At 65.6% G+C, this 108,822-nt stretch carries 107 protein-coding genes, 4 tRNA genes, 1 rRNA gene and 1 pseudogene (1 of these 113 only partly in view); 59 read left to right on the top strand and 54 right to left on the bottom strand.

Annotated elements, in window-relative coordinates; translation table 11 throughout:
* Positions 1–69 precede the first annotated feature (69 nt).
* Positions 70–183: ribosomal RNA gene (rrf, locus tag B9N72_RS08770) — 5S ribosomal RNA — on the top strand.
* A gap of 191 nt (positions 184–374) precedes the next feature.
* Here the strand turns inward: rrf and B9N72_RS08775 are convergent.
* Positions 375–1,469, bottom strand: coding sequence for a polyamine ABC transporter substrate-binding protein (locus B9N72_RS08775; protein WP_085276041.1), 1,095 nt, complete (start codon positions 1,467–1,469; stop codon positions 375–377).
* Positions 1,470–1,811: 342 nt separating this feature from the next.
* Here B9N72_RS08775 and B9N72_RS08780 point away from each other — a divergent pair, with 342 nt between their 5' ends.
* Genes B9N72_RS08780 through parE form a run of 3 tightly spaced genes read left to right on the top strand, consistent with a single transcriptional unit; the run spans position 1,812 to position 4,950 of the window.
* Positions 1,812–2,348, top strand: a complete 537-nt coding sequence (locus B9N72_RS08780; protein ID WP_143477787.1) for an RNA pyrophosphohydrolase — start codon at positions 1,812–1,814, stop codon at positions 2,346–2,348.
* Positions 2,349–2,353: 5 nt separating this feature from the next.
* A complete protein-coding gene (locus B9N72_RS08785; RefSeq protein ID WP_200810918.1) occupies positions 2,354–2,989 on the top strand; it encodes a DUF2238 domain-containing protein in 636 nt (211 codons plus the stop codon).
* Complete coding sequence (parE, locus tag B9N72_RS08790; RefSeq protein WP_085276044.1) at positions 2,986–4,950, top strand: DNA topoisomerase IV subunit B; 1,965 nt, start codon at positions 2,986–2,988, stop codon at positions 4,948–4,950. Before B9N72_RS08785 ends, parE begins: the two co-directional genes overlap by 4 nt.
* A 186-nt stretch (positions 4,951–5,136) precedes the next feature.
* Here parE and gcvA read toward each other — a convergent pair whose 3' ends face one another.
* The gene (gene gcvA, locus B9N72_RS08795) at positions 5,137–6,027 is read right to left on the bottom strand and encodes a transcriptional regulator GcvA (RefSeq protein ID WP_085276045.1); all 891 of its coding nucleotides are present in this window, start codon (positions 6,025–6,027) and stop codon (positions 5,137–5,139) included.
* Between the two features lie 76 nt (positions 6,028–6,103).
* On the opposite strand from gcvA, the gene B9N72_RS08800 reads away from it, so the two are divergent.
* The 9 genes from B9N72_RS08800 (at position 6,104) to B9N72_RS08840 (ending at position 14,573) form a co-directional block, all read left to right on the top strand.
* A complete protein-coding gene (locus B9N72_RS08800; RefSeq protein WP_085276046.1) occupies positions 6,104–6,658 on the top strand; it encodes a chromate transporter in 555 nt (184 codons plus the stop codon).
* Positions 6,655–7,176 (top strand): chromate transporter, encoded by a 522-nt coding sequence (locus B9N72_RS08805; protein WP_085276047.1) that lies wholly within the window; start codon positions 6,655–6,657, stop codon positions 7,174–7,176. The genes B9N72_RS08800 and B9N72_RS08805 overlap by 4 nt, the downstream gene beginning before the upstream one ends.
* A gap of 79 nt (positions 7,177–7,255) precedes the next feature.
* Positions 7,256–8,323: a uroporphyrinogen decarboxylase gene (hemE, locus tag B9N72_RS08810; RefSeq protein WP_085276048.1), complete on the top strand. Its 1,068-nt coding sequence runs from the start codon at positions 7,256–7,258 to the stop codon at positions 8,321–8,323.
* A gap of 371 nt (positions 8,324–8,694) precedes the next feature.
* Entirely contained in the window at positions 8,695–10,872 is a 2,178-nt protein-coding gene (locus B9N72_RS08815) for a primosomal protein N' (RefSeq protein WP_085276198.1), read from the top strand.
* Positions 10,872–12,305, top strand: coding sequence for a D-alanyl-D-alanine carboxypeptidase/D-alanyl-D-alanine endopeptidase (gene dacB, locus B9N72_RS08820; RefSeq protein WP_085276049.1), 1,434 nt, complete (start codon positions 10,872–10,874; stop codon positions 12,303–12,305). Before B9N72_RS08815 ends, dacB begins: the two co-directional genes overlap by 1 nt.
* Positions 12,302–12,559 carry a glutaredoxin 3 gene (grxC, locus tag B9N72_RS08825; protein ID WP_008954847.1) on the top strand — a complete coding sequence of 86 codons (258 nt, stop codon included), beginning with the start codon at positions 12,302–12,304 and terminating at the stop codon, positions 12,557–12,559. The genes dacB and grxC overlap by 4 nt, the downstream gene beginning before the upstream one ends.
* 92 nt (positions 12,560–12,651) lie before the next feature.
* Positions 12,652–13,104 (top strand): protein-export chaperone SecB, encoded by a 453-nt coding sequence (secB, locus tag B9N72_RS08830; protein ID WP_008954848.1) that lies wholly within the window; start codon positions 12,652–12,654, stop codon positions 13,102–13,104.
* A 5-nt stretch (positions 13,105–13,109) separates the two neighbouring features.
* On the top strand, positions 13,110–13,556 hold the full coding sequence (locus tag B9N72_RS08835; RefSeq protein ID WP_085276050.1) for an SH3 domain-containing protein: 447 nt from the start codon (positions 13,110–13,112) through the stop codon (positions 13,554–13,556).
* Positions 13,557–13,568: 12 nt separating this feature from the next.
* Entirely contained in the window at positions 13,569–14,573 is a 1,005-nt protein-coding gene (locus B9N72_RS08840) for an NAD(P)H-dependent glycerol-3-phosphate dehydrogenase (RefSeq protein ID WP_085276051.1), read from the top strand.
* A 64-nt stretch (positions 14,574–14,637) separates the two neighbouring features.
* Here the strand turns inward: B9N72_RS08840 and B9N72_RS08845 are convergent, their stop codons facing one another.
* The 6 genes from B9N72_RS08845 to aroQ all read right to left on the bottom strand — a co-directional run bounded on the left by B9N72_RS08845 (position 14,638) and on the right by aroQ (position 19,891).
* Entirely contained in the window at positions 14,638–15,150 is a 513-nt protein-coding gene (locus tag B9N72_RS08845; protein ID WP_234985930.1) for a redoxin domain-containing protein, read from the bottom strand.
* 305 nt (positions 15,151–15,455) lie between these two features.
* On the bottom strand, positions 15,456–16,604 hold the full coding sequence (locus B9N72_RS08850) for a DUF3426 domain-containing protein (RefSeq protein WP_085276053.1): 1,149 nt from the start codon (positions 16,602–16,604) through the stop codon (positions 15,456–15,458).
* The gene (prmA, locus tag B9N72_RS08855; RefSeq protein ID WP_085276054.1) at positions 16,601–17,497 is read right to left on the bottom strand and encodes a 50S ribosomal protein L11 methyltransferase; all 897 of its coding nucleotides are present in this window, start codon (positions 17,495–17,497) and stop codon (positions 16,601–16,603) included. The genes B9N72_RS08850 and prmA overlap by 4 nt, the downstream gene beginning before the upstream one ends.
* Positions 17,497–18,855: an acetyl-CoA carboxylase biotin carboxylase subunit gene (accC, locus tag B9N72_RS08860; protein WP_085276055.1), complete on the bottom strand. Its 1,359-nt coding sequence runs from the start codon at positions 18,853–18,855 to the stop codon at positions 17,497–17,499. Before accC ends, prmA begins: the two co-directional genes overlap by 1 nt.
* 90 nt (positions 18,856–18,945) lie before the next feature.
* A complete protein-coding gene (accB, locus tag B9N72_RS08865; protein ID WP_085276056.1) occupies positions 18,946–19,401 on the bottom strand; it encodes an acetyl-CoA carboxylase biotin carboxyl carrier protein in 456 nt (151 codons plus the stop codon).
* 40 nt (positions 19,402–19,441) lie between these two features.
* Positions 19,442–19,891: a type II 3-dehydroquinate dehydratase gene (gene aroQ, locus B9N72_RS08870; RefSeq protein WP_085276057.1), complete on the bottom strand. Its 450-nt coding sequence runs from the start codon at positions 19,889–19,891 to the stop codon at positions 19,442–19,444.
* Between the two features lie 286 nt (positions 19,892–20,177).
* On the opposite strand from aroQ, the gene queA reads away from it, so the two are divergent.
* The 7 genes from queA (at position 20,178) to B9N72_RS08905 (ending at position 25,808) form a co-directional block, all read left to right on the top strand.
* On the top strand, positions 20,178–21,203 hold the full coding sequence (gene queA, locus B9N72_RS08875) for a tRNA preQ1(34) S-adenosylmethionine ribosyltransferase-isomerase QueA (protein ID WP_085276058.1): 1,026 nt from the start codon (positions 20,178–20,180) through the stop codon (positions 21,201–21,203).
* Positions 21,204–21,272: 69 nt separating this feature from the next.
* Positions 21,273–21,641, top strand: a complete 369-nt coding sequence (locus B9N72_RS08880; protein ID WP_085276199.1) for a gamma-butyrobetaine hydroxylase family protein — start codon at positions 21,273–21,275, stop codon at positions 21,639–21,641.
* A gap of 2 nt (positions 21,642–21,643) precedes the next feature.
* A complete protein-coding gene (gene ubiE, locus B9N72_RS08885) occupies positions 21,644–22,378 on the top strand; it encodes a bifunctional demethylmenaquinone methyltransferase/2-methoxy-6-polyprenyl-1,4-benzoquinol methylase UbiE (RefSeq protein WP_085276059.1) in 735 nt (244 codons plus the stop codon).
* A 5-nt stretch (positions 22,379–22,383) separates the two neighbouring features.
* Entirely contained in the window at positions 22,384–23,007 is a 624-nt protein-coding gene (locus tag B9N72_RS08890) for a LysE family translocator (protein WP_085276060.1), read from the top strand.
* Positions 23,008–23,112: 105 nt separating this feature from the next.
* The gene (locus tag B9N72_RS08895; protein WP_085276061.1) at positions 23,113–23,691 is read left to right on the top strand and encodes a ubiquinone biosynthesis accessory factor UbiJ; all 579 of its coding nucleotides are present in this window, start codon (positions 23,113–23,115) and stop codon (positions 23,689–23,691) included.
* A gap of 15 nt (positions 23,692–23,706) precedes the next feature.
* Entirely contained in the window at positions 23,707–25,233 is a 1,527-nt protein-coding gene (gene ubiB / locus B9N72_RS08900) for a ubiquinone biosynthesis regulatory protein kinase UbiB (protein WP_085276062.1), read from the top strand.
* Between the two features lie 194 nt (positions 25,234–25,427).
* Positions 25,428–25,808 carry a carboxymuconolactone decarboxylase family protein gene (locus B9N72_RS08905; RefSeq protein WP_085276063.1) on the top strand — a complete coding sequence of 127 codons (381 nt, stop codon included), beginning with the start codon at positions 25,428–25,430 and terminating at the stop codon, positions 25,806–25,808.
* An 86-nt stretch (positions 25,809–25,894) separates the two neighbouring features.
* Here the strand turns inward: B9N72_RS08905 and B9N72_RS08910 are convergent, their stop codons facing one another.
* Positions 25,895–26,260 carry an Mth938-like domain-containing protein gene (locus B9N72_RS08910; protein ID WP_085276064.1) on the bottom strand — a complete coding sequence of 122 codons (366 nt, stop codon included), beginning with the start codon at positions 26,258–26,260 and terminating at the stop codon, positions 25,895–25,897.
* A gap of 217 nt (positions 26,261–26,477) precedes the next feature.
* Here B9N72_RS08910 and B9N72_RS08915 point away from each other — a divergent pair, with 217 nt between their 5' ends.
* The 8 genes from B9N72_RS08915 (at position 26,478) to B9N72_RS08950 (ending at position 34,967) form a co-directional block, all read left to right on the top strand.
* The gene (locus tag B9N72_RS08915; RefSeq protein WP_085276065.1) at positions 26,478–27,707 is read left to right on the top strand and encodes a pyridoxal phosphate-dependent aminotransferase; all 1,230 of its coding nucleotides are present in this window, start codon (positions 26,478–26,480) and stop codon (positions 27,705–27,707) included.
* Between the two features lie 194 nt (positions 27,708–27,901).
* Positions 27,902–29,212 carry a homoserine dehydrogenase gene (locus B9N72_RS08920; protein ID WP_085276066.1) on the top strand — a complete coding sequence of 437 codons (1,311 nt, stop codon included), beginning with the start codon at positions 27,902–27,904 and terminating at the stop codon, positions 29,210–29,212.
* A gap of 11 nt (positions 29,213–29,223) precedes the next feature.
* Complete coding sequence (thrC, locus tag B9N72_RS08925; RefSeq protein ID WP_085276067.1) at positions 29,224–30,630, top strand: threonine synthase; 1,407 nt, start codon at positions 29,224–29,226, stop codon at positions 30,628–30,630.
* Between the two features lie 119 nt (positions 30,631–30,749).
* On the top strand, positions 30,750–31,436 hold the full coding sequence (gene flgA, locus B9N72_RS08930; RefSeq protein ID WP_085276068.1) for a flagellar basal body P-ring formation chaperone FlgA: 687 nt from the start codon (positions 30,750–30,752) through the stop codon (positions 31,434–31,436).
* 84 nt (positions 31,437–31,520) lie between these two features.
* Positions 31,521–31,814 carry a flagellar biosynthesis anti-sigma factor FlgM gene (gene flgM, locus B9N72_RS08935; protein WP_008954869.1) on the top strand — a complete coding sequence of 98 codons (294 nt, stop codon included), beginning with the start codon at positions 31,521–31,523 and terminating at the stop codon, positions 31,812–31,814.
* Between the two features lie 26 nt (positions 31,815–31,840).
* Complete coding sequence (locus B9N72_RS08940) at positions 31,841–32,305, top strand: flagella synthesis protein FlgN (RefSeq protein ID WP_085276069.1); 465 nt, start codon at positions 31,841–31,843, stop codon at positions 32,303–32,305.
* A 250-nt stretch (positions 32,306–32,555) separates the two neighbouring features.
* Positions 32,556–33,476 (top strand): CobD/CbiB family protein, encoded by a 921-nt coding sequence (locus B9N72_RS08945; protein WP_085276070.1) that lies wholly within the window; start codon positions 32,556–32,558, stop codon positions 33,474–33,476.
* Positions 33,477–33,599: 123 nt separating this feature from the next.
* Positions 33,600–34,967, top strand: a complete 1,368-nt coding sequence (locus tag B9N72_RS08950) for a DEAD/DEAH box helicase (protein ID WP_085276071.1) — start codon at positions 33,600–33,602, stop codon at positions 34,965–34,967.
* 281 nt (positions 34,968–35,248) lie between these two features.
* Here B9N72_RS08950 and B9N72_RS08955 read toward each other — a convergent pair whose 3' ends face one another.
* Genes B9N72_RS08955 through B9N72_RS08965 form a run of 3 tightly spaced genes read right to left on the bottom strand, consistent with a single transcriptional unit; the run spans position 35,249 to position 37,949 of the window.
* Positions 35,249–35,818, bottom strand: a complete 570-nt coding sequence (locus B9N72_RS08955; protein ID WP_085276072.1) for a LutC/YkgG family protein — start codon at positions 35,816–35,818, stop codon at positions 35,249–35,251.
* On the bottom strand, positions 35,815–37,197 hold the full coding sequence (locus B9N72_RS08960; protein ID WP_085276073.1) for a lactate utilization protein B: 1,383 nt from the start codon (positions 37,195–37,197) through the stop codon (positions 35,815–35,817). Before B9N72_RS08960 ends, B9N72_RS08955 begins: the two co-directional genes overlap by 4 nt.
* Entirely contained in the window at positions 37,194–37,949 is a 756-nt protein-coding gene (locus B9N72_RS08965) for a (Fe-S)-binding protein (RefSeq protein WP_085276074.1), read from the bottom strand. Before B9N72_RS08965 ends, B9N72_RS08960 begins: the two co-directional genes overlap by 4 nt.
* A 339-nt stretch (positions 37,950–38,288) precedes the next feature.
* On the opposite strand from B9N72_RS08965, the gene B9N72_RS08975 reads away from it, so the two are divergent.
* The 4 genes from B9N72_RS08975 (at position 38,289) to B9N72_RS08990 (ending at position 39,829) form a co-directional block, all read left to right on the top strand.
* The gene (locus B9N72_RS08975; RefSeq protein WP_085276076.1) at positions 38,289–39,521 is read left to right on the top strand and encodes an aspartate kinase; all 1,233 of its coding nucleotides are present in this window, start codon (positions 38,289–38,291) and stop codon (positions 39,519–39,521) included.
* Positions 39,522–39,574: 53 nt separating this feature from the next.
* Positions 39,575–39,668, top strand: a tRNA-Ser gene (locus B9N72_RS08980).
* 6 nt (positions 39,669–39,674) lie between these two features.
* Positions 39,675–39,751, top strand: a tRNA-Arg gene (locus B9N72_RS08985).
* 2 nt (positions 39,752–39,753) lie between these two features.
* Positions 39,754–39,829: transfer RNA gene (locus B9N72_RS08990), tRNA-Glu, on the top strand.
* 129 nt (positions 39,830–39,958) lie between these two features.
* Here the strand turns inward: B9N72_RS08990 and B9N72_RS08995 are convergent.
* A complete protein-coding gene (locus tag B9N72_RS08995) occupies positions 39,959–41,221 on the bottom strand; it encodes a DUF1615 domain-containing protein (protein ID WP_085276077.1) in 1,263 nt (420 codons plus the stop codon).
* A gap of 169 nt (positions 41,222–41,390) precedes the next feature.
* On the opposite strand from B9N72_RS08995, the gene B9N72_RS09000 reads away from it, so the two are divergent.
* Positions 41,391–42,533, top strand: coding sequence for an acyltransferase family protein (locus B9N72_RS09000; protein ID WP_234985931.1), 1,143 nt, complete (start codon positions 41,391–41,393; stop codon positions 42,531–42,533).
* Between the two features lie 309 nt (positions 42,534–42,842).
* Positions 42,843–43,187 (top strand): hypothetical protein, encoded by a 345-nt coding sequence (locus tag B9N72_RS09005; RefSeq protein ID WP_085276079.1) that lies wholly within the window; start codon positions 42,843–42,845, stop codon positions 43,185–43,187.
* A 298-nt stretch (positions 43,188–43,485) separates the two neighbouring features.
* Here the strand turns inward: B9N72_RS09005 and B9N72_RS09010 are convergent, their stop codons facing one another.
* From B9N72_RS09010 to gpmI, 13 genes and pseudogenes are all read right to left on the bottom strand, one after another.
* Complete coding sequence (locus B9N72_RS09010; RefSeq protein WP_085276080.1) at positions 43,486–44,307, bottom strand: class I SAM-dependent methyltransferase; 822 nt, start codon at positions 44,305–44,307, stop codon at positions 43,486–43,488.
* A gap of 92 nt (positions 44,308–44,399) precedes the next feature.
* Positions 44,400–45,272, bottom strand: a complete 873-nt coding sequence (locus B9N72_RS09015) for a LysR substrate-binding domain-containing protein (protein ID WP_085276081.1) — start codon at positions 45,270–45,272, stop codon at positions 44,400–44,402.
* Positions 45,232–46,371 carry an alanine racemase gene (alr, locus tag B9N72_RS09020; protein WP_085276082.1) on the bottom strand — a complete coding sequence of 380 codons (1,140 nt, stop codon included), beginning with the start codon at positions 46,369–46,371 and terminating at the stop codon, positions 45,232–45,234. The genes B9N72_RS09015 and alr overlap by 41 nt, the downstream gene beginning before the upstream one ends.
* Positions 46,372–46,437: 66 nt before the next feature.
* Positions 46,438–47,202: a transporter substrate-binding domain-containing protein gene (locus tag B9N72_RS09025; RefSeq protein ID WP_085276083.1), complete on the bottom strand. Its 765-nt coding sequence runs from the start codon at positions 47,200–47,202 to the stop codon at positions 46,438–46,440.
* A gap of 266 nt (positions 47,203–47,468) precedes the next feature.
* A complete protein-coding gene (locus B9N72_RS09030) occupies positions 47,469–48,071 on the bottom strand; it encodes a CBS domain-containing protein (protein WP_085276084.1) in 603 nt (200 codons plus the stop codon).
* Positions 48,072–48,456: 385 nt separating this feature from the next.
* Positions 48,457–50,124 carry an energy-dependent translational throttle protein EttA gene (ettA, locus tag B9N72_RS09035; protein ID WP_085276085.1) on the bottom strand — a complete coding sequence of 556 codons (1,668 nt, stop codon included), beginning with the start codon at positions 50,122–50,124 and terminating at the stop codon, positions 48,457–48,459.
* A gap of 135 nt (positions 50,125–50,259) precedes the next feature.
* Positions 50,260–50,739: a DUF456 domain-containing protein gene (locus tag B9N72_RS09040; RefSeq protein ID WP_085276086.1), complete on the bottom strand. Its 480-nt coding sequence runs from the start codon at positions 50,737–50,739 to the stop codon at positions 50,260–50,262.
* Between the two features lie 241 nt (positions 50,740–50,980).
* Positions 50,981–53,038: pseudogene (gene ppk1 / locus B9N72_RS09045) on the bottom strand (polyphosphate kinase 1); the annotation flags it as partial.
* Between the two features lie 64 nt (positions 53,039–53,102).
* The gene (locus B9N72_RS09050; RefSeq protein WP_008954888.1) at positions 53,103–53,378 is read right to left on the bottom strand and encodes an oxidative damage protection protein; all 276 of its coding nucleotides are present in this window, start codon (positions 53,376–53,378) and stop codon (positions 53,103–53,105) included.
* An 83-nt stretch (positions 53,379–53,461) separates the two neighbouring features.
* Positions 53,462–54,772 (bottom strand): amino-acid N-acetyltransferase, encoded by a 1,311-nt coding sequence (gene argA / locus B9N72_RS09055; protein ID WP_085276088.1) that lies wholly within the window; start codon positions 54,770–54,772, stop codon positions 53,462–53,464.
* 339 nt (positions 54,773–55,111) lie between these two features.
* Entirely contained in the window at positions 55,112–56,530 is a 1,419-nt protein-coding gene (locus B9N72_RS09060; protein ID WP_085276089.1) for a S41 family peptidase, read from the bottom strand.
* A gap of 33 nt (positions 56,531–56,563) precedes the next feature.
* Positions 56,564–57,877 carry a murein hydrolase activator EnvC family protein gene (locus tag B9N72_RS09065; RefSeq protein ID WP_085276090.1) on the bottom strand — a complete coding sequence of 438 codons (1,314 nt, stop codon included), beginning with the start codon at positions 57,875–57,877 and terminating at the stop codon, positions 56,564–56,566.
* Entirely contained in the window at positions 57,874–59,394 is a 1,521-nt protein-coding gene (gpmI, locus tag B9N72_RS09070; RefSeq protein WP_085276091.1) for a 2,3-bisphosphoglycerate-independent phosphoglycerate mutase, read from the bottom strand. Before gpmI ends, B9N72_RS09065 begins: the two co-directional genes overlap by 4 nt.
* Positions 59,395–59,496: 102 nt before the next feature.
* Between gpmI and B9N72_RS09075 the strand changes: the two genes are divergently transcribed.
* Positions 59,497–59,793: an ArsR/SmtB family transcription factor gene (locus tag B9N72_RS09075; RefSeq protein ID WP_008954893.1), complete on the top strand. Its 297-nt coding sequence runs from the start codon at positions 59,497–59,499 to the stop codon at positions 59,791–59,793.
* 189 nt (positions 59,794–59,982) lie between these two features.
* Here the strand turns inward: B9N72_RS09075 and B9N72_RS09080 are convergent, their stop codons facing one another.
* Both B9N72_RS09080 and xseA read right to left on the bottom strand, forming a co-directional pair.
* Positions 59,983–60,441, bottom strand: coding sequence for a DUF4442 domain-containing protein (locus B9N72_RS09080; protein WP_085276092.1), 459 nt, complete (start codon positions 60,439–60,441; stop codon positions 59,983–59,985).
* Positions 60,442–60,678: 237 nt separating this feature from the next.
* Complete coding sequence (gene xseA / locus B9N72_RS09085) at positions 60,679–62,034, bottom strand: exodeoxyribonuclease VII large subunit (RefSeq protein ID WP_085276093.1); 1,356 nt, start codon at positions 62,032–62,034, stop codon at positions 60,679–60,681.
* 353 nt (positions 62,035–62,387) lie between these two features.
* On the opposite strand from xseA, the gene B9N72_RS09090 reads away from it, so the two are divergent.
* From B9N72_RS09090 to adk, 6 genes are read left to right on the top strand one after another with little or no spacing between them, the layout of a single operon-like run.
* Positions 62,388–63,017 carry a MotA/TolQ/ExbB proton channel family protein gene (locus B9N72_RS09090; protein WP_327078288.1) on the top strand — a complete coding sequence of 210 codons (630 nt, stop codon included), beginning with the start codon at positions 62,388–62,390 and terminating at the stop codon, positions 63,015–63,017.
* Between the two features lie 8 nt (positions 63,018–63,025).
* On the top strand, positions 63,026–63,454 hold the full coding sequence (locus tag B9N72_RS09095; protein WP_085276095.1) for an ExbD/TolR family protein: 429 nt from the start codon (positions 63,026–63,028) through the stop codon (positions 63,452–63,454).
* Positions 63,451–64,461: a tetraacyldisaccharide 4'-kinase gene (gene lpxK / locus B9N72_RS09100; RefSeq protein WP_085276096.1), complete on the top strand. Its 1,011-nt coding sequence runs from the start codon at positions 63,451–63,453 to the stop codon at positions 64,459–64,461. The genes B9N72_RS09095 and lpxK overlap by 4 nt, the downstream gene beginning before the upstream one ends.
* Positions 64,451–64,633: a Trm112 family protein gene (locus B9N72_RS09105; RefSeq protein ID WP_008954899.1), complete on the top strand. Its 183-nt coding sequence runs from the start codon at positions 64,451–64,453 to the stop codon at positions 64,631–64,633. The genes lpxK and B9N72_RS09105 overlap by 11 nt, the downstream gene beginning before the upstream one ends.
* Positions 64,630–65,394 (top strand): 3-deoxy-manno-octulosonate cytidylyltransferase, encoded by a 765-nt coding sequence (gene kdsB / locus B9N72_RS09110; protein WP_085276097.1) that lies wholly within the window; start codon positions 64,630–64,632, stop codon positions 65,392–65,394. Before B9N72_RS09105 ends, kdsB begins: the two co-directional genes overlap by 4 nt.
* 51 nt (positions 65,395–65,445) lie before the next feature.
* Positions 65,446–66,099, top strand: coding sequence for an adenylate kinase (gene adk, locus B9N72_RS09115; protein WP_085276098.1), 654 nt, complete (start codon positions 65,446–65,448; stop codon positions 66,097–66,099).
* Positions 66,100–66,190: 91 nt separating this feature from the next.
* On the opposite strand, the gene B9N72_RS09120 is transcribed toward adk, so the two are convergent.
* Positions 66,191–67,711, bottom strand: a complete 1,521-nt coding sequence (locus B9N72_RS09120) for a sensor histidine kinase (RefSeq protein WP_085276099.1) — start codon at positions 67,709–67,711, stop codon at positions 66,191–66,193.
* Positions 67,712–67,848: 137 nt separating this feature from the next.
* Here B9N72_RS09120 and B9N72_RS09125 point away from each other — a divergent pair, with 137 nt between their 5' ends.
* Complete coding sequence (locus B9N72_RS09125) at positions 67,849–68,337, top strand: ComEA family DNA-binding protein (protein ID WP_159453033.1); 489 nt, start codon at positions 67,849–67,851, stop codon at positions 68,335–68,337.
* Between the two features lie 63 nt (positions 68,338–68,400).
* Here the strand turns inward: B9N72_RS09125 and B9N72_RS09130 are convergent, their stop codons facing one another.
* From B9N72_RS09130 to B9N72_RS09200, 15 genes are all read right to left on the bottom strand, one after another.
* A complete protein-coding gene (locus B9N72_RS09130; RefSeq protein WP_085276101.1) occupies positions 68,401–69,303 on the bottom strand; it encodes a DMT family transporter in 903 nt (300 codons plus the stop codon).
* A 92-nt stretch (positions 69,304–69,395) separates the two neighbouring features.
* A complete protein-coding gene (locus B9N72_RS09135) occupies positions 69,396–70,868 on the bottom strand; it encodes an NAD(P)H-hydrate dehydratase (protein WP_085276102.1) in 1,473 nt (490 codons plus the stop codon).
* Positions 70,858–71,493 carry a flavin prenyltransferase UbiX gene (locus tag B9N72_RS09140; RefSeq protein ID WP_085276103.1) on the bottom strand — a complete coding sequence of 212 codons (636 nt, stop codon included), beginning with the start codon at positions 71,491–71,493 and terminating at the stop codon, positions 70,858–70,860. Before B9N72_RS09140 ends, B9N72_RS09135 begins: the two co-directional genes overlap by 11 nt.
* Entirely contained in the window at positions 71,460–72,014 is a 555-nt protein-coding gene (locus B9N72_RS09145; RefSeq protein ID WP_085276104.1) for a Gx transporter family protein, read from the bottom strand. The genes B9N72_RS09140 and B9N72_RS09145 overlap by 34 nt, the downstream gene beginning before the upstream one ends.
* Positions 71,995–72,363, bottom strand: a complete 369-nt coding sequence (locus B9N72_RS09150; protein ID WP_085276105.1) for a NusG domain II-containing protein — start codon at positions 72,361–72,363, stop codon at positions 71,995–71,997. Before B9N72_RS09150 ends, B9N72_RS09145 begins: the two co-directional genes overlap by 20 nt.
* Entirely contained in the window at positions 72,360–73,202 is an 843-nt protein-coding gene (gene rapZ, locus B9N72_RS09155; protein ID WP_008954908.1) for an RNase adapter RapZ, read from the bottom strand. The genes B9N72_RS09150 and rapZ overlap by 4 nt, the downstream gene beginning before the upstream one ends.
* Positions 73,183–74,139 carry an HPr(Ser) kinase/phosphatase gene (hprK, locus tag B9N72_RS09160; RefSeq protein ID WP_008954909.1) on the bottom strand — a complete coding sequence of 319 codons (957 nt, stop codon included), beginning with the start codon at positions 74,137–74,139 and terminating at the stop codon, positions 73,183–73,185. The genes rapZ and hprK overlap by 20 nt, the downstream gene beginning before the upstream one ends.
* Complete coding sequence (gene ptsN, locus B9N72_RS09165; protein ID WP_085276106.1) at positions 74,132–74,593, bottom strand: PTS IIA-like nitrogen regulatory protein PtsN; 462 nt, start codon at positions 74,591–74,593, stop codon at positions 74,132–74,134. Before ptsN ends, hprK begins: the two co-directional genes overlap by 8 nt.
* Before the next feature lie 117 nt (positions 74,594–74,710).
* Positions 74,711–75,040, bottom strand: a complete 330-nt coding sequence (gene hpf, locus B9N72_RS09170) for a ribosome hibernation-promoting factor, HPF/YfiA family (protein WP_085276107.1) — start codon at positions 75,038–75,040, stop codon at positions 74,711–74,713.
* A gap of 68 nt (positions 75,041–75,108) precedes the next feature.
* The gene (locus B9N72_RS09175; RefSeq protein ID WP_085276108.1) at positions 75,109–76,509 is read right to left on the bottom strand and encodes an RNA polymerase factor sigma-54; all 1,401 of its coding nucleotides are present in this window, start codon (positions 76,507–76,509) and stop codon (positions 75,109–75,111) included.
* 5 nt (positions 76,510–76,514) lie between these two features.
* Positions 76,515–77,243: an LPS export ABC transporter ATP-binding protein gene (lptB, locus tag B9N72_RS09180; protein ID WP_085276109.1), complete on the bottom strand. Its 729-nt coding sequence runs from the start codon at positions 77,241–77,243 to the stop codon at positions 76,515–76,517.
* On the bottom strand, positions 77,240–77,761 hold the full coding sequence (lptA, locus tag B9N72_RS09185) for a lipopolysaccharide transport periplasmic protein LptA (RefSeq protein ID WP_008954914.1): 522 nt from the start codon (positions 77,759–77,761) through the stop codon (positions 77,240–77,242). Before lptA ends, lptB begins: the two co-directional genes overlap by 4 nt.
* Positions 77,751–78,314, bottom strand: coding sequence for an LPS export ABC transporter periplasmic protein LptC (lptC, locus tag B9N72_RS09190; protein WP_085276110.1), 564 nt, complete (start codon positions 78,312–78,314; stop codon positions 77,751–77,753). The genes lptA and lptC overlap by 11 nt, the downstream gene beginning before the upstream one ends.
* Complete coding sequence (gene kdsC / locus B9N72_RS09195; protein ID WP_008954916.1) at positions 78,311–78,835, bottom strand: 3-deoxy-manno-octulosonate-8-phosphatase KdsC; 525 nt, start codon at positions 78,833–78,835, stop codon at positions 78,311–78,313. Before kdsC ends, lptC begins: the two co-directional genes overlap by 4 nt.
* Before the next feature lie 8 nt (positions 78,836–78,843).
* Positions 78,844–79,824: a KpsF/GutQ family sugar-phosphate isomerase gene (locus tag B9N72_RS09200; protein WP_085276111.1), complete on the bottom strand. Its 981-nt coding sequence runs from the start codon at positions 79,822–79,824 to the stop codon at positions 78,844–78,846.
* A gap of 107 nt (positions 79,825–79,931) precedes the next feature.
* Between B9N72_RS09200 and B9N72_RS09205 the strand changes: the two genes are divergently transcribed.
* Entirely contained in the window at positions 79,932–81,899 is a 1,968-nt protein-coding gene (locus tag B9N72_RS09205) for a monovalent cation:proton antiporter family protein (RefSeq protein ID WP_085276112.1), read from the top strand.
* Positions 81,900–82,287: 388 nt separating this feature from the next.
* Here B9N72_RS09205 and B9N72_RS09210 read toward each other — a convergent pair whose 3' ends face one another.
* From B9N72_RS09210 to B9N72_RS09225, 4 genes are all read right to left on the bottom strand, one after another.
* On the bottom strand, positions 82,288–84,441 hold the full coding sequence (locus tag B9N72_RS09210; protein ID WP_085276113.1) for an AsmA family protein: 2,154 nt from the start codon (positions 84,439–84,441) through the stop codon (positions 82,288–82,290).
* 60 nt (positions 84,442–84,501) lie between these two features.
* Positions 84,502–84,575: transfer RNA gene (locus B9N72_RS09215), tRNA-Gly, on the bottom strand.
* 421 nt (positions 84,576–84,996) lie between these two features.
* A complete protein-coding gene (locus tag B9N72_RS09220; RefSeq protein ID WP_085276114.1) occupies positions 84,997–85,728 on the bottom strand; it encodes a Crp/Fnr family transcriptional regulator in 732 nt (243 codons plus the stop codon).
* Between the two features lie 342 nt (positions 85,729–86,070).
* Positions 86,071–86,979, bottom strand: coding sequence for a LysR family transcriptional regulator (locus tag B9N72_RS09225; RefSeq protein ID WP_085276115.1), 909 nt, complete (start codon positions 86,977–86,979; stop codon positions 86,071–86,073).
* A 301-nt stretch (positions 86,980–87,280) separates the two neighbouring features.
* Between B9N72_RS09225 and B9N72_RS09230 the strand changes: the two genes are divergently transcribed.
* Positions 87,281–88,774, top strand: coding sequence for an acetyl-CoA hydrolase/transferase family protein (locus B9N72_RS09230; protein WP_085276116.1), 1,494 nt, complete (start codon positions 87,281–87,283; stop codon positions 88,772–88,774).
* A 64-nt stretch (positions 88,775–88,838) separates the two neighbouring features.
* On the opposite strand, the gene B9N72_RS09235 is transcribed toward B9N72_RS09230, so the two are convergent.
* The 4 genes from B9N72_RS09235 to osmF form a co-directional block, all read right to left on the bottom strand.
* Entirely contained in the window at positions 88,839–89,657 is an 819-nt protein-coding gene (locus tag B9N72_RS09235) for an ABC transporter permease (protein WP_085276117.1), read from the bottom strand.
* Positions 89,654–90,586: an ABC transporter ATP-binding protein gene (locus tag B9N72_RS09240; protein WP_085276118.1), complete on the bottom strand. Its 933-nt coding sequence runs from the start codon at positions 90,584–90,586 to the stop codon at positions 89,654–89,656. The genes B9N72_RS09235 and B9N72_RS09240 overlap by 4 nt, the downstream gene beginning before the upstream one ends.
* Positions 90,583–91,728: an ABC transporter permease gene (locus B9N72_RS09245; protein WP_085276119.1), complete on the bottom strand. Its 1,146-nt coding sequence runs from the start codon at positions 91,726–91,728 to the stop codon at positions 90,583–90,585. The genes B9N72_RS09240 and B9N72_RS09245 overlap by 4 nt, the downstream gene beginning before the upstream one ends.
* 95 nt (positions 91,729–91,823) lie before the next feature.
* Positions 91,824–92,750 carry a glycine betaine ABC transporter substrate-binding protein OsmF gene (gene osmF, locus B9N72_RS09250; RefSeq protein ID WP_085276120.1) on the bottom strand — a complete coding sequence of 309 codons (927 nt, stop codon included), beginning with the start codon at positions 92,748–92,750 and terminating at the stop codon, positions 91,824–91,826.
* Positions 92,751–93,046: 296 nt separating this feature from the next.
* Here osmF and B9N72_RS09255 point away from each other — a divergent pair, with 296 nt between their 5' ends.
* Positions 93,047–93,364, top strand: coding sequence for a DUF190 domain-containing protein (locus B9N72_RS09255; protein WP_008954927.1), 318 nt, complete (start codon positions 93,047–93,049; stop codon positions 93,362–93,364).
* A gap of 287 nt (positions 93,365–93,651) precedes the next feature.
* Here B9N72_RS09255 and fusA read toward each other — a convergent pair whose 3' ends face one another.
* Entirely contained in the window at positions 93,652–95,775 is a 2,124-nt protein-coding gene (gene fusA, locus B9N72_RS09260; protein ID WP_085276121.1) for an elongation factor G, read from the bottom strand.
* A 212-nt stretch (positions 95,776–95,987) separates the two neighbouring features.
* Here fusA and B9N72_RS09265 point away from each other — a divergent pair, with 212 nt between their 5' ends.
* From B9N72_RS09265 to greB, 14 genes are all read left to right on the top strand, one after another.
* Positions 95,988–96,401 carry a hypothetical protein gene (locus tag B9N72_RS09265; RefSeq protein ID WP_085276122.1) on the top strand — a complete coding sequence of 138 codons (414 nt, stop codon included), beginning with the start codon at positions 95,988–95,990 and terminating at the stop codon, positions 96,399–96,401.
* A 215-nt stretch (positions 96,402–96,616) separates the two neighbouring features.
* Positions 96,617–97,624 (top strand): asparaginase, encoded by a 1,008-nt coding sequence (locus tag B9N72_RS09270; RefSeq protein ID WP_085276123.1) that lies wholly within the window; start codon positions 96,617–96,619, stop codon positions 97,622–97,624.
* A gap of 511 nt (positions 97,625–98,135) precedes the next feature.
* Positions 98,136–98,690, top strand: a complete 555-nt coding sequence (locus B9N72_RS09275; protein WP_085276124.1) for an AAA family ATPase — start codon at positions 98,136–98,138, stop codon at positions 98,688–98,690.
* Between the two features lie 200 nt (positions 98,691–98,890).
* Positions 98,891–99,112, top strand: a complete 222-nt coding sequence (locus B9N72_RS09280; RefSeq protein WP_085276125.1) for an RNA-binding S4 domain-containing protein — start codon at positions 98,891–98,893, stop codon at positions 99,110–99,112.
* Positions 99,105–99,302 (top strand): oxidoreductase-like domain-containing protein, encoded by a 198-nt coding sequence (locus tag B9N72_RS09285; protein ID WP_085276126.1) that lies wholly within the window; start codon positions 99,105–99,107, stop codon positions 99,300–99,302. Before B9N72_RS09280 ends, B9N72_RS09285 begins: the two co-directional genes overlap by 8 nt.
* Position 99,303: 1 nt before the next feature.
* Positions 99,304–100,158 (top strand): 3',5'-nucleoside bisphosphate phosphatase, encoded by an 855-nt coding sequence (locus B9N72_RS09290; protein WP_085276127.1) that lies wholly within the window; start codon positions 99,304–99,306, stop codon positions 100,156–100,158.
* A gap of 22 nt (positions 100,159–100,180) precedes the next feature.
* Complete coding sequence (locus B9N72_RS09295) at positions 100,181–100,801, top strand: L-threonylcarbamoyladenylate synthase (protein ID WP_085276128.1); 621 nt, start codon at positions 100,181–100,183, stop codon at positions 100,799–100,801.
* Positions 100,802–101,024: 223 nt separating this feature from the next.
* Positions 101,025–101,663, top strand: a complete 639-nt coding sequence (locus tag B9N72_RS09300; protein ID WP_085276129.1) for a site-2 protease family protein — start codon at positions 101,025–101,027, stop codon at positions 101,661–101,663.
* Between the two features lie 444 nt (positions 101,664–102,107).
* A complete protein-coding gene (locus B9N72_RS09305) occupies positions 102,108–103,304 on the top strand; it encodes a tryptophan--tRNA ligase (RefSeq protein ID WP_085276130.1) in 1,197 nt (398 codons plus the stop codon).
* A 65-nt stretch (positions 103,305–103,369) separates the two neighbouring features.
* Positions 103,370–104,296, top strand: coding sequence for a restriction endonuclease (locus B9N72_RS09310; protein WP_085276131.1), 927 nt, complete (start codon positions 103,370–103,372; stop codon positions 104,294–104,296).
* Positions 104,293–105,108 (top strand): segregation and condensation protein A, encoded by an 816-nt coding sequence (locus B9N72_RS09315; protein ID WP_085276132.1) that lies wholly within the window; start codon positions 104,293–104,295, stop codon positions 105,106–105,108. Before B9N72_RS09310 ends, B9N72_RS09315 begins: the two co-directional genes overlap by 4 nt.
* Positions 105,109–105,381: 273 nt before the next feature.
* On the top strand, positions 105,382–106,005 hold the full coding sequence (gene scpB, locus B9N72_RS09320; RefSeq protein WP_085276133.1) for an SMC-Scp complex subunit ScpB: 624 nt from the start codon (positions 105,382–105,384) through the stop codon (positions 106,003–106,005).
* A 458-nt stretch (positions 106,006–106,463) separates the two neighbouring features.
* On the top strand, positions 106,464–107,420 hold the full coding sequence (gene rluB / locus B9N72_RS09325; protein ID WP_234985938.1) for a 23S rRNA pseudouridine(2605) synthase RluB: 957 nt from the start codon (positions 106,464–106,466) through the stop codon (positions 107,418–107,420).
* A gap of 243 nt (positions 107,421–107,663) precedes the next feature.
* Positions 107,664–108,221 carry a transcription elongation factor GreB gene (greB, locus tag B9N72_RS09330; RefSeq protein WP_085276135.1) on the top strand — a complete coding sequence of 186 codons (558 nt, stop codon included), beginning with the start codon at positions 107,664–107,666 and terminating at the stop codon, positions 108,219–108,221.
* Between the two features lie 70 nt (positions 108,222–108,291).
* On the opposite strand, the gene B9N72_RS09335 is transcribed toward greB, so the two are convergent.
* Positions 108,292–108,822, bottom strand: partial view of a cation diffusion facilitator family transporter gene (locus tag B9N72_RS09335; protein WP_085276136.1) — the 3' portion only. 609 nt of this gene lie beyond the right edge of the window; only the last 531 of its 1,140 coding nucleotides appear in the window; its start codon lies off the right edge, out of view; the stop codon is at positions 108,292–108,294.

Genomic DNA, 108,822 nt, shown 5'->3' on the forward strand with positions numbered 1-108,822 from the left:
ATCGATTACCCAATTCGAAATGGAAGCCAACCGGCTTCCAGGCTTCTTCTAGTTTGTTGACAGTTTATGTCTGGCGGCCTTAGCGAGGTGGTCCCACCCCTTCCCATCCCGAACAGGACCGTGAAACGCCTTAGCGCCGATGATAGTGCGGCATTGCCGTGTGAAAGTAGGACACCGCCAGACTCCCCTCAAGAAAGCCCAGCTCACTACGAGCTGGGCTTTTTGCTTTGGCGCGGCCAAAACCCCGTGCCGCCCGCCGTGTCCCCGACGCGCTGGCGCTTGGGGTGGCGGTGGCTCTGCGTTACTCCCCCTGCCGCTGATGGCAAGAAAAAGGCCGGATCACCGGCCTTGGTAACACCATGACAGCCCGAAGGTTACTTCTGAGTCTTGATTTCCTGCCACAGACGGGTGGTCAGTCGCTGCAATTTCGGATCCATCGGCAGCATCACGAAACTGTGCTGAATGTCCTGAGGAGTCGGGAAAATCGACGGGTTGCTGAGGTTTTCCTTCTTGATGAACTTGCGCGCCGCCAGGCTGCCCGGTGCATAGTTCACGGTGTTGGCGTTGGCAGCCGCCACCTTGGCGCTCATGTTGTAGTCGATGAACTTGTAGGCGTTGTCGACGTTCTTGGCATCTTTCGGGATGACCATGCTGTCGACCCAGATGGCGACGCCTTCCTTCGGTACCAGCGGGGTAATCTTGACCTTGTTTTTGGCTTCTTCGGCACGCACGCGGGCGATATTGAGGTCGCCACCGTAGCCGTAGACCAGGCACAGGTTGCCGCCGGCCAGTTCATTGATGTAGCCGGAGGAGGAGAAGCGGGTGATGTAGGGGCGGATGGTTTTCAGCAGGGCTGCGGCTTCCTTGTAGTCGGCCTCATTCTTGCTGGCGGGGTCCTTGCCGAGGTATTTCAGTACCATCGGGAATACTTCACCCGGCGAGTCCAGTACGCTGACGCCGCAGGATTTGAGCTTGGAAACGTTTTCCTTCTTGAACAGGATGTCCCACTGTTTTTCCGGGAGTTTACCGCCCAGTGCCTTGGTGACCTTGTCGGTGTTGATGCCGATGGTGTTGACCCCCCAGAAGTAGGGCACCGCGTACTTGTTGTCCGGGTCGAACTTGGTCATGAGCTTGAGCAGTTCCGGATCCAGTTCTTTGTAATTGCTCAGCTTGGATTTGTCGATCGGCTGGTAGATGCCGGCCTGAATCTGCTTGGCGAGGAACTGGTTGGTGGGAACAACGATGTCGTAACCCGACTTGCCGGTGAGCATTTTGGCCTGCAGGATTTCGTTACTGTCATAGACGTCGTAGCGCACCTTGATGCCGGTCTGCTTCTGGAAAGTGGGAATGGTGTCTTCGGCGATGTAGTCGGACCAGTTGTAGACGTTCAGCACACTGCTGGCGGCGTGGCTGGCCGAGGCGGCCGTAGCCAGAGCACTGGCAACAAGAATGACAGCCTTACGTTTCATAGGAAACTCCTTCGACGGGGGTTACGATCTTGAGTCAAGTAGGCACGAGCCGACACCCGGATTGCCGTGTCGGTAAAACGCTTGTATAGATCAACGCTTCATCATAGTTCAGCTGATCAGCACTCTGTCATTTAACCTGCTCTGCCGGGTACGGGCAAGACCTTTGTCTCGGGCCGGGCACGGATTGGACGAGGGCGTCGGACGTGTTCACCGTTTGGGCCGACAGAGCGCGCGCCACGCCTTATCCGCTAGGGCGGAGCCCTCCTTGGACGGAAGGCCGAATGGCATGGGTAGACGAAATGTGCAAAAATTCGACTAACTAGACGAATTGCAGGTTTCTCCATGCTGGACCGGGACGGATACCGCCCCAATGTCGGAATCATCCTCATCAACGCCCGTAACGAGGTGTTCTGGGGCAAGCGCGTGCGCGAGCACTCGTGGCAGTTTCCGCAAGGGGGCATCAAGCCTGGTGAGAGTCCGGAAGCAGCGATGTACCGTGAGCTGCTCGAAGAGGTCGGTCTCTTGCCACAACATGTCAAAATTCTCGGCCGTACGCGCGACTGGCTGCGCTACGACGTTCCGACCAACTGGGTGCGGCGCGAATGGCGCGGCAGCTACAAGGGCCAGAAGCAGATCTGGTTTCTGCTGAAACTGGTCGGCCGCGATTGTGATGTTTGCCTGAGGGCGACCAACCACCCCGAGTTCGACGGCTGGCGCTGGAACGATTATTGGGCGCCGGTCGATCTGGTGATCGAGTTCAAACGCGACGTCTACCAGCGTGCCCTGGGTGAGTTGTCCCGCTTTTTGCGGGGCATGGAAAGCTACGAGACTTACCTGCAGCGCCGCCATTCCGCACCGGAAAAGACCGACGAGAGCTGATGCGCATGCCGATATCCACGGCTCTTCCTCGTCCCTGGTTGCCTTTCGGGCTGGTGGGCATGGTCGTGCTGTGGTCGGCGCTAGGTGCGCACGATGCGGCGACCTGGTGGCTGGAGGCGATTCCGGCCGTGCTGGGCTTGCCGCTGGTCTGGTGGCTGTGGCCGCGTTTTGCCTGGAGCCCGCTGGCGGTATGGGCCATGTCATTGCACGCCATGGTGTTGCTGGTAGGGGCGCACTATACCTATGCGCTCACCCCGCTCGGCTTCTGGCTGCAGGAGCTGTTCGATTTTTCCCGTAATCATTATGACCGTATCGGCCACCTGGCCCAGGGGTTTTTCCCGGCCATCCTGGCGCGTGAGGTGCTGCGCCGGCAGACTCCGCTGCAGGGTGGCTGGCTGACATTTATGGTGGTGTGTTTCTGCATGGCGCTGTCCGCCTGTTACGAGCTGGTGGAGTGGTGGACCGCGCTGGCCATCGGCGCTGCCGCCGATGCCTTTCTGGCGACGCAGGGCGATCCATGGGATACCCAGTGGGATATGTTCCTGGCGCTGTGCGGTGCACTCGTTTCCCAATTGTTTTTTGCCCGCGTTCACGAACGCCAGATCGGCCGACTGAGCGCGTTAACCATCGACACGCTATGACTCAACAGTACGACGAATCCTCGGTCCGGGTCCTCAAGGGACTGGAGCCGGTCAAGGAGCGTCCGGGCATGTATACCCGGACGACCGATCCGACCCACATCTGCCAGGAAGTGATCGACAACGCCGCCGACGAGGCCTTGGGCGGCTTCGCGCGCAAGATCGCGGTGACACTGCACCAGGACGGCTCGCTGTCCGTGGAGGATGACGGGCGCGGTATCCCCGTGGGCCTGCATCCACAGGAAGGGGTGCCGGTAGTGGAACTGGTGTTCACCCGGCTGCATGCGGGCGGCAAGTTCAACAAGAAGGATGGCGGTGCCTACGCGTTCTCCGGCGGCTTGCACGGTGTCGGCGTGTCGGTGACCAATGCGCTGTCGACGCGGCTCGAGGTCGAGGTCAAGCGCGAAGGCGGGGTGTACCGCATGGTGTTCGCCGGCGGTGACGTGATCGAGCCGCTGGCTCGTGTTGGCGATTGCGGCGCGCGTACCAGCGGCACGCGGGTGCGGGTATGGCCGGATGGCAAGTATTTCGAGAGTCCGCGCTATTCGCTGCCCGAGTTGGAGCGGTTGCTGCGTGCCAAGGCGGTGCTGCTGCCCGGGGTGGCGGTGACCTTGACCATCGAGCGCCCGAGCGGCGACGAGGTCAAGGTGTGGCAGTATCCGCAGGGGCTGAAGAGTTATCTGGCCGAGCTGTGCAACGGCGACGAGCCGGTGGCGCCGCTGTTCGCTAGTGAGGCCTACATTGGCGACGACCACGAGCAGTTCGCCAAAGGCGAGGGAGTGCAGTGGGCGCTGGCGTGGTTCGAGGACGGCGCCGGTGGCGAGAGTTATGTCAACCTGATCCCGACGTCGTCCGGCGGCACGCACGAGGCGGGCCTGCGCGCCGGGGTGTTCGATGCGGTGAAGAGCTTCGTCGATCACCACAACCTGTTGCCGCGCGGTGTCAAGCTGATGGCCGAGGACGTGTGGAGCCGGGTGCGTTTCGTGCTGTCGGCACGCGTGCTCGATCCGCAGTTCCAGGGGCAGACCAAGGAGAAGCTGACCAGCCGCGATGCGCTGAAGCTAATCTCTGGCCTGGCGCGCGACCCGGTGGAGTTGTGGCTGAACCAGCACGTCGAGGCTGGCAAGAAGATCGCCGAGCTGGCGATTCGCCAGGCGCAGTCGCGTCTGAAGTCGGTGAAGAAGGTCGAGAAGAAGAAGGGCTCGGGCGTGGCGGTGTTGCCGGGCAAGCTGACCGACTGTGAGAGCGAGGACATTGAGCGCAACGAGCTGTTCCTGGTCGAGGGCGATTCGGCCGGCGGTTCGGCCAAGCTGGCGCGCGACAAGGAATACCAGGCCATCCTGCCGCTGCGCGGCAAGGTGCTCAACAGCTGGGAGACCGACCGCGATCAGCTGTTCTCGAATGCCGAGATTCACGACATCTCGGTGGCGATCGGGGTCGACCCGCATGCGCCGGGCGAGAAGGCCGACCTGTCGGGGCTGCGCTACGGCAAGATCGCCATCCTGTCGGACGCCGACGTCGACGGCTCACACATCCAGGTGTTGTTGCTGACGCTGTTCTACCGTCACTTCTCGGCGCTCTTGGCCAACGGCCACATCTGCATCGCGCAGCCGCCGCTGTTCCGCGTCGACGTGCCGGGGCAGGGCAAGCACCGTCCGCCGAAGAAGCTGTACGCGCTGGACGAGGGCGAGCTGGAGGCCATCCTCGACCGCCTGCGCAGCGAAGGCGTGCGCGAGAACGCCTGGAGCATCAGCCGCTTCAAGGGCCTGGGCGAGATGAATCCGGAGCAGCTCAAGGACACCACCATGCACCCGGACACGCGCCGCCTGACCCAGGTGAAGGTGCGTCCCGAGGCGGAGGACGACACGCGCCGCATGTTCACCATGCTGATGGGCAAGGGCGAGGCGGCCAGCCGGCGCGGCTGGATGGAGGCCAAGGGCAACGAGGTCGAGGCCGACGTTTAAGTCCAGCGCTGCTCGGCAGCATCGGCAAGGCGCGAGTTGGCCGCCAGCCTGGTAACGGGCTGGCGGCCAACGCCGTTTGGGCAGCCGGAAGGGCCTGGTAGATCCGGCCGCTCTGCCGGCCTTCGATGCGGCGCTGATGGGTGAGTGCCACTGGGCTCGTTGGTCGGCTCAGGCTCGCCGCTCGGCTCACTCGCTGCCGGTGGCCTCTTCCTCCAGCCAGGCACAAAAGGCCGAAACCAGTTCGTCTCCCACCAGGCTTTGCGGCACGACCCAGCAATAGCCCTTGACCACCACCTCCGGTCCCGGCAGCGGAGCCACCAGCTTGCCGGAGGCGAGTTCTTCCTCGATCACCGGCAGTGGACCGAGCGTGACGCCGAGACCGTCGATGGCGGCCTGCAGCGCCAGGTAGTAGTGGTCGAAATGCTGGGTGGCGGCGGGCTGCAGTGCCGGTGCCCCGGCAGCGGCGAGCCAGCGTTCCCAGGCGACCGGCCGGGTTTCCGAGTGCAGCAGGGTGTGCTGGGTGAGATCGGCCACGCTGGCGATGGGGTGGCGTGCGAGCAGCGCCGGGCTGCACACCGGCAGTTCACGCTCGGCAAGGAAGGCATGGGCAACGAAGCCGCGCCAGTGCTCCTGACTGCGGCGGATGGCGATGTCGAAGTCGGCGTTCTGGTTGTTGATGGCAGCGTCGGAGGTGGCCAGGCGCAGTTCGACGCCAGGGTAGCGCAGCTGGAAGCGGGTGAGGCGCGGCAGCAGCCAGTGCATGGCGAGCGTCGGCGTGACGTTGATCTGGAGGCGGCGGCCCTGGCGGCGCGCGGTCAGGGCCTCGGTGGCGCCGGCAATGCCGTCGAACGCCGTCTGCAGTGCCGGCAGGTAAGCCTGGCCGGCGGCGTTGAGCGTGACGCGGCGGCCGCGCCGCTCGAACAGGGTGAAACCGAGCCAGTCTTCGAGTTGCTGCACCTGGCGGCTGATGGCGCCGTGGGTCACATGCAGGGCTTCGGCGGCGGCGCTGAAGCTGCCGAGGCGAGCTGCGGATTCGAAGGCTCTGAGGGCGTTGAGCGGGGGGAGGCGACGGGACATGCAGTTGAGTTTATCTCACCAGCGTCGCCATAAAAACTCGTTTGTGCCGTGCCGGCCGCAGGGGTAGCCTTGCGCCATGGATACCACTCTGCATACCCCACGCCGGCAGGAGTTGTTTGCCGGTTTCTTTTCTGTCGGGCTGTCCGGCTTCGGCGGCGTGCTGCCGCTGGCGCATCGCATGCTGGTGATGCAGCGGCGTTGGCTGTCCGATGCCGAATTCACCGAGGTGCTGGGGCTGGGGCAGGTGCTGCCCGGACCCAATATCGTCAACGTGGCGGTGGCGGTCGGCTCGCGCTTTCACGGTGTCAGCGGTGCGCTGGCGGCGGTGGGAGGGCTGATGCTGGCGCCCTTGGTGATCGTGCTGTCGCTCGCTATGCTGTATGGGCATTACCAGTCCGTGCCTGCCTTGCGCGGCGTGCTGGCGGGACTGGCGTCGGCGGGGGCTGGGCTGGTGGTGGCGATGGGACTGAGGTTGGCCGAAAAGCTGGAGCGGCGCGGCTGGTGCCTGGTCATCTCGCTGCTCACCCTGGTCGCGGTCGGGCTGTGGCGCCTGCCGCTGCTGGCAGTGCTGCTGGTGCTGGCTCCGCTGGCGATCGCGCTGGCGTGGCGGACACGGGAGCGGTGGTCATGAGCGTGCTGCTGTCGCTGCTGGGGACGTTTTCGCTGTTTTCGCTGATGGCGGTGGGGGGCGCGAATGCGCTGCTGCCGGAAATCCACCGTTACGTGGTGGAGTCGAATGGCTGGATGACCGGGACGGAGTTCGCCGCCTTGTTCGCCATCGCGCAGGCCGCACCCGGGCCCAATGTGTTGGTGGTGAGCCTGATCGGCTGGAAGGTGGCGGGCATCCCGGGCGCGCTGGTGAGCACGCTGGGCATGTGCGGGCCGTCGTCGCTGTTGAGTTTCTATGTGGCGCGGTTGTGGCAGCGATTTCGTGCCTCGCCGTGGCGCCGAGTGATCGAACGCGGGCTGGCGCCGGTGACGATCGGCCTGGTGCTGGGCAGCGCCTGGCTGTTGAGTCGTTCCGCCAACGACGGCTGGGCTTCCTGGCTGCTGTGCGGGGCGACCGCCGCGGTGGCGTGGAAGAGCCGGCTCAATCCGTTGTGGCTGTTGGGGGCGGGGGCCTTGCTGGGCTGGCTGGGGCTGGTGTGAAATCGGGCTCGACGGCTACGCGCCGGCAGGGATGAAGGCGGGGTATAATGAAAAATGAAACCAATCACTGCCATTCATCATGACCACGCTCAAGAACGATACTTTCCTGCGGGCCCTGCTCAAGGAGCCCGTTGAATACACCCCGATCTGGATGATGCGCCAGGCCGGCCGCTACTTGCCGGAATATCGCGCCACGCGCGCGCGCGCCGGCAGCTTCATGGGCTTGTGCACCAGCCCGGAGTTCGCCACCGAGGTGACGCTGCAGCCGCTGGAGCGCTTCCCGCTCGACGCCGCGATCCTGTTCTCCGATATTCTCACCGTGCCGGATGCGATGGGGCTGGGGCTGTATTTCGCCGAGGGCGAGGGGCCCAAGTTCCAGCACCCGCTGCGCGACGAGGCCGCCATCAAGGCGCTCTCGGTGGCGCCGATGGACAAGCTGCAGTACGTGTTCGACGCCGTGGCCAGCATCCGCAAGGCGCTGGACGGCCGGGTGCCGCTGATCGGCTTCTCCGGCAGCCCGTTCACGCTGGCCTGCTACATGATCGAGGGCGGTGGCTCGGACGACTTCCGCAACGTCAAGGCGATGCTGTACAGCCGCCCGGAACTGCTGCATCACATCCTCGACATCAACGCGCGTACCGTCACCGACTACCTCAATGCCCAGATCGATGCCGGTGCACAGGCGGTGCAGATCTTCGATACCTGGGGCGGGGCGCTGACCCACGCCGCCTACAAGACCTTCTCGCTGGCCTACATGCAGAAGATCATTGCCGGCCTCAAGCGCGAGGCGGATGGTCGTCGTGTGCCGGTGATCGTGTTCACCAAGGGCGGCGGCCAGTGGCTGGAAGACATCGCCACGATCGGTGCCGACGCCATCGGGCTCGACTGGACCACCGACATCGCCGACGCGCGTCGCCGTGTTGGCGGCGAGGTGGCGCTGCAGGGCAACCTCGATCCCAACGTGCTGTTTGCCAGCCCGGAGGGCATCGAAAAGGAAGTCAGCCGCATCCTGTCCTCCTACGGTCAAGGTAGCGGCCACGTGTTCAACCTGGGCCATGGCATTTCCCAGTTCGTCAACCCGGATCACGCCGCGGTGCTGGTCGAGGCGGTGCATCGTCTGTCGGTTCCCTACCATTACCACGGTTGAGACGTTGTCATAGCCAACCGGGGGTATATATGCCCATGCGGCCATTGGTTTTCCAGTGGCCGTTTTACTTTGCGGGTTTTTGCTGTCAAGGGATTGACAGGGGTTCCAACAGTTGTTCCATGACTTATGCACACCGACGTGGCCTGCGCATGAGGCGGGAGCAGGGTTTGACCCAGCTTGGCGCAAACAGGTTAAGTTTTTGAATTAATTGATAAATATAATTTGATTAATTTTTGTGCAAACTAACTGCAACGGCGCGGATCAACCATTCGGCATCGTCGCAAGGCAGTTGTGCACAATGTTATCCACAGCTTCTGTGGGCAGGTGGCAGAAAGCCTTGCCTGGACAGGGTTTGCGCGGGGGAGCGAATGATGGCGGAGGAGTGCGCGGTTCAGGTGGCCGTGGACGTGCCCCTTTTTGGAACGTTCAGCTACTTGACCCATCTGCCGTTGCGCGCGGGTCAGCGGGTCAGGGTGCCGTTTGGTCCACGCCGGGTGTGTGGCTTCATTACCAATGATATACCTACCGAGGGTATCGAGATCGGACGCCTGAAACGGGTCGAGGAACTGTTCGACGAGTTGCCGCCGCTGCCGGCCACGCTGCTCGCGATGGTGCGTTTCGCCGCCGATTATTACCACCATCCCATCGGCCAGACCCTGTTCACCGCGCTTCCCGGTGCGCTGCGCACCGACTGCGCGGTCCGGCTCGAGGACGAGCGCCTGTGGCAGCTGACCGGGGCAGGGTTGGCCGAAGAACCCCCGGCACGGCAAAAGGCGCGCCGGGCGCTGTGGCAGGCCTTGCAGGACGGTCCGCTGACGAACGCGGCGGTGCGTGCCGTCAGCGCCCAGGCCGGGCGCATACTGGCCGACTGGCTGCAGGAGGGCCGGGCCGAGCGCGTGCCGCCGGAGCCGCTGCCCTTGCGCGTCGCCCCGGCACCGAGCCTGAACGACGAACAGCAGCGGGCGCTGGAGGCCCTGTCGGAAACGCGTGACGACTTCGCCCCCTATGTGTTGCACGGCATTACCGGCAGCGGCAAGACCGAAGTCTATCTGCGCCTGATCGAACGGGTGCTGGCGGCCGGGCGCCAGGTGCTGCTGCTGGTGCCGGAAATCAACCTGACGCCGCAGTTGATAGAGCGCTTTACCGGGCGCTTTCCTGCCACGCGGGTGGTGATGCTGCACAGCCACCTGGCCGACGGCGAGCGCCTCAAGGGCTGGGTCGACGCTTGGCAAGGGCGCGCCGGCATCGTCATCGGCACCCGACTGGCGGTATTCACCCCGCTGCCGCGCTTGGGACTGATCGTGGTCGACGAGGAGCACGACAGCTCGTTCAAGCAGCAGGATGGCCTGCGTTACCACGCCCGCGACCTGGCGGTATGGCGCGCGCGCCAGGAGCGGGTGCCGATCGTGCTGGGCAGCGCCACGCCCAGCCTGGAAACCATGGCCAACGTCGCGGCCGGACGTTACCGGCGCCTGACCCTGAGCCGGCGCGCTCACGACGCGGCGCGGCTGCCGGCGATCCGGCTGGTGGACACGCGCCGGATCAAGCTGGTGGAGGGGTTGGCCGAAGCGGTGATCGCGGCGCTGAAGGCGCGTGTGGCGCGTGGCGAGATGAGTCTGGTGTTCATCAACCGGCGCGGCTTCGCCCCAGTGGTGGCGTGCCACGAGTGCGGCTGGCTGTCGGGTTGCCCGCGCTGCTCGGCCAAGCTGGTGGTGCACCTCGCCGAGCGCAAGATGCGCTGCCACCACTGCGGCTGGGAGGAGGCGGTGCCGCATGTCTGCCCCGACTGCGGCAACGTCGATCTCAAGCCGTTGGGGCAGGGCACGCAGCGCCTGGAGGCGGCGCTGGCGCGGCTGCTGCCGGAGGCGCGCCTGCTGCGCATCGACCGCGACACCACGCGCCACAAGGCGGCCTGGGACGAGGTGTACCGCAAGGTGCGCGCCGGCGAGGTGGACGTGCTGGTGGGCACGCAGATGCTGGCCAAGGGGCACGATTTCGGGGCGTTGTCGCTGGTCACGGTGCTGAACGCCGACGGCGGGCTGTACTCCGCCGACTACCGCGCCGCCGAGCGGCTGTTCGCCCAGTTGCTGCAAGTGGCCGGCCGCGCCGGCCGCGCCGAGGCGCCGGGCGAGGTGCTGGTGCAGACGCAATGGCCGGAGCACCCGCTGTACCAGGCGCTGCTGCGCCACGACTTCGACGGCTACGCCCAGACCCTGCTCGAGGAGCGGCGCATGGCGGGCTTCCCGCCGGCGGTGCACCAGGCACTGCTGCGTGCCGATGCCTACGAACTCGCCAGCGCCACCGCCTTTCTGACCGCGCTACGCGCCGAGGCCGAGCCGCACGCCGACGGCGTGCTGGTGTCCGGCCCGGCGCCGGCGCTGATGGTGCGCCTCGCCAACCGCGAGCGCGCCCAGCTGGTGTTCGAGAGCGGCAGCCGCGCCGCGCTGCATGCCTTGCTCGAACGACTCGTCCCGTTGGCCGAACGGCTGGCCAAGACGCATGGCCGCGCCTTGCGCTGGTCGCTCGACGTCGACCCGCAGGAGATGTGATGAAACGATTACGCGCCATGGCGCTGCTGGTGCTGTCCTGCTGGATGCTGCCGGCCTGCGCGCTGGAACTGTACGGCATCCATGCCGACGAGATCGCGCTGTGGGCGGCCCCGGTGGAAGGGAAGGGCGTGTTCGAGGCGTACCGCGCCGAGCAGGCCGTCAATCCAGCGTCGACCATGAAGCTGCTGACCGGCTGGAGCGCGCTGACCCGGCTCACCCCCGACTACCGCTGGCACAGCGAGCTGGTGTCGGCGGCGCCGTTGCGGCACGGCGTGCTGCAGGGCGATCTGTACTGGATCGGCGCCGGCGATCCGCGGTTTGCCAACCGCGACCTGCAAGACATGCTGCGTACCTTGCGCGCGCGCGGCATCGAGCGCATCCAGGGGCGGCTACTGCTCGACAAGTGCGCCTTCAGCCGCATCGGCAGCGCCAGCGATTTCGGCGGCGATGTCGGGCGCGTGTTCATGGTCGATCCCGACACCCACCTCACCGGGCTCAAGGTGGCCTGGCTGCGCTTCTTCAACGACGGCAACGGCGCCCGCGTCACGCTCGATCCGCCGCTGGCCGGGGTGCGCCTGACCAGCGCACTGAGCGACGGCGGCGAGGGCCCCTGCGACGACGTGCGGCGGGTCGTCAGCATCCAGGTCGAGAACGAGCATGTCAGCGTCAGCGGTGCCTTGCCAAGAAGCTGTGACGGGGCGCAGAGCTACGTCAACGTGCTCGACCACGACCAGTACGCCGCCCAGGCCTTCACCGCGCTGTGGCGCGAGCTGGGCGGGCGCGGAGCGGCGGCCAGCGGCCGTGGCACGGCACCGCCTGAGGCGCGCGTGCTGGCCAGCCATGACTCCGACCCCTTGCCGGCCGCCTTGGCGGACATCAACAAGTACAGCAACAACACCATGGCGCGCATGTTGTACCTGACGCTGGGGCGGGTGGCCGGCGGCAGCGGCGACACCGTGGCCGACGCCGAGCGCGCCGTGCGGCAAACGTTGGCCGAAGCCGGCATTCCCGCCACGCCGCTGGTGCTGGAGAACGGCGCCGGGCTGTCGCGCCAGGAGCGCGTTTCGGCCAGGCTGCTGGGCGAAGTGCTGAGAAGCGCGGCGCGTGGTCCCTACGCCGGCGAGTTCCTGGCCAGCCTGCCTATCGCCGCGGCGGACGGCACGCTGAAGAAGCGCTTTGCCAACCTGGGACCGCGCCTGCGGCTGAAGACCGGCACGCTCGACGGCGTGCGTGCCCTGGCCGGTTACTGGCAGGCGGCCGACGGCCGTCGGCTCGCCCTCGTCGCCCTCGTCAACAGCCCGCGCGCCGCCGAACTGGTGCCGGCGCTGGACCGGGTGGTGAGCGACCTGGTGACGCGTTTTGATCCCGCCGCCGGCGGGCAGCCGGAGTATAATTTGCCGGTACCTCCAAGCCTTCCTGTGGAACCCCGATGAAACCCGTAACCATGTACACCACCGCCGTCTGCCCCTACTGCATCCGTGCCAAGCAACTGCTGGCACGCAAGGGCGTGGCCGGCATCACCGAAATCCGCGTCGACCTGGAACCGGCCGAGCGTGAGAAGATGATGAGCCGCACCGGCCGCCGCACCGTGCCGCAGATCTACATCGGCGACAGCCACGTCGGCGGCTTCGACGACCTGGCGGCGCTCGAGCACGCCGGCAAGCTCGACGTGCTGCTGGCGGACTGACGGTGACTCCGGCTGCGCTTTCATGCGATGATGCCGGCTGATTTTTCCCTTATTTGATTCCACCCCATGGCGGGTGTCAGGCGAGATTGAACATGAGCGAACAACAAGAAGTGCAACCGGTTTTCTCCATCGAAAAAATCTACGTGAAGGACCTGTCCCTCGAAGTGCCGAACGCCCCGCAGGTGTTCCTCGAGCAGGCTCAGCCGGACATCGACATGCAGCTCGCCTCGGAAGGCAAGCTGATCGAGGATGGCTTCTACGAGTGCACGCTGACCGTCACCGTGACCGCCAAGTTGCCGGAAAAGACCATGTTCCTGGCCGAAGTGGCGCAAGCCGGCATCTTCCAGATCCGCGACGTGCCGGCCGACGACATCGAGCCGATCCTCGGCGTGGCCTGCCCGAACATCCTGTTCCCGTACGCGCGTGAAACCGTGTCCAGCCTGGTGAACCGCGCCGGCTTCCCGCCGGTGCTGCTGTCGCCGATCAACTTCGAGTCGCTGTACATGCAGCAGCGCGCCCAGTTGGCCGAAGCCGGCAACGCCTGATCCGTATGAAGAAGTCCCTCGTCGTCTCGCTGCTGCTGGCCGCCGGGTTCGCCGCCCCGCTGGCCAACGCACTGGAGTTCCGCTCTGTCAAGGAGACCGGCGTGGCGCTGTACGAAGCGCCGGCGCTGAATGCGAAGAAGCTGTTCGTGGTCAGCCGCTACTACCCGGTCGAAGTGCTGACGAGCCAGAAGGAGTGGTCGCGCGTGCGCGACGCCACCGGCGGCATCGCCTGGATTCCGTCGGCGGCCTTGTCCACGCAGCGCATGCTGTTGGTGGTGGTCGACAAGAGCGAAGTGCGCGCCGAGGCCGATGCCGCCTCGCCGCTGCGCTTCAGCGTGCCGCGCGACGGCGTGCTCGAACTGCTCGAGCCGCCCCAGGCCGGCTGGGTCAAGGTGCGCCATCGCGACGGCAGCGAAGGTTACGTCCGCATCACCGACCTCTGGGGCCTGTAAACGGGAGATCGCATGAAACTGGCTGTGCTGGGAGCGGGTGCCTGGGGCACCGCGTTGGCGATCGCCTACGCGCGCCATCACCATGTCACCCTGTGGGCGCGCGACGCCGACCAGGTGACCCAGATGGCGGCGGAGCGTCTCAATACCCGCTATTTGCCGGGCTGCCCTCTGCCCGACGAGCTGGCCTTGAGCGCCGAGCTGTCGCATGCCGTTGACGGCGCCGACCTGATCCTGATCGTCACGCCGATGGCCGGGCTGCGCCCGACCCTGCGCGCGCTGACCGCCCTGTCTTCCGGGTTGCCGCCGCTATTGTGGGCCTGCAAGGGCTTCGAGGCGGGCTCCAGCCTGCTGCCGCACCAGGTCGTGGCGGAGGAACTGCCGTCCGGCGTGCCGTGCGGGGTGCTGTCCGGCCCGAGCTTCGCGCGCGAGGTGGCGATGGGATTGCCGGCTGCACTCGCCGTGGCCTCGGACGACTACGCCTTCGCCAAGCGCATGGCGCGGACGCTCAACAGCCCGCGGCTGCGGCTCTACGCCAACGACGACCTGGTCGGCGTCGAGGTAGGGGCGGCGGTGAAGAACGTCATGGCGATCGCCACCGGCGTCGCCGACGGCCTGCAGTTCGGCATGAACGCCCGCGCCGCGCTGATCACCCGTGGCCTGGCCGAGATCACCCGGCTGGCGCTGGCGCTGGGTGGCAGCCAGCAGAGCATGATGGGCTTGGCCGGCATGGGCGATCTGATCCTCACCTGCACCGGTGCATTGTCGCGCAACCGTCAGGTCGGCCTGAAACTGGCCGAAGGCAAGTCGCTGGAGCAGATACTGCAGGAACTGGGCCACGTTGCAGAAGGGGTGCCGACCGCTCGCGAGGTGCTGACCATGGCCGAGCGGCTCGAGGTCGACATGCCGATCACCGCCGCGGTGTGCGGCCTGCTCTATCACGGCAGCGATCCGCACAAGGTGGTGGAGGAACTGCTGGGACGCGAGCCGAAATCGGAATCCGGCGAGCGCCTGGACTGAAACCTCGCCACACTGACAGCAAGCCACCCTAGGGTGGCTTTTTGTTTGGCAGGCTCGACCCGCCTCAGCGCCCTTCGATGGTCTTGGCGATACCGGCGAAGTCGAATAGTTCTTCGGTGTCGCGCAGGCGTTCGGCGTAGATCACCTGATCCCGCGAATCGGTCAGGATCAGCGAAGGGGCGGTGTAACCCGCCAGCGGATAATCGGCGATCAGCACACCGTAAAACTTGTGAAAATCGCGCCCGCGCAGCGTCGAGAGCAGCGTCACCCCAGGCAGGCCGTGCTCGCGGCGCGCGCGCCGCAGAGTCGACGGCGAGTCGACCGAGATCACAAACAGCCGCAGGCCGGGCCATTGCTCCAGAAAGCGCCGTGTCTCCTGCAGCAGTTCGATGCCGCCGTATTCCTGCTCGTCGAGCGACAGCAAGGTGATGATCGCCTTGGGCGAGCCATGAAATTGCTCGAGTGAGACGTCGTTCAGGTTTTCGTCGACCAGCATGAAACTGTGCAGCGGATTGCCGACCTGGGGAAAGTCGCCAAGCACCTGCAAGGCGTCGTCACGGTGCTGCAATGTAAACATGTCCATGTCCTGTTTTCTCCCGCGTTATCTACTCATGGTGGACGAGATCGGGCAGAAAACAAGCGGAAATCAGGGGGCAACGAAAAAGCCGCCCGATGGCGGCTTGTGCAGAGGGATGGCACCAAGTGCCTATGGCCGTTGCTGAGGAAGCCAAAGCAGCTTGAGCGCCGCCAGCGTCAGAAACCGGACTATATGGAGTACCTGAGGATTGCGCATCGCTGCGCGGCCCTTCAAAAGCGTCGCATGCCGTGCTGCCGGCGCTCAAGTTGAGAAGGCGTGGCCGCCTGATGAAAAGGCACTAAGGTTCAGGGGTAGAACCAGAGCAGGCTGTAGCCCATCGCGCGGACCTTGCCGACGTCGAAGCGCATGGCGATGCGTATCTCGCTATTGCTCTTGAACTGCATGGCCTTGTAGTCGTCGGGCTTGAGGTATTCCTGTGGCGAGAACACCTTGCGGATCACCACCTGGTCCTCGGCATCCTTCAGCGTGACCTCCAGCATCGGATAAGCCTGCGGGTACGCGGCGTGGTTCTTCAGCGTGGCGGCCAGCTGGATCAGGTTCTGCTGATCGGGCACGAAAGACAGCTCCGACCATTCGGTACGGATCAGCGCGCTGTCGGTTGGCAGCGGAACGCTGCAGCCGACGCCCAGACACAGTTTTTCCAGCGTCGGGCGCAGTTCCGGCACCTCGGCGGCAATGCGGGTGCGGTTGAGGTAGACCAGTTGCAGCGCCAGGGCCAGCATGCCGATCAACGCCAGGCCGGCCATCAGCCAGGTCTGCCAGTTTCCCGTCCGGCGCGCCGCCGCTGGCGCTGGCTCAATGCCGGGGATGTCGGTAGCCGGGTCGAAGGTGGGTTCGGAGTCCGCCTCCGGCATCACCATCACCGTGGCCCCCTTTGGCTGGCCACGTTCTTCCCGTGCTTCGGTTTCGTTACGGGCGCCACGCGTGGCGGGGCCGGCGTGTTCCGACAGCGTCTCTTCCAGCAGTGCTTGCAAGGGGTCGTCGGCGGAGCGCGGCGGCGCTTCCGTTGTCGCGAACGGGTCGCCGATCGGCGCCGTGGCATCGCGGTGCTGCATCGCCTCGGACAGGGCGCGCTGGAACGTGGCCATGTCATTGGCGTCGGTGGCCGGTGCGCTGGGGGGGGCTGCTGCGACCGTCTCTGCCGACGGCGCCGTCTCGGTGGCCGGGGGGCTGCCTAGCGGGTCGAAGTCGGGCAACTCCAGCTCGAAGTCGTCGGCCGGGTCGGGGCGGCTGGCTGGCGGCACGGCAGGGGGGGGGGGCGGTACCGGCGGCGTCGGCGTGAGCAGCGGCGGCTCCGCCACGATCATGTGTTCGGTGGCGTTGAAGACATGCGCACAGCGCCCGCAGCGGACCAGGCCGTTGGCAACGGCGAGCTGGGCATCGCTAACCTTGAAGCGGGTCTGGCAGCCGGGGCACTGTGTCGTATGCGTCATACCGTGGCGTGTCGGGTTCCAGTGAGTCGGGTCCAGCCTTCGTCGAATACCGGCGGTTCCATGTCGAACCAGGTCGCGTAGATGGCGGATAGCTCTTCCGCCTGCTCCTGCAAGATGCCGGACAGGACAATCTTGCCGCCGGCCTTGACGTGGCCGGAAAGGAGTTCACCTAACAGGCGCAGCGGGTTGGCCAGGATGTTGGCCAGCACCACGTCGTACTGCGCTTGCGGGGTGGCGTCGGGAAGATAGAAACGGGCGACCACCTGGTTCTGGGTGGCGTTGTCCTGGCTGGCGCGCACCGCTTGCGGATCGATGTCGATACCGACCGCCGAGGCCGCACCGAGCTTGAGCGCGGCGATGGCCAGGATGCCCGAGCCGCAGCCGTAATCCAGCACGCTCTCGCCGCCCTTGATGTTGGCGTCGAGCCATTGCAGGCACAGCCGCGTGGTGGGGTGGCTGCCGGTGCCGAAAGCCAGGCCGGGATCGAGCTGGAGGTTGACGGCGGCGGGGTCCGGGCTCTCGTGCCAGGTCGGCGTGATCCAGAGCCGTTCCGAGATGCGGATCGGCTCGAACTGGGCCTGGGTCAGTCGCACCCAGTCCTGTTCTTCGACCCGCTCCTCGGCATAGTGCGGCAATGCGATCCCGCACTGGGTGCTGGCGGCCGCGATGATCAGCGCGACGTCGGCGGCTTCGTCGAACAGCGCGATGATGCGGCTCTGACTCCACAGCTTGTCGACCGGTTCGCCCGGCTCGCCGAAAATCGGCTGCTCCAGCTCGGTGCCGGCCAGCGCGTCCTCGATGGCGGCCGACAGTGCGCCGGCGTCCATCAGGGCGTCGGCCAACTGCTCGGCCACCACGGAGTCGGTGTCAATGGTGGCTTGAAGCCAGGCCATCAGGCGCTCCCCTTCTTCATCTGGGCCAGACGCTCTTCCAGGTAGTGGATGCTGGTGCCGCCCTTCTGGAAGGCGCCGTCCATGAACAGTTCCTGGTGCAGCGGGATGTTGGTCTTGATGCCGGTGATCGCCATTTCGGACAGCGCCACGCGCATGCGCGCCATGGCTTGCTCGCGGGTGTCGCCGAAGGCGATCAGTTTCCCGACCATCGAATCGTAGTGCGAAGGCACAGTGTAACCCTGGTAGATGTGCGAGTCGATGCGGATGCCCGGGCCGCCGGCCGGGTGGTAGCTCTCGATCTTGCCCGGGCTCGGTACGAAGGTGAACGGATCTTCGGCGTTGATACGGCACTCCATGGCGTGCCCCTTGAACACGATATCCTTTTGCTTGTAGCGCAGTTTTTCGCCGGCGGCAATACGGATCTGTTCCTGGACGATGTCGATGCCGGTGATCATTTCCGATACCGGGTGTTCGACTTGCACGCGGGTATTCATCTCGATGAAGTAGAACTCGCCGTTTTCGAACAGGAATTCGAAGGTGCCGGCGCCACGGTAGCCGATGCGGCGGCAGGCGTCGGCGCAGGCCTCGCCGATCTTCTTGCGCTGGGCCTCGGTGATGCCCGGGGCTGGCGCTTCCTCGATGATCTTCTGGTGACGGCGTTGCATCGAGCAATCGCGCTCGCCGAGATAAATGGCGTTGCCGTATTCGTCGGACAGCACCTGGATTTCGATGTGGCGCGGTTGTTCGAGGAATTTCTCCATGTACACCGTCGGGTTGCCGAAGGCGGCCGCGGCCTCGGTGCGGGTCATGTTGACCGAGTTGATCAGCGCCGCTTCGGTGTGCACCACGCGCATGCCGCGCCCGCCGCCGCCGCCGGCGGCCTTGATGATCACCGGGAAACCGATCTTCTTGGCGATCTTGGTGATTTCGACCGGGTCGTCCGGCAGCGCGCCGGCGGAACCGGGCACGGTCGGCACCTTGGCCTCGATCATCGCCTGCTTGGCCGAGACCTTGTCGCCCATCAGGCGGATGGTTTCCGAGCGCGGGCCGATGAAGACGAAGCCGGATTGCTCGACGCGTTCGGCGAAGTCGGCGTTCTCCGACAGGAAGCCGTAGCCGGGATGGATGGCCTGGGCGTCGGTGACCTCGGCGGCGGCGATCAGCGCCGGCACGTTGAGGTAGCTCTGGCCGGACGGCGCCGGGCCGATGCACACCGATTCGTCGGCCAGCTTGACGTACTTGGCATCGCGGTCGGCTTCGGAGTGCACCACGACGGTCTTGATGCCCATTTCGCGGCAGGCGCGCTGGATACGCAGGGCGATCTCGCCGCGGTTGGCGATGAGGATTTTTTCAAACATGGGGAACACCCGTGAAAAGCGAAACGTGAAACGCGAAAAGTGAGGCCGGGCCGATCACTTTTCCCATTTCACGTTCCTCGATATGGGGACTTACTCGATGATGAACAGCGGTTCGCCGTATTCGACCGGCTGGCCGTCTTCGGCCAGGACGGCCTTGATCACGCCGGAGCGGTCGGCTTCGATCTCGTTCATCAGCTTCATGGCTTCGATGATGCACAGGGTGTCGCCGGCGCTGACGCTCTGGCCGACCTCGACGAAGGCCTTGGAGCCCGGGCTCGGCGAGCGGTAGAAGGTGCCGACCATCGGCGACTTCAGCGCATTTTTGGTGTCGACGGCGGCCGGTGCCGCGTCGACCACGGCGGCGGGCGCCGCCACCGGCGCCGCTGCCGGCATCTGAATGGCGTGCATCGGCTGGGCGTAGGCAATGTTGGCATTGGCCGATACGCGGGTGATGCGGACTTTTTCTTCACCTTCGGTCACTTCGAGTTCGGCGATGCCGGATTCCTCGACGAGATCGATCAGTTTTTTCAGTTTGCGCAGGTCCATGGCAATCCTTCGAATGGGATGTTCTGTTTGGGGCAGGAACTCAGCTCCGGGCGGCAAGCTGCTTCACAGCATGCGCCAGGGCCAGTTCGTAGCCGTGTGCACCCAGCCCGCAGATGACGCCGACCGCCAGGTCGGAAAAATACGAGTGCTGGCGGAACGGTTCGCGGGCGTGGACGTTGGATAGGTGGATTTCGATGAACGGGAGTTTGACGCCGGCCAGCGCGTCCCGCAGGGCCACGCTGGTGTGCGTGAACGCGGCGGGATTAATGAGGATGAATGCGGTGCCGTCGTGCAGGGTCTGGTGCACGCGTTCGATCAACACGTGCTCGGCATTGCTTTGCAGCGCTTCCAGCACAAAACCGGCGGCCTGGGCTTGTTCGCTCAGGCGTTGGTTGATGGCGTCGAGCGTTTCGCGGCCGTAATGTGCGGGCTCCCGAACCTCTAGCAGGTTCAGGTTGGGGCCGTGCAAAACAAGGATTTTTGGGGTCAAGACTTACGTCCCGTTCTTCATCATGGGCGCGAGTTTGCCGTAATTCGCTGCAAGATGTCCAGCTTTTGCAGTTTTTAACTCGTGTGTGATAGCGCCGGGAGTGTGGGGAAAATGCCGCGTGGGTGGGGAGGGCGGGCGACAACCGGTCAATTGTAGTCGCCTGCGGCGGAATGTCCAGCCGCATGACGAGGCGGTAGCGACGAGGCCTGCGGTCGGTGTTGTCTTGGCGCTGCCAGCGGGGGCGATGGAGGGTATAATCGGGCGGTTTACCCGCGCGAACGAGCTTATGCAGTTATCCGATTTCGACTACCACCTGCCCGACGAACTGATTGCCCAGCACCCCCCCGAGCATCGCGGTGCCAGCCGCCTGTTGCATGTGGATGGCATGGCGCTCGCCGACCTGTCGTTCGGCGCGGTGCTGGAGCGCCTCCAGCCGGGTGACGTGATGGTGTTCAACGATACCCGGGTGATCAAGGCGCGGTTGTTCGGCGAGAAGGCATCCGGCGGCAAGGTCGAGGCGCTGATCGAACGGGTGCTCGACGAGCACACGGTGTGGGCGCATGTGCGCGCCAGCAAGTCGCCGAAGCCGGGCAGCACGATCACCTTCGCCGGCCGCTGGCAGGCAGAAATGGTGGAGCGCGACGATGCGCTGTTCAAGCTGCGCTTTCTCGACGCCGAGAACGTGTTCGACATCCTGGAGGCCTCGGGCAAGCTGCCGCTGCCTCCTTATATCGAGCGCGATACCGACAGCGACGACGACAGCCGCTATCAGACCGTCTACGCCCGCGAGCGCGGGGCGGTCGCGGCGCCGACCGCCGGTCTGCACTTTACCGAGGCGATGCTGGACGCGTTGCGTGCCAAGGGCGTGATCCTGGCCTACGTGACGCTGCACGTCGGCGCCGGTACTTTCCAGCCGGTGCGGGTCGAGAACATCGCCGAGCACAAGATGCACAGCGAAATCTACGAGATCCCGCCGGCCACCGTTGATGCCATCGCCGCGGCGCACGCCGCCGGCCGCAAGGTGCTGGCGGTGGGTACCACCAGCATGCGCGCGCTGGAGTCGGCGGCGCAGGGCGGAGAACTGGTGGCCGGGCGCGGCGAGACCGACATCTTCATCACGCCGGGCTACCGCTTCCGGGTGGTGGATCGCCTGCTGACCAACTTCCACCTGCCCAAGTCGACGCTGCTGATGCTGGTGTCGGCTTTCGCCGGGGTGGAGCCCATCCGCAACGCTTACCGCCACGCGGTGGAACACCGTTACCGCTTCTTCAGCTATGGCGATGCCATGCTGCTGGAGAAGCAAGCCGACTGACCCGGATCAAGGTTGGCCGAAGACGCTTCGGCCAACCTTGAGGCCCGTTTTTGCATGATGGAGCACAGCATGGCCGCACCGCACCCGACGCCGCTTCCGACGGAAATCAAACTGCACACCCAGTCGAAACGGCTGGAGATCACCTTCGACGACGGCGCCCGCTTCGAGCTGCCGTGCGAGTACCTGCGCGTCTATTCGCCGTCGGCCGAGGTGCGCGGCCACGGCGTCGGTAACGAGGTGCTGCAGGTCGGCAAGCGTCACGTGGCGATCACCGCGCTGGAACCGGTCGGTCACTACGCGCTGAAGATCGTGTTCGACGACGGTCACGACAGCGGGCTCTACAGCTGGGCCTATTTATACGAGCTGGGCGTCAAGCACGACCAGTACTGGCAGGATTATCTTGATCGACTCGCCGCCGCTGGCGCGAGCAGGGAGTAAGCATGGACAAGCAGACGCATTTCGGTTTCAAGACGGTCGATGAGAGCGAAAAAGCCGGCAAGGTGGCCGAGGTATTCCATTCGGTGGCCAAGAAGTACGACGTGATGAACGACCTGATGTCCGGTGGCCTGCACCGGGTATGGAAGCACTTCACCCTGAACACCGCCGGCGTCAAGCCGGGCGACAAGGTGCTGGACATCGCCGGCGGTACCGGCGACCTGTCGCGCGGTTGGGTGCAGCGCGTCGGCAAGACCGGTGAAGTATGGCTGACCGACATCAACAGCTCGATGCTGACCGTGGGGCGCGACCGCCTGCTCGACGAAGGCATCATGCTGCCGGTGGCGCTGGCCGACGGCGAGAAGCTGCCGTTCCCGGATAACTACTTCAACCTGGTGTCGGTGGCGTTCGGCCTGCGCAACATGACGCACAAGGATGCCGCGCTGAAGGAGATGCACCGCGTGCTGAAGCCGGGCGGCAAGCTGCTGGTGCTGGAATTTTCCAAGGTATGGAAGCCGCTGTCGCCGTTCTACGACCTGTACTCGTTCAAGGCGCTGCCGATCATGGGCAAGCTGGTCGCCAACGACGCCGAGAGCTATCAGTACCTGGCCGAGTCGATCCGCATGCATCCGGACCAGGAAACCCTGAAGCAGATGATGCTGGAAGCCGGTTTCGGCAAGGTCGACTACCACAACCTGTCGGCTGGCGTGGTCGCCTTGCACAAGGGCTACAAGTTCTGAGCGCCATGGACGGCATTACCAACCTGTGGGCCTTCGTCGCGGCCGGCTTTCTGCTCAACGTCACGCCGGGGCCGGACACCTTCTACATCCTCGGACGCAGCACCGCGCAGGGGCGATCGGCCGGGCTGTTGTCGGCGCTGGGGATCGGTCTAGGGAGCGTGGGGCATACGCTGCTGGCGGCGTTCGGCCTGTCGGCGATCCTGGCGACCTCGGCCACGGCCTTCCTGCTGGTGAAACTGCTGGGGGCGGCGTACCTGATGTGGCTGGGGGTGAAGATGCTGAAGAGCGGCGGCGGTGTCGACGCGCTGCCGACGCCCACCGCGGCCGATGGCTGGCGCGTGTTGCGCGAGGCCTGTCTGACCAACTTGTTCAACCCCAAGGTGGCGCTGTTTTTCCTCGCCTTCCTGCCGCAGTTCGTCAAGCCCGGCGCCGGTGCCACGTCGTTCGTGATCTTGGGCCTCGCCTTCGTCGCTACCGGGCTGGTGTGGTGCTGCGGTCTGGCACTGCTGGCGGCGCGCCTGGGCGCGTGGCTGCGGCGCAGTGGCGTGTCGCGCCGGCTCGACCGGGTCTGTGGCGGGTTGTTCATGGCGCTGGGAGTGAACCTGCTGTTTGCCCGGCTGAAAGCCTGAGTCCGGCCGGCAGGCCCCAGCGTCGTCCGACGATGTCGCGCGGCGGTCGTGTCCAAGCGCCGGAGCCTGGCCGACGTCGCGGTCGTAAATACTAAGGATAGTGAGATGAAGCTCCAGATTGCCGCCTTCAACCATGTGCTGAACCAGCACCCGGCGGTGCGCGACGAACTCACCCGCTTCTCCGGCCGGCGCGTGGCCATCATGCTGCCGCCGCTGGCGGTGAGCGGCGTGATCACCGAGGACGGCTGGCTTGCCGCCTGCGAGGGCGAACCGGAGGCGGTGATACGCCTCAAGCACAGTGTGGCACTGGCGACGCTCAGCGGCCGTCAGCCCGATCTGGCCGACATCACGCTGGAGGGCGACACCGACCTCGCCACCGCCGTGGCGCGGCTCGTTGGCGGACTCAAGTGGGACGCGGCCGAGGACCTGTCTCGCGTGGTCGGCGACGTCGCCGCCAGCCGCCTGGAAAAGCTGGCGCGCGGCATGCTGGGCTTCAAGGGCGAGATCGCCTGGCGTCTGGCCGAAAACTGGATCGAGCACCTGCGCGAGGAAGCGCCGCTGCTGGCCAAGAAGTCACAGGTGGACGGTTTCGTCCACGCCGTAGACATGCTGCGCGATGACGCCGCACGGCTGGAGAAGCGCCTGTTGGCGCTGGAAGCCGCCATCAATCAGAAAAACTCTTAAGGCAACCTGCCGATCATGCGGATTTCGCGTTTCATCAAGATCGTTTCCACCTTCTACCGTTACGGCCTCGACGATTTTTTCGAGGGCCATTCCCGGCTCGGTTTCGTCCATACCCTGTTCCGCTTCTGCCCGCTGCGCCGCGACACCTCGGCGCCGCTGCCCCAGCGCGTGCGCGAGGCGCTGGAGAGCCTGGGGCCGATCTTCGTCAAGTTCGGGCAGGTGCTGTCGACCCGGCGCGACCTGTTGCCGCCGGACTACGCCGACGAGCTGGCGCGGCTGCAAGACAAGGTGCCGCCGTTCGACGGCGAACTGGCGCGCCAGGTCATCGAGCAGAGCTTCGGCCGTACGGTCGACAGTCTGTACGCCGACTTTAACGACGTGCCGGTGGCGAGCGCCTCGGTGGCGCAGGTGCACAAGGCCTGGCTGAAACTGCCGGATGGCAGCAAGGGCAGGGAAGTGGCGGTCAAGGTGCTGCGCCCCGGCATCCAGCCGGTGATCGAGCAGGACCTGGCGCTGATGCGCACGCTGGCGGGCTGGGTCGAGCGCTTCTTCGTCGACGGCAAGCGCCTCAAGCCGCGCGAAGTGGTCGGGGAGTTCGACAAGTACCTGCACGACGAGCTCGACATGATGCACGAGGCGGCCAACGCTTCGCAGCTGCGCCGCAACTTCACCGACTCCGACCAACTGATCGTGCCCGAGGTGTTCTACGACTACACCACGCGCGAGGTGCTGACGCTGGAGTGGATGCACGGTACTCCGATCTCGCAGATCGAGCGGCTGCGCGAGCAGGGCATCGACCTGAAGAAGCTGTCCCGCTTCGGCGTCGAGATCTTCTTCACCCAGGTGTTCCGCCACGGCTTCTTCCACGCCGACATGCACCCCGGCAACATCTTCGTGGCGCCGGACGGGCGCTACATCGCGCTCGACTTCGGCATCGTCGGTTCGCTCACCGACGTCGACAAGCATTACCTGGCGGTCAACTTCCTCGCCTTCTTCAACCGCGACTACCACCGCGTCGCCACCGCCCACATCGAGTCGGGCTGGGTGCCGAAAGACACCCGCGCCGAAGAGCTGGAAGCCGCGGTACGCACCGTGTGCGAGCCGATCTTCGAGAAGCCGCTGTCCGAGATTTCGTTCGGTCTGGTATTGCTGCGCCTGTTTGAGACCAGCCGCCGCTTCAACGTCGAGATCCAGCCGCAGCTGGTGTTGCTGCAGAAGACGCTGCTCAACATCGAAGGGCTGGGGCGCCAGCTCGATCCCAATCTCGACCTGTGGGATACCGCCAAGCCCTTCCTGACCAAGTGGATGAACGAGCAGATCGGCTGGCGTGGCCTGATCAAGACGCTGCGCCACGAGGCACCGCAGTGGGCCACCACGCTGCCGACGCTGCCGCGCCGCCTCAACGAGGCGCTCTCGGCCAGCCGCGGCGAGCTCCTGATCGAGGGGTACATGCACCTGATGCGCGAGCAGAAAAAGCAAAACTTCCGGCTGACGCTGATCGCGCTGCTGCTGGGGGCGCTGCTGCTGCGCGATTTTCTGTGAGCCAAATGCCTTCACGCTGAGGCGCGGGCCGTGCGCCAGCGGCCTGAACCCGACAGGGGGGCTGTTGATGGCCTGACCCCTGCCTGAACAGTCCTTCTGCCGCCTGCCGTTGCGAGGTTGGCCGAAGGGCTTGTTTTTCGCCAATCGATTAAGTAAATTATATAATGTAATTTTCTTAAACGATTGGGTGGATCATGAGTCACAATTACCAGGAACTGGCTTCGGTCATCGGCAGCAAGGTGGCGGAACTGCGCCGCGAAATCCCGGAAACCATGAAGGGCTTCGGCCAGATGAGTCGGACGGCGCATCACGACGGCGCGCTGTCCAACAAGAGCAAGGAGCTGATCGCGCTGGCGATCGGCATCGCCAGCCGCTGCCAGGGCTGCCTGGCGTTTCACGCCAAGGCGCTGGTCGAGCTGGGCTGCAGCCGTGCCGAGTTTCTGGAAATGCTGCAGGTGGCGGTGTACATGGGAGGAGGGCCGTCGCTGATGACGGCGGCCGAGGCACTGATGGCCTACGAGTCGTTCGGCGGGCAACACGCCGCGCAAGCGGCGCGGGAAGCCGCCGTGCTGTGACGGCCGCGGCCTGCTGCCTGATGCGCAAACGCCGCCCCCTGCGACGGGAAGCGGCGTTTTGCCGTGTTACGGAGCGGGGAAGCGAATCAGCTGAACAGCGCGACGATCACGCGGCGGTCTTCCGCCAGCAGAATGTTATAGGTGCGGCAGGCAGCCTGGGTGTCCATCACCTCGACCCCGATGCCAGCGTTGGTCAGCACCGCGGTCAGGCGCGGGTGGGGGAAGCGCAGGCGCGCGCCGCTGCCGAACAGCACCACTTCCGGCGCCAGGTCGAGTAGCACGGCAAAATGCTCGCTGGCCAGTTCCTCGAAGCTGGCCGGCGCCCATGGCAGCACCTCGTCCGGGGTCACGACAAGGTTGCCGTCGTGGCGGACCTGGTTGATCAGGACATGGCCTTCGCCGTAGCCGGTGAACAGATTGCGGCCTTGGCCGCTGGCTTGATGCAGTTTCATGGGGAGCTTCCTGAGCCGGGTTTTGCTGCTAGTGCAGTGCACCACGTATTGGGATAGGATTATACCTTGACCCGCCGCCAAGGACGACCGCCGGTATCGCACCGGTGCCGCCGTGTTTGCCGCACCCAGGGGATGAATCTTGAACGAACACTCACCGCGTCGCCGCAAACGGGCCAAGGGTTCCGGCGGGCGGAATGCCACGGTAAACGACACTGCCATGCAGCCTGTACACAAATCACAAAAACTCGCCAACGTCTGCTACGACATCCGCGGCCCGGTCCTCGAGCACGCCAAGAAGATGGAAGACGAAGGCCACCGCATCATCAAGCTCAACATCGGCAACCCGGCCCCGTTCGGCTTCTTCGCCCCGGACGAGATCATCGAGGATGTGATCTCCAACCTGCCGGACGCCTCGGGCTATTCCGACTCCAAGGGCCTGTTCGCCGCGCGCAAGGCGATCATGCACTACGCCCAGCAGAAGCAGCTGCCCAACGTGGCGATGGAGGACATCTACATCGGCAACGGCGCGTCCGAGCTGATCGTGATGGTGATGCAGGCGCTGCTCGACACCGGCGACGAAGTGCTGGTGCCGGCGCCGGACTACCCGCTGTGGACCGCCGCGGTCAGCCTAGCCGGCGGCAAGGCGGTGCATTACGTGTGCGACGAGGACGCCGGCTGGTTCCCCGACATCGAGGACATCCGCGCCAAGATCAACGCCAACACCCGCGCCATCGTCGTCATCAACCCCAACAATCCGACCGGAGCCGTTTATCCGCCGGAGCTGCTGGCCCAGATCGTCGAACTGGCGCGCCAGCACCAGCTGATCATCTACGCCGACGAAATCTACGACAAGGTGCTGTACGACGAGGTACGCCACACCTCGATCGCCAGCCTGGCACCGGACGTGCTGTGCGTCACGCTCAACGGCCTGTCCAAGAACTATCGCGCCTGCGGCTACCGCGCCGGCTGGATGGTCCTGTCGGGCGAGAAGAAGCACGCGCACGACTACATCGAAGGCCTCAACATGCTGGCCTCGATGCGCTTGTGCGCCAACGTGCCGGCGCAGTTCGCCATCCAGACCGCGTTGGGCGGCTACCAGAGCATCAACGATCTGGTGGCACCGGGCGGCCGGCTGGCGCGCCAGCGGGATCTGGCGCACGAACTCCTGACCGCCATTCCCGGCGTCAGCTGCGTCAAGCCGCAGGGGGCGCTCTACCTGTTCCCGCGCCTCGACCCCAAGATCTACCCGATCAGCGACGACCAGCAGTTCATCCTCGAGCTCTTGCAGGAAGAAAAGGTGCTGCTGGTGCAGGGCTCCGGGTTCAACTGGATCGCCCCGGACCATTTCCGCGTGGTGTTCCTGCCCAACAGCGACGACCTGATCGAAGCCATCGGTCGCATCGCCCGCTTCCTCGAAAGCTACCGCAAGCGTCACGGTACCGACTAGGCTCAAGTTTTAGCGTTACAACGGCCATGATCGTGGCACAATGGACCGCGCAGTACGGCAGTAAAGCAGGGGGCCGGCAGGCCCCTTTTTTTATCGGCGCAGGACCCAGCGGCAAGCGTATTACGCCCTTGCCGGTAGGCCTTGAGCCGGGGACTCATAAAAAAATCTGACACCATTCAATATCAGGAGATGCCATGCAGCCGATCAACATTGGTCTGATGGGAGTAGGGACGGTCGGTGGCGGTACCGCCACCGTGCTCAAACGCAACGCTGAGGAAATCAGCCGCCGTGCCGGTCGTGAGATCCGTCTGTTCATGGCGGCCAACCGCGATCTGGAACGCGCGCGTGAAGTGGTCGGTCCGGACGTGCCGGTGGTCGACGACGCCATGCAGATCGTCAACCACCCCGATGTCGATATCGTGGTCGAGCTGATCGGCGGCGACACCATCGCCAAGGAGCTGGTGCTCAAGGCCATCGAGAACGGCAAGCACGTAGTCACCGCCAACAAGAAACTGCTGGCCGTGCACGGCAACGAGATCTTCGCCCGCGCCCAGGAAAAGGGTGTGATGGTAGCGTTCGAAGCCGCCGTGGCCGGCGGCATCCCGATCATCAAGGCGCTGCGCGAAGGCCTGTCGGCCAACCGCATCGAATGGATCGCCGGCATCATCAACGGCACCTCCAACTTCATTCTGACCGAAATGCGCGACAAGGGCTCGAGCTTCGCCGACGTGCTGGCCGAGGCGCAGCGCCTGGGCTATGCCGAAGCCGACCCGACCTTCGACATCGAAGGCCACGACGCCGGCCACAAGCTCACCATCATGGCGTCCATCGCCTTCGGCATTCCGATGCAGTTCGACAAGTGCTACCTGGAAGGCATCAGCCAGCTCGACGGCCGCGACATCAAGTACGCCGAGGAACTGGGCTACCGCGTCAAGCTGCTGGGCCTGACCCGCCGCACCGATGCCGGCATCGAGCTGCGCGTACACCCGACGCTGATCCCGGAAGACCGCCTGATCGCCAACGTCAACGGCGTGATGAACGCGGTGATGGCCAAGGGCGACGCCATCGGCCCGACCCTGTACTACGGTGCCGGTGCCGGTGCGCTGCCGACCGCGTCCGCCGTGGTGGCCGATATCGTCGACGTGGCCCGTCTGCTCACCGCCGATCCCGAGCACCGCGTGCCGCACCTGGCGTTCCAGCCGGACCGTCTGCAGGATACCCCGATCCTGCCGATCGACGAGATTCACAGCTCCTACTACCTGCGTATCGCCGCGGCCGACCGTACCGGCGTACTGGCCGAGATCACCCGTCTCCTGGCCGACAACGGCATCTCGATCGAGGCGCTGATCCAGAAGGGCGCGGATGCCGACGGCTCCGCCGAAGTGGTGATCCTGACTCACCGCGTGCAGGAGAAGCAGGTCAACCGTGCCATCGCCTCCATCGAGGCGCTGGATAGCGTGGCAGGCAAGGTGGTGCGTCTGCGCATGGAAGAACTCAACGGCTGAACGGAACCCCTATGCATTACATCAGCACCCGCGGCGGCATGCAGCCGCTGCCGTTTTCCGACACCATCCTGATGGGCTTGGCGCCGGATGGTGGTCTCGCGCTGCCGGAGCATTACCCGCAGATCGGCCGTGAACAGCTCGACGCCTGGCGCGGTCTCTCCTACGCCGAGCTGGCGTTCGAGGTGATCCGCCTGTTTGCCACCGACATTCCCGAAGCCGACCTCAAGGATATCGTCAGCCGCACCTACACCGCCGAGGTGTACGGCTCGGCCGAGATCACCCCGGTCAAGCGCCTCAAGGACGGCCTGGTCATTCTGGAACTGTCCAACGGCCCCACGCTGGCGTTCAAGGACATGGCCATGCAGTTCCTCGGCAACCTGTTCGAGTACGTGCTGGCCAAGAAGGGTGAAGAGCTCAACATCGTCGGCGCCACCTCCGGCGACACCGGCTCAGCGGCCGAATACGCGATGCGCGGCAAGGCCGGCATCAACGTGTTCATGCTGAGCCCGGACGGCCTGATGAGCCCGTTCCAGCGCGCGCAGATGTACAGCCTGCAGGACGAGAACATCCACAACATCGCCATCAAGGGCATGTTCGACGATTGCCAGGACATCGTGAAGGCGGTGCAGAACGATCACGCCTTCAAGGCGCGCCACAAGGTCGGCACGGTCAACTCGATCAACTGGGCGCGCGTGGTGGCGCAGGTGGTGTACTACTTCAAGGGCTACTTCAACGCCACCGCCAGCAACGACGAGCAGGTCAGCTTCTGCGTGCCGTCCGGCAACTTCGGCAACGTCTGCGCCGGTCACATCGCCCGCCAGATGGGGCTGCCGGTGGAGCGCCTGATCGTTGCCACCAACGAGAACGACGTGCTCGACGAGTTCTTCCGCACCGGCGTCTACCGCCCGCGCGGCACCGCCAACACCTGGGTCACCTCCAGCCCGTCGATGGACATCTCCAAGGCGTCCAACTTCGAGCGCTTCGTGTTCGACCTGGTCGGCCGCGACGCGGCCAAGGTGCGCGAACTGTGGGCCAAGGTGGACTCGGGCGAGGGCTTCGACCTGTCGGCCCAGCTGGCTGCGACCCGCGAGCAATTCGGCTTCGCCTCCGGCAAGAGCACCCATGCCGACCGCCTGGCAACGATCCGCCAGGTCGATCGTGAAGACGGCGTGGTGGTGGATACCCACACCGCCGACGGCATCAAGGTGGCACGCGACGTGCGCCGGCCAGGCGAGACCGTGGTCTGCCTGGAAACCGCCCTGCCGGCCAAGTTCGCCGACACCATCCGCGAGGCGCTGGACCGCGATCCGCCGCGCCCGGCCGGTTTCGACGGCATCGAGAACCTGCCGCAGCGCGTGACGGTGTTCGATGCCGACGCCGCCGCGGTGAAAGACTTCATCGAGGCCGCACTGGCCTGAGCCGGCACGACTCGATGACTCGATCAAGGCCCCGTAAGGGGCCTTGATCGTTTCCGGGATGGGGTTGCCGTCTGCCGAGGCGCCCTCCACCCGGCGATTTCTCGGGTAGAATGAGGCACATGCAAAAACGCCTTATCGCCTTGTCGCTCCTGCTGGGCCTCTTGCTCCACCCGCTCGAGCTCTTGGCCGCTACGCAGAATCTGGTGGCGCTGGAGCAGGCTGCGCGCCGCTTCGTCGAGCAGGAGCTGCGCTTCCGGCCGGCGACCTTCACGCTCGGCCGGCTCGATCCGCGTCTGGCGCTGCCGGCCTGTGAGCAGCCCCAGGTGAGCTGGTCGGCAGGGGCCGTGCCCAGTGGGAACTCCTCGCTCGATCTGTCCTGCCCGGCGGCAGGCTGGTCGTTGCGGCTGCCGGTGACGATCGCCGAAAAGAGAATGGGCGTGGTGGCGGCCCGTCCGCTCAAGGCCGGGGAGCTGCTGACCCCGGACGACGTCAGGCTGGCGGAAATGACCTCGCCGGCGCTCAGTCGCAACGTGCTCAACCGGCTCGACCAGGCGATCGGCCAGAGCATGAGGAGCAGCGTGCCGGCCGGTGCCTGGCTGCGCAGTTTCATGCTGCAGCAGCCGGACGTGATTAGAACCAATCAGCGCGTGAAGGTGCTGGCGCAGGGGGACGGTTTTGTCGCGACGGCCGAAGGCACGGCGCGAGGCAATGCCGCCGTCGGCGAGTCGGTGCGGGTGAGGATGGCCAGTGGCCGTGAAGTCAGCGGCGTGGCCCAGGTCGACGGCAGCGTGCTGGTGTCGTACTGAGCAAAAATAAAATCCTCAAGATTGTGTTGTTCCAGTCGATAATAAGTACAAACCCCCAATCTCTCTCGTGGAAGGACGTTAGCCATGAAAATCGACAACACGAGCAAGGCCCTTGGAGCGTACGGCGCCCAGAGCAAGCCCGTGCGACGGGAGAGCACCCCCAGCACCTCGGACAGCGCTTCCGCTTCGGCGTCCGATAACGTCGCCATCAACCCCAAGATCGGGGCCGTCGAGCGCGAGGTGGCCAACGCCCCGGCTTTCGATGCCGCCAAGGTCGACGCCATCAAGCAGGCCATCGCCTCCGGCTCGTTCCAGATCAACCCGGACAAGATCGCCGACCAGCTCATCGCCTCGGCGCAGGATTTGCTGTCCCGTTGAGCCTCGTCAACCTTCCCGACTGAACCATGCCGCAAGCCGAAACCTTTACCGCGTTGTGTCAGGATGAAACCTCCCTGCTCAAGGCGTTGGCGGAACTGATGCAGCGCGAGCAGGCGGTACTGGTGCGCAACGAGGTAGCCGCGCTCGAGCCCCTGGCCGAGGAAAAGGGGCATCTTCTGGAGCGGCTGGCCGAGTCGTCTCGGCGGCGTGCCGCACTGATGCAGTCGCTCGACCTGGTCGAGGCCGAACGGGTGCACGCCTGGCTTGCCGACAAGAACGCGGCCCGCGGCGCCTGGGCCGAGCTCGACGCGGTCCTCAAGCAGGTGCAGGCAATCAACCGCCTCAACGGCGAGCTGGTTCAACGCCATCTCGCCCTGACCGAGGAAACGCTCGAGGTTCTGCGCCAAGCCGCCATCGCCACACTCGGCTATGGCAAGGACGGGGCTCCGCCCACCCTGTCCGGCGGCGGCCGTCATCTCGGTTCGGCCTAAAAGCCTGTTCCCGATCTGCCGCGAGAGGCTCTCCGCAGGGTAAAAGGCCGTGTCGAAACCGGAATGCACACGTAGTGCATGAGGATCATGGCAGAGCAAATCGGCGATTTGCGCGTACAGAACCGCACCCAGGTCCCAATCAGGGGCGCGTAGCGAGATTGTCTGCGGGCTCCACGCCGGTCGGGTGGGCGTAGAGATGCCTTTGTGGTATCGTGCGTCTGGGCCAGAGACCACCTCAAGACCATAAGCCATGACCCTGTTATCCCTGATCTTCGCACTCGCACTCGAGCAACTTCGCCCGCTGGGTAACCGCAACCGGGTCTGGCTGCTGTTCACCCGCTACGCCAACCACCTGGAGCGCAACCTGAACGCCGGCTACAACCGGCATGGCGTGATGGCCTGGCTGGCGGCGATGCTGCCGCCGCTGCTGGTCGCTCTTGGCGGCTACTACCTGCTGGCGGCGGTGAGCCCGGTGCTGGGGCTGGCGTGGAACGTCCTGGTGCTGTATCTCACCATGGGGTTCCGCCACTTTTCCAGTTCGTTCTCCGAGATTTCCCTGGCCTTGTCGGAAGGGCGCGATTTCGACGCGCGCCAGACGCTGGCACACTGGACCGGCCAGCCGACGGCGGAACTGTCGGTCAACGAGATTTCCCGGCTGTCGATCGAGCAGGGCGTGGTGGACAGCTACCGCCACGTGTTCGGCACCATGTTCTGGTTCCTGATCCTGCCCGGTCCGGCGGGTGCCGTGCTGTACCGGCTGAGCTACATCCTGTCGCAGAAGTGGGGCGAGCGCAGTTCGGGCGACGACCTGTTCGGCCGCTTCGCCGCGCGTGCCATGGCTTGGTTGGACTGGATTCCGGTGCGGCTGACGGCCATCAGCTTCGCCATCATGGGCGATTTCGAGGACGCACTCTATTGCTGGCGCTCGCAGGCCCGTACCTGGGGCCACTACGCGCACGGCATCCTGCTCGCCTCGGCCGCCGGCGCGCTGGGCGTCAAGCTGGGTGACCCGGTACGGCAGGACTACACCATCAAGTTCCGCCCGGAGCTGGGGCTGGGCGAGGAGTCCGATCCCGACTACCTGAAGAGCGCGGTGGGGCTGGTGTGGCGCTCCGCCTTGCTCTGGCTGTTCGTGATCCTGTTGATCAGCGTTGCCGCCCAACTGAGCTGATCGACCGGCTGGCGCCGCCTTCGGGCGGCGTCGGCCTTTTTATTTGTTACCGAAACCAACATCCGTTTCGAGACAGCCGACCGCCGGCCGGCCGTCTCAGGCTTTACCGCAGGAGTATTGTTCATGTCATTTGCCGAGCTTGGGCTGTCGCCGGAGATTCTCCGCGCCATCGACGAGCAGGGTTATTCCGAACCCACGCCGATCCAGGCCAAAGCCATTCCGCTGGTGCTGTCCGGACGAGATCTCCTTGCTGCCGCGCAGACCGGCACCGGCAAAACGGCGGCGTTCATGCTGCCGATCCTGGAACGCCTGAAGAAATTTGCCAGTACCAGCGCCTCGCCGGCCATGCACCCGGTGCGCGCGCTGATCCTGTCGCCGACCCGCGAGCTGGCCGACCAGATCGCCGTCAACGCGGTGGCCTATACCAAGTATCTGCCGCTACGCTCCACCGTGGTGTTTGGCGGCATGAACATGGACCCGCAGACGCAGGAGCTGCGTCGCGGCGTCGAAATCCTGATCGCCACGCCGGGTCGTCTGCTCGATCACGTCGGCCAGAAGACGGTGCAGCTCAACAAGGTCGACGTGCTGGTGCTGGACGAAGCCGACCGCATGCTGGACATGGGCTTCATCAACGACATCCGCAAGATCCTCGGCATGCTGCCGCGCACGCGCCAGACCCTGCTGTTTTCGGCCACCTTCGCGCCGGAGATCAAGCGCCTGGCCGAGGAGTTCATGCACGACCCGCAGACCGTTGAAGTGGCACGGCAGAATTCGACCAACGCCCAGGTCGAGCAGCTGGTGTTCTCGGTGGATAGCCAGCGCAAGCGCTACCTGCTGTCGCACCTGATCCGCGAGCGCCAGATGGGCCAGGTCATCGTGTTCTGCAAGACCAAGCTGTCCGCCGACCAACTGGCGCGCGATCTGAAGCGCGACGGCCATGCCGCCGAGGCGATCCACGGCGACAAGGCCCAAGGTGCCCGCCTGGAAACGCTGACCGCGTTCAAGAGCGGCGAGGTCAAGGTGCTGGTGGCGACCGACGTGGCGGCGCGTGGCCTGGATATCTCCGAACTGCCCTACGTGGTCAACTTCGAGCTGCCCAACGCGCCGGAAGACTATGTGCACCGTATCGGCCGCACCGGCCGTGCCGGTGCTTCCGGCGTGGCCATCTCGCTGATGGGGCAGGACGAAGGCAAGCAACTCGAGGCGATCGAGAAGCTGACGCGGCAGACGCTGAAGCCGCAGCCGGTGTCCGGCTTCTGGCCGTCGTGGCTGGAGCGTCCGGCCGACGAGATCGCGCCGCCGCCGCGCCGCTCGGCGGAGAACGGGCGCGGCAACAGCCGCAGTGCATCGCGTGCCCCCATGGCGGTCCCCGCTGCCGAGCCGCTGCGCAAGCCTGTGGACAACGGCGAACCGCGCAAGGTGTTCAAGGCGCGCATTGGCAAGCGCCAGCGCGAGGTTCCGGCGCTGCTGCTGCCACCTCGCTACAAGTAAGATCGCTTGGACAACCCCGCCGCTTTGGTGGGGTTTTTTGTTGCCGACAAAAAAAGAGACCCCGCAAGCGGGGTCTCAGGCTGCTGACAAAGTAGCCTGTTTAGATTCTACCGGACCCGGCAAAGCCGGGCCGCTCCTGATAAGTTATTAAATCTGCAGCCTTCCTGTTTGCATAACAAACCCCTTCCGCTTCGCAAAAGGGGTTTGTCAACAATCACAGACCCCGCAAGCGGGGTCTGTGGCAGAGCAACACACCAAAAGAGAGAAAACGGGTTGGCTTGTCAGCAGAAGATCACCAGTGCCGCCATGGCACCGTGTGCGCCCATGACCAGGCTCTGCTCGATGTCGGCGGTGCGCGACGAGCCGGAGATGAAGGCGCCGAAGCCATGCTCGCGGAGGGTGATCTGGCCGTAGGCGTCGCGCATGGTGTCGACCAGCTTGTCCTTGGGCACCACCATCACCAGCTTTTCCGTCAGGAAATACAGCGAGCGGAAGATGTTGTCGGGGTGGCTGATCCACACCGCGGCGTTTTCCGCCACGGCGAGCTCGCCGGGCACGATGGCAACGTCGACGTCGTGCCAGTCGTGCGGGGTGAAGACTTCCTCATGCTGCATCGTGGTCAGGTCGACGGTGCGCCCGGTCTTCGGCCAACGTTGTGCCACCACGTCGGCCACGCTCTGGCCGTCGGCGAGCCAGATGGCCTCGCCGCCCAGGTTGCGGATCAGCCCGGCGAAGGCGGCGAATTTGTCGTCGAAGGTGATGAACGGTACGGCGTGGATGTCCGGCAGCGCCGGCCCGCCGGGGCGGTTGCGATGAATCTTGGCCAAGATGGCGTCGCGGCTGCTGCTCATTGCTTGTCCTCCTGGCGGCGGCGGTAGAGTTCCTTGAAGCTGTGTTCCGGCATCTCGGGCAGGTCGCGCCCCGGCCGGCTCCACGCCGTGCCGTCCTTGACGAAGGCTGGCAGGATCGGCACTACCTTGCGCATCGCCTTGCCGCCGGCGTCCATCAAGGCCGGATGCTGGGTCAGGAAGCGCATTGCCAGCAGTCCCATCTTCTTGGCCGGCTTCAGGGTGCCGGCGTCGAAGGCCCGTTTGCGCTGCAGGATCAGCTGCTCGTGCAGGTTGATCTTCACCGGGCAGACGTTGGAGCAGGAGCCGCAGGTGGTGCAGGCGAAGGCCATGCTGCCGTGTTTCTTGATGTCGCGGCTCGGCCCCAGCGTCGAGCCGATCGGTCCGGGGATGACGTAGCTGTAGCTGTGGCCGGAGCTGCGCCGGTACACCGGGCAGGTATTCATGCAGGCGCCGCAGCGGATGCAGCGCAGCGAGGCGTAGAAGTCCGGGTTGCCGAGGATGTCGCTGCGGCCGTTGTCGACGATGACGATGTGCATCTCGCCGCCCGGCCGCGCACGGTGGAAGTGCGAGGTGTAGGTGGTTACCGGCGAGCCGATCGCCGAGCGCGCCAGCAGGCGGGTGAACACGCCCAGGTGCTCCAGCTTGGGGATGATCTTCTCGATGCCCATCGAGGCGATGTGCAAGGGCGGCAGCGCGGTGCCGAGGTCGGCGTTGCCCTCGTTGGTGCACACCACCACGCCGCCGGTCTCGGCGATGGCGAAGTTGACCCCGGTCAGTCCGGCGTCGGCGCTCAGGAAGTGCTGGCGCAGGTTGGCGCGTGCGGCGTGAGTCAGGTAGGTCGGGTCGTTGTTGCCGGCCTCGGTGCCGAGCTCTTCATGAAACAGCTCGGAAATCTGCTCTTTCTTCAGGTGGATCGCCGGCATCACGATGTGGCTCGGCGGCTCGTGCCGAAGCTGCACGATGCGCTCGCCCAGGTCGGTGTCGATCACCTCGATGCCACGTTCTTCCAGATACGGGTTGAGCCCGCATTCCTCGGTCAGCATCGACTTAGACTTCACCAGTTTCTTGACCTGTCTGGCGGCCAGCAGCTGGTGCACGATGCGGTTGTGCTCGGCGGCGTCGGCGGCGAAGTGCACGGTGACGCCGTTGCGGCGTGCGTTCTCCTCGAACTGGATCAGGTAGTCGTCGAGTTTGGAAAGCGTGTGCGCCTTGATCTGTTCGGCCAACTTGCGCAGCTCTTCCCACTCTGGCAGCTGTTTGGCCTGGACGTCGCGCTTCTGGCGCACGAACCAGATCGCCTGGTCGTGCCAGCTGGCACGGGCGCGGTCAGTGAGGAATGCGCGCGCGGCGTCCGGGTGATGAATGTTGTCGGCCTTCATGCGGCACCTCCGCGACCGGTGAGGATTTCCACCACGTGCAGCGGGCGGATGGCGCGGCCGTTGTGGCGGATGATGCCGCCCATGTGCATCAGGCAGGACGGGTCGGCGCCGACGATGTACTCGGCCCCGGTGGCCTCGTGCTGGGCCACGCGGTCGCGCCCCATCGCCACCGAGACGTCGGCCTCGTCCACGCTGAAGGTGCCGCCGAAACCGCAGCACTCGTCGCGCCGCTCCGGCTGGCCGATCTCGATGCCGTCCACCAGTTGCAGGATGCGCTCCAGGCGCGACTGGTAGGGGATCATCAGCTCGCTCGGACTGGCGTGGTGCAGCTCGCGCAGGCCGTGGCAGCTCTGGTGGATCGACACCTTGTGCGGGAAGTGCACCGGCTTGGGCAGTTTGTCCACCTTCAGCACGTCTTGCAGGAACTCGACGATCTCGAAGACGCGCGGTTGCAGGCGCTGGAAGTCGGCGTTGTCGGCGATGTACCACGGGTAGTGGTGCGTGACGTGCGAGACGCAGCTGCCGGAGGGCGCCACCACGTAGTCGAAGTCCTTGAACACGCCGGTGAAGCGCAGCGCCGCGTCGCAGGCGCCGCTGCTGTCGCCGTTATTGGCCAGCGGCTGACCGCAACAGGACTGTTCCATGGGGTAGGCCACGTCCACACCGTAGCCTTCCAGCAGTTCCAGCGTGGCCATGGCGACGTGGGGATACAGTTCGTTGACGAAGCAGGGAATGAACAAGCCGACTTTCATGGGGACCTTCCGATTTGTTTTCCGCGGCGGGCAGGGATGTCATGCTGCATTAAAGCTCCATGACAGGGCTTTGCCAATGCGGAGTAACCCTTGCCGCTGAAAAAGCCGTTGTGGCGAGCCCGGCAAGCAAATACCCGCCGGGTGCGATTGTTTGGAGGAAAGTGGCGATTTTCCGGGTTTTATTGGTCAAATTGTACATGGCCCGAGCGCCCGTCCCGGCTCGATTTGCTGCGTTGCGGGGGGCGTTCTGGATGTCGCCCGAAAACATCCTTGCAATTCGCCCCAAGATATGGTCAGAATCGGGGTTCGAATTTTTAATCTCCCATATTAAGAGCAAGCATGGCACTCATCGTACAGAAGTACGGCGGCACCTCGGTGGGCACCACCGAGCGTATCAAGAATGTCGCCCGGCGCATCGCCAAATGGAAGGCTCAGGGGCATGATCTGGTTATCGTGGTTTCCGCCATGAGCGGCGAAACCAACCGCCTGATCGGTCTGGCCAAGGACATCCAGGAGTACCCGGACGCGCGCGAACTCGACGTGCTCGTGTCGACCGGCGAGCAGGTTACCATCGGCCTGTTGGCCATGGCGCTGAAGGAAATCGGCGTGCCGGCCAAGAGCTACTGCGGCTGGCAAGTGCCGGTCGTGACCGACAGCTCGCACAGCAAGGCCCGCATCCAGTCGATCGACGACGCGGCCATGCGCGCCGATCTCGATGCCGGTCAGGTCGTCATCGTGGCGGGCTTCCAGGGCGTCGACGAGCTGGGCAGCATCACCACGCTGGGCCGTGGCGGTTCCGACACCTCGGCCGTGGCGCTGGCCGCCGCCCTCAAGGCAGACGAGTGTCAGATCTACACCGACGTCGACGGCGTCTATACCACCGACCCGCGCGTGGTGCCGGAAGCACGCCGCCTCAAGACCATTACCTTCGAGGAAATGATCGAGATGGCGAGCCTGGGCTCCAAGGTGTTGCAGATACGCTCGGTAGAATTTGCCGGCAAGTACAAGGTTCGGCTGCGTGTACTCTCCAGTTTCGAAGAGGAAGGGGAAGGCACACTGATCACGTTCGAGGAAGACCAAAACATGGAAAAGGCCGTAGTAGCAGGCATCGCATTTGACCGTAACGAAGCGCGCATCAACGTGAAGGGCGTGCCGGACAAGCCGGGCATCGCCTACCAGATCCTGGGCCCGATCGCCGACGCCAACATCGAAGTGGACATGATCATCCAGAACGTGGGTGAGAACGGCACCACCGATTTCTCCTTCACCGTGCCGCGTGGCGAGTTCCAGCGCACCCTGGGCATCCTGCGCGACGTGCAGACCCACATCGGCGCCGCCAAGATCGACGCCGACGACAAGGTTGCCAAGATCTCCATCGTCGGTGTCGGCATGCGCTCGCACTGCGGCATCGCCTCGACCATGTTCCGCACCCTGGCCGAAGAGGGCATCAACATCCAGCTGATCTCCACCTCGGAAATCAAGGTGTCGGTGCTGGTCGACGAGAAATACCTCGAGCTGGGCGTGCGCGTGCTGCACAAGGCCTTCGGCCTCGATCAGGCGGCCGAAGCCTGATAACAGGGGGTTGACAGGGTGGGGCGTCATCTTTAATATGGCGTCTCTCTCACGGAGAAATGGCCGAGTGGTCGAAGGCACTTCCCTGCTAAGGAAGCATACGGGCTTAAACCTGTATCGAGGGTTCGAATCCCTCTTTCTCCGCCAGACAGCGCATCCGTAGCTCAGTTGGATAGAGTATCTGGCTACGAACCAGAGGGTCGGGCGTTCGAATCGCTCCGGATGCGCCAATGTCCCCATCGTCTAGAGGCCTAGGACACTGCCCTTTCACGGCGGCGACCGGGGTTCGAATCCCCGTGGGGACGCCAGTTTCAACAAAAAAGCCAACCTTCGGGTTGGCTTTTTTGTTTTTCTCTCGGCCTGCGAGCGGGCGCCTTGCCCGGTATCGTGTGCCGTATCAAGCCAGGGCACCTGTGGTGCCCCGGCCTTCCTCTCGGTTAATGCGCCGCGCGTTGCAGGCAGGTCTGATAGCGTCCGTTCACTCGCTCGGCAAACCACTCGGTGGTCAGCTTGCGCGTGATCTTGGGACTTTTCAGGTCGATCTGCGGCAACTGTTCGCGTGGTGCTTGGCCGCCGTAGAGCAGGTCGGCCAAGGCATACACCTTGCGGTACAGCTCGGTCTGGCCGAAGGTGGCCAGTTTTTCCTGTTTCAGATCGCGCATGATGGCGTTGTCGCTCATGCCCAGCCGGTTGTCGAGTGCCTGCAGGGCGTTCAAGGTGTTGCCGCCGCTGGCCTGGCCGTTTTCATAGCTCAGCAGGTCGCCATCGCGTGCCAGGCGCCGCCCGCTGAGCCGGCTGATGACCGCCTGGAATGCCGCGTTGCGGCTGCTGTAGCGACCGGCGTTGAAATCTGCGAAGCGGTACAGCATGTCCTTGTACGGGGCCGGGTATTGCAGCAGGATGGCGCTGCCGAAATACACGCCGCCACGGCGGGTGAATACTTCGTTGCGCAGGCTGGTCCGGCGCGAGTAGGGGTAGGGCCAGGCGCGGACGTGGGCTTCGGCAAACTCCACGCTGACCTGCATCGGTCCGCCGGTGCGGATCGGATTCTTTTTCATGATGGTGGGAAAGCCGATCTTCTCGGCCTCCGCCGACATGTCTTCGTACAGTTCGTTCATCTGCTTTTCGGTGCGCAGCGTGTCGATGCGCTCCTTGTAGCTGTGGCCGTTGGGCGAGGGCTTGAGCAGGGCCGTTTTCACCAGCGGCAGGGGGATGTGGTAGCCGGCGGCCTTTTCCCCGATCTTGCCCCAGACGATCTTGGGCAGCCCCGGCACCGTCGGGTCGGACTGCCAGCTCGACTCCTGTTCGATGACGGCGGCGGTGGCGCAGAAATTTTCGGTGGTATAGGGCAACTTCAGGGCGGTGAAGGCGTCGAAGAGGTCTTCGGCCCAGCCGGCGCGGTCGCGTATCCTGGCGGGCAGGACCTTGTCCAGGGTGGCGCGGCCTTGCGCTTCGCTGATCGGCGGCACGCGCGGTATCACCGTGACGGGCTTGCCAACGGCCGGCGGCGTGATGGTCAGCGGGGTTTCTACCGGAGGCTGTTCCAGCGGCGCCGACGCCGTGTTGTCCGGCTGCGGGTAGCCATCCGGTGGCACGACGAGGGGGGCGGAGGATGGCTGGCTCTGCGGAGTGGTGGGACTGGCGCAGCCGGCCAGGCTGACGGTGAACAGCAGGGACAGGGCGTAGCGGCGTTTCGGCACGATGAGGAACTCGTAAGGCTGAAGAACTGGCGCAAGAGTAGGGTAATGCTCGGGCCAGGGCAAGCGCCGCTCCCTCGCCAGACACCGTCGCATCAAGTTTACGCTGTGGCTTGCGGGCGCAGGCCTTATAATGTGTTGTTTTGTTTATGTCTCCGATCATTCTGTATCCATGAGCAACAAGAATTTGGCCGTCGAGGCTGTTCGAGGCTTGGCGGCGCTGGCAGTCATTTTTTCCCACGCATCCCTGACTTTCTGGCCTTACCTGCACGGTGATTTCGACCAACTGCGCTCCGGTTTTGAGCGCTGGGTGTTCAATTCGCCTTTCGGCTTCGTGTATTCCGGCTCGGGCGCGGTGTGCGTGTTCTTCGTCCTGAGCGGCTTTGTGCTGGGGCGCAGCGTGCTGGGCCGGGACGGGCTGCTGCAGGCCCTGCCCGGCATGGTGGTGCGCCGCTACTTCCGCTTGATGCTGCCGATCCTGATCAGCTGCCTGCTGGCCTGGGCGGTGTTCGCCTTCGCCTTGCCGCGGGTCGACCGGCATGCGCTGGGCGAGTGGATCCGCCTGTTCGGCGCCTTTGATTTCTCGCTGGGGAACGCCGTGGAGCAGGGCTCGGTGGATACCATCCTGTGGGGGGCGGCGGACTACAACTGGGCGTTGTGGACGATGCGCATCGAGTTCTTCGGTTCGCTGCTCGTGTACGCCTTGGCCGCGCTGCTCGATCGCTGGCCGCGTCCGGACTGGCTGTTACCCGTCGCGGCGCTGGGCTGCCTGTTGCTGGTGCCGGGCAACGGCGTGTACTACGCGCTGTTCGTGTTCGGCCTCTGGCTGGCGGCGGGCGAGTGGACCGTCGATAACCGCGTGCTGGCCCTGTCCTCGCTGCTGGCCGGGCTGTATCTCGTGGGGTATCACGAAGCGAGCAGTTCCTACAATTTCATCGAGCGCAACCTGGATCTGTCCTGGCGCGGCGAGCCGCTGGCCAATTACGATCTGGCGAATGAGCTGGGTGGCATGCTGATCGTCGGCGCGGTGCTGAAGAGCCCGTGGCTGGGGCAGCGTCTTTCCGGGCGCGCCATGGCCTGGCTCGGCCGCATGTCGTTCTCGGCCTACCTGCTGCACATGCTGGTGCTGGCCACGGTGGCGCCACTGGTGTTCAACGCCCTGCGCCCGACCTTGTCCTACACCGGCGCCTCGCTGTCGAGCCTGGCGGCGTCGGTGGCGGCGATCTATCTGTGCTCGCTGCCCTACGCGCGCTGGGTCGACGATACCAGCATCCACGTCTCGCGCACCGTCAGCCGGCTGGTCTGGCGGCGCTGAGGCGGCGCGGCGGGGGCGTCCGCGCCCTGTCGCCGCGCCGTGCCCCCTTCCCATCGCCATGTCTTTGTGTGGTGGGAGGGGCGGCAGCCGTACTTTTCCCTCGCTGTTTCTCCTGCGGCGTGCGCCTGTTACGCACGTTCGCCTGCATTCCTTTCCCTCTGGCGGGTGTGCCGATGCGGGTCCGATTGGGCGTTGCGGATCGCCCAGGGCCGTTTAACATCTTTTAACAAGCACGGCGCGGAGCGACACAGATCAGACAAACTTGCCTCCTACACTGCAAGCACGTTCTCACTACCAAGGAATCCCACCATGAAACGTGCCTTGCTTGTTGCTTTGTCCCTGTTGCCGCTGGCGGCGTTTGCCAGGGATGGCGCGGGGGATCGCTGGAATCAGCCCGATCATGGCTACTACCAGTCTTATCCGTCTTACCGCCCTTACCAGGTACGCATCGATCATGGCGTGCAGGATGGGTCGCTGACCCGGTGGGAGGCGCGCCGCCTGCAACGCCAACTGGACGATCTCAGGGCCAAGCGGCGCGATTATCTGGCCGACGGTTATCTGTCGCGCCCCGAGCAGCGCGACCTGGAGCGTAGCGAGCACGCGCTGTCGGAGGCGATCCGCTACCAGCGCCACGACGGTCAGAGCCGCTACTGACAACGGCAATCCCGACCAATTTCCGGACACTGCGCGCAGGCGCGTGTCCCCCGGGTTTTCTCCTCCTCCCTAGACTGGGCCATCCATGCGGATGGCCATTTTTTTGTCACGGAGGATGGCGCTGGCGCGGGGATGATAGTGCCAGGGTGGCCGGAGGGAGAGGCTGATGCTGACGAGGCAGTCGTGCACGGATGGGGAGAGGCGGGAAGGGGGCCGGACTTGCCCTGGGCTGGCGGGGGCGTTCTTCGGCCAACCTTGTCGCTCGTGCGCAAGGTTGGCCGAAGAACGGGGACGGGCCTCAGTAGACGAAACGTTCGCGCAATTCGTCCAGGTTGAGTTCCTGCAGGATGCTTTCCAGGCGTTGCTCGGCGTTCTTGCGCGGTGCGCCAGTGTAGCGGGCGATGATCAGCTCGTTCTTCATCGAATGCTCCCAGCCCACCAGTTCGGTCACCGTCAGCTGGTAGCCGTGCGCCTCCAGTTGCAGGCAGCGCAGCACGTTGGTGAGCTGGCTGCCGAATTCGCGGGTGTGGATCGGGTGGCGCCAGATTTCCGACAGCGGCGTCAGGCCGAAGCTCTGGTTCTTGTTCTTGCGCAGCACCGAGGCCACCTCGGCCTGGCAGCACGGCACCAGCACGATGAAGCGCGCCTGCTTGGCCAGCGCGAACTTGATGGCGTCGTCGGTGGCGGTATTGCAAGCGTGCAGCGCGGTGACCACGTCGATGCGCTCCGGCAACAGCGGCGAGGTGATCGACTGCTCCACCGTCAGGTCGAGGAAGGACATGCGCGGGAACGCCAGCCGCTCGGCCAGTTCGCGCGAGCGGGCGACCAACTCGGCGCGGGTCTCGATGCCGTAGACGTGGCCGGCGTTCTTTTCCTTGAGGAACAGGTCGTACAGGATGAAACCGAGGTAGGACTTGCCGGCGCCGTGGTCGGCCAGCGTCAGCTCGCGGCCCTCGGCCAGTACGTCGGCCAGCAACGGCTCGATGAACTGATAGAGGTGGTAGACCTGTTTCAGCTTGCGGCGACTGTCCTGGTTGAGCTTGCCGTCGCGGGTGAGGATGTGCAGTTCCTTGAGCAGTTCGATCGACTGCCCAGGCTTGATGTCGGGGATGGCGCTCACGCTGGAATCCTGAAAAAAGGCGGGTTGGCGCGCATTTTACCAAGCCGGGGCGGTGCAGGGCAGCACAATCATGTGGCGGGGCCCGGGCGTGCTCAGGCGGCGTTCTGCAGCCACTCCACCAGCGGCTGCAGGCGACGCGAGTGGCGCTCGTGCGGGGGGCGCACCAGATAATAGGCTTTGCCGGTCTGGACGGTGCGCTGCAGCGGCATCAGCAGGCTGCCGTTGCCCAGCGCATCCTGCACCAGAAAGGGATCGATCAGCGCCACGCCGAGCCCGCAGCGCGCGGCCTCCACCGCCATCACGTCGGCGTCGAACAGCAATTCCTTCTGCCCTTTGGGCCACTCGCCCGCGGGCAGCCCCAGCCACAGCCGCCAATCGTGGCGGTCGCGCGTCGAGTGGATCAGCGTCTGCGTGGTCAGGTCGTCCGGCGTCAGACCCGGGCGGCCCTGCAGCAGCGCCGGCGCCGCGACCGGGACCAACTGCTCGCGGTGCAGCAGCTCGACCGTGACGCCGGGCCAGTCGCCGACACCGTACTGGATGGCGAGGTCGAACAGCCCCCAGTCGAACGCCGGCTTTTCCTCCCATACCGTGCTGACGCTGATGTCGAGGTCGGGGAACTGCTGCTTGAAGGCCTGTAGATGCGGCACCAGCCAGCGCACCGCGATCGACGGCGGCGACTTGATGCGGATGGCGTGGTGGCGCTGGCTGAGCTGGTCGCAGGTCTGGTCGATCTGCAGCAGGGCGTCGTGCACGCTGTGCTGCAGGATCGCGCCTTCCGGCGTCAGGTCGATGCCGCGCTGGCCGCGCACCAGGAGCGGGAAGCCGAAGTGTTCTTCCAGCTTGCGGATCTGGTGGCTGACCGCGCTTTGCGTCAGGTAGAGGGCCTCGGCGGCCTTGGTGAAGCTTTGCAGCCGGGCAACCGCTTCAAAGATGCGCAAGGCATTGAGCGGGGGCAGTTTGTTCATCAGGGATGGCGGATACGGTGGCGTCCGCCACAATCTGCCGGATCGGCACCCGGCTCGTCAATGCGCACTGCAGTTCTTCGCTGATGGTGCCGCAGCGCCAGGCGATCTCGTCGCAACTCAGCCCCGGCGCGCCCCACAGCGTGACCTCGTCGCCGATCTGCACCTCCGGCAGGGCGGAGAGATCGATGGCCAGCACGTTCATCGCCACCCGTCCCAGCAGCGCCGCACGTTGGCCGTTCACCTGCACCGGTGTGCCGGAGGGGGCGGCGCGCGGGTAGCCGTCGCCGTAGCCGGCCCCGACGATGCCGATGCGCATGTCGTGGCGGGCGGTAAAGGCGGCGCCGTAGCCGATGCTCTCGCCGGCCTGGAGCATGCCGACGTGCACGATGCGCGCGGCGAAACGCATCACCGGTTCGGCCGCTGCCGGCCACAGCCGGGTGTCGGGGTAGAACGGATTGTTGTTGTAGAGCAGACCGCCGACCCGCGCCACGGCGCCGTGAGTGCACGTTTCGCGCAGCAACGCCGCGCTGTTGGCGGCGGTGAACGGCAGGCCGGTGGCGTCGACCACCTGCATGAAGCGCCGCCAGGGCTCGTCCAGCGGGGTGCCGAGCTGGTCGGCGCAGGCGAAGTGGGTCATCAGCCCGGCGACGCGGCAGAACGGCGTCGCCTGCAGCTGGCGCACCACCGCCAGCGCCCGCTCCGGGTTGAAGCCGAAGCGGTTCATGCCGGTGTTGACCTTGACCCAGGCCGTGACGGGCTGCGCCTTCTTGAGCAGCCACTGCAGCTGGTGTTCCGAGCGCAGCACCAGCTCAAGGCGGTGCTGCACGGCGGTATCGACATCGCCTTCCTCCAGCGCGCCTTCCAGCAGCAGGATCGGCGCGCCGATGCCGGCGTGGCGCAGCGTCACGGCGTCGTCCGGCTGGATCAGCGCGAAGCCGTCGGCGTCCGGCAGTGCCAGCGCCACGCGCGTCAGGCCGTGGCCGTAGGCATCCGACTTGAGTACGGCCCACACCCGCGCCGTACCGGCCAGCGTCTTGGCCAGAGCGTAATTGCGGCGCAGCGCGGGCAGGTGGATTTCAACGTAGGCGGTCTTGGTCATGGCAGGGGCTTTCGGCGGCCGGCACGCGGAAGGCACCGGCCGCAAGGTCAGGAACGGAACCCGGGATTACTTGAAGGGGTAGATGTCGTAGCTGAAGTACTTGGCCTGGATCTGCTTGTAGGTGCCGTTGCCAAGAATCTGCTTCAGCGCCGCATTCAGCTTGGCACGCAATTCCTTGTTGCCCTTGCCGACCGCCATCGCCGCGCCCATGTAGTACTTGGGGTCGTTGTAGACCGGGCCGACGAAGGCGAAGCCCTTGCCCATCGGCTTTTGCAGGAAGTCCGACTCGCCGATGGTGGCGTCAAGGTAGACGGCATCGAGGCGCTGCCCGGTCAGGTCGAGGAAGGCGTCGGTGATCTTGCTGTAGACCTTGATCTGGCTGCCCTTCGGCGCCCACTTGGCGGTGGCTTCCTGCATCTGGGTCGAGCTGCGCAGCACGCCGATCTTCTTGCCCTTGAACCAGGCATCGTTGATCTGGGTGCCTTCCCTGGCCATCAGGCGCCCGGGAATCTTGAAGTACATGTCGCTGAAGTCGACCACCTTGGCGCGCTCCGGCGTGATGCTCATCGAGGCGATAGCCGCGTCGAATTTCTTGGCCTGCAGCGCCGGGATGATGCCGTCGAAGTCCATCGCCTTCAGCTCGCACTCGAGCTTGGCCTCGGCGCACAGCGCGCGGGTGATGTCCGGATCGAAGCCGGTGATGCTGCCGTCCGGGTTCATCTTGGAGAACGGCGGGTAGCTGGCATCGGTCACGATGCGCACGGTCTGGGCCTGGGCCAGCCAGGGCAGGGCGCACAGCAGGGTCAGCGTGAGTACTTTTTTGCAGGACATCGTTTTCTCCCTTGGTCGTCGGCGGTGTCAGCCGATGCAGTTAGGCTAAGGGACGCTCGTCTGCGGGAACAAATGATTTATGGCCATTGGGGCATGAGATAAATTCATGCCCATGAGCCCTATGCCCGGCACGCTGGCGGATGCAATCCGGGCGGTTTTGGGGAAGGGCGCTGGGGGAGCTCCCGTGCGGGCGCCACGCTGCGGCGGCGCACCGGGCATGAAAAAAGGCAGCCCGCGGCTGCCTTGGTAGGGTGTGTGTCGTCGGCTCAGCTTTCGTGCAGCAGCGAGTGCTGGATTTCGGAGAAAGCCTGCGGGACGCGGATGAAGTTGAGCGAGATGCCAAGCCGGCGTGCCATGTGCGAGGTCGAGAACAGGCCGCACACCTCGTAGTGGCCGGTCTCCGAATTGAGCTCGACCACCAGCGCGTGCTGGCGACCGTGCTGCTTCATGGTGGCGACCATGTGGCCGACCTTGGCCGAAGCGACGTCTTCCAGCTTCAGCGCCTCGAGTTCGACACGGGGCGTCATCACGTCGCGTACCAGCAAGTCGGCGCGGCGCTTGCCGTGCCCGAGCATGCACTGCATCGGCCGCTCGCCCAGCAGGTCGGTGGCCGTGACCAGACCGGTGAGGTGGCCGGCAGCGTCGGTGACGAACAGCAAGCGGATGCCGCGGCCGATCATGGCGCGGTGGGCGTCGTCGAGCGAGGCGTCTTCGTGCACGCTGACCGGATCGACCAATTTCAGGTCGGTCATCACCTCGAGCGCGGCGCTGTCCAGCGTGACCGAGCGTCGTGGACGTGCGTCGAGCCGGATGAGGTCGGTGGTGGGCGGCAGCGCAATGGTGGGCAGGAATGGGTATTGGTTTTCCATGAGGAAGCTCCTCTGCGTATTGTGGCTGTATCGCGGCCGGGTGCCATGCCAGCGCACCTTGTGGGAACCTGCTTACGAACTGGCGGCGCGTCCCAGACCGGGGCTGAGCGCGGCTCGAATCCTGCTGCGCTGATCGGCGCATGGCGGTGTCCGGGCTGCTCTTCCGCTCCGCTGAGGGCCGCTCGCGTCGGGGCGTGAACGGGTCCTGAGCCTGCACACCTTTCACGGCGGGGGAGGTACCCCCTTCGCAAAAAGACAACCCATTCTAGGCACGTTTCGTCATCGCTTTAAAGTCCCTTGGCATGGTCAATTGTTACGATTTGTGCGCATGTAAAAAAACCCCGTTGCGCCATGGGCGGAACGGGGTTGGCCGAAGAAGCGGGGCTTAGCGCGTGATCGGCTTGTAGCGGATACGCTTGGGCTTGGCGCCTTCCTCGCCCAGGCGTTTCTTCTTGTCGGCCTCGTACTCCTGGTAGTTGCCGTCGAAGAAGGTCCACTGCGACTCGCCTTCCGCCGCCAGGATGTGGGTGGCGATACGGTCGAGGAACCAGCGGTCGTGCGAGATCACGAACACGGTGCCGGCGAATTCCAGCAGGGCGTCTTCCAGCGCGCGCAGGGTTTCCACGTCGAGGTCGTTGGACGGTTCGTCGAGCAGCAGCACGTTGCCGCCCTTGAGCAGGGTTTTGGCCAGGTGCAGGCGGCCGCGCTCGCCGCCGGACAGCATGCCGACCTTCTTCTGCTGGTCGCCGCCCTTGAAGTTGAAGCGGCCCAGGTACGCCCGGCTCGACATCTCGAACTTGCCGACGTTGAGGATGTCGGCGCCGCCGGACACGTCCTCGAACACCGTCTTGTCGGCCTCCAGGCCCTCGCGGCTCTGCTCGACGAAGGCCATCTGCACGGTCTGGCCGATCTTCACCTCGCCGGCGTCCGGCTGCTCCTTGCCGGCGATCATCTTGAACAGCGTCGACTTACCGGCGCCGTTCGGGCCGATGATGCCGACGATGGCACCCGGCGGGGCCTTGAACGACAGGTTGTCGATCAACAGGCGGTCGCCGAAGCCCTTGGACACGCCGTCGAACTCGATCACCTCGTTGCCCAGGCGCTCGGCCACCGGGATGAAGATTTCCTGGGTCTCGTTGCGCTTCTGGTGCTCGAAGCTCGACAGCTCCTCGAAGCGGGCGATACGGGCCTTGGACTTGGCCTGGCGGCCTTTCGGGTTCTGACGCACCCATTCCAGCTCCTGTTTCATCGCCTTCATGCGCGCGCCTTCCTGCTTGGCCTCCTGCTCCAGACGCGCCTCCTTCTGCTCCAGCCAGCTGGAGTAGTTGCCCTTCCACGGGATGCCTTCGCCGCGGTCCAGTTCCAGAATCCATTCGGCGGCGTTGTCGAGGAAGTAGCGGTCGTGGGTCACGGCGACCACGGTACCGGGGAAGCGCACCAGGAACTGCTCCAGCCACTCCACCGACTCGGCGTCCAGATGGTTGGTCGGTTCGTCCAGCAGCAGCATGTCGGGCTGCGACAGCAACAGCTTGCACAGCGCCACACGGCGCTTCTCACCGCCCGACAGCGGGCCGATCTTGGCGTCCCACGGCGGCAGGCGCAGCGCGTCGGCGGCCAGTTCCAGCTGGTGTTCGATGTTGTCGCCGGCACCGGCCGAGATGATCGCTTCCAGCTTGGCCTGCTCTTCGGCCAGCGCGTCGAAGTCGGCATCCGGCTCGGCGTAGGCGGCGTACACCTCTTCCAAGCGCTTCTGCGCGCCCATCACGTCGCCCATGCCGCTCTCCACTTCCTCGCGCACGGTCTTGTCCGGGTCGAGCTGCGGTTCCTGTGGCAGGTAACCGATCTTGACGCCGGCCAGGTGCTGCACCTCGCCGTCGTATTCCTTGTCGACGCCGGCCATGATCTTGAGCACGGTCGACTTGCCGGCGCCGTTCAGACCCAACAGGCCGATCTTGGCGCCGGGGAAGAACGACAGCGAGATATCCTTGATGATCTGGCGCTTGGGGGGGACGATCTTGCTCACGCGGAGCATAGACATTACGTATTGGGCCATGACGGTTCCACGCTGATTGATTGCATCGTTAACCGGCCGATTCTACCAAAAGCCCGCGCTTCGCGTGGGGCACCCGCAGCCGCGGCGAGTTGGTACGGTGGGCTTCGGCCAACGTGGTCGGGATCGGGCAGGCGTTTAGAGCACGAACGCCAGCGCAAACGTGGCCAGCATGGCGCAGGCGCAGCCGATCTTGGCGACGGTGCCGACGACGAAGCCGAGGAAGGTGCCGAGGCCGACCTTGCCGGCCTGGTAGACGTCGCGCCGGGCGAGGAATTCGCCGATGGCCGCGCCGATGAGCGGGCCGAGGATGACGCCCGGCAGGGCAAAGAACAAGCCGACCAGGCTGCCGAGGAAGGCCCCCCACAGTGCCTGGCGGCTGGCGCCGGTGGCCTTGGCGCCGAGCAGGCCGGCGACGAAATCGACGGCGAGACCGATGGCGGTGAGCAGCGCCAACAAACTCAAGGTGACGGCGCCGACGTGCTGGAACCCCTCCGCCCAGCCGGCCAGCGCGAAGCCGCCCAGCATCAGTGGCAGGCCCGGCAGGGCCGGGAATATGGTGCCGGCGAGGCCGGCCAGCACCAGCAGGGCGGACAGCGCATAGAGCAGAATATCCAAGGTCGTTTCCGTAATCGGTGGGCGGATGAATAAGAAACGGCGGCCGTGGCGAAGTTCCGCCACGGCCGCCGTGCGTTCTGTCGGGCTGGCCGAACCCAGCGCTGGTTGAAGAACTCGTTCAGGGATGTCCTGCGGTCTTCGCCGCGCCCCGGGTCCGGTTCGGGAAACACAGCCGTACCCCCGGTACGGCGAGCATCACAGGGCCGGCCCGAGGGGGCGCAGCCGATTGTTTCACACGCGTTCAGCCGGCGTACTCGTCCAGCAGCGTCTGCTGGGCGCAATGCACCTTGCCGCGCGCATGGCGCCGCTTGTAGCTGCCGTCCGATTGCATGTCCCAAGCGTTGACGTTGTCTTCGAGGTAAATGCGCAACCCTTCCTTGATCATGCGGCGCTTGATCTTGGGGTCGAGCACCGGCACGCAGGTCTCGATGCGACGGAAGAAGTTGCGTCCCATCCAGTCGGCACTGGAGAAGTACAGGTCTTCGGCGCGGTCGTTGTAGAAGTAGAACACGCGCGGGTGTTCGAGGAAGCGGCCGACGATGGAGCGTACGCTGATGTTGTCGGACAGCCCCTCCACACCCGGACGCAGGGCGCACACGCCACGCACGATCAGCTGAATCTTCACCCCGGCCTGGCTGGCGCGGTACAGCGCGTTGATCACCTGCGGCTCCAGCAGCGAATTCATCTTGGCGATGATCTGCGCCGGCCGTCCCTCGCTGGCGTGCTTGGCCTCGCGGTCGATCGCCTCGATGATCATGCTGTGCAGCGTGAACGGCGACTGGTGCAGCAGCTTCAGCTTGCTCGCCTTGCCCAGTCCGGTCAGCTCGATGAACAGGTCGTTGACGTCGCTGGCCAGCTGCTCGTTGCAGGAGATCAGGCCGAAGTCGGTGTAGAGGCGGGCGGTACGTGGATGGTAGTTGCCGGTGCCCAGGTGCACGTAGCGTTTCAGTCCGTTCTCCTCGCGCCGAACCACCATCAGCATCTTGGCGTGCACCTTGTAGCCGAACACGCCGTACACCACGTGCGCGCCGGCGTCTTCCAGGCGCGAGGCCCAGCCGATGTTGGCTTCCTCGTCGAAGCGTGCCATCAGCTCTACCACCACCGTCACCTGCTTGCCTGCACGGGCGGCCGCGATCAGCGACTCCATCAGTACCGAGTCGGTGCCGGTGCGGTACACCGTCATCTTGATCGCCACCACCTGCGGGTCGGTGGCGGCCAGGTTCAACAGATCGATGACCGGCTGGAAGCTCTGGTAAGGATGATGCAGCAGCACGTCGCCCTGGCGGATCACGTCGAACAGGCCGGATTTCTTCTGCAGCGCCGCCGGCAGGGTCGGCACGAACGAGGCGAACTTCAGGTCCGGGCGGTCGACCAGGTCCGGCACCTGCATCAGGCGCACCAGGTTGACCGGGCCGTCGACACGATAGACGTTTTCCGGCTCCAGTCCGAACTGGGTAACCAGAAAGTCCTGCATGTGCTGTGGGCAGGTGTCGGCAACCTCCAGCCGCACCCCCTCGCCGAACTGGCGCTGACGCAGCTCACCCTGCAGCGCGGTGCGCAGGTTCTTCAGGTCCTCGTCCTCGACGTTCAGCTCGCTGTCGCGGGTGACGCGGAACTGGTAGCAGCCCTTGACCGACATACCGAGGAACAGCTCGTGCACGTGGGCGTGCAGGATCGACGACAGGAACACGAACAGGTGCTTGCCGTCGGACAGCTCCTCCGGCAGCTTGATCACGCGCGGCAGGATGCGAGGCGCCTGCACGATGGCGATGCCGGACTGGCGGCCGAAGGCATCCTTGCCCTCCAGCTCCACGGCGAAGTTGAGCGACTTGTTCAGCACCTTGGGGAAGGGATGCGAGGGGTCGAGTCCGATCGGCGTTAGCAGCGGCATCACTTCGCGGACGAAGTAACCCTTGACCCATTCGCGCTGCTCGTCGGTCCAGTCGATACGCCGCAGGAACAGGATGCCTTCCTCGCGCAGCGCCGGGAACAGGGTATCGCGCATCACCGCGTATTGTTCGCGGATCAGCGTGTGGGTGGCTTCCGAGACCTTGCGCAGCGCCTGGTGTGGCGTCATCCCGTCCGGCAGCGGCGCATCCGGCTGAGTCTCTACCATCTCGTTGAGCCAGGCCATGCGGACTTCGAAGAATTCGTCGAGATTGGACGAGACGATACACAGGAAGCGCAGCCGCTCCAGGAGCGGCAGGCGAGGGTCTTCGGCCTGGGCCAGGACCCGTCGGTTGAATTGGATCAGTCCGAGTTCGCGGTTGAGCAGCAGGTCGTTCTGTTGCGACATGGTTGTTGAGTGGGCTCGCGCTGGTTGTAGGGACGAAAAAGCCCTCGCGCGGAGGGCTTTGCCGGGATCAGTTGCTGCCTGGTGGGGTGTAGCCTGCCGGTGCATCGGCGCCGTCGCCGAAGAAGTACGCTTCCAGTTGGGCGGCCAGGTACTGGCGGGCGCGGGCGTCGGCCAGGTTCAGGCGGTTTTCGTTGATCAGCATGGTCTGGTAACGCAGCCAGCCTTGCCAGGCTTCCTTGGAGACATTCTCGAATACCCGCTTGCCCAGTTCACCCGGCAGCGGCGGGAAATCCATGCCTTCCGCTTCGCGGCCCAGCTTGATGCAGTTGACGGTTCTAGCCATTGCGCTTCCTTGCAGCTAATTGGATAACAGATTACTACCGTATTGTGTCATAGAGATGACAGGGCTTCCAGCCAAGAACGGGCTCAGCGCAAGGGCTTGATGAACACCTTGGAGCGGCGCTGGTAATTGTAGAGCCGCTGCTTCCCCAGCGGCAGCTGGCTGATGTCGGCGGCGGCGAAGCCGCGCTCGACGAACCAGTGCGCGGTCTGGGTGGTGAGTACGAACAGCGAGGCCAGTCCCTGCGCGCGCGCCAGGTATTCGACGTGCTTGAGCAGCTCCTCGCCAAAGCCGGCGTCGCGTTTCTGCTGGGAGACCGCGAGGCAGGCCAGTTCCGCCATGCCGGCGTCGGGGAAGGGGTGCATAGCGACGCAGCCGAAAATCTTGCCGTCGTGCTCCAGCACCGAATACGACTTGATCTCCATCTCCAGCAACTCGCGGCTGCGCTTGACCAGGATGCCCTGTTCTTCCAGCGGACGGATCAGGTCGATGATGTCGCCGATGTCGTCGATCGACGCGTTGCGCACCTTCACCAGCGGATCGCGCGCCAGCATGGTGCCGTTGCCGCCGTCGGTGAACAGTTCTTCCAGGATGGCGCCGTCGTCGAAGCGGCCGATCATGTGGGCCCGGGCCACGCCCTGGCGCACCGCCCGGACCGCGCAGGGCATGTAGGCGGCCACATCGCCCTGCAGGTTGCCGCTGGCGATCAGCGCTTCGGCCTCGTGGGCGGTGAGCGTGCTGGCGAACTCGCCCTGGCTGTTGGTGACGCCCTGGCTGTCCACCATGAACAGCAGTTTTTCCGCCTTCAGGGCGATGGCGATGTGGGTGGCGACTTCTTCCATGGTCAGGTTGAACGCCTCGCCGGTGGGCGAGTAGCCGATGCAGGAGACCAGCACCAGGTCGCCGGCGTCGAGGCGCGCCTGCATCGCCTCGCTGTCGACCCGGCGCACACTGCCGGTGTACTGCATGTCCATGCCCTCGATCACCCCCATCGGCTGGGCAGTGAGGAAGTTGCCGCTGGCGACGCGCAATTGGCTGCCCTGCACCGGGACATGGCGCATGCTGGACGACAGCGCGGCTTCGATCTCGTGGCGGGTATAGCCTACCGCCTGCTTGACCAGCTCCAGTGTCTGGCTGTCGGTGCTGCGTTTGTCGCCCCGGAAAACCTGGGCATGCCCGGCACGTTGGGCCAGCACATCGATCTGCCAGCGGGCGCCGTGCACCAGCACGATGCGTACGCCCAGACTGACCAGCAGGTGGATGTCCTTGGCCAGGCTGGGAAAGCGGCCATCGCGCACGGTTTCGCCGTTGATCGCCATGACGAAAGTCTTGCCGCGGAAGGCGTTGATGTAAGGGGCGGCTTCACGGAAAGAGAGGACAAACTCTCTGGTCAGCATGTCGGTTCTGGCTCCTGCCGGGGTCGGATTTGAGGTGGCGCCAAGGGTAGCAGGAATGGGGGGGTATTTCATCTGGTCGCAGCCTGAGCTACGCCGCTGCCTGGCGGTCGCCGCGCGATGTCGGCCGGCGAGGCCTCGGCTGATGCGGTGCGGGTGATCGGCTGCCGTGACGCAGGCCGGAAGGGTATGTTGATACCGGGGGGCGGCAGCGGCAAGGCGGCCGCACGCCCGGCGTCTTCCTGGCGTGGTCGAGGCAGGGGATGGTGCTTGGACGATGCTTCTGCTGGCATGGCAAGGCTCCCTGGCTCAGGACGCCTTGCCCGCGGAGGCTACGCTGTCCTAGCTTCCCTTTTTATTGATCAGTATTTGCTGCACCTTGAGGATATTCAAGGCCTGGCCCAGCTGGTAATCGGCTTTCGGGTTCGGCTCGCGCGACGACGATTCGTCGGGCGCGTCCTTGCCGTTGTCCGGCGTGGGCTGTGCCGGCACGGCCGGTTTGATCGCCGGGCGCTTGAGCACCGGCTTGGCCGGGGCCTTGTCGTCACCGTTGGGGTTGGCCAAGTGGTTTTCCAGGTCGGCCTCGCGCACGCGCAACGTTTGCTGATCGCTGGCGTTGAGCGTGCCGTCTTCCACCACCACGTCAGGTTCGATGCCCTTGGCCTGGATCGAGCGGCCGTTCGGCGTGAAGTAGCGCGCGGTGGTGAGCTTGATGCCACCGGAGTTGCCCAGTGGCAGCACCGACTGCACCGAACCCTTGCCGAAGGTCTGGGTGCCGACCACGACGGCGCGCTTGTGATCCTGCAGCGCGCCGGCGACGATTTCCGAAGCCGAGGCCGAACCGCCGTTGACCAGCACCACCATCGGGATGTTCTTGATGCCGGCCGGCAGCTTGGCCAGCGGGTCGGCACCGCCGCGGGCGTAGTTCTGTACCTTGGCGGTCAGGTGCATCTTGGAGTCTTCGGCGCGGCCTTCGGTGTACACCACCAGGGCATCCTTGGGCAGGAAGGCGGCGGAGACGCCGACGGCGCCGTTGAGCAGGCCGCCCGGGTCGTCGCGCAGGTCGAGGATCACCCCCTTGAGCGGGGTCTTGTTGTCTTTGTACAGCGTCTGCAGGGCCTGGGCCAGGTTTTCCACCGTGTGTTCCTGGAACTGGGTGACGCGTACGTAGCCGTAATCCTGCTCCAGCAACTTGAATTTCACGCTCTTGGTCTTGATCACGGCGCGCACCAGGGTGATCACGCGCGGCTTGGCCTCGCTTTTGCGGGCGATGGTCAGGGTGACCTTGGTGCCGGGCTTGCCGCGCATGCGCTTGACGGCGTCGTTGAGGCTCAGGCCGCGCACCGGGGTGTCGTCGATCTTGATGATGAGGTCGCCGCTCTTGACGCCGGCCTTCTGCGCCGGGGTGTCCTCGATCGGGGCGACGACCTTGACCAGGCCGTCTTCTGCACCGATCTCGATGCCGAGGCCGCCGAATTCGCCCTGAGTGCCTTCGCGCATTTCCTTGAAGGCCTCGGGGTCCATGTAGTCGGAGTGCGGATCGAGGCCGGTCAGCATGCCCTTGATCGCCTCGTTGATCAGCTTCTTGTCTTCTACCGGCTCGACGTAGTCCTGCTTGATGCGGCCGAAGACTTCGGCGAAGGTGCGCAACTCGTTGAGCGGCAGCGGCGAGCTGGCTTCCTTGTCGGCGAACGCCTGCAGGCTCAGGGTCAAGGCGCCGCCTGCCAGTGCCCCGGCGGTGAGCAGGGCCAGTTTCTTCATGCGTGGACTCGTCATAGTGTCTGTGTATTCCCGTTAAGGTGCCCAGCTTTGCGGGTTGACCGGGCGACCCATGTAGCGGATTTCAAAGTACAGCCCCGCCTCGCCGCTGTCCAGTGTGCCGGTGCTGCCGAGCTGCTCGCCGGCCTTCACGCGTTCGCCGCTGCTGCGGCTCATGGCGGACAGCCCGGTGTAGACGGTGAGGTAGTTGCCGCCGTGGTCGACGATCACGGCGTTGCCGAAGCCGCGCAGCGAGTCGGCGTAGACCACCTGGCCGTCGGCGACGACACGCACCGGCTGGCCCGGCGAGGCGCTGATGAACAGCCCCTTCCAGGTGGTGCCTTCGGCGCGCCGGGTGCCGAAGCGACCGGCGATGCTGCCGGAGACCGGCAGGCGCATGCGGCCCTGCAGGCTCTTGAAGGCCTTGCCGGCGCTGCTGGTGTCGGCTATCCCTTCGACCGCCGGTTCCGGCTCCGGTTTCACCGGCTTGGCCGCTTCCTTGGGCGCCGGCTTGCCGTGGCGTCGTGCTTCGGCGGCAAGCTGGCGCTGCCGTTCGGCCGCCTTGCGGGCTTTTTCTTGCTGCGCCTGGCGGGCTTCGGCCAACTTGCGGGCTTCTTCGCGGCGGCGGCGTTCGATTTCGCGGTTGATCTGCTCGATCAGGCTGCTCAGGCGCTGCTGGTCTTCCTGCAGCTTGACCAGCTTGCCCTGGCGCTCGCGGATTTCGCTGGCCAGTGCCGCCAGTTTCTGCTGGTGCGCCTCGCGGTTTTGCTCGATGCGGCCCTTTTCCTGTGCTTTCTGGCTCGACAGGCTGTTGATGCGGGTCAGCTCCTGCTCCAGCTGGAACGACATCGCTTCCAGGTCGCCCTGCCGGGCGATCAGGTCGCCGACCAACTGCTGCTGGGCGCGGGCGATATAGGTGTAGTAGGTGAGGTCGCGCGAGGTCTGGTTGGGGTCGCCGGCGTTGAGCATCAGGCGCATGGCGTCGTGGCGGCTGGCCTGGTACTGGCGGCTCAGCACGTGGGCCACCCGTTTGCGCGCGCCTTTGAGCTGGTTCTGCGACGCTTCGATCTGGGCGTGCAGTTCGGCCAGTTGCTGCGCCGAGCTGCTTTGCTTCTGTTCCAGCGTGGCCAGCGACTTGCTGGTCTGCTGCAGCGCCTGTTCGCTGGCCTGGATGGCGCTCTGCGCCTCCTGCTTCACCGCCTGTTTCTGGGCGATGTCCTTCTTGAGGCTGTCGATTTCCTGGCGGACCTGCTGCAGGTCCTGCTGGTGCGGGGCGACGGACAGGGGCGCGGCGGCAGGGGCCGCCAGCGCGGCCCCTGCCAGCAGGGAGAGCAACAGGAATGGCTTCACTGGAGGTCGATCAGCGATTCGCCGCTCATTTCGGCGGGTTTGTCCAGGCCCATCATCGCCAGCAGCGACGGTGCGATGTCCTTCAGCGCGCCGCCGGCGCGGATGCGGGCGGGGCGGCCGATGTAGAGGAAGGGCACCGGGTTGGTGGTGTGCTGGGTATGCGGCTGGTCGTGCATGTTGTCGAACATGCTCTCGCAGTTGCCGTGGTCGGCGGTGATCAAGACTTCGCCGCCGGCCGCGCGCATCGCCTCGACGCAGCGCGCCATGCAGACGTCCAGCGCCTCCACCGCCTTGACCGCGGCAGCGAAGTTGCCGGTGTGGCCGACCATGTCGCAATTGGCGTAGTTGCAGATGATGGCGTGGTACTGGCCGGAGCGGATCGCTTCGACGATCTTGTCGGTGACTTCCGGTGCGTTCATTTCCGGCTGCAGGTCGTAGGTGGCGACCTTGGGCGAGGGCACCAGGATGCGGTCTTCACCGGGGTAGACCTGTTCTTCGCCGCCGTTGAAGAAGTAGGTGACGTGCGGGTACTTCTCGGTCTCGGCGATGCGCAGCTGCTTCAGCCCGAGGCCGGCCAGGTACTCGCCCAGGCCGTTGCGGATCTTCTGCGGGGCGTAGGCCACCGGGTTGGTATAGGCCTCGCCGTAGGAGGTCAGCGTGGCGAAGTAGCCGAGCTTGGGCTGGCGTGCGGCAAAGCCGTCGAAGGCTGGATCCGTCAGCGCGGTGGTGAGCTGGCGGGCACGGTCGGCGCGGTAGTTCATGAACAGCACCACGTCGCCGTCCTGCATCGCGGTTTTTTCGCCGATGGCGGTGGCGGCGACGAACTCGTCGTTCTCGTTGCGGGCGTAGGCGGCGGCCAGCGCGGAGAGGCCGCTGTCGGCGTGGTGCAGGCCTTCGCCTTCGACCAGCAGGCGGTAGGCCGGCTCGACGCGCTCCCAGCGCTTGTCGCGGTCCATCGCCCAGTAGCGGCCGGTCACCGACACCAGGCGCGCGCCGGGGCATTCCGCCAGTACGGCGTCGAGGCGCTTGAGGTAGGTTTCGGCGCTACGCGGCGGGGTGTCGCGGCCGTCGAGGAAGGCGTGCACGTAGATGTGTGCCACGCCGGCGGCGTGGGCGGCGCGAATCAGGGCGTGGATATGGTTCTCGTGGGCGTGCACGCCGCCGTCGGAAAGCAGGCCCAGCACGTGCAGCGCGCTGCCCTTGGCATGGGTGAAGGCGTCGGTCAGCACCGGGTTGCTGGCAAAGCGGTCATCCTCGATGTCGCAGTCGATGCGGCTGATGTCCTGCTGCACCACGCGGCCGGCGCCGATGTTCAGGTGGCCGACCTCGGAGTTGCCGAACTGGCCGCCGGGCAGGCCGACGAAGCCTTCGGAGGCGTCGATGGTGCCGTAGGCGTACTGCTGGCGCAGGGCGTCCCAGGCCGGGGTGTGGGCGTGCAGGATGGCGTTGTCGTCGCCGTCCAGGCGATGGCCGAAGCCGTCCATGATCAGGAGGAGTACCGGTTTGAGTGCGTTCATGTGGGCGCGCGATCCAGAATATTAGGGATTCTTGATGGGGTTTGAACAGCTTGGGTAGTATTGTAACGCAATCAGACTGATAACAGATTCACGGAGACTCCCTTGCTGTTCAACGACAACCAGATCGAACAGACCTCGCGCGCAATGAAGGCCATGTCGCATCCGCTACGCCTCAAGATCATCGCGGTGCTGGGTGACGGCGAAATCAGCGTGCAGGACATTGTCGACCGGGTCGGCACCTCGCAGAGCAATATCTCGCAGCACCTGGCCATCATGCGCGACAAGGGGGTGCTGCGCACGCGCAAGGACGCCAACCGGGTGTACTACCGTGTCGGCGACCTGCGCACGCTGGAGGTACTGAGCCGGATGCGCGAGGTGTTCGGCGGCTTCGGCGACTGAGGCTCGCAGCCCCCACGGCTGATTCTCCGGCCCCGGCGTCGGTCTTATCTCTAGCCTAGCGAGGCGCTCTTGCCGGGTAAGGGGGCGGCGATTGGGAATCGATGGGCAGGCGGTGGAATCAAACCCCTGGGGGCGAGACCGGGGCCTGTAGCAACGTATCAGAGTGCTTTAGTTTGCAGCCCGAGACTGTCAGCGACGGTCTTTTTTGCGTCTGACGTACAGCGTCTTGTGCACCTTGGCCACCACGTCTCCGCCGTGGTCGACGACGTCCACCGTCAGTTCGGGCAGGTATTTCTCGCCGCCGGCGGTGTGATGGCGGATTTCGGCCAGTTGGACCTCGTCCAGGCGGAAGCGTGCGCTGACCCGCCCGCGCCCCGGCTTGAGGTAGTCGATGCGGCCGGCACGGTCCCACACGTAGTAATCGCGCCCGAGGCAGTTCATCAGCATCAGCATGAAGAACGGGTCGGTCATGGCGTACAGGCTGCCGCCGAAGTGCACGCCGACGTAGTTGCGGTTGGTGAGCCCGAGGCGCAGGCTGACGTCGACTTCGCGCCAGTCGGGCGCGATGCGGCTGACGCGGATGCCGGCGCCGAGAAACGGTGGCCAAAGATTAATGATGGCCTTGACCAGGCGGGGAGAGGCTTTCATGGCGATCTCAAACAATTGTTTGAATTAACGCATGCTCTCCCTTCCGCTTTCCCCTTGTCAAGCTCAGAAACTGCTCAGGATCTGTCGCGAGCGGCCCTCAGCGGGGTGAAGAGCAGCACAGAAACCGGAATGTACTGGAGTACATGAGGATTTCTGATCGCTGAGCGAATCAATAGATTCGCACGTAGTGCATATGAGCCCCGATCAGGGACGCGTAGCAAGATCATGAATAGTTTCTCAGAACGGCAGCTCCGGCTGGGCTCCTGCCGGATGTTCGATGATGGCCTCGGTACGGCCTTCGGCCAACTGCAGCGTCACGCGCTCGCGGTTGAGCAGCTCCAGCGGCGAACGCACGGCGCGTCCGTCGGCCTTCTGCACGATGGCGTAGCCGCGCTGCAGCACCGCCTGCGGATTCATCGCCTCCAGCGTGCCGGCCAGACGCACCAGCGTCAGGCGGCGCCGGTTGAGCCCGTTGTCGCCGGCGCGGTGCAGCGCCTCGCTCAGCCGGTCGAGCCGCTGCACGTGCTGCGCCAGGTCCGGGCGGTGGCGGCCGAGCCGGCTCTCGGCCAGCTGCAGGCGCCAGCGGCGCTGCTCGAACAGCCCCTGCAATTGCCGGCGCAGGCGTTCTTCGGCCAACCGCAGCGTCTCGCGCTGACGCCGCAGGTGTTCGCCGGGGTGCTTGAGCCGGCGCGACAGGAAGTCGAGCCGCTGGGCCTTGTCGGTCAGCAGCCGGCCCAGTGCGCGCGCCAGATGGCGCCGCGCCAGTTCGACCTGGCCCTGCAGGTGCTCGCGGCTGGGCGACACCAGTTCGGCGGCGGCGGTCGGCGTCGGCGCACGGCGGTCGGCGACGAAATCGCAGATGGTGAAGTCGGTCTCGTGGCCGACGCCGCTGACCACCGGAATCGGGCAGGCGGCGACGGCGCGCGCCACCACCTCCTCGTTGAACGACCACAGGTCCTCGATGCTGCCGCCGCCGCGACAGACGATCAGCACCTCGACCTCGCGTCGCTCACCGGCCCGCTGGATGGCGGCGGCCAGCTGTTCGGCCGAGCCCTGGCCCTGCACCTGCGCCGGGTAGAGGATGACCGGGATGCTCGGCATGCGCCGGCGCAGCGTGGTGACCACGTCGCGCAGCGCGGCGGCGGCCGGCGAGGTGACGATGCCGATGGCGGCCGGATGCGCCGGGATCGGCCGCTTGCGCGCGGCGTCGAACAGCCCTTCCGCCGTCAGCTTCTGCTTCAGCTTCTCGTAGGCCTCGAACAACCGGCCCAGCCCGGCCGAGCGCATGCTGTCGACGTTGATCTGGTACTCGCCGCGCGCCTCGTACAGTGTCACCAGCCCCTTCAGCTCGACCTGCATGCCCTCGCCGGGGCGAAAGCCCAGGCCGGCCAGTTTGTGGCGGAACATCACGCAACGGATCTGCGCGCTGCCGTCCTTCAACAGGAAATAGGCGTGGCCCGAGGCGGCCAGCGTCAGATTGGAAATCTCGCCGCCGATCCACAGCGCCGGCAGGCCGCTTTCCAGCAGGTCGCGTGCCATGCGGTTGAGTGCGGAGACGCTGATGACGTCGTTATGGGTTTGATCGAAAATCATGGTTGTCAAGTCATCCACAGCAAAAAAAGTCCCGTGCCGGGGAGCGGGGAAAACGGGCCGCGCAAGTGGCGCCGGAGCGCGGGTTGCGGGATGTTTTCAATGTAATCAATGGGTTAGCGGTTTTGCTCAATGCGTGGGCGAGAGCGGGGGGAGCCTTGTCTGGCAACCGTTCCGGCCGCTTTTCCCGGGCTTGTCCACAATTTTATCCACAGCTTTTGTGGATGATCGGGAAATCCCCTTATAAATTCATGGTTTAGCCGATTCTCTTGGAACCGCATGGCAACTGCTGCCGAGCGGTTGCCGAACCCCGGGCAAACCGGCTACAGTCTACCGTTTGTGATACGTCTTGGAGAATGCCTGTGGGGTCCATCATCGAAGCGGCAGGCTGGCCCATCTGGGCCATTATCGTCGCCTCTGTCATCTCGCTGACCATCATTTTCGAGCGTTTTTTCAGCTTGCGTCAGTCGCTGGTGGCGCCGCAGGGACTGCTGGGGCAGGCCTTGCAGGAGTATCGTCGCGCCGGCGCGACGCAGGAGTTGCTGCAGTTGCTGAGCCAGCATTCGCCGCTGGGGCGGCTGTTCGCCGCCGGGCTGCGCAACGCCGATGCCAGCCGTGAGGTCATGAAAGAGTCGATCGAGGACGAGGGCCGCCTGGTGGCGCACCAACTGGAACGCTACCTCACCACGCTCGGCACCATCGCCGCCATGGCGCCGCTGCTGGGGCTGCTGGGCACGGTGATCGGCATGATCGAGATCTTCGGTTCGCAGGCGCCGTCCGGCACCAATCCCACCGAACTGGCGCACGGCATTTCCGTGGCACTCTACAACACCGCGTTCGGCCTGATCGTAGCGATCCCCAGCATGATGTTCTACCGCCATTTCCGCGCCCAGGTCGACGCCCTGCTGGTCGACATGGAATCGCAGGCGGTGAAACTGGTGGAAGTGCTGCACGGCGAGCGCAAGAACGGCAACGGCAACCACTGAGGCGCGGCATGAACTTTCAACGTGGCCGGCACCGGGAAGAACCGGAAATCAACTTCATCCCTCTGATCGACCTGCTGCTGGTGATCCTGATCTTCCTGATGGTCACCACCACCTATTCGCGCTATTCCGAGCTGAAGATCAACCTGCCGGCAGCGCAGGGCACGGCGCAGGCGGAAAAGAGCAACGAGATCGACGTGGCGGTGTCACCCGCCGGCGAGATGATGGTGGGCGAGGTCAAGCTGCCGGCCGGTGATCGTGACGGCCTGGTGGCGCGCCTGAAGGACCTGGCCGCCGGCAAGCACGGCGCGGTGGTGGTGATCAACGCTGATGCCAAGGCCAGCCACCAGTCGGTGGTGGGGGTGATGGAGGCGGCGCGGCTGGCCGGGCTGACCCAACTGACCTTCGCCACGCAACTCCCTTCCGACGCTCGGCCGTGAAGGCGATCGAGCGCCACTGGTACCATCCCCGCGCCTGGCTGACCGTGCTGCTCGCCCCGCTGGAGGGGCTGTTCGCCGCCGTGTCGGCGCTGCGCCGTACCCTCTACCGCCGCGGCGTGTTCCGCTGCGAGCGTCTGTCCGTCCCGGTCGTCGTGATCGGCAACATCAACGTCGGCGGGGTGGGCAAGACGCCGCTAACGCTGGCGCTGATCGAGGCGTTCCGGGCGCGTGGCGTAGCAGTCGGGGTGATCAGCCGTGGCTATGGTGGCCAGCACGAGGCTCCAACCGAAGTCGGGCCCCTCTCCACGGCGGCCGAGGTCGGCGATGAGCCGCTGCTGATGGCGGCCGGGGGCGCCCCGGTGGTGGTCGGGCGCGACCGTGTCGCCGCCGGGCGCCTGTTGCTCGAACGCCATCCCGAGGTGCAACTGATTCTCAGCGACGACGGCCTGCAGCATTACCGGCTGGGGCGCGATCTGGAGCTGGTAGTGCTGGATGGCGCGCGCGGCATCGGCAACGGACGCCTGCTGCCCAACGGGCCACTGCGCGAGGCGGCCGGCCGGCTGCGTTCGGTCGACGCCGTGGTGGTCAACAGCCCTTTGGCCGACGGCGCGCGCTGGCTGCCCGCCGCGGTACCGCGCTTTGCCATGACGCTCGAGCCGGGCGCCTTCGTCTCGCTTGCCGAGCCGGGGCGGACGCGCCGCGCCGCCGATTTCGCCGGCGAACGGCTGGTGGCGCTCGCCGGCATCGGCCATCCCGAACGCTTTTTCCGCACCCTGGAGCAACTGGGCCTCGATCCCGGCCGGCGGCTCGCTTTTCCCGACCACCACGTTTTCCAGCCGCAGGACATTCCGGACGATGCCGACGCCGTACTGGTGACGGCCAAGGACGCCGTCAAGTTGCACTGCGTCAATCGTGCTAGACTATGGGTCCTGCCGGTCCGGGCGCGGCTCGCCCCGGACCTTGCCGACTGGATTCTTGCCCGATTGAAGATACGACATGGACGCTAAATTTCTCGACATCCTGGTGTGCCCGCTGTGCAAGGGCCCGCTGGTGTACCGCAAGGCCGAACAGGAGCTGGTGTGCAAGGGCGACCGGCTGGCGTTTCCCATCCGCGACGGCATCCCTATGATGCTGGAGAGCGAGGCGCGCGAGCTGCCGGCCGAGGAAGAGGTGGAATGAACCGCGGCTTCACCGTGGTGGTGCCGGCGCGCATGGCGTCGAGCCGGCTGCCCGGCAAGCCGCTGGCTGACATCGCCGGCAAGCCGATGGTGGTGCGGGTGGCCGAGCAGGCCGCCAGGTCGGCCGCACGCGCGGTGATCGTCGCCACCGATCATCCCGACATCGTCACGGCGTGCGCCGCTCACGGCGTGAGCGCAGTGATGACGCGCGACGACCATGCCAGCGGCACCGACCGCCTGGCCGAGGTGGTGGCCACGCTGGGCCTCGCGGACGACGAGATCATCGTCAACGTGCAGGGCGACGAACCGCTGATCGACCCGGCGCTGATCGACCGCCTGGCCGCGCTGATGGCGGATTCCGGCGTGCCGATGGCGACGCTGGCGCACCCCATCCACCGTGCCGCCGACGTGTTTAATCCCAACGTCGTGAAAGTGGTGCTTGACCGGACCGGCCGCGCTCTTTATTTTAGTCGGGCACCCATCCCCTATGCCCGAGATGCGTTCGCCCAGGATGTGAACGTTTTGCCGCCCGAGCTACCGGTTCTGCGGCACATCGGCATGTACGCCTACCAGGCGGGTTTTCTCTCTACCTACACTTCGCTGACGCCCGCGCCGCTGGAAACCTTCGAGGCGCTGGAGCAGTTGCGCGTGCTGTGGCACGGCTACCCCATCATGGTGGCCACCGTCGCCGACGCGCCGCCAGCCGGAGTCGATACGCCAGATGATCTAGAGCGGGTGCGCGCGCTGTTCGCCGCCGCTTGAAAAACGATTAGCACAAAAGACGAAACGCAAACTTTGACGGGAGAGTAATTCATGAGACTGATTCTGTTGGGCGCTCCGGGCGCCGGCAAGGGTACCCAGGCCAACTACATCAAGGAGAAGTTCGGCATTCCGCAAATCTCCACCGGCGACATGCTGCGCGCCGCGGTGAAGGCGGGTACTCCGCTGGGCCTGGAAGCCAAGAAGATCATGGACGAGGGCGGCCTCGTGCGTGACGACATCATCATCGGTCTCGTCAAGGAGCGCATCGCCGAAGCCGACTGCGCCAACGGTTTCCTGTTCGACGGCTTCCCGCGCACCATTCCGCAGGCCGAAGCGATGAAGGAAGCCGGTGTCACCATCGACTACGTGGTGGAAATCGACGTGCCGGACGCGCTGATCGTCGACCGCATGTCCGGCCGCCGCGTGCACGTGGCTTCCGGCCGCACCTACCACGTCAAGTACAACCCGCCGAAAGTGGAAGGCCGCGACGACGCGACCGGCGAGGAACTGATCCAGCGCGACGACGACAAGGAAGAAACCGTGCTCAAGCGTCTGGCGGTATACCACGAGCAGACCGAAGTGCTGGTGGGCTACTACTCGCAACAGGCCGCTGCTGGCGACGCCACGGCGCCGAAATACGTCAAGATCGACGGCACCCAGGCGGTAGAAGCGGTACGCGACCAGGTGTTCGCCGCGCTGGGGTGATCGTAGCGGCAAGGCAATGAAAAAGGACGGTCAGGCCGTCCTTTTTTTGCGTCTGGGGGCTGCCGCGCCATGCCCTCCAGTCCTGCCCGGCTCAGAAAGGCGCCTGGCAGGGGATGTCCAGGGTGAAGACCGAACCCTGGCCCGGCCGGCTTGCCACCGTCAGGGTGCCGCCCAGCGGCTGGCGTGCCTTGCTGTTGGCGAGGTAGAGCCCGAGTCCGCGGTGTTCCTGTCCGCCGCGGGTGGTGAAAAACGGCTCGAACACCCGGTCCCGGTTTTCCGGTGCGATGCCGCAACCGCTGTCGCTGACGCTGATGCGGACGTGCCGTGCGCCTCGCAAGGCGCTCTCCAGCCTGATCCGGCCGCGCTGTCCCGGTTGGAAGGCGTGTAGCGTAGCATTCTCCAGCAACTGGCTCACTACCTGGAACAGTGCCCCCGGATAGCTGTCCATCAGCACGTCGAGCTCGCCGTGCAGCTCGATGTCCAGGTTGGCGCTCTCGGGCTGTGGCTTCAGGTTGCGGACGATTTCTTCCAGGTAGGCCGTCAGCGGGAATTGGCGCCGCGTCTCGCCGGTCTGGTCCTGTGCGATCTGGCGGAAGCTGTGTACCAGGTCCGCCGCGCGTTCCGCACTGGAGAGCAGCAACTGGCAGCTCTCTTCGGTATGCGCCAGATAGTCCAGGAATTCGCTCTTCTTGATGGTCCCGGCGTTAAGACTTTCCGTCAGGTAATGGGTGGTGTTGGCGAGGCTGGAGGCGGTGCTCAGCGTCACGCCGATCGGGGTGTTGATTTCATGGGCGACGTCGGCCCCAAGCCGACCCAGCGTGGCCAGGTTCTCGCTTTCCTCCAGGGTCTGTTGTGCCAGCTCAAGCTGCTGAAAGGCCTGTTGGGCGCGCTGCTTCTCTTCCTGTGCTCGGGCATCGGCACGCTGCAGGGTGGCGAGGTCGAGGCGCCGTTGCTCGCCGAGGCGCCGCGCGCTGTCGAGCAGGGGGGCGAACTCCTGGCTGATGGCGCCGGTGTTGTCTGCGGCGGGTTCTGGCGCGCTCTGGTCTAGCGCCTTCTCCAGCTGTTGTCTCAGCTGGCCCAACGGTTGCCGCAGGTGGCGCTGCAGGGCGTAGCGCAGCAGAAGCCACAGCCCCCCGTCCAGCAGCAGCACCTGCAGCAGTAGGTCGAGGCGGCGTTGCTGCTCCTTGAGCCGGAGTGATTCGCGGCTCAGGTAGACCGTGGCCTGAGCGAGCTGTTCCTGCTTCAGGTAGGTGATGGCAACGCTGAGCCGGTCGTCCGCCTCCGGTTGGTCGGCCGGCGTCATGTCGCGCACGGCGCGCCCATCGCGGATACGGCCGAGATTGAGTCCGGCATCCCCCTGGATGCGGATAGCCTCCACCGCTGACCAGGCCAACTCGGCGTCGAGCAACTGCCGCAGGTAGGGTTCGTCGAGCTGCCAGACGCCATGAGGCAAGGTGAGCTCCAGCCGATGGGTCAGCGACTTGCTGAGCGCCATGTACTCGCTTTGATCCTCTCGCCGGCTGTAATCGTTACAGACGACGCCCAGTCCCGTGAGCAGCAGGGTGGCGCCGCCGAGCAGCCAGATCACCAGTTTTCCCGTGAACGTACGCATAGCCCCTTTCTGCACTAGCCGTGTCTTTTATCCTATATGTTGACCATGTAAAAGCAAAAAACACAAATCGGGTAAATGTCATGGGCTATTTTTAAAATAAGGTTGTATCGGGAGGACATCCCATGAGGAAAAGGACTTTGCTGGCCGGCCTGATTGCCTTGATGCTCGGGCCCTGGGCCTGGTCGCTGGAGTTGAACATAGCGACGAGGTCCGATCTGATCGCCATCGGTGTCAGCCCCGAACTTGCCGAGCGGGTAGTGAGCTATCGTGAGACACATGGTGATTTTCTAAGCAGCGGCGATGTGCTGAAGGTGGAGGGCATGACCCAAGGGCAGTTGAACCAGCTGCGCTCCTCGCTGACGATCGATGGTCAGCGAGTGACGACGCCTTCGGGTACCGCCCCGGCGATTCCGGGCGTCTCCCCGGCGGTACCGGCGCACAAGGTGACGCTGGTGTCGGCCCGTCACCACACAACAAGAGGACTCCACCGCCACAGTGGGCGGGTGGGGCGTCATCATGTGCTAGCTGACGACGAGAGCGCTGAGCACGGTCGCGGCCATGGGCGTGGAGGCGGCCATGGCCATGGTGGTGGCGATGGGCATGGCGGAGGCCATGGCAAGGATTAACCGGTACTAAGAAGGCAGTGTGGAGGAGTCAGGCAAGGCGGGAGCTTCCCGCCTTTGCCTTTTCTAGCTGGCGTGCGCGGCGGCGGCGTTTCTCGTCGGCAGCTTTTGCAGCAACAGGCCGGAGAGGATCAGGCCGAGTCCGACCAGGGTGGAGCCGAGAATCGGTTCGCCGATGATCAGCCAGATCAGCACCAGTGACAGCAGCGGCGACAGAAAGATCAGGTTGGCGATCTTCGCTGTGCTGCTGGTCAGTTTCATCGCCGTGAGCCACATGACGAAGGTGAAGCCCATCTCGAGCGCGCCGACGTAGGCGGCACCCGCGATACCCTGCCAGGCCACCGGGCGCAGTTCACCGCTGAGCGCGCACCAGATCACGATGAGAGGCAAGGCGAGCAGGAAGTTGAGGGTGAGTCCCAACACCGGTTCACGCTGGTCGCGCGTGTTGAAGATCCAGTAGGCGGCCCACAGCAGCGTGGAGAGCAGGGCGCAGCCGACCCCGGCCAGATTGGAAAAATGCAGCGCCAGCAGCTCGCCGCGCGTGCCGATCACCAGCACCCCGAGGTAGCAGATCAGCGCCGCCAGCGCATCACGTCCTTTCAGCGGCTGTTTCAACAGCGGCACCGCCAGCAGCGTCATGGTCAGCGCCCAGGTGTAGTTGATCGCCTGGGCTTCCTGCGCCGGCAGCAGGGAATAGGCCTGGAACAGGATCAGGTAGTAGAGGAAGGGATTGATCGCGCCTAGGATCAGCGAGCGCCGCCAATGTTGGCCGAAGACCGTTATCAATTCGCCGAGGCGCCCTTGGGACAACAGGATGAGCAGCAGCGACAGCAGCGAGAACACGGTGCTGTAGAGCACCAGCTGCGCCGGGCTGAGGTGCGCCAGACTGATCTTGAAGGCGGTGGCCACGGTCGACCACGCCAGCACGGCGGACAGGCCGTAAGCGTAGGCTTGCTTTTGGCGACTCAAAGGGGGCTCCTGGAGGGGTGGGGTCGCTCGATTGTAGCGGCTGGCCCCGATGCTGGCCATCTTTGGAGACTGGATACAATGGCCGCCACGGCTCAGCCGTGGGCCCCGGTGTGCGTCAGGTTGATCACGCGCGACAACAGCGGCACGGTGGCGGAGGCCGTGAGCCCGATCGGGCCTTGCTCGGCGCGGGTATAGGCATCACCCGCCAAACCGTGCAGGTGCACCCCCAGCGCGGCGGCGTCGAACACGGGCAGTCCCTGCGCCAGCAAGGCGGCCACCAGCCCGCTCAGCACATCGCCCTGGCCGGCCACCGCCAGCGCCGGCCCGCCGCTGGTATTGAGCCGGTAATAGCCGTCGGGGCGCACGATCAGGCTGCCGGCACCCTTGAGCACCACGACGCTGTCGAGGCGCTGCGCCAGTGCGCGCGCGGCCGCGAGCCGGTCGGCCTGCACGTCGGCCGTGCTGCACGCCAGCAGACGCGCGGCTTCGGCTGGATGGGGGGTGAGAACGGTTGCGCCCTGGCGCCGGCCCAGCGCCTGTTGCAGTGTGCTGTTGCCGGCCAGCAGATTGAGCGCATCGGCGTCCAGCAGCAGCGGCTGGGCAGTGCCGATCAGGTGGCCGAGCCAGTGGCGGGCGGCGCTGCCTTGCCCCAGCCCGGGGCCGATGGCGACGGCGTCGGCGGCGGGCAGCGTGCTGCTCGGCTCGAGCGGCTGGATCATCAGCTCGGGAGCCGCCGGATCGACTGCCAGCCGGTCGTCCAGCGTGGCCAGATGGACCTTGCCGGCACCGCCGGCGTAGGCGGCGCGTCCGGCGAGCAGCGCGGCGCCGAGCATGCCGCGCTCGCCGCCGATCACCAGCACGCTGCCGAAGCGCCCCTTGTGACTGTCGTTGGCGCGCACCGGCAGCAGGGCCAGCGGTCGGTTCAACTCGCCCTCTGCGGAGGGGCAGAGTTCGCTGGGGTAGTCCAGCGGAGCCAGCTCGACCTGCCCCGCCAGGTCGGCGCCGGCCGCCATGTAGAGCCCCGGCTTGTGGCTGAGGAAGGTGAGGGTGTGGCTGGCGCGGATGGCAACGTTGGCGGCGGTGCCGCGGTACGGGTCGAGCCCGGAAGGGGTGTCCAGCGCCAGGACAGGAATAGCCAATGCGTTGAGCTGGTGGATGGTGTCCAGCCACGGCGCGGCGAAATCGCGCGCGAGGCCGATGCCGAACAGCCCGTCGATGATCAGGTCTGGCGGCGGGGCGTCTTCGGCCAACGTGGCGCGCGGCTGCAGGCCGGCCGTCTGCAGCGTCTGCATGGCGGCCTGGGTGGCGGGGGTGGCTGGCGCAGCGGGCAGCAGCAGGTCGACGTGGTAGCCGCGCCGGTGCAGCAGCAGCGCGGCCTGCAGCGCGTCGCCACCGTTGTTGCCCGGACCGGCGGCGACCAGCACGCGTGCACCCGGGGACAGGTGCCCCCCCACCCAATCGGCGGTGGCGCGGGCTGCCTGCGCCATCAGGTCGAGTCCTTGGGCGGCGGCGTCCTGTTCCAGCTGGCGCAGCGCGGCCAGACTGAGTATCGCGTCAGCTCGCATCGGCCTGCTCCCCGCCTTGTTCTCCCCAGCGCGGCAGCAGCGTGTGCGCGACGCCGAGTTGATCCAGTATCCGCGCCACGATGAAATCGACCATGTCGTCCACGCTTTGCGGGTGGGTGTAGAAGCCGGGAGCGGGGGGCAGGATCACCGTGCCGAGCCGGGCCAGTTTCAGCATGTTCTCCAGGTGGATGACCGACAACGGCGTTTCGCGCGGTACCAGGATCAGACGGCGGCCTTCCTTGATGGTGACGTCGGCGGCGCGCTCGATCAGGTTGTCCGACATGCCGTGGGCGATGGCGGCGAGCGTGCCCATCGAGCACGGGCACACCACCATGGCATCGGCCGGATTGGAGCCCGAGGCCACCGGGGCGAACCACTCCTCGCGGCCGAAGGCCTCGAGCTGGCCGGGGGTGGCGCCGCTGCGTTCGGCCAGCCAGTCGCGCAGCTCGGCCGGGCGCGACGGCAGGCTGAGCTGCATCTCCTGGCGCGCCACGACCTGGGCCGCCTGCGACGACAGCACCCAGACCCGCGTGCCGGCCTGGATCAGGCAGTCGATCAGGCGCAGGCCGTAGGGCAGGCCGGAGGCGCCGGTCAGGGCGACGGTGACGGTGTGGACGGGGCGCATGGGGAACCTTCCAGAAGCTTGTCGGCAATGATGCCGTTGACCAGCCCGCTGAGCAGGGCGGCCAGGGCGAACGCCGGGACGAAATACAGGATGTTGTCGGACGGGATCAGCCAGGCACGCGCCAGCAGCAGCTGACCGCCGATATGGCAGAACGCCGCCACCAGGCTGGCGCTGACCGGGCCGAACCAACGCTTCGGCCAACCTTGTGTCAGGCCGAGCCCGGCCAGGCTGGCGATGCCGCCGGCGAGGCCGAGAAAGAAACCGGGGGTGAGCAGGCTGCCCAGCAACAGGCCGGCACCGAGGATGCGCAGCAGGCTGACCCACACCGCCGCGCGCCAGCCCAGCGACTCCAGCGCCAGCAGCGTGACGATGTTGGCCAGTCCCGGCTTGATGCCGGGCAGCGGCGAGGGAATGCCGGCATCCACCACGGCCAGCACGATGGCCAGTGCGGCCAGCCGGGCGATGCGGTGATCGTGCGGCTGGGCGTGGAGCCAGCGGGTGTCAGAAGTTGAGGCTGTCATAAGGCTGATCGGGCCCGGTCAGTTCGATGCTGGTGGCGTTGGGCAGGCAGATCGCGACCTGTCCCGCTCGCGACAGCCAGCCCTGATGGACGCAGTACTGGCGCGGACTGGGGTCCTGTTTGATGCGTGCTTTGCCGCCCGCGATCTCGACCACGGTCACCCCCAGGGGGCCCCGCACCGGCACCAGCCGGTTGTGCAGCAGGCTCAGGCTGGCGACCCGTTGTCCGCCGGCGCGTATCGTCACGCTGCGCGCCTGTCCCTGCCCCCACAGCTGCCAGGCGAGCCAGCCGGTCAGCACGGCTCCGCCCAGCAGGACCAGCCAGTCACCGGGCCGGATCAGACGGCTCATGCGTCCCGGGAGAGCTGGCGATGGCGCAGCAGGACCTGCTCGTTGGCAAAACTCCTGGCGAGCGCTTCGGCGATGAATACCGAGCGGTGCTGGCCGCCGGTGCAGCCGATCGCCACCGTCAGGTAACTGCGGTTGTCCTGGCGAAACGCCGGCAGCCACTTGGCGACGAACTGGCGGATGTCGCCGAGCAGCTCGTCCACCATCGGGTATTGGGCGAAGTAGGCCGCGATCGGCGCGTCCTGCCCGGTGAGCGGGCGCAAGGTGTTGTCGTAGTAGGGATTGGGCAGGCAGCGCACGTCGAACACGAAATCGGCGTCGAGCGGCACGCCATGCTTGAAGCCGAACGACTCGAAGATGATGGTCAGACGGTTGTCGTCGGCCTCGACCAGATCGTTGACCCAGCTGCGCAAGGTGTTGGCCGACAGCTCGCTGGTGTCGAGACGCGCACCCAGTTCGCGGATGCTCTCGAGCAGTTCCTGCTCCTTGCGGATGCACTCTTCCACGGTCAGGCCGGAGCCGGACAGCGGGTGGCGGCGGCGGGTTTCGGAGAAGCGCTTGACCAGGGTGTCGGTCTTGGATTCGAGAAACAAGAGACGCACGTCGATGCCGCGTTCGCGCAGTTTCTGCATTTCCACCGGCAAGGCCCCGAGCGAGGGGCTGGAGCGGGTATCGACGCTGATGGCGATCCGCTCGTAGCCGTAGGTGGCGTAGATCGCGACCGCTTCACGCAACATGGTGGCCGGGAGGTTGTCGACACAGTAGTAGCCGGCGTCTTCCAGGGCACGCAACGCCACCGATTTGCCCGAGCCGGACAGGCCGCTAATCAGTATCAGGCGCATGCTCTTGTTCCCTGAGGAAGTTGGTATGCCGTTCGATGAACTCGCGGGTACTGTCGATACCGCGTAATTGAAGAATATAGTTTCGCACGGCGGCTTCAACCAGAACCGCCAGGTTGCGACCGGCGGCGACCGGCAGCACCACCTTGCGCACCATCACGCCGATGATGTCCTGTGTCTCCGACTGGATGTTGAGGCGGTCGAGCGCCTGCATCGCCTGATCGTTGGCTTTGACCAGGTGGATGATCAGCTTGAGCACCTTCTTCGGCCGCACCGCGGTTTCGCCGAAGATGGTGCGGATGTTCAGGATGCCGAGGCCGCGTACTTCGAGGAAGTCGCGCAACAGCGGTGGACAGCGGCCTTCCAGGGTTTCCGGGCCGATGCGGTAGAGCTCCACTGCGTCGTCGGCCACCAGGCCGTGACCGCGCGAAATCAGTTCCAGCGCCAGTTCGCTCTTGCCCATGGCCGAATCGCCCATGATCAGCACGCCGATTTCCAGCACGTCGAGGAACACCCCGTGCAGCACGGTCGAGACCGCCAGTGCCCGCGCCAGATAGATGCGCAGCACATCCATCAGGTAGGGGCTCTCCAGCGGCGTGGTCATCAGCGGCACGTTGTGGGTGTGGCAGTAATCGCGCAGCAGCTTGGGTACGGGCTGACCGTTGGCCACCATCACCACCGACATGCTCTTGTGGAACAACTGGTCGAGCGCGGTCTTGGCGGCCGACTGTTCCAGCCGGTCGAGGTACTCGACCTCGGCCAGGCCCAGCACCTGCACCCGGTTGGGGTGAATGAAGTTGAGGTGGCCCACCAGCGCCAGCAGCGGGCGCTGCTCGTCGTTGCCGATCAGGTTGTCGGCTCCGCCGGTGCCGGCAACCCAGCTCAGGTTCAGTTTGTGCTGATTGTCGTGGTAGAGCTTGCGGACGCTTATGCTAGGCATGGGGAGACCATTCGGTCAGCAGGGTGTAGAGCTCGTCGGCATTCTGGGCTGCGAGCAGTTTCTCGCGCAGCGGCCGGCTGGAGAAGAGTTGGGCCAGTTCCGACAGCACCTGCAGGTGCAGGTCGGTGGCCTGTTCCGGCACCAGCAGCACGAACAGGATCTGCACCGGCTTGCCGTCCGGAGCGTCGAAGGGAATCGCCGACTTGAGGCGGATCAGCACGCCGGCCGCCTCTTTCAGACCACGGGCGCGGCCGTGCGGAATGGCCACGCCTTGCCCGAGCCCGGTGGAGCCGAGCTTCTCGCGGGCGAACAGGCACTCGAACACTTCACTGCGCGCGATGCCGCGGGTGTTCTCGATCAGGAGGCCCACCTGCTCGAAGACGCGCTTCTTGCTGGCCACGTCGAGGTCGAGCAGGACGTTGTCCCGAGTTAGGATTTTGCCGATCAGGCTCATAGGGGTCTGTTGAGAGCTGCCAAAAACCCGACGATTTTAGTTGCTTTGGTGTGACAGAGAAAGGACTGTGCAAAGCAAAGCGGGAACCTGATGGTTCCCGCTTTATCAATCAAGGGCTTATAGTGTGGCTTCTGGTGCCGGGGCAGGGGTCGGGATGGCCCGGTGTTCGTTCAGCTTTTCCTTGTGCTTGAGAACCTGTCGATCCAGCTTGTCCATCAGGAGGTCGATAGCAGCATACATATCCGACTCGGTGGCTTCGACGTGGATGTCCTTGCCGGAGAGATGGACGTTGACCTCGGCCTTCTGGACCAGCTTGTCCACGGACAGGGTCACCGCCACGTCGATCACGTGGTCGACATGGCGGGTGATGCGTTCGAGTTTGCTTTCGATGTAATCACGCAGCGGTTGGGTAACGTCGAGGTGGAGACCGGTTACTTTGAGGTTCATACCTTACTCCTTCTTGTGTTGGCTGCCCGGCGGATGCATGCCGGGCATGCTGATGATTCAATCCAAGGTCAGAGGACCTTGCGCAGATTGACCGGTGGAATCTGCATGGCTTCACGATACTTCGCTACGGTGCGTCTTGCAACCTGTATGCCCTGTTTGGCGAGCTCGTCGGCCAGGGCGCTGTCGGATAGGGGTTTGGCGCGGTTTTCGGCGTCGATCATCTGGCGGATGTGCGCCTTGATGGCGGTGGCCGAACACTCGCCGCCGCTGTCCGTTTCCAGTGCGCTGCCGAAGAAATATTTCAGCTCGAACAGGCCGCGCGGGCACAGCAGGTATTTCTGCGTCGTCACACGGGAGACCGTGGATTCGTGCAGTTCCAGCTCATCCGCAATGTCGCGCAGGATGAGCGGACGCATGGCTACTTCACCGTGTTCAAAGAACGCTTGCTGTCTTTCGACTATAGATTCCGCCACTTTCAGGATGGTGTCAAATCGTTGCTGAATATTCTTCACCAGCCATTTCGCTTCCTGCAGACGCGAGCTCATCTCGCCGCCGCCGCCACGGTTTTCGCTGAGCATCTGGGCGTACATCTGGTTGACGCGCAGGCGCGGCACGGCGGCGTTGTTGAGCTCGGCGCGCCAGCGTCCCTTGACGCGGCGCACGGCGATATCCGGGATGATGTAGCGGGTGTCGTCGGCGCCGAAACCCGAGGCCGGGCGCGGGTTGAGGCGGGCGATCAGGGACTGGGCCTGCTTCAGTTCGCCGTCGCAGACGTCGAAGAGACGCTTGAGCCGGGTGTAGTCGCGATTGCCGAGCAGGGTCAGGTGCTCGCGGACGATGGCATGCGCCAAGGCCTTGCCCGGGGTGCTGTCGGGCAGCTGGGCCAGCTGCAGCGCCAGCGACTCGGACAGCGAGCGGGCGCCGACCCCCTGCGGTTCGAACTGCTGCAGCAGTTTCAAACCGAACGCCAGTTCGTCATCCTCGATGCCCAGTTCCAGCGGCAGCGAGGCGGCCAGTTCCTGCAGGTCGATCGTGAGGTAGCCGTCTTCGTCCAGTTCCTCGATCAGAAGCTGCACGATGGCGCAGTCGCGCTCGGGCAGGGCGATTTCGCCCAGCTGCGCCAGCAGGTGTTCGCGCAGCGTGACCGGGCGCGGCACGTTGGCCATCGGGTCGTAATCGTCGCCGTCTTCACCGCGCCGGCTGCCGCTGCCCCAGTCGGTGAGTTCGCCGCTGCTGTCCTCGCGCTCCGCTTCCTGGCGTTCGGGCTCGGCCTCGCTGCCGGCGGTCTCGGCCGGGGCGCTGTCGGCGACGGGCTCGTCGCCCCGCTCCAGCAGCGGGTTGTCCTGCAGGAAGCGCTCGACTTCGGTTTGCAGGTCGACGGTGGACAGTTGCAGCAGCCGGATCGACTGCTGCAGTTGCGGAGTCAGCGTGAGTTGCTGCGAGACCTTGAGCTGTAGCGACTGCTTCATGGCGGTTACAGATGGAAGTGTTCGCCCAGGTAGACCTGGCGAACTTTTTCATTGTCGACGAGGGCCTGCGGTTTGCCGGAGGCCAGCACGGCGCCGTCGCTGATGATGTAGGCGCGGTCGCAGATGCGCAGCGTTTCGCGCACGTTGTGGTCGGTGATCAGCACGCCGATGCCACGCTCCTTGAGGAAGGAGATGATCTTCTGGATGTCGATCACGGCGATCGGGTCGACCCCGGCGAACGGTTCGTCGAGCAGGATGAAGCGCGGGCGGGTGGCCAGCACGCGGGCGATCTCGACGCGGCGGCGCTCGCCGCCGGACAGTGCCAGCGCGTTGCTTTCCCGGAGGTGGGCGATGTTGAGGTCGTCCAGCAGCAGCGTCAGTTCCTGTTCCAGTTCCTCGCCCTTGAAGCCGGCGATCTCGAGGATGGCACGGACGTTTTCGTCCACCGTCATCTTGCGGAAAATCGATGCTTCCTGCGGCAGGTAGCCCAGCCCGAGGCGGGCGCGCTGGTGCATCGGGAAGTGGGTGATGTCCTGCTGGTCGAGCTGGATGCGGCCGTCGTCGGCGCAGACCAGGCCGACGATCATGTAGAAGCTGGTGGTCTTGCCGGCGCCGTTGGGGCCCAAGAGGCCGATCACCTCGCCGCTTTCGATGCTGAGCGAGACATCCTTGACCACGGTGCGCTTCTTGAAGCGCTTCTTCAGCCCGGTGACGTTCAGTACGCTGGCGTTCATGGCTGCTGTCCGGTGGTTTGCGGTTGCAGGATGACGGTGATGCGGCCCTTGTTGGGACCGGTGGCGGCGCCGCCCTTGACCTGGTAGGTCTGGCTCTGGGTGTTGTAGGTGATGACGTCGCCGATCACCAGGTCTTCGCCGCGCTTGACGCGGGCATTGCCGGTGAGCACGGCGGTGTTGGTGATGCCGGTGTAGTCGAGGCGGCTGGCCTGGCCTTCGATGTATTCGTCCTTGCCGTCCATCTTCTGGCGGAAGGTGACCACCTTGCCGGTGGCCTGCACGGTCTGGTTGCCCTTGTCGTCGCGGGTGACGACGACGCGGTCGGCGTTGACGCGCAGGGTGCCCTGCGTCACCACGACGTTGCCTTCCCACACGGTGTGGCCTTTGAGCTGGTCGAGGGTGCCGCTGTTGGCGTTGATTTCGATCGGTTTGCTCTGGTCGGCTTTTTCCGCCAGAGCGGCCGTGGCGCTGCACAGCCCGGCCAGCACGGCCAGCGTCAGGGTGAATTTATTTCGCATAGACGACCCTTGCATTCGAGAGCAGTTTCAGCAGGCCGGCGCGCTGGTCGTAGGTGAAGCCGACCGAACGGGCTACCGACGTGCCGTAATGGATGGTGACCGGGGCCGCGGAGCGGGCCAGACGCTTGTCGAGGTCGACGTACATCACCGAGGTGTCGACGCGGGTTTCCGGGCGCTGGGCGTCGGCCGGCTTGAACAGCGTCACCTGGCGGTCGAAGAAGGCCTGGCGGGTCTTGTTGTTGTAGCGACCGGTCTGGCCCCGCACGTCGTACTGCAGCACGCCGGCGGCGAAGATCTGCAGCGCGGGGGCGTCGAAGAACAGGTCGTCCTTGCCCGGGTACTGCCACATGCGCTGGGCGCTGAGCTGGTCTTGTACCTTGCCGGTGGTGTCGTAGCGCAGGGCAGTGAAGTGCTCGGCGACGAATTCGGGTTTGTTCGGGTCGAGCGCGCGCGTCTCCGGCGTCCAGCGCGAGATCTGGTCGAGCCAGAACGTCAAGAGGCCGGTCAGGGCCAGGAGGACGATGGGAAACAGCCGCTGGGCGCGCAGGATCATGCCAGGTACCTGTTCATCACCTCATCGAAGCTGCCCTGGGCCTGCATGATGAGCTCGGAGAGTTCGCGCACCGCGCCCTGGCCGCCGCCGAAGCCGGTGACGTAGTGGGCGTTCTGGCGCACCAGGCTGGGTGCGTCGGGCACCGCCACGGCGAGGCCGACGCGGCGCATCACCGGCAGGTCGACCACGTCGTCGCCGATGTAGGCGCAGGCGTCGGCGTCAACGCCGGCCTGGGCGAGCAGGGTCTGAAACGCGCCGACCTTGTTCTCGACGCCCTGGAAGTAGTAGTCGATGCCGAGCCCGCGCGCGCGGTGCTCGACGCAGCGCGCGGCGCGGCCGGTGATGATGGCGAGCTTGACGCCGGTGCTCTGCAGCATCTTCAGGCCGTGGCCGTCGAGGGTGTTGAAGGCCTTGATTTCTTCACCGTCTGGGGTGAAGAAAATGCGGCCGTCGGTGAGGACGCCGTCGACGTCCATGATCAGCAGTTGCACCTTGCGGGCGAGTTCGTGAATCGTTTGCATGCGTGTCCTTATACGATCCGGGCCTGGAGCAGGTCGTGCATGTTGAGCGCGCCGACCAGGTGGCCGGCTTCGTCGACGACCAGCAGGCCGTTGACCTTGTGGGTTTCCATCAGCTTGACCGCTTCCGAGGCCAGCCGTTCGGCGCTGATGGTGCGCGGCTGGCGGAACATCACGTCGTCGATGGCGAGACCGGACAGGTCGAGCGTCTTGTCCAGGGTGCGGCGCAGGTCGCCGTCGGTGAAGATGCCGACCAGGTTGGCCGAAGCGTCGACCACCGCGGTCATGCCGAGCCCCTTGCGGGTCATTTCCAGCAGGGCGTCCTTGAGCGTGGTGCCGCTTTGCACCACCGGCAGGGTGTCGCCGGCGTGCATCAGGTCGCGCACGTGCACCAAGAGGCGCCGCCCCAGGCTGCCGCCGGGGTGCGACAGTGCGAAGTCTTCTTCGCGGAACGAGCGGGCTTCCAGCAGCGTGACCGCCAGCGCGTCGCCCAGCGCCAGCGCCGCCGTGGTGCTGGAGGTGGGGGCCAGCCCGAGCGGGCAGGCCTCCATCTCGACCGCGGCGTCGAGGTGGATGTCGGCTTCGCGCGCCAGCGTGGAGTCGGTGCGCCCGGTCATGGCGATCAGCGTGATGTCCTTGCGCTTGAGCGCGGGCAGGAGCGCGATGACCTCGTCGCTTTCGCCGGAGTTGGACAGCGCCAACACGACGTCGCCGTCGGTGATCATGCCGAGGTCGCCGTGGGCGGCCTCGGCGGGGTGCACGAAGAACGCCGGCGTGCCGGTGCTGGCCAGGGTGGCGGCGATCTTGCGGCCGATGTGGCCGGACTTGCCGATGCCGGTGACGACCAGGCGGCCGGCGCAGGCGAGGATGGCGTCGATGGCCGCGAGGAAGGCGCCGTCGAGCCGGGCGCGGAGCGCGAGGATGGCGTCGGCCTCGATCTCGAGCACCCGTTGCGCCTGTTCCAGGCGCTCATGCTGTACTGTCTTGTTCATAAGGTGAAAGTATATCAAGGTTATAATCCGAATAGTCGCGGCCTGGTGCATCTTTTGCTTGGGCGCGTTTGGCCAACCCCTTCACCGCCCCGGAAAGTCCATCCTCGATGCATTCGCTTGCACCCATTGTCCTCGTGTTGTTGAGCGCCGTCCTCGCCGTCACGCTGTGCCGAACCCTCAAGGTGCCGCCGATGCTGGGCTATCTGGTGGTGGGTTTTCTGGCCGGGCCGGGGGTGATGCAGCTGATTCCGGACGGTGAGGAGACGGCCTTCCTGGGTGAGATCGGCATCGTGTTCATGATGTTCTCGATCGGGCTGGAATTTTCCCTGCCCAAGCTCAGGGCGATGCGCCAGCTGGTGTTCGGCGTGGGCCTGGCGCAGGTGCTGGCGACCCTGCTGTTGATCGCCGGTGTGATCGGCGCACTGTTCGATTCCGTGCTGGCGGGCTTTGCCGTGGGCGGGGCGCTGGCGATGTCGTCCACCGCGATCGTCAGCAAGCTGCTGACCGAACGCCTGGAGCTCAACCAGCCGCACGGCCAGCTGGCGATCGGCGTGCTGCTGTTCCAGGACCTGGCGGTGGTGCCGCTCCTGATCCTGCTGCCGGCTTTCGCCGGCGGCAGCGCCACGCTGGGCATGGATCTCGGCCTGGCGGCGCTGAAGGTGGTGGCGGTGATGGCGTTGTTGCTGTCCTTCGGCCAACGTCTGATGCGGCCATGGTTCCACCTGGTGGCGCGGCAGCGCTCGGGCGAGCTGTTCATGATCAACGTGCTGCTGGTGACGCTGGGGGTGGCCTACCTGACCGAGCTGTCCGGGCTGAGCCTGGCGTTGGGGGCGTTCGTCGCCGGCATGCTGATCTCGGAGACCGAATACCGCTACCAGGTGGAGGAGGACATCAAGCCGTTCCGCGACATCCTGTTGGGCTTCTTCTTCATCACCGTCGGCATGCGCGTGCAGTTGCCGGTGCTGTACACCCACGCCGGCGAGGTGCTGCTGCTGGTGGCGCTGTTGCTGCCGGTCAAGCTCGGCATCGTGTTCGGGCTGGCGCGCGCCTTTGGCCACAAGGCCAACGACGCCATGCGCGGCGCGCTGGCGCTGGCGCAGGGCGGCGAATTCGGCTTCGTGCTGCTGGCGCTGTCGGGCAAGCTCGGGCTGATCGAGGCGCAGACCGAGCAGGCGGCCATCGCCGCGATCCTGCTGTCGATGCTGGTGGCACCGTTCCTGATCCTGCACGGCGACAAGATCACCCGCCGCCTGATCAAGCAGGACTGGATGATGCAGGCGCTCAACCTGCACCAGATGCTGGTGGAGAGCATGTCGAAGAGCGACCACGTGCTGATCTGCGGCTACGGCCGCAGCGGCCAGGTGCTGGCTCGTCTGCTGGAAACCGAATCGATTCCGTTCTTCGCACTCGACCTCGATCCGGACCGGGTGCGCGAAGCGGGCGAGGCGGGCGACCCGGTGGTGTTCGGCGATGCCGGCAAGAAGGAGGTGCTGATCGCCGCCGGCCTGATGCGCGCCAAGGCGGTGGTGGTGACCTTCGCCGATACCCACGCTGCCTTGCGCATCCTCAACATGGTGCAGTCCTTGCGCAGCGACCTGCCGGTGATCGTGCGCACCGTCGACGACAGCGACATGGACGTGCTGCGCCGCGCCGGCGCCGACGAGGTGGTGGCCGAGGTGATGGAGGGCAGCCTGATGCTGGCGACCCAGGCGCTGATGGTGACCGGGGTGCCGCTGAGTCGCGTGCTGCGCCGCATCCGCGCGGTGCGCGAGGAGCGCTACAGCCTGTTCAAGGGCTTCTTCCGCGGCGCCAGCGACGATGCCGAGGGGCTGGACGAGGCGCAGCTGCCGCGCCTGTTGAGCATCCAGGTGTGCGCCGGGTCGGCCGCCATCGGCCATTCGCTGCGCGAGATCAAGCTGGACGATCTGGGGGTGGAGCTGAAGGCGGTGCGCCGTCACCACATCCGCCGCAGCGAGGTCGAGCCGGAGTTCGAGGTGATGCAGGACGATGTGCTGGTGGTGCTGGGCACGCCGGAGCAGCTGGCGCTGGCGGAGACGCGCGTACTGCAAGGCTGAGCGCCGGCGGATACGGCGACGGCATCGCCTCGGCCAACTCCTGTGCCGTGCTGCATGCCACAGAGGCGGTATTGGCGACGGCGACTCTGAAGCGCGCCGAGGCTGTCGGCCTGAGAACCTGTTCACGAACTGTCGCGAGCAGCCCTTAGCGGGGTGAAGAGCAGCGTAGGAACCGGAATGTACTGGAGTACATGAGGATCATGGCTGAGCGAGTCTCCGCAAGAGATTCGCACGCGCAGAGCAGCACATGAGCCCCGATCAGGGAGGCGCAGCAAGATCGTGAACAGGTTCTGGCTTCGGCCAACCTTTTCGGCTGATGGAAGGCGTGGTGCGGGCGCAAAAAAAAGGCCGCAACGGTTTATCCGGTGCGGCCTTCGTCTTGCTGCCGTCACGGCAGGATGGTGGTGATCTGCTTCTTCAGCTGCTGCTTCAGCGCGTCCTGCTTCTCGCTCTCGGTCTTCTTGCCCTTGACCATGGCGTTGAAGTCGAGCGCGTACACCGGCGAGTTGATCGGCCCGGTGATCTTGAGCGGCACGTTGACGCCCTTGAGCCGGCTGAACTCGTGCGGGTTGGCCTGCACGTCGAGGGTGTAGTCGATGATGCTCTGGATCAGGTCGAGCTTGCCGCCGCCGCTGACGTTGACCAGCTGCGACGCCAGCTTCAGGTCCTGGTTGCGCGCCACGCCCTGTTCCAGCTGCAGGCTGGCCGACAGCGTGGAGAAGGTGGTCTTCTGGTTGGGGTTGGCCGCCCCGTTCCACTGCTTGAGCTCCGAGGGCAGGTTCTTCAGCGCCGCCACCAGGTCGATGCCGCTCAGCGCCCCCTTGTTGAGACTCATCGCCACCGTGCCGCTCATGGTGTTGCGCAGCTCGGCGAACGAGGTGCCCTGCGCCCGGACGTCGACCTCGCCGCTGCCGACGCCGTCCAGCCGGCTGAAGTTGAACAGGTCGAGCAACAGCGGACGGATGTGCATGGCGTTGAGCTTCTGCTTCAGCTCCAGCTTCGGCTTCTGTTCGCGCTGCAGCCGCACGCTGCCCTCCAGGTGCCCCTGGTAGATGCTGGCGCTCAACTGGTCCAGCGCCAGCTGCTGCGGCGTGGCCAGCACGCTGGCGGTGACGTCGTTGACGCGGAAGCGGCCGAAGGCCAGTTCGCCGATGGTGACCTTGCCGCTCAGGTCGACGTAGTCGAGCCAGTCGAGCGGGATCGGCCGGGTGTCCTGGAACAGCGCCACCGCGGCGTTGTCCTTGGTCTCCGGCAGGTAGCGGTTGAGGTCGAGCTTGCCGATGGTGACGGTGGCTTCGTGGCGCGGTTTGAGGAAGCCGTACTGGCTCACCGTGATCGCCATGTCCGAGCCGTCCAGCGTGCCGGCCACGCGCAGGTTGAGCTGGTCGTCGTCGAGGGTGCCGTCGAGCGCGCCGTCCATCTTGGCGACCAGCTGGCCGCGCGGCAGCAGCGGGGTGACCACCTGCGCCATCAGCGACAAGGGCTGCATGCGGATCTGGTTCATGCCCAGCAGGGTGAACGGGGCGTTCAGCTTGAGGTTGATGCGCTGGCGACCGACGCTCCAGCTGAAGTCGCCCGCCATGCGGTCGGCGTTGAGCCCGGCCTCGTCGAGCTTGACGTTGTCGAAGCGGGCCACGGCTTCGTAGTGGGTCTGGCCGTAGGTCAGCTGGCCGTCGAGGGTGGCCAGCGGCGTGGTGATTTCCTTGAAGCTGGCGCTGAACGCCGGCACGCGCAGGGTGAAGCCGCTCTTGGGGTTGTCGCTGCTCAGGGTCAGCGCCAGCTGTTCGCCGGTGGCCTGCAGGGCGGCGAAGTTGAGGCGCAGCAGGCCGTTGGCGTTGAGCTTGCTTTCGCCCAGCCCTTCCACTTCGGACATCGCCACCGCCTGCAGCTGGCTCAGCGTGACCTGGTCGTCCTGGATCGTCAGCGGCGTCTCCAGCGCCAGCCGTAGCGGACGCCTGCCGCCGCTGAGCAGGGCGCCGACGCTGAGGTGGGCGTCGCCGCGCAGGCCGTCGGCGTCCAGGCTGAGCGCGCTCAGGGTCTGGTGGTGCTGGGTCGATTCGTCGAGGTAGTCGAGTTCGCTCTCGCGCAGGCGCAGCGTGTCGAGCTTGACGCGGAAGCGGCCGGTATCGCGGTGCTGGAACAGGTCGGCGATGGACAGGCTGCTGTCGGGGTGGCGCACCACCTGCACCTTGAGGCCGTCGACGCGCAGCTTGCTCACCTCGCGTTCGCCGAACAGCAGCGGCAGCCAGGCCAGGCGCGCTTCCAGATGATCGATGGTGATGGCGGGGGTGGCGTTGCCGGGTTGGCTGATGTCGATGCGGTCGATGTCGAGGCCGGGGAAGGGCAGCACGTGAGGCTTGATCGCGCCGCGGACGGTGACGCTGCGGTGCTGTTCCTGCAGCACGCGGCCCAGCGTTTCGCGCACGGCGTGTTCGTCGAACTTCCAGAAGATCAGCGATTGCACCACGACCAGAAAGGTCAGCAGTGCGAGGAGACTATAGACGGTAATGCGGAGCCAAAGCCGGCCGGAGTTCCATTTCATGCGTTCTGCTCGGTGGGGGCCTGGGCGTCATCGAGTGACTGGGCGGCAAAGGACGTGTCGTGGAGCGGGTGAAGGGAATCGAACCCTCGTCGTAAGCTTGGGAAGCTTCTGCTCTACCATTGAGCTACACCCGCGCACTTGCTTTGAGCGTGCGAATGTAGCCGGTTTTGCCGGGCTTGGCAAGCCTTGCGGGAGGAGAGACGCGGTTCACTTCATCCTTGCCAGCGTGGGGGATATCGCCAGGCACGCGACCGAGCGCCGCGACGGGCACCCGCGGCGGAGCATGCGGCGATCCGCGATGCAATTTTAGGGCAGGGTACGTTGCAGGCTGCCACCTTGTTGGAAAGCCGTCTTGAGGGGGCGCGGAGAGGGAAAAGCCATGGGAATGAGGTTTTTGCGTCCTCGCGATTTCTAGCGTCCACAGGATGATTCTGCGACCAGCGAGGGAGGGGAAACTGGAAAGAAGGGCTGCGCCAAGCCGGCGTACCGGCCGCGTAACGGGTGCCAGTACGCTGAAACGGCTTATTCAGAACGCAAGGGCGTGAGGACGCCCGTTCAAACGGTCAGCCGCCGTTGCGTCGACATGTGCACGTTGCTCGATGGCACTGGCGTCAACAGCTCCAGCTGTTGTCGATCGAGTATGTGTATGTGCTTGCCCGATACCGATATCACTCCGGTATCGGAAAGTTCTCGCAGCACTCGGGAGAAGGTTTCCGGCGTCAAGCTCAGCCGCGAGGCGATCAAGTTCTTGTTGGCTAGCAGTTCCACGGTGTCGGCATCATTCTGCCGGCTGCTCTGCCTCATCAGGAATTGAACCATCCTCTGCTTGGCCGAGAAGAGGCTGTAACTCTCGATATCGGCCATCAGGGTGTAGAACTGCCTTCCCATGCAGGTCATGATCTCGCGCGCAAAGGAGAAATTCTCCTGGGCAATTTGCATGATCGGTTCTGGCCGGGTGAGCAGCAGCATGGTGTCATCGGTTGTCAGCGCGTTGGTCAGGAAAGGCTTGTTCAGCAACATTTCACCGATGCCGAAACACTTATTGCTATCCAGGAGCGCCATGACCTTTTCTCCCCCGTTCAGAAACAGGCAGGTCAGGGATATTTGGCCATAGACAATCCAATACACGCCGTGGGAAACATCGCCGCGCTGAACGAGCGTCGTGTCTTTCTTGAGCCTGATGCATTTTGTGGCGGCAGCCACCCGCTCAAGCTGTGCGTTATCCAGGGATTGATAAAGCGAGGCGTGGGTAAGGATGCCTTTCAAGTTATGCTCAAAGTCTGACATGCAATCACTCCCCCTCTTTCTTGGTGCACTAACCCCCATCCGCAACTCTGACACCGACTCGAAGGTAGGCTGTTGATCGCGATCAAATCGGGTGGACTTCCGACAAAAGGCGGGATGATCAAGGTTTTTCTGTGTGGAAAGTGCTACCGGGTACAGGTTCCGGCATAGCCGCCCATTCGTTCCGCTGACGCTTGGCCCTGTCTGGTCACCGGTCGTGGGGGCCTTCCTTGGCTTTGGTCGTGTGAAGGCAGAATGCCGCCGGTTTTGCCGGGCTTGGCAAGCGCCGCTGGCAAGGATGGCGGCCGGGCAGGGCCTGATGGCCGGTGTGCCGCTGGCATGGCGTTACGTCTGCCGTGCCGGCCCGTGCTGTCGTTTCTCGCGCGCCAGGGCGACAAAATGCGCCAGGGCCACCGAGTGCTGGTCCTGCCGGTAGGCAATGCCGATCGGCGCGGCGGGAACGGGGGCCGTGATCGGCACGTAGCGGACGCCTTCGGTGCGGATCTGGCTCACGGAACGGGGCACGAGCGAGATGCCGAAACCGGCGTCGATCATGGGGACGATCGAGGCAATCTGCGGCGCCTCCTGGCCGAGCCGGGGGCTGAAGCCGGCCTGGTGAAACGCCGAGATCAGGTTGTCGTACAGCCCCGGGCTGATCGCGCGCGGAAACAGGATGAAGGTTTCCTCCGCCAGCGCGGACAGCGGCAGCGCTGCCTGCCGGCTCAAGCGGTGCGCCGCGGGCAGCGCCACCAGCATGTCCTCTTCTACCAGCAACTGGGTGTTCAGGCCGTCCGCGCCGCCGATCGGCGGGCGCACGAAGGCGAGGTCGATCTCGCCGCTTCGCAGTCCTTCCACCAGCAGCGCCGTGTTGCTTTGCTCCGGCAACAGTTGCACCCCGGGGTAGCGGGCGCGGTAATCGCGGATCAGCGCCGTCACCTCCGGCTGGAAGTAGGTGGCGCCGGCAAAGCCGATGCGGATGCGGCCGGCTTCTCCCCGCGAGAAGCGCTGTACGCTGCTTTTGGCGCGCTCGACCTGCTCCAGGATGGCGCGGGCATCGGCCAGGAACGACGCCCCGGCTTCGGTCAGCTCCACCTTGCGCGTGAGACGCCGGAACAAGGACGTGCCGAGTTCCTGTTCGAGCTGGCGGATCTGCTGGCTCAGCGGGGGTTGCTGGATGCCAAGGCGCTCGGCGGCGCGGGTGAAATTCTGCTCCTCGGCGATGGCGATGAAATAGCGCAGATGACGGAGTTCCATGCGGGGCGGGGTCCTGAGCTGGGCGGATCGGGTCACATCGCTAACCATATATTTTAAATATGGAATTGGCAATTTCAATATATTGGATGTGTGCGATCCGGATGGCTACACTGCTTCGCAGACAGTTCCGGCGCACACGGCCTGGCGCACGGCGCTGCCGGCGGAGGCAAGGGGCGCCGTGCGACTGTCTGGCCGCGGGCTTCGCCATAACAACACTTCATGCGATGCCGTGCGGCGCTTCGGCGCCACGACCCGGGGTGGGGCGGGCGCCGGCAACACAGCCCATGAGGAGATAGCAGGAATGTATCAAGACCGTATTCGTATGCGCGCGCTCAAGGATCGCGTCATGAGCGCCGACGAGGCCGCCACGCTGGTGCAGGATGGCATGGTGGTCGGCATGAGCGGGTTCACCCGCGCCGGCGACGCCAAGGACATGCCGGTGGCCCTGGCCAAGCGCGCCCGGGAGCAGCCGATGAAGATCACCCTGATCACCGGCGCTTCGCTCGGACACGATTCGGACAAGGCGCTCACCGAGGCCGGTCTGCTGGCGCGGCGGCTGCCGTTCCAGGTGGATGCCACGTTGCGTTCGGCCATCAACCGCGGCGAGGTGATGTTCGTCGACCAGCACCTGTCCGAGACCGTGGAGTTCCTGCGCGCCGGGCAGTTCGGCCGGCTCGACGTCGCGGTGATCGAGGCGGTGGCGATCACCGAGGACGGCAGCATCGTGCCGAGTTCCTCGGTCGGCAACTCCGCGAGCTTCGCGATCCTGGCGGACAAGGTCATCGTCGAGATTAACCTGGCGCAGCCGGTCGAATTCGAGGGCATGCACGACATCTGGATTCCGGGCCATCGTCCGCACCGCGAGCCGCTGCCCATCGTCAACGTCTCGGATCGCGTGGGACGCACCACGGTCAAGATTCCGCCGGAGAAGATCGCCGCCATCATCATCACCGACACGCCGGACAGTGCCTCCACGGTGCAGCCGGCCGACGCGGAAACCCAGGCCATCGCCAACCACCTGATCGAGTTTTTCACGCACGAGGTCAAGCGCGGGCGGATGCCGGCGCGCCTGCCGGCGATCCAGTCCGGCATCGGCACCATCGCCAACGCCGTGCTGACCGGGTTCCTGGAGTCGCCGTTCGAGCACCTGACGATGTATTCCGAGGTGCTGCAGGATTCCACCTTCGAGCTGATGGACGCGGGCAAGCTGGATTTTGCCTCCGGCTCGTCGATTACCGTGTCGCAGCCGATGCAGCAGCGGGTGTTCCAGAACCTGGCACGCTACCGCGACAAGCTGGTGCTGCGGCCGCAGGAAGTGAGCAACCATCCCGAGGTGATCCGCCGCCTCGGCCTGATCGCGCTCAATACCGCGCTGGAGGCGGACATCTACGGCAACGTCAATTCCACCCACGTCTACGGCACGCACATGATGAACGGCATCGGCGGCTCCGGCGATTTCGCGCGCAATGCCTTCCTGGCGATTTTCGCCACCAAGTCGGTGGCCAAGGGCGGCAAGGTGTCGAGCATCGTGCCGATGGTGCCGCACGTGGACCACAACGAGCACGACGTCGACCTGATCGTCACCGAGCAGGGCCTGGCCGACCTGCGCACGCTGGCGCCGCGCGAACGGGTCAGGCTGATCGTGGAGAACTGTGCGCATCCGGCCTACCGCGACCTGCTGCGCGACTACTACCAGGACGCCCTGAAATACGGCGGCCAGACCCCGCATGCGCTGGAGCGCGCCTACGAGATGCATATCCGCTTGCGCGACAGCGGTTCGATGCTGCCCCAGTGAGGGCGATGGCGGCGCGTTGACCATTGCGCGGGCGGTGGCGTCCTCGCGGTGCGACCTGTCCGCGTCAGTGCCCGGCGAGCGGCGGCAGCGCGGCGCTCTCGGCCGTGTCTTCTTGCCTCGGCTGCCAGGCGCTCAGGCGCCGTTGCAGGCGCTCGAACAGCTGGTCGCAGCAGATCGCCAGCAGCGCCACCAGCACCGCGCCCTGGATGACGTAGGCGGTATTGAAGCCGCTCAGGCCGACGATGATGGGCGAGCCCAGGGTCTTGGCGCCCACCGTCGAGGCGATGGTGGCGGTGCCGATGTTGATCACCACCGAGGTGCGCACGCCGGCCAGGATCACCGGGGCGGCCAGCGGCAACTCCACCCTCCACAGCGACTGCCAGGGGGCGAACCCCAGTCCCTGCGCCACTTCGCGCGTTGCCGCCGACACCGCGTCGAGCCCGGCCAGGGTGCCCTGGGCGATCGGCAGCACGCCGTACAGCACCAGCGCGATCAGCGCCGGCGCTTCGCCGAAGCCGATCAGCGGCGCCGCCACCGCCAGTACCGCGACCGGGGGAAAAGACTGGCTCATCGCCAGCAGGGATTCCAACAGCGGCCGGAACGCCCGGCCGGCGGGGCGGCATACCGCGACGCCGAGCACGCTCCCCGCCACGATGGCGACGGCGCTGGACGCCGCCACCAGCGCGACATGGGCCAGCACCAGCGCGGCAAAACTGTCTTGCTGGTAGACCGGACGGTCCAGTTCGGGAAACAGCGCGGCGAACAGCGGCCGCAAGGCCGGCATGCCCAGGGTCAGCGCCAGCAGCGCGGCGAGGCTCCACGGCAAGGGCGTGCGTGCCCACTGTCGCAGGGTCTTCGGCCAACCTTGGGGCGGCCTGTTCATGGCGCCGGCGGCAGCAGGTCGGCAAAGTGCAGCGTGCCCGCCGGGCGCCCCTGCGCGTCGATCACCGGTAGCCGGTCCGCGCCGCGCGTGACGAAGGCGGACAGCGCTTCGCGCAGCGTGGCCGCGGCCGCGATCGGTTCGCCCGCCGCCGCTTCGCCCTGGCGGGCGCGTGCCGCCACGCGTTCCAGCGCCAACAGCTTGATGCCGATGTCGCTGCGGCCGATGAAGTCGCGCACCGCGTCGCTGGCCGGGCGGGTCAGCAGTTCCAGCGGGCTGCCCTGCTGCACGATGCGGCCGCGCTCCAGCAGCACGATGCGTTGCGCCAGGCCGAGCGCTTCGTCGATGTCGTGGGTCACCAGCACGATGGTCTTGCCCGACAGCGCGTGGATGCGGCGCAGTTCGTCCTGCAGCGCGGCGCGCGTCACCGGGTCGAGTGCGCCGAACGGCTCGTCCATCAACAGCACGTCGGGGTCGGCGGCGAGCGCCCGCGCCACGCCGACGCGCTGCTGCTGGCCACCCGACAGCTGGTGCGGAAAGCGCCCGCGATACTGCTCGGGCTCCAGGTGCAGCAGGGCCAGCAGCTCGGTGACGCGGTCGCGGATGCGCGGCTTCGGCCAGTTCAGGAGCTGCGGCACCGTGGCGATGTTCTGCTCCACCGTCCAGTGCGGGAACAGCCCGATCGACTGGATGGCGTAGCCCATGCGCCGGCGCAGGGTTTCCGGGCGAAAGTGCCGCACGTCCTCACCGGCGAAGCGCAGCGTGCCGCTGTCGTACTCCACCAGCCGGTTGATCATCTTCAGCGTGGTGGACTTGCCCGAACCCGAGGTGCCGATCAGCACGGCAAGCTCCCCCTGCGGAATCACCAGATCCAGCGCCTCCACCGCGCGCTGGCCGTCGAACGTCTTGCTCACCTGGGAAAACTCGATCATCGCGGGCCGACCTCCAGCAGCGACAGCAGCAGCTTGAACAGCGCATCCACGGCGACGGCCAGCGCCACCACCGGGATCACCCCCAGCAGCACCAGGTCGAGTGCGCTGCCCGACAAGCCCTGGAACATGATGGCGCCGAAACCGCCGGCGCCGATCAGCGCGGCGAGCTGGGCCAGCCCCACCGCCTGGATCGCGGTCACGCGCAGGCCGGAGATCAGCACCGGCAGGGCCAGTGGCAGTTCGACGCGGCGCCAGCGCTGCCCGGCGCTGAGCCCCATGCCGCGCGCGGCCTCCAGCACGCCGTCCGGAATCTGCTGCAGCCCCGCCAGCGTGCTGCGCGCCATCGGCAGCAAGCCGTACAGGGTCAGCGCCAGCAAGGCAGGCGGCAAGCCGATGCCGGCCAGGCCGGAACCGGGCAGCAGCCGGCCCAGCGCGGCGAGCGGGGCGATCAACAGGCCGAACAGGGCGAGCGAGGGGACGGTCTGGACGATGTTGAGCGCGGCGAACAATACGCCGCGGGCGCGTGGCCGACAGAATGCCCACAGCCCGAGCGCCGCCCCGCCCACCCCGGCCGGCAGCAGCGTCAGTCCCACCAGTTGCAGATGGCGCCCCAGCGCCTCGTCGAAGCTGTCGCGGTGATTGGCGTATTCCTTGAGCAGCGAGAGCGCCTCCAGCCGACCCGACAGCAACAGCCACAGCAGCGGAAGGTAGAGCGCGAGCTGCGCCAGCGCCAGGCGGCCGCCGGCGCCGCCAAGACGGCGCAGGGCGTCGTTGGCGAGCAGCGCGCCCAAGATGAACAAGGCCCAGTAGCCGCCACCGAGCGAGGTGCGCGCCAGCGTATCGGCCCCGCCGGCCAGTCGCGCGGCCTCCGCGCCCGCCAGCCCGGTGAGGGCGGCGAGCCACAGGCTGGCGGCGCTGGCCAGCAGCACGCAGCAGCCGCGACGGGGCGGCAGCCACGGCGCCGCCAGCAAGGGCACGGCGGGCAGCAACAGCAGCAGGCGGGGGCCGTGGAGCAGCGTCGCGAGCTGGATGCCGCGGCCGCTGAGCAGCCGGTTGGGGGCGTGGCTGAGCAGCGGCAGGGTCCAGGCTGCGAGCAGCATCAGGCCGACCAGCAGCAGTGGCACGGGGTTGCGGACGGTCATGCCGGGTCCCGGTTGGCCCTGGGGGCTCTCTTGGCTGGCCGGCGAGTCAACGCCGTGCGCGTGGCGCAGGTGTCGCCACCGGATGACAGGCGCGCTTATTTTACGAAGCCTTTGCTCTTGAGATAGGCGGCGGCCACCTTGCGCGCATCCTGCCCCTCGATGGCGATCTGGCCGTTGAGCTTCTGCAGCGTCGCGCCGTCGAGCGACAGGAACACCGGCTTGAGCAGCTCGCGCACCTTGGGGTACTTGCCCAGGGCTTCGCTGCGGATGATCGGTGTGGGGGCGTAGATCGGCTGCACCCCGCGCACGTCGTCCAGCGTCACCAGGCCCAGTGCGGCGACCGGGCCGTCGGTGCCGTAGGCCATGGCCGCGTTCACCCCGGAGGTCTTTTCCGCGGCCGCCTTGATGGTGACCGAGGTGTCGCCGCCGGCCAGGGTCAGCAACTGGTCCTGTTTCAGCTTGAAGCCGTAGGCCTGTTCGAAGGCGGGCAGGGCATCGGGCCGTTCGATGAATTCGGCCGAGGCCGCCAGCTTGAAGCTGCCGCCCTTGCTGATCCATTGTCCCAGGTCGGCCAGGGTCTTGAGCTTGTTGGCGCTGGCGACGTCCTTGCGGATGGCGATGGCCCAGGTGTTGTTGGCCGGCGACGGTGTCAGCCAGACGATGCGGTTCTTCTCGAAATCCAGCGCCTTGACCCGCTCGTAGCCGGCCTTGGCGTTTTTCCACACCGGGTTCTTTTCGTCGCTGAAGAAGAAGGCGCCGTTGCCGGTGTACTCGGGGTAGATGTCTACCTCGCCCGAGGTGATGGCCTCGCGGATCACCTTGGTGTTGCCCAGTTGCAGGCGGTTGACCGTCTTGATGCCGTGGGCCTCGAGCGTCTGCAGGATGAGGTTGCCCAGCAGCGAGCCTTCGGTATCGATCTTGGAGCCGATGCGCAGCCCTTCTGCCGCCGGGCTGTGCGCCGACCAGAGCATGCCCGCCAGGGCCAGGGCGGCGCAGCGGCGCAGCGTGGTACGAGATGACATGGTGTTCCCCTTGGATGGACGATGGTTATTCGGTGTTGCGCGTTCCCGGCCGGTGCGTTCGGCATGCCGGCATTGTTGCGGGCTGGGCCGCCGGGATGGCGCCGGTGATGCTATTAAGAGTAAGAAACGGAATCCGCCATTGCCAGGAAGGCGCATGACTTGGGCAATGACGCAGGGGAGTCGCCATTGCCTCCGGTAAGGACTTGACGTGCGTCCTATACTCGTAGGGGCCGCTGGCCAAGGTCGGCGGGGTATCGTTTGTCTGGCCGATCGGCCATAGCAAAGGAGAAACGGTGATGATCGGCTACCAGTTGTCATTCTTTACCGTACAAGACCGTCTGCATGGCCGCCGCGCTCTGGCGCAGTGGCTGCTCGACGAGGCCCGTCACCTCGGCATCCGGGGCGCCACCCTGCTGTCCGCGGCGGAGGGTTTCGGCCACGCCCGGCGGCTGCACTCGTCGCGTTTCTTCGAATTGGCCGACCAGCCGCTGGAGATCACCATGGCGGTGACGGCGGAAGAGGCCGACTGTTTCTTTGCCCGGCTGCGGGAAGAAAACCTGCGCATCTTCTACATCAAGACCCCGATCGAGTTCGGCGTGACCGGCGAGGAGTGAGGCTGCGCCGGCGGCCTTTCAGAGCCTGTTCAGGGTCTTTTTTCGACTGCGCTTGCCCGGCAAATGGCCAGCTGCTAGGCGGACGGCGCAGGCCTTAGTCATTCTCAGGTCAAGCCGTCCAACACCGCAAATGGCCGTTTACCGGGCCAGCCCTTCGGGGCCGGGTACTGCCGGCGCATCGCGTTGTCGTTCGCCCCTGGCAGTGAATGACACTGCGGCGGGACTCTCTTCTCGCGCTGCATCCGGCAGTACTCGGCCGCAGCCGCAAAAAGACCTTGAACAGGCTCTCAGCCGCGTCCCGGCAGTGTCCGCCCCATGCCGCTCACCAGCGCCTGCTGCAGCGCTCCCGGCACCGGGGCGTAGTGGTGGAACTCCATGCTGTAGGTGGCGCGGCCCTGGGTCAGCGAGCGCAGCGCGGTGGAGTAGCCGAACATCTCCGCGAGCGGCACCTCGGCGCGGATGCTCTTGCCGCTGCCGCCGGGCAGGTCGTCCATGCCCTGGATCACGCCGCGCCGGCCGGTGAGGTCGCCCATGACGTCCCCCATTTTCTCCTCCGGGGTTTCCACGTCCACCGCCATCACCGGCTCCAGCAGCTCCGGCCCGGCCTGGCGCAGGCCATCGCGCAGGGCCTGGGCGGCGGCGATCTTGAAGGCGTTCTCGCTGGAATCGACGTCGTGGTAGGAGCCGAACACCAACGACGCCTTGACGTCGACCACCGGGTAGCCGGCCAGCACGCCGTTGGCCAGCGCCTCGACGATGCCTTTCTGCACCGCCGGGATGAACTCGCGCGGGATCGCCCCGCCCTTGATGGCGTCGACGAACTCGAAGCCGGCACCGCGCAGACGCGGCTCCAGCTTTAGCACCACGTGGCCGTACTGGCCGTGGCCGCCGGACTGGCGGATGAACTTGCCCTCGACCTCGGGGCTGGCGCGGGCGATGGTCTCGCGATACGCCACCTGCGGCTGGCCGACGCTGGCGCTGACGCCGAACTCGCGGCGCAGACGGTCGACCAGGATTTCCAGGTGCAGTTCGCCCATGCCGGAGATGATGGTCTGGCCCGATTCCTCGTCGCTGTAGACGTGGAACGAGGGGTCTTCCTGCGCCAGCCGTTGCAGCGCCAGCGCCATCTTTTCCTGGTCGGCCTTGGTCTTGGGCTCCACCGCCTGGGCGATGACCGGTTCGGGAAACACGATGCGCTCCAGCGCGACGATGGCGTCCGGGCTCGACAGCGTGTCACCGGTGGTGACTTCCTTGAGCCCGACCGCGGCGACGATGTCGCCGGCCATCACCTCCTTCACCTCCTCGCGGTGGTTGGCGTGCATCTGCAGCAGCCGGCCGATGCGTTCCTTCTTGTCGCGCGCCAGGTTGTAGACGCTGTCGCCGGAGTTCAGCTGGCCGGAGTAGACGCGCAGGAAGGTGAGCTGGCCGACGTAGGGGTCGGTCATGATCTTGAAGGCCAGCGCGGCGAACGGCTCGTCGTCGCGGGCGTGGCGCGTCACCGGCTGGTCCCTGGCGTCGACGCCGCTCACCGGCGGAATGTCGAGGGGGGAGGGCAGGTAGTCGATCACGGCGTCGAGCAGTGCCTGCACCCCGCGGTTTTTGAACGCGGAGCCGCACAAGAGCGGCACGATCTCGCCGCGGATGGTGAGCTGGCGCAGCCCCTGGCGGATCTCGTCTTCGGCCAACGTGCCGCGGTCGAGGTAGCGGTTGGTGAGCTCCTCGCTGGCTTCGGCGGCGGCCTCGATCATCTTGTCGCGCCAGCTCTCGGCCTCGGCGCGCAGCTCCGGCGGAATCTCGCGCTCGTCGAACTTCACCCCCTGGGTGGCGTCGTCCCAGACGATGAGGCGCATCTTCACCAGGTCGATCACGCCGTGGAAGGCGTCCTCGCTGCCGAACGGCAGCTGGATCGCCACGGCGCGCCCGTTCAGGCGCTCGCGGATCTGGCGCTGCACGCGGAAGAAGTCGGCGCCGACGCGGTCCATCTTGTTGACGAAGGCCAGGCGCGGCACGTGGTACTTGTTGGCCTGGCGCCATACCGTCTCGGATTGCGGCTGCACCCCGCCCACCGCGTCGTACAGCATCACCACACCGTCCAGCACGCGCAGCGAGCGTTCCACCTCGATGGTGAAGTCGACGTGGCCCGGGGTGTCGATGATGTTGATGCGGTGCTGCGGGTACTGCCCGGCCATCCCCTTCCAGAAACAGGTGGTGGCGGCCGAGGTGATGGTGATGCCGCGCTCCTGTTCCTGCTCCATCCAGTCCATCACCGCCGCGCCTTCGTGCACCTCGCCCATCTTGTGGCTGACCCCGGTGTAGAACAGGACGCGCTCGGTGGTGGTGGTCTTGCCGGCATCGATGTGGGCGCTGATGCCGATGTTGCGATAGCGTTCGATAGGCGTTTGCCGGGACATGGTGCTTTCCTCGTTGGGTGCCAGAGTCGCGCGTGGCGCGGACGGATGGCGCACCAGGGGAACCATGCCACCGCCGCGGGCGACTAAACGGTTCGAAGGTGCGTTGTGGTGACCGATGCGGTCTTGCCGCCGGACGCGCTTGTATTGAGTGTAGTTTCCCTGTCCGGGGCTGGCGGGCCGTTTGTGTTCAACTGCCATAGGAGAAACAAATCATGACGAACAGGCAGAAAAGCGTACTGGCGGTGGTGATGGTGGCCTGGCTGGGGAGCGCTCCGGCCTGGGCCGACACGACGGCCCTGCCCAAGGTGCAGACCCAGGGCGAGGCGAGCTTCGTCAGCGGCGGCATCGGCGACGACGAGCTGGCGGCGATGCACGAGGCGCGCCGCGACTACAACCTGCAGCTGCTGTTTGCCGCCAAGGGCAGCGGCGAGTATCTGTCGTCGGTCGCGGTGCTGGTCAAGAACGCCCACGGCGACACCGTGCTCGACACCGTCGCGGACGGGCCGCTGCTCTATGCCAAGCTGCCCCGTGGCCAGTATCAGGTCAGCGTCCGCTACCAGGAGCAGGCGCAGAGCCGCAAGGTACGGCTGGGTGGCGGCGCCACCAGCCTGTCGTTCTACTGGTAGCGTCGTGGGCGTGAAGCGGGGGGAGGCCTTGCCGTGCTCTGACGGACACCGCCTCCTTCCTGTTTCCGGGGCCTCCTAGGCCCGCCGGGGCTCGTCTGACGCACGGCGCGGCCCCGGGGGTGCCTTTTCATTGTCGACTGTATATCATGGCCGTCTTCTTTTTCACGACCCGCGCGGCCCGTCGTCGCGGCCGCGCGCGCCTCAGGAGACGCGCAATGACTCGACGCCTGCTCGTGCTGTATACCGGCGGCACCATCGGCATGGACCACACCCCGGACGGCCTGGCGCCGGTGCCCGGCCTGCTGCCGCGGCTGCTGGAACGTTTCCACAGCGCCGAGCTCGCCTTCGACGTGGTGGAATACCCCGAACTGATCGATTCGTCGGCGATCACGCCGGCGCACTGGAACCGCATCATCGGCGACATCGCCGGCCGTTACGACGCCTACGACGGCTTCGTGGTGATCCATGGCACCGACACCATGGCCTACACCGCCTCGGTGCTGGCCTTCGCGTTGCCGGGGCTGGGCAAGCCGGTGGTGGTGACCGGCTCGCAGCTGCCGCTGGTGCACCCGCGTTCGGACGGCTGGAGCAACCTGGCCGACGCGCTGGAAGCCGCCTGCCAGCCCGACCTGTGCGAAGTGACCATCGCCTTCGACCGCCTGCTGCTGCGTGGCTGTCGCGCGCGCAAGCTCGACGCCGCCAGCTTTGCCGGGTTCGACTCCCCCAACGCGCCGCCGCTGGCGCGCTTCGGCATCAAGGCCGACTGGCAGCGCCAGCACTGGCGGCCGCAGCAGGGCGCATTCACGCCGCTCACGCTGCGCGAAGACGTCCGCGTGGCGGCGTTGTTCCTGACCCCCGGCGCCGGAACCGCCTTGATCGGGCAAACGTTGGCCGAAGCCCGGCTCGATGGCGCGGTGCTGATGAGCTACGGTAACGGCAACGCCCCGGCCGATGCCGCGCTGCTCGCCGGCGTGGCCCAGGCCTCGGCGGAGGGGACGGTGGTCGTCAACATCAGCCAGGTGGTGCACGGCGCGGTCGAAGTGGGGGCCTACGCCGCCAGCCAGCCGCTGGCACGTGCCGGGGCGCTGGCCGGGGCCGACCTGACGCCGGAAGCCGCCGTCGCCAAGCTGACCGTGTTGTGCTCGCAGGCGCTGACGCCGGAACAACGGCGTGCGGCGATGCAGTGCGTGCTGGCGGGCGAGATGAGCGTACAGCCGGGCTGACGCCGCAGGAGGCTGCGGGAAAAGGCGCGGAAGTCCGCGCCTTGGGCGGCTGACACAGTCCCTGTCGGGGTTCTACCGGACCCGGCAAAGCCGGGCCGCTCCGGATCGGTTAGGGAATCCGCCGCCTTCCTGGTTACACGGCAAACCCCTTCCGCTTTGCAAAAGGGGTTTGCCAATCGTCTCAGGCGCGGAAGTCCGCGCCTTTTTCGTGGGGCGAGAGCGCCGTATCGGGCCGTGGGTGAGTGGCTGCGGGCGCCGACCGGCCGCCAGGGCGTCGTGGCAACGCCTGCGACAGGGGATCGGGCCCTGTGCCGGCGGGGCTCGTCGGGGCCTTCTGCCGCCCCTGCGCCGGCAGGATTGATTAAAAAATGATCAGCCGGGGCAAAAGCGTTCCCCGTCATGGGCTTAGCCTGCTTGTCCACAGCTCGCCCACAGCGCTGTCCCCGCAGCCTGTGAGAATTTCCGGATTATCCCCAAGCCGCCGTATAATGGCCATTTAGCCCACTCTATTATGACGGCATACCCTCCGCCTCCCTTGCGTCTGGCCATCGTCGGCCCCGAGTCCTGCGGCAAGAGCACGCTGGCGCAGGCGCTGACGGCGAGCCTGAACGCGGCCGGGGTAGCGGCATGCTGGGTGGAGGAATACGCCCGCGACTATTACGCTGAGCGCGTTTACGCGCCGACGCCGGACGACGTGCTGGCCATCGCGCGTGGCCAGCTGGCGCGCGAGGCCGAAGCGGCACGCCACGCCGAGGTGCTGGTATGCGACAGCACGGTGCTGACCTGCGTGATCTGGGCCGAGGTGGCGTTTGGCCGCGCTGCACCCGAACTCGCGGTGCTCAACCGCCCCCGGGATTACGCGCTGACGCTGCTGGCCTGCCCGGACCTGCCGTGGCACCCCGATCCGCTACGCAGTCACCCGGATCAGCGCGACTGGCTCTATGGCCTGTATCGTGCGGCGCTGGATAAGGCCGGGGTGGCGCCGGTGTCGATTCGCGGGCTGGGGACGGCCCGGCTCGCGGCGGCGTTGACGGCGATTCGTCAGGCGGGATTGCTTAAAATTTAAGCGGATCGAAAAATGCCCTTGCCGGCCAGCAGCTTAGCGAAGCTATCCACAGTTCGCTCACAAGGCTGTCCCGGACGGTCGTGGATAGAGTTGGAAACTTGATTAAAAAATGGGCAGTCAAAAAAAGGGCTGTCCGATGAAGGGCTTGCGTCAACTATCCACAGCTGGCTCACAGCCCTGTCCCTATCGAATGTGAAAAAATGAACGAAACCTTCCAATTGCGTAGTGAATACATCGCCCTGTGCGATCTGCTCAAGGCCTGTGCCGTGGCCCATAGCGGCGGCGCGGCCAAGCACATGATCGCCGAGGGGCTGGTGTCGGTGGACGGCCAGGTCGAGCTGCGCAAGACCTGCAAGATCCGCCCCGGCCAGGTCGTCAGCGGCGACGGCTTCACGCTGTGCGTGGAGAGCGCCAATGATTGACGACGACGTGTTCGACCCGATGCCGGAGGCGCCGATCGAACCGACCGACGACATGTGCTGCGGCAGCGGCTGCGAGCCGTGCGTATGGGACACCTACACCGCCGAGCTGAACGACTACCGTCGCAAACTGGCCGAATGGCAGGCGCGCGAAGCGGCGCGCCAGGCGGCAGCTCCGCAGGACGGGGCCTGACATGGCGACCGTCGACCTGCATTTCCACTCGTTGTTCTCCGACGGCGCGCTGTCGCCGGCCGAGGTGATCCGCCGCGGTGCCGAGCGCGGCGCCACGCTGCTGGCGCTGACCGACCACGACTGCACCGCCGGCCTCGCCGAAGCGGCGGCCACGGCGCGCGAGTGCGGTGTGGCTTTCCTCAACGGCGTGGAAATCTCGGTCAGCTGGGGCAAGCACACCGTGCATATCGTCGGTCTCGGCATCGACCCGGACCACGACGCCCTGGCTGCCGGGCTGCAGGGCATCCGCGACGGGCGCATCAACCGTGCCCGCGCCATGGCCGAGTCGCTGGCCCGGGTCGGCATCGAGGGCGCCTTCGAGGGGGCCTCGGCGTTGTGCGACAACCTGGAGATGATCGGCCGCACCCACGTGGCGCGCTACCTGGTCAGCAGCGGCCACGTCAAGGACGTGCGCAGCGTGTTCCGCAAGTACCTGACCCCGGGCAAGCCGGGCTACGTGCCGCACGAGTGGGCGAGCCTGGCCGATGCCGTGGGCTGGATCTGCAGCGCGGGCGGCATCGCGGTGATCGCCCACCCCGGCCGCTACGACATGGGGCGCACCCTGACCGAGCGGCTGATCTTCGATTTCAAGGATGCCGGCGGCGAAGCGATCGAGGTCGCCAGCGGCAGCCACAGCCTGGACGATTTGCACAAGTACGCCCTGATCGCCCAGCGCTACGACCTCCTGGCGAGTGCCGGCAGCGATTTCCACGCCCCCGGCGAGGGCGGCCGCGACGTCGGCCGCACCGACGATCTGCCGCCGATCTGCCGGCCGGTGTGGCAACGCCTGCTGGAAAACGGCCGCGTACTCGCCTGAACCCGACCCAACCGGAAACCTCATGGCCCAGTTCTTCGTGATCCACCCCGACACCCCGCAAGCCCGCCTGATCCGTGAGGCGGTGAAGATCCTGCGTGAGGGCGGGGTGATCGTCTACCCGACCGATTCCTGTTACGCACTTGGCTGCCTGTTGGGCGACAAGGCGGCGATGGAGCGCATCCTCGATATCCGCCAGCTCGACCTCAAGCACCATCTGACGCTGGTGTGTGCCGACCTGTCCGAGCTGGCCAACTACGCCCGCGTCGACAACAGCCAGTTCCGCCAGCTCAAGGCCGCCACGCCGGGCAGCTACACCTTCATCCTGCAGGCCACCAAGGAAGTGCCGCGCCGCACGTTGCACCCCAAGCGCGCCACCATCGGCCTCCGGGTGCCGGAGCATCCGGTGGCGCTGGCGCTGCTGGCCGAGCTGGGCGAGCCCATCCTGTCCTGTACCCTGTCCTTGCCGGGCGAGGGCGAGGCACTCACCGACCCCTACGAGATCCGCGAGCGCCTGGAGCGTCAGGTCGACCTGGTGATCGACGGCGGCTGGTGCGGCACCGAGCCGACCACCGTGATCGATCTGACCGAGGGCGTCGAGCTGGTGCGCCGCGGCAAGGGCGACCCGGCGCTGTTCGGCTTCTGAGCGCGGGTGGATAAACCCGCCATGCGCTCCGATCCCGGCCCGGCGAGGCGCGCCGTACCCATGGCGTGGCACGGCGGCGCGGCGTTGACCGGTCCGGCGGCGGCGGCGACGATTTTTTTCACGAACGCCAACGCTTCGGCCAACCCGGCAGCCGGAACGAAAGGGTTGGCCGCTACTCTCACTCATCAATCCCTCTGCGCGAGAAGGACCCCGCTTTAACACCATGGATTCCTACAACCTCATCCAGAAAATCGCCATCTACGCCCTGCCGGTGCTGCTGGCCATCACCCTGCACGAAGCGGCGCACGCCTACATGGCGCGGCGCTTCGGCGACAACACCGCCTACATGATGGGGCGCATGACGCTCAATCCCTTGAAGCACATCGACCCGGTCGGTACGGTACTGCTGCCGCTTTTAGGCCTGGTCATCGGGGGCGTGCTGTTCGGCTGGGCCAAGCCGGTGCCGGTCAACTTCGGTGCGCTGAAGAACCGCCGCGTCGGCACGCGCTGGGTGGCGGCGGCAGGTCCGCTGGCCAATCTGGGCATGGCGCTGATGTGGGCGCTGTTGTTCAAGCTCGCGCTGAACGTCGACGGCTATTTCAGCGAGCCCCTGGCGCTGATGAGCCAGGTCGGCATCCAGATCAACATCGTGCTGATGGTGCTCAACCTGCTGCCGATCCTGCCGCTCGACGGCGGGCGCATCTTCGAGAGCCTGTTGCCGCCCGGCATGGCGTGGAAGTACGCGCGCCTGGAACCCTACGGCCTGTGGATCCTGCTGGCGCTGGTGTTCTCCGGCCTGCTGTCGCCTATCCTGCGGCCCTTCATCAACCTGATGTACTCGCTGCTGGGCGTGTTGCTGTAAGAACCTGTTCATGGTCTTGCTGCGCGTACCTGATCGGGGCTCATGCGCTGCTCTGCGCGTGCAAATCTATCGCTGAGCCAATCCGAAGATTGGCACGCAGAGATTCTGCTCAGCGATCGGAAATCTCCATGTACTCCATGTCCACTCCGGTTTCTGTGCTGCTCTTCGCCCCGCTGAGGTCTGCTCGCGACAGACCTTGAACAGGTTCTAAGTTCCGCCGGCCGGTCAGTGCCGGCGCACCGTTTCTCCCGTCATCCCGAGCCCGTTTTTCCCCTCGCGAGCGCCCGCCGGGGAGCCGGTGCGCCCGGGTAATGCTTTCTGGAATGCGGCTTTGCTGGCAAAATCACGGCGAAGCGGCCGCGTCTGGCAGACCTTGCGGCCCATACCGACTCCCCGGGCAGCATCACGATGCTCCCCCCAACCCTGACATCTGGAATGACGACCATGTTCGCAGACCGCGTTCTCTCCGGCATGCGCCCCACCGGCAAGCTGCACCTCGGCCACTACCACGGCGTGATCAAGAACTGGACCTCGCTGCAGAACGAGCACGAGTGCCTGTTCATGGTGGCCGACTGGCATGCGCTGACCACCAATTACGACGAAGTCGGCATCATCGAGAAGAGCATCTGGGACATGGTGATCGACTGGCTCGCCGCCGGCGTCGACCCGGAGAAGGCCACCATCTTCATCCAGTCCAAGGTGCCGCAGCACGCCGAACTGCACCTGGCGCTGTCCATGGTCACCCCGCTGGGCTGGCTCGAGCGCGTGCCGACCTACAAGGACCAGATCGACAAGCTGAGCCACAAGGATCTGACCACCTATGGCTTCCTCGGCTACCCGCTGCTGCAGGCCGCCGACATCCTGATCTACAAGGCCGGCCGCGTGCCAGTGGGCGAAGACCAGGTGCCGCACATCGAGCTGACGCGCGAAGTGGCGCGCCGCTTCAACCACCTCTATGGCCGCGAGCCCAACTTCGAGGAACTGGCCAAGGCCGCCGTGAAGAAGATGGGCAAGGCCGGCAAGGAATTCGATCAGCTGCGCGTGCGCTACCTGCAGGACGGCGACGGCGAGGCGCTGCTCAAGGCGCGCGAGCTGCTCGGCGCCAGCCAGAACCTCGGCGCCATCGACGGCGAGCGTCTGCTGGGCTACCTCGAGAACAAGGGCAAGATCATCCTGCCGGAAGCGGAAGCGCTGCTGACCGAAGCCTCCAAGATGCCGGGGCTCGACGGCCAGAAAATGTCCAAGTCCTACGGCAACACCATCACCATGCGCGAAGAGCCGGCCGCGGTCAGCAAGAAGATCCGCGCCATGCCGACCGACCCGGCACGCGTGCGCCGCACCGACGCGGGCGACCCGGCCAAGTGCCCGGTGTGGCAGCTGCACCAGGTCTACACCGACAGCGCCACGCGCGAGTGGGTGCAGGCCGGCTGTACCAGCGCCGGCATCGGCTGCCTGGAGTGCAAACAGCCGGTGATCGAGGGCGTGCTGAAAGAGCAGCAGCCGATGTTCGAGCGCGCCCAGCAGTACCTCGACAACCCGCAGCTGGTGAAGGACATCGTCGCCGATGGCTGCGCCCGCGCCGGCAAGATCGCTCAGGACACCATGCGCGAGGTGAGGGAAGCGATGGGGCTGGGGTACTGAGCGGGTTGACTAAGGCTGGGCGGGATTTCTCCCGCCCTTTTTGCTTTTATGGATATGACAAGAAAATGGCTATTCCAGATTTTCAAACTATCATGTTGCCCCTGATGCAATTGGCTGAGAATCGACAGGAGTATGCGTTGAAATCAGCCGTTGAGCTTCTCGCTGAGAAATTTGGTTTATCTGGAGAGGAGCGCTCACAACTTTTGCCTAGTGGCCGTCAAACAACCTTTGCGAATCGGATTGCGTGGTCAAAAACGCATCTTACACAGGCCGGGTTGCTAGAGAGTACTCGACGGGGCCATTTCAAAATAACGCAGAGTGGTTTGGCACTTTTATCCGAGAACCCAGACGCGATCGGTATGAAGCTTCTTGAGCGCTATCCAACTTATCGTGATTTTCGGCAGCGTAGTTCGGTAGAGAAAAATGATTCTTCTGTTCAACCCGAAAAGGTTCATGTAGTTGAAGAAGAGCATAGAACTCCCGAAGAAATGCTGGCTGCTGCGTACAAGACTATTCGCCAGTCTTTGGTTGATGAACTATTGACGACGATTAAGCAGTGTTCCCCGCGCTTCTTCGAGCAGCTAGTTGTCGATTTGATTATTGCCATGGGCTATGGCGGCTCACATCAAGAGGCTGGTCAGGCTATTGGTAGGTCTGGCGATGGTGGAATTGATGGAATTATCAATGAAGATAAGCTCGGCCTGGATGTGATCTATCTTCAAGCCAAACGTTGGGAAGGTACTGTTGGTCGCCCAGAAATTCAAAAATTTGCAGGCGCTTTAGCTGGCCAGCGAGCGAGCAAGGGCATTTTCATTACTTCATCGAGTTTCTCGCGGGAAGCAGAGGAATTTGTCAGCCTCATACAAAGCAAGATAATTCTTGTTGATGGCAAGCGTTTGGCGGATTTGATGATTGAGCATAATGTAGGGGTGCATGTGCAGGAGATTTATCAAACTAAACGGATTGATTCAGACTATTTCTCTGAAGAATGAGTAACGAGTTTCTTCTTACCTCGCCTGAGCTTCCGTCCGGCGTCCCCATCGCCCACGTCTTCGGCCAGCCGGTGCTGGAGGTGCCGCAGGACCTGTTCATCCCGCCCGATGCGCTCCAGGTGATCCTGGAAAGCTTCGAGGGGCCGCTTGACCTGCTGCTCTACCTGATCCGCAAGCAGAACCTCAACGTGCTCGACATCCCGATGGCGCCGATCACCGCGCAGTACATGGCCTACATCGATGCCATGCGGCGCGAGCAGTTCGAGCTGGCGGCCGAGTACCTGCTGATGGCGGCGCTGCTGATCGAGATCAAATCGCGGCTGCTGCTGCCGCGTCCGCCCAAGGACGAGGAGGGCGAGCCGGACGATCCGCGCGCCGAGCTGGTGCGGCGGCTGCTGGAATATGAGCAGATGAAGCTCGCCGCGCTGGAACTCGACAAGATGCCGCAGGCCGACCGCGACTTCGCCTGGCTCGCGGTGCTGATCGAGCAAGTGGCCGAAGAGCGCCTGCCCGAGGTGTGTGCGGTCGACCTGCGCCAGGCCTGGCTTGCCATCCTGTCGCGCGCGCGGAACACGCGCCACCACAAGGTGGAGAAGGACGAGCTGTCGGTGCGCGCCCAGATGACCTGGATCCTGCGCTACCTGGAAGGGCGCGAGTACGTGGCGTTCGAGGAGTTGTTCGACCTCACCTTGGGCGTGCCGCACCTGGTGGTCAACTTCATCGCGGTGCTGGAGCTGGTCAAGGAAGGGCTGGTCAAGGTCAGCCAGGATGCGGCCTACCAGCCGATCTACGTGCGGCTGGCGCTGGTATAAAGCCCATCCCATCAGGCGGCTGCGTCTTGCATCTTGAGTGCTGGTGGACTGCGCGCGACTCTTCAAATAAGCGTCGCTCAGCGATGCGGAATCCTCATGTACTGCGTGACCATTCCGGTTCCTGTGCGCTGGCAGCCCTCCGCCGGCCTTGGCTCGCTCGCCGGCTGGAATGGGCTCGTAGCCGAAAGCATTGTCATAGCGGTTATCTTTTTGACAAAAAACCGTGTAAAATCCGCATCTTCCCGCGTTTTACCCTCTGGACTACACTGATTCATGTCCACCATTACCGACCTGAAGTACCTGAAGATCGTGCTCGAGACGGCGTTGTTGACGTCGGCCGAAGCGCTTTCGGTGTCGGCGCTGAAAAAGCTCTTCACCGAAGACGTCAAGGCGGCACTGATCAACGATCTCCTGGCGGAGATCCAGCAGGATTGGCGGGGACGCGGGATCGAGCTGGTCAAGCTCGCTTCCGGCTGGCGCTTCCGTGCCCGGGCCGAGTTCACGCCGTACCTGGCGCGGCTCACCCCGGAAAAGCCGCCGCGCTACTCGCGCGCGGTGATGGAAACGCTGGCCATCGTCGCCTACCGCCAGCCGGTGACGCGTGGCGACATCGAAGCCATCCGCGGCGTCTCGGTGTCCACCAGCGTGATGCAGACGCTGCTGGAACGTGGCTGGGTGGAAGTGATCGGGCACAAGGACGTGCCCGGCCGGCCGGGGCTCTACGCCACCACGCACAAGTTCCTCGATGATCTGGGACTGGTGTCGTTGCGCGATCTGCCGCCGCTGGCCGATCTCGGCACGCTGGTGTTGCCGGAAGTCCAGCCTGAAAGCGTCGGAGAAACCGACGCGGTGCCCCTCGACGACGAGGCGGACAACGTAATTGAACAGGAACGATGATGTCTAAAGGACAGCGTAATCACGCCCGCCAGCCGGTGGCGCGTGTCAAAGGCCGTGAAACCTCGCAACCGCGCCAGCCGGCGCCGGATCGTGGCGGTTTCGGCCAATCGAGAAGCGGCAAGCCGGGAGGCTCTTCGCTGATCAAAGCAGTCGGTGCTCCGGCATCCGGCAAGGCGCCCCAAGCCCGGGAGGGTCAGGGTCGCAGCAAACCGGGCTTCGGCCAACGTGACCGCACGCCGCCGGGCCAGGCGCCGTTCGGCCGTCGCGACGAGCGCGGCCAGCAGGGCTTCGGCCGCGACGAACGCCAGGAAGGCAAGCAAGGCTTCGGCCCGCGCGATCGCAACGCCGGTCGCGATGAGCGTCAGCCGTCCTTCGGCCGCGGTGGTCCGGGCCAGCAGGGTAAGCCGGGCTTCGGCCAGCGCGACCGTAACGCCGGCCGCGACGAGCGTCAGCCGGTCATGGGGCAGGGCAGCCAGGGCGAGCCGCGCCGCGATTTCCGCGACTGGAACGACGAGCGTCAGCCGACGTCCCGTCCGCAGGACAAGCGCGCGCCCAAGGTCGAGCGCGCCAAGAAGCTGCGCGTGCGCGATCCCAACCAGCAGATTCTCGACCGCGCCCAGCGTCTGCGCGACACCCGCGTCGACATGGAGCAGATCGAGCCGGTACGCCTGCAGAAGGCGCTGGCCGCGTCCGGCGTCGGCTCGCGCCGCGAGATGGAAGAGTGGATCGAGGCCGGGCTGATCCTGGTCAACGGCAAGAAGGCCACGCTGGGCGACCGCGTCGGCCCGCAGGACCGCGTCACCGCCAAGGGCAACCCGATCCGCCTGAAATGGCCGGACCGCCTGCCGCGCGTGATCCTCTATCACAAGCAGGAAGGCGAACTGGTCACCCGCGACGATCCGGAAGGCCGCGTCACCATCTTCGACCGCCTGCCGCAGGCCAAGAGCAGCCGCTGGGTGGCGGTGGGGCGCTTGGACGTCAATACCAGCGGCCTGTTGATCGTCACCACCAGCGGTGAACTGGCCAACCGCCTGATGCACCCGAGCTTCGAAGCCGAGCGCGAGTACGCGGTGCGCGTGCTGGGTCAGCTCGAGCCGGAGCAGATGAAGGAAATGACGCGCGGCGTCGAGCTGGAAGACGGTCCGGCGCATTTCCAGCGCATCGTCGAGCAGGGCGGCGAGGGGGTCAACCACTGGTACCGCGTGGTGATCAAGGAAGGCCGCAACCGCGAAGTGCGCCGCATGTTCGAACACTTCGACCTCACCGTGAGCCGCCTGATCCGCGTGCGCTTCGGCAACATCGGCCTGCCGGCCCGTCTCAAGCGCGGCCAGTTCTACGAGCTCAACTCGGCCGAAGTGGCGGCGGTGATGAAGTGGTCGGACCTGACGGTCACCGGCCGCGCCAAATCCCGCTGAGAGCGGGGGCATAAATCGGCTGCGCAACCCCATCCCGGCCCTGCGATGCTCGCCGTACCATTTGTACGGCTGTGCTTCTCTGACCGGCCTGGGGCTGCTCGTGACGATTTCTCCCTCCCGCTCCGATTTCGTCAATTAGTCCCTGCCGTGACTTGAAAGCCCGCCTCCAAGGCCCTATCGTTGGGTGTTGGAGGTTTTTTATTGCCTCCGTTGCGCCCATCGAATCAGGAAAGACCCCACGGCATGAGCAAGGCGTTTACCAAGGAAGACGACGGCGAGCACGATGACGATCTGCCGCCAGAGCAGCGTCTGCCGGCGGCGACCAAGAACTACCTGACGCCGCAAGGCTGGCAGCGGCTGAAGAACGAGCTGTACCACCTGGTGCACCGCGAGCGGCCGGAGATGGTCAACGTGGTGAACTGGGCCGCCAGCAACGGCGACCGCTCGGAGAACGGCGATTATCTCTACGGCAAGCGCCGCTTGCGCGAGATCGACCGGCGCATCCGCTTTCTCACCAAGCGGCTGGAAATCGCCGAAGTGGTGGACCCGGAAACGCGCGAGGCGACCGACCAGGTCTTCTTCAGCGCCACCGTGCTGATCCTGCGTGGCGATGGTTCGGAGCAACGGCTGCGTATCGTCGGCGTCGACGAAATCGATCTGCCGCGCGGCCACATCAGCTGGATTTCGCCCATCGCGCGCTGCCTGATCAAGGCGCGCGAAGGCGACGAGGTGGTGTTTCGCGGCCCGGACGGGGAGGAAACCATCGAGGTTCTGGAAGTGCGCTACGAGCGCATCGACTGAGCGCGGGCAGCCCCGTCCCACTGCTTCGGCCAACCTTGTCAGGTTGGCCGAAGCGCTTTTACGGCTCGGTTCAGGCGGCTGGACGCAGGTAGACGCGGGTGGCGACGATGTCCGCCTCCGCCGCCAGGGCCGCCTGCAAGGCTGGCAGGGCCGCGCTGTCGGCGGCCGGCAGCAGCAGCACGGCGTGGATGCCGTCCGGCGCGTAGTGCAATTGCAGTGTCTCGCTGTCGAGCAGCGGGCGCCCCAGGGCGCGGTTCAGGCGCGCTTCCAGCTCCGGGCGCATCGGCAGCTCATACCGTACCGGGGCGTGGCTCAGGTCGGAATCGACATGCACCGTGACGTTGAGCACCGGGTGCGCCGCCAGCACGCGCTGGCGCGCCAGCGCCGCGATCTGGTGCCCTTCCGAGACGCTGATGCTGGGCGGCACCACGATGTGCACGTCCACCAAGGCCAGGTCGCCCATGCGCCGCATGCGCATGTCGTGAACCTCCACCACCCCCGGCACGGCGGCGATCTCGGCGCGGATCGCCTGCTGCTCCTCGGCCGACACCGCGCGGTCGGTGAGATCGCCGAACGCCTGGCTGCTGAACTCCCAGCCGGT

This window comes from Pseudogulbenkiania subflava DSM 22618 (assembly GCF_900177275.1).
Lineage (GTDB): Bacteria > Pseudomonadota > Gammaproteobacteria > Burkholderiales > Chromobacteriaceae > Pseudogulbenkiania > Pseudogulbenkiania subflava.

What these genes read in the sequence shown, in the direction of transcription:
- B9N72_RS08775 (WP_085276041.1), bottom strand. Translation starts at nt 1,469, where the DNA reads ATGAAACGTAAGGCTGTCATTCTTGTTGCCAGTGCTCTGGCTACGGCC.
- B9N72_RS08780 (WP_143477787.1), top strand. Translation starts at nt 1,812, where the DNA reads ATGCTGGACCGGGACGGATACCGCCCCAATGTCGGAATCATCCTCATC.
- B9N72_RS08785 (WP_200810918.1), top strand. Translation starts at nt 2,354, where the DNA reads ATGCCGATATCCACGGCTCTTCCTCGTCCCTGGTTGCCTTTCGGGCTG.
- parE (WP_085276044.1), top strand. Translation starts at nt 2,986, where the DNA reads ATGACTCAACAGTACGACGAATCCTCGGTCCGGGTCCTCAAGGGACTG.
- gcvA (WP_085276045.1), bottom strand. Translation starts at nt 6,027, where the DNA reads ATGTCCCGTCGCCTCCCCCCGCTCAACGCCCTCAGAGCCTTCGAATCC.
- B9N72_RS08800 (WP_085276046.1), top strand. Translation starts at nt 6,104, where the DNA reads ATGGATACCACTCTGCATACCCCACGCCGGCAGGAGTTGTTTGCCGGT.
- B9N72_RS08805 (WP_085276047.1), top strand. Translation starts at nt 6,655, where the DNA reads ATGAGCGTGCTGCTGTCGCTGCTGGGGACGTTTTCGCTGTTTTCGCTG.
- hemE (WP_085276048.1), top strand. Translation starts at nt 7,256, where the DNA reads ATGACCACGCTCAAGAACGATACTTTCCTGCGGGCCCTGCTCAAGGAG.
- B9N72_RS08815 (WP_085276198.1), top strand. Translation starts at nt 8,695, where the DNA reads ATGGCGGAGGAGTGCGCGGTTCAGGTGGCCGTGGACGTGCCCCTTTTT.
- dacB (WP_085276049.1), top strand. Translation starts at nt 10,872, where the DNA reads ATGAAACGATTACGCGCCATGGCGCTGCTGGTGCTGTCCTGCTGGATG.
- grxC (WP_008954847.1), top strand. Translation starts at nt 12,302, where the DNA reads ATGAAACCCGTAACCATGTACACCACCGCCGTCTGCCCCTACTGCATC.
- secB (WP_008954848.1), top strand. Translation starts at nt 12,652, where the DNA reads ATGAGCGAACAACAAGAAGTGCAACCGGTTTTCTCCATCGAAAAAATC.
- B9N72_RS08835 (WP_085276050.1), top strand. Translation starts at nt 13,110, where the DNA reads ATGAAGAAGTCCCTCGTCGTCTCGCTGCTGCTGGCCGCCGGGTTCGCC.
- B9N72_RS08840 (WP_085276051.1), top strand. Translation starts at nt 13,569, where the DNA reads ATGAAACTGGCTGTGCTGGGAGCGGGTGCCTGGGGCACCGCGTTGGCG.
- B9N72_RS08845 (WP_234985930.1), bottom strand. Translation starts at nt 15,150, where the DNA reads ATGTTTACATTGCAGCACCGTGACGACGCCTTGCAGGTGCTTGGCGAC.
- B9N72_RS08850 (WP_085276053.1), bottom strand. Translation starts at nt 16,604, where the DNA reads ATGACGCATACGACACAGTGCCCCGGCTGCCAGACCCGCTTCAAGGTT.
- prmA (WP_085276054.1), bottom strand. Translation starts at nt 17,497, where the DNA reads ATGGCCTGGCTTCAAGCCACCATTGACACCGACTCCGTGGTGGCCGAG.
- accC (WP_085276055.1), bottom strand. Translation starts at nt 18,855, where the DNA reads ATGTTTGAAAAAATCCTCATCGCCAACCGCGGCGAGATCGCCCTGCGT.
- accB (WP_085276056.1), bottom strand. Translation starts at nt 19,401, where the DNA reads ATGGACCTGCGCAAACTGAAAAAACTGATCGATCTCGTCGAGGAATCC.
- queA (WP_085276058.1), top strand. Translation starts at nt 20,178, where the DNA reads ATGCAGTTATCCGATTTCGACTACCACCTGCCCGACGAACTGATTGCC.
- B9N72_RS08880 (WP_085276199.1), top strand. Translation starts at nt 21,273, where the DNA reads ATGGCCGCACCGCACCCGACGCCGCTTCCGACGGAAATCAAACTGCAC.
- ubiE (WP_085276059.1), top strand. Translation starts at nt 21,644, where the DNA reads ATGGACAAGCAGACGCATTTCGGTTTCAAGACGGTCGATGAGAGCGAA.
- B9N72_RS08890 (WP_085276060.1), top strand. Translation starts at nt 22,384, where the DNA reads ATGGACGGCATTACCAACCTGTGGGCCTTCGTCGCGGCCGGCTTTCTG.
- B9N72_RS08895 (WP_085276061.1), top strand. Translation starts at nt 23,113, where the DNA reads ATGAAGCTCCAGATTGCCGCCTTCAACCATGTGCTGAACCAGCACCCG.
- ubiB (WP_085276062.1), top strand. Translation starts at nt 23,707, where the DNA reads ATGCGGATTTCGCGTTTCATCAAGATCGTTTCCACCTTCTACCGTTAC.
- B9N72_RS08905 (WP_085276063.1), top strand. Translation starts at nt 25,428, where the DNA reads ATGAGTCACAATTACCAGGAACTGGCTTCGGTCATCGGCAGCAAGGTG.
- B9N72_RS08910 (WP_085276064.1), bottom strand. Translation starts at nt 26,260, where the DNA reads ATGAAACTGCATCAAGCCAGCGGCCAAGGCCGCAATCTGTTCACCGGC.
- B9N72_RS08915 (WP_085276065.1), top strand. Translation starts at nt 26,478, where the DNA reads ATGCAGCCTGTACACAAATCACAAAAACTCGCCAACGTCTGCTACGAC.
- B9N72_RS08920 (WP_085276066.1), top strand. Translation starts at nt 27,902, where the DNA reads ATGCAGCCGATCAACATTGGTCTGATGGGAGTAGGGACGGTCGGTGGC.
- thrC (WP_085276067.1), top strand. Translation starts at nt 29,224, where the DNA reads ATGCATTACATCAGCACCCGCGGCGGCATGCAGCCGCTGCCGTTTTCC.
- flgA (WP_085276068.1), top strand. Translation starts at nt 30,750, where the DNA reads ATGCAAAAACGCCTTATCGCCTTGTCGCTCCTGCTGGGCCTCTTGCTC.
- flgM (WP_008954869.1), top strand. Translation starts at nt 31,521, where the DNA reads ATGAAAATCGACAACACGAGCAAGGCCCTTGGAGCGTACGGCGCCCAG.
- B9N72_RS08940 (WP_085276069.1), top strand. Translation starts at nt 31,841, where the DNA reads ATGCCGCAAGCCGAAACCTTTACCGCGTTGTGTCAGGATGAAACCTCC.
- B9N72_RS08945 (WP_085276070.1), top strand. Translation starts at nt 32,556, where the DNA reads ATGACCCTGTTATCCCTGATCTTCGCACTCGCACTCGAGCAACTTCGC.
- B9N72_RS08950 (WP_085276071.1), top strand. Translation starts at nt 33,600, where the DNA reads ATGTCATTTGCCGAGCTTGGGCTGTCGCCGGAGATTCTCCGCGCCATC.
- B9N72_RS08955 (WP_085276072.1), bottom strand. Translation starts at nt 35,818, where the DNA reads ATGAGCAGCAGCCGCGACGCCATCTTGGCCAAGATTCATCGCAACCGC.
- B9N72_RS08960 (WP_085276073.1), bottom strand. Translation starts at nt 37,197, where the DNA reads ATGAAGGCCGACAACATTCATCACCCGGACGCCGCGCGCGCATTCCTC.
- B9N72_RS08965 (WP_085276074.1), bottom strand. Translation starts at nt 37,949, where the DNA reads ATGAAAGTCGGCTTGTTCATTCCCTGCTTCGTCAACGAACTGTATCCC.
- B9N72_RS08975 (WP_085276076.1), top strand. Translation starts at nt 38,289, where the DNA reads ATGGCACTCATCGTACAGAAGTACGGCGGCACCTCGGTGGGCACCACC.
- B9N72_RS09000 (WP_234985931.1), top strand. Translation starts at nt 41,391, where the DNA reads ATGAGCAACAAGAATTTGGCCGTCGAGGCTGTTCGAGGCTTGGCGGCG.
- B9N72_RS09005 (WP_085276079.1), top strand. Translation starts at nt 42,843, where the DNA reads ATGAAACGTGCCTTGCTTGTTGCTTTGTCCCTGTTGCCGCTGGCGGCG.
- B9N72_RS09015 (WP_085276081.1), bottom strand. Translation starts at nt 45,272, where the DNA reads ATGAACAAACTGCCCCCGCTCAATGCCTTGCGCATCTTTGAAGCGGTT.
- alr (WP_085276082.1), bottom strand. Translation starts at nt 46,371, where the DNA reads ATGACCAAGACCGCCTACGTTGAAATCCACCTGCCCGCGCTGCGCCGC.
- B9N72_RS09025 (WP_085276083.1), bottom strand. Translation starts at nt 47,202, where the DNA reads ATGTCCTGCAAAAAAGTACTCACGCTGACCCTGCTGTGCGCCCTGCCC.
- B9N72_RS09030 (WP_085276084.1), bottom strand. Translation starts at nt 48,071, where the DNA reads ATGGAAAACCAATACCCATTCCTGCCCACCATTGCGCTGCCGCCCACC.
- ettA (WP_085276085.1), bottom strand. Translation starts at nt 50,124, where the DNA reads ATGGCCCAATACGTAATGTCTATGCTCCGCGTGAGCAAGATCGTCCCC.
- B9N72_RS09050 (WP_008954888.1), bottom strand. Translation starts at nt 53,378, where the DNA reads ATGGCTAGAACCGTCAACTGCATCAAGCTGGGCCGCGAAGCGGAAGGC.
- argA (WP_085276088.1), bottom strand. Translation starts at nt 54,772, where the DNA reads ATGCTGACCAGAGAGTTTGTCCTCTCTTTCCGTGAAGCCGCCCCTTAC.
- B9N72_RS09060 (WP_085276089.1), bottom strand. Translation starts at nt 56,530, where the DNA reads ATGAAGAAACTGGCCCTGCTCACCGCCGGGGCACTGGCAGGCGGCGCC.
- gpmI (WP_085276091.1), bottom strand. Translation starts at nt 59,394, where the DNA reads ATGAACGCACTCAAACCGGTACTCCTCCTGATCATGGACGGCTTCGGC.
- B9N72_RS09080 (WP_085276092.1), bottom strand. Translation starts at nt 60,441, where the DNA reads ATGAAAGCCTCTCCCCGCCTGGTCAAGGCCATCATTAATCTTTGGCCA.
- xseA (WP_085276093.1), bottom strand. Translation starts at nt 62,034, where the DNA reads ATGATTTTCGATCAAACCCATAACGACGTCATCAGCGTCTCCGCACTC.
- B9N72_RS09090 (WP_327078288.1), top strand. Translation starts at nt 62,388, where the DNA reads ATGCCTGTGGGGTCCATCATCGAAGCGGCAGGCTGGCCCATCTGGGCC.
- B9N72_RS09095 (WP_085276095.1), top strand. Translation starts at nt 63,026, where the DNA reads ATGAACTTTCAACGTGGCCGGCACCGGGAAGAACCGGAAATCAACTTC.
- B9N72_RS09105 (WP_008954899.1), top strand. Translation starts at nt 64,451, where the DNA reads ATGGACGCTAAATTTCTCGACATCCTGGTGTGCCCGCTGTGCAAGGGC.
- kdsB (WP_085276097.1), top strand. Translation starts at nt 64,630, where the DNA reads ATGAACCGCGGCTTCACCGTGGTGGTGCCGGCGCGCATGGCGTCGAGC.
- adk (WP_085276098.1), top strand. Translation starts at nt 65,446, where the DNA reads ATGAGACTGATTCTGTTGGGCGCTCCGGGCGCCGGCAAGGGTACCCAG.
- B9N72_RS09120 (WP_085276099.1), bottom strand. Translation starts at nt 67,711, where the DNA reads ATGCGTACGTTCACGGGAAAACTGGTGATCTGGCTGCTCGGCGGCGCC.
- B9N72_RS09135 (WP_085276102.1), bottom strand. Translation starts at nt 70,868, where the DNA reads ATGCGAGCTGACGCGATACTCAGTCTGGCCGCGCTGCGCCAGCTGGAA.
- B9N72_RS09140 (WP_085276103.1), bottom strand. Translation starts at nt 71,493, where the DNA reads ATGCGCCCCGTCCACACCGTCACCGTCGCCCTGACCGGCGCCTCCGGC.
- B9N72_RS09145 (WP_085276104.1), bottom strand. Translation starts at nt 72,014, where the DNA reads ATGACAGCCTCAACTTCTGACACCCGCTGGCTCCACGCCCAGCCGCAC.
- B9N72_RS09150 (WP_085276105.1), bottom strand. Translation starts at nt 72,363, where the DNA reads ATGAGCCGTCTGATCCGGCCCGGTGACTGGCTGGTCCTGCTGGGCGGA.
- rapZ (WP_008954908.1), bottom strand. Translation starts at nt 73,202, where the DNA reads ATGCGCCTGATACTGATTAGCGGCCTGTCCGGCTCGGGCAAATCGGTG.
- hprK (WP_008954909.1), bottom strand. Translation starts at nt 74,139, where the DNA reads ATGCCTAGCATAAGCGTCCGCAAGCTCTACCACGACAATCAGCACAAA.
- ptsN (WP_085276106.1), bottom strand. Translation starts at nt 74,593, where the DNA reads ATGAGCCTGATCGGCAAAATCCTAACTCGGGACAACGTCCTGCTCGAC.
- hpf (WP_085276107.1), bottom strand. Translation starts at nt 75,040, where the DNA reads ATGAACCTCAAAGTAACCGGTCTCCACCTCGACGTTACCCAACCGCTG.
- B9N72_RS09175 (WP_085276108.1), bottom strand. Translation starts at nt 76,509, where the DNA reads ATGAAGCAGTCGCTACAGCTCAAGGTCTCGCAGCAACTCACGCTGACT.
- lptB (WP_085276109.1), bottom strand. Translation starts at nt 77,243, where the DNA reads ATGAACGCCAGCGTACTGAACGTCACCGGGCTGAAGAAGCGCTTCAAG.
- lptA (WP_008954914.1), bottom strand. Translation starts at nt 77,761, where the DNA reads ATGCGAAATAAATTCACCCTGACGCTGGCCGTGCTGGCCGGGCTGTGC.
- lptC (WP_085276110.1), bottom strand. Translation starts at nt 78,314, where the DNA reads ATGATCCTGCGCGCCCAGCGGCTGTTTCCCATCGTCCTCCTGGCCCTG.
- kdsC (WP_008954916.1), bottom strand. Translation starts at nt 78,835, where the DNA reads ATGCAAACGATTCACGAACTCGCCCGCAAGGTGCAACTGCTGATCATG.
- B9N72_RS09200 (WP_085276111.1), bottom strand. Translation starts at nt 79,824, where the DNA reads ATGAACAAGACAGTACAGCATGAGCGCCTGGAACAGGCGCAACGGGTG.
- B9N72_RS09205 (WP_085276112.1), top strand. Translation starts at nt 79,932, where the DNA reads ATGCATTCGCTTGCACCCATTGTCCTCGTGTTGTTGAGCGCCGTCCTC.
- B9N72_RS09210 (WP_085276113.1), bottom strand. Translation starts at nt 84,441, where the DNA reads ATGAAATGGAACTCCGGCCGGCTTTGGCTCCGCATTACCGTCTATAGT.
- B9N72_RS09220 (WP_085276114.1), bottom strand. Translation starts at nt 85,728, where the DNA reads ATGTCAGACTTTGAGCATAACTTGAAAGGCATCCTTACCCACGCCTCG.
- B9N72_RS09225 (WP_085276115.1), bottom strand. Translation starts at nt 86,979, where the DNA reads ATGGAACTCCGTCATCTGCGCTATTTCATCGCCATCGCCGAGGAGCAG.
- B9N72_RS09230 (WP_085276116.1), top strand. Translation starts at nt 87,281, where the DNA reads ATGTATCAAGACCGTATTCGTATGCGCGCGCTCAAGGATCGCGTCATG.
- B9N72_RS09235 (WP_085276117.1), bottom strand. Translation starts at nt 89,657, where the DNA reads ATGAACAGGCCGCCCCAAGGTTGGCCGAAGACCCTGCGACAGTGGGCA.
- B9N72_RS09240 (WP_085276118.1), bottom strand. Translation starts at nt 90,586, where the DNA reads ATGATCGAGTTTTCCCAGGTGAGCAAGACGTTCGACGGCCAGCGCGCG.
- B9N72_RS09245 (WP_085276119.1), bottom strand. Translation starts at nt 91,728, where the DNA reads ATGACCGTCCGCAACCCCGTGCCACTGCTGCTGGTCGGCCTGATGCTG.
- osmF (WP_085276120.1), bottom strand. Translation starts at nt 92,750, where the DNA reads ATGTCATCTCGTACCACGCTGCGCCGCTGCGCCGCCCTGGCCCTGGCG.
- B9N72_RS09255 (WP_008954927.1), top strand. Translation starts at nt 93,047, where the DNA reads ATGATCGGCTACCAGTTGTCATTCTTTACCGTACAAGACCGTCTGCAT.
- fusA (WP_085276121.1), bottom strand. Translation starts at nt 95,775, where the DNA reads ATGTCCCGGCAAACGCCTATCGAACGCTATCGCAACATCGGCATCAGC.
- B9N72_RS09265 (WP_085276122.1), top strand. Translation starts at nt 95,988, where the DNA reads ATGACGAACAGGCAGAAAAGCGTACTGGCGGTGGTGATGGTGGCCTGG.
- B9N72_RS09270 (WP_085276123.1), top strand. Translation starts at nt 96,617, where the DNA reads ATGACTCGACGCCTGCTCGTGCTGTATACCGGCGGCACCATCGGCATG.
- B9N72_RS09275 (WP_085276124.1), top strand. Translation starts at nt 98,136, where the DNA reads ATGACGGCATACCCTCCGCCTCCCTTGCGTCTGGCCATCGTCGGCCCC.
- B9N72_RS09280 (WP_085276125.1), top strand. Translation starts at nt 98,891, where the DNA reads ATGAACGAAACCTTCCAATTGCGTAGTGAATACATCGCCCTGTGCGAT.
- B9N72_RS09285 (WP_085276126.1), top strand. Translation starts at nt 99,105, where the DNA reads ATGATTGACGACGACGTGTTCGACCCGATGCCGGAGGCGCCGATCGAA.
- B9N72_RS09290 (WP_085276127.1), top strand. Translation starts at nt 99,304, where the DNA reads ATGGCGACCGTCGACCTGCATTTCCACTCGTTGTTCTCCGACGGCGCG.
- B9N72_RS09295 (WP_085276128.1), top strand. Translation starts at nt 100,181, where the DNA reads ATGGCCCAGTTCTTCGTGATCCACCCCGACACCCCGCAAGCCCGCCTG.
- B9N72_RS09300 (WP_085276129.1), top strand. Translation starts at nt 101,025, where the DNA reads ATGGATTCCTACAACCTCATCCAGAAAATCGCCATCTACGCCCTGCCG.
- B9N72_RS09305 (WP_085276130.1), top strand. Translation starts at nt 102,108, where the DNA reads ATGTTCGCAGACCGCGTTCTCTCCGGCATGCGCCCCACCGGCAAGCTG.
- B9N72_RS09310 (WP_085276131.1), top strand. Translation starts at nt 103,370, where the DNA reads ATGGCTATTCCAGATTTTCAAACTATCATGTTGCCCCTGATGCAATTG.
- B9N72_RS09315 (WP_085276132.1), top strand. Translation starts at nt 104,293, where the DNA reads ATGAGTAACGAGTTTCTTCTTACCTCGCCTGAGCTTCCGTCCGGCGTC.
- scpB (WP_085276133.1), top strand. Translation starts at nt 105,382, where the DNA reads ATGTCCACCATTACCGACCTGAAGTACCTGAAGATCGTGCTCGAGACG.
- rluB (WP_234985938.1), top strand. Translation starts at nt 106,464, where the DNA reads ATGGGGCAGGGCAGCCAGGGCGAGCCGCGCCGCGATTTCCGCGACTGG.
- greB (WP_085276135.1), top strand. Translation starts at nt 107,664, where the DNA reads ATGAGCAAGGCGTTTACCAAGGAAGACGACGGCGAGCACGATGACGAT.